Here is a 115,343-nt window from a genome sequence, read left to right as displayed (position 1 = left end):
TGGGCATTCGTGACGCGGTCAAGCTTGAACTCAACAGCCTGGGCACCAGCGAGTCCCGCGGGCGTTATCGCGAAGCCCTGGTCGAGTACCTGTCGGCCCACCTGGACAAACTGGACGAAGACAGCCAACGCCGTCTGAAGACCAACCCGTTGCGCGTCCTGGATACCAAGAACGCCGACACCCAGGCCGTGCTGGTCGATGCGCCGAAAATGGCCGATTACCTGGACGACGAGTCCCGTGTGCACTTCGAGGGCCTCAAGGCTCGCCTGGATGCAGCCGGTATTCCCTACGTGATCAACCCCAAGCTGGTGCGTGGCCTCGACTACTACAGCAAGACCGTGTTCGAGTGGGTCACCGACAAGCTCGGCGCCCAGGGCACCGTGTGTGCCGGTGGTCGCTATGACGGCCTGGTCGAGCAAATGGGCGGCAAGCCGACCACGGGCGTGGGCTTTGCCATGGGCATCGAGCGGTTGATCCTGCTGCTGGAAACCCTGGAGCAGGTCCCGCAAGAGATTTCCCGTCAGGTGGACGTGTACCTGTGCGCCTTCGGCGAGGCTGCCGAACTGGCGGCCCTGGCCTTGAGCGAAAAAGTACGTGACCAACTGCCGAGCCTGCGCCTGCAGGTCAATGCCGGCGCTGGTAGCTTCAAGAGCCAGTTCAAGAAGGCCGACAAGAGCGGTGCGCTGTACGCACTGATCCTCGGCGATGACGAGCTGGCCCAGCAAGTGATAGGTTTCAAACCCCTGCGTGGCCAGGGCGAACAACAGAACATTGCCTTTGATGCGCTCGCTGCGCACTTGGCCACCTGCGTTGTGCAGGGTTGAAGCTGTCGAACAGCCGAATTTAGCGATTAAGGAGTATTGGGGTGTCGAGTACTGATGATGAGCAACTGGCCGACTTCAAGGACTGGTGGCAGCGTAACGGCAAGCCCCTGGTCACAGGCGGCCTGCTGGCGCTAGTGGTGGTGTTCGGCTGGCAAGCCTGGACCAAGTATCAGGCCAACCAGTCCCAAGGTGCCTCGATCGTTTATCAGCAATTGCTGGAAACTACCCTGACCCCGGACGGCAAGCCTGACCCTGCGCAGGTAGCAGACCTGGCCGGCAAGCTGAAGAACGAATTCGGCGGTAGCACTTACGCCCAGTACGGCAGCCTGTTCGTCGCGAAAGTCGCGGTCGACACCGGCAAGCTGGATGACGCGGCCACCGAGCTGAAGGCCATCGCCGACAAGCCGACCAACCCGACCCTGGGTGAAATCGCACGTCAGCGCCTGGCACAGGTATTGGCGGCACAGAACAAGGCTGACGAAGCACTCAAACTGCTCGACGGCGATGCTGACAAGGCATTCGTGGCCACTCGCGAAGAGCTCAAGGGCGACCTGTTGGTCCAATTGGGTCGTACCGACGAAGCCTATGCTGCGTACCAAAAAGCCAAGGCGGCGCTGTCTGATGAAGCGGCGGTCGGTGGCTTACAAATCAAGCTCGACGACTTGGCCAAAGGGGATGCGTGACGTGATCCGTTGGAAACATGCAGCATTGCTGGCTCTGGCCATTTTGGCCGCGGGTTGCAGCAGCAACAGCAAAAAAGAACTGCCTCCTGCCGAGCTGACCAGCTTCAAGGAAGAAGTGGTCCTGCAAAAACAATGGAGCCAATCCATTGGTGATGGGCAGGGCGACCTCTACAACCTGTTGCAGCCGGCGATTGACGGCGACAACATCGTGGCCACTGATTCCACTGGTGTTGTCGTTGCCATGGATCGCATGAACGGCGACGTCAAGTGGAAGAAAGACCTCGAACTGCCGGTTTCCGGCGGTGTGGGCGTCGGCTACGGCATGGTGCTGATCGGTACGCTCAAGGGTGACGTGGTCGCGCTGGACTCCAGCACCGGTGAAGAGAAATGGCGCGCTCGCGTGACCAGTGAAGTGCTCTCGGCCCCGGCGACCAACGGCGATATCGTCGTGGTGCAAACCCAGGACGACCGCGTGATCGGCCTGGATGCCTCCACCGGTGACCAACGCTGGTTGTACGACAGCACCCCTGCGGTGTTGACCCTGCGCGGTACCAGTGGTCCGATTGTGACCAACAACCTGGCCGTTGCAGGCCTGTCGACCGGTAAAGTGGTTGCCCTCAATACCCAGAACGGCGTGCCGGCCTGGGAAACCCGTGTGGCTATCCCACAAGGTCGTTCCGAACTGGACCGCGTTGTGGACATCGACGGCGGCTTGCTGCTGTCGGGTGAAACGATCTACGTCGCCACCTACCAAGGCCGTGTTGCCGCGTTGGACCTGCAAAGCGGCCGCATCAACTGGCAGCGTGATGCTTCCAGCTATGCGGGTGTCGCCCAAGGGTTTGGCAGCGTCTATGTGAGCTTGGCATCCGGCACCGTTGAAAGTGTCGATGAGCGTTCCACCACTGCACTGTGGAGCAATGACTCCCTGGCTCGCCGTCAACTGTCGGCACCGGAAGTCTTCTCCAGCTACGTGGCGGTGGGTGACTTCGAAGGCTACCTTCACCTGCTGAGCCAGGTAGACGGTCGTTTTGTCGGTCGCCAGCGTATCGACAGCGACGGCCTGCGTGCGCGTCCGCTGGTGGTGGGTAACATGCTTTATGTGTATGGCAACGGCGGCAAGCTGGAAGCCCTGACCATCAAGTAAAGGTTTGACTATGCTTGGGGTAACCCCCAGGCGGCCCTGCTTCAATGCTCTGTGTAGGAGCGAGCTTGCTCGCGAAGGACGTCAACGATAACGCGGGTTTTCTGGATAAACGCGTCGTTCTCGGGTTTTGCGCGAGCAAGCTCGCTCCTACAGTAGTAGTGCCAGAGCAGGGCATGTGGCATTTCAAATGCCGCCCCGAGCACCAGCCGCTGCCCTGCAGCGGCTTTTGTATTTTCTGAAATAACGAAGTGGAGAGCCGCATGGTTCCCGTAATCGCCCTGGTGGGCCGACCTAACGTCGGCAAGTCCACCTTGTTCAACCGCCTGACCAGGACTCGTGACGCCATTGTCGGCGACTTGTCCGGTCTGACCCGTGATCGCCAATACGGTGAGGCAAAGTGGCAAGGGCGCTCCTACATTATTGTCGACACCGGTGGTATCTCCGGTGACGAGCATGGCATGGACGAAAAGATGGCCGAGCAGTCGCTGCTCGCTATCGAAGAAGCCGATGTGGTGCTGTTCCTGGTGGACGCCCGTGCGGGCTACACCGCTGCCGACCAGATGATTGGCGAGCACCTGCGCAAGCGCAACAAGCGTTCCTATCTGGTCGCCAACAAGATCGACAACATCGATCCTGAGGCGGCCCGTGCCGAATTCAGCCCGATGGGCCTGGGCGACGCGATCCCGGTCGCCGGTGCTCACGGTCGTGGCATCACCCAGATGCTGGAAATCGCCCTGCGCGACTTCCCAAAGGATGACGTCGAGGAAGAAGAAGGCGAAGAAGAGATCGTTGCAGAGGGCGAGGAAGCCAAGCGCATTCCGGGCCCGAGCGAAAAAGACGGTATCAAGATCGCCATCATTGGCCGTCCGAACGTCGGCAAGTCGACCCTGGTCAACCGCATGCTCGGTGAAGACCGCGTTATCGTCTATGACCAGCCCGGTACCACCCGCGACAGCATCTATATTCCGTTCGAACGCAACGAGGAAAAGTACACGCTGATCGACACGGCCGGTGTGCGCAAGCGCGGTAAGATCCACGAAGAAGTTGAAAAGTTCTCCGTGGTCAAAACCCTGCAAGCCATCAAAGACGCCAACGTGGTGATCTTCGTGATGGACGCCCGCGAAGGCGTGGTGGACCACGACCTCAACTTGCTGGGCTTTGCCCTGGAAGCCGGTCGCGCGCTGGTGATCGCGATCAACAAGTGGGACGGCATGACGCCGAGCGAGCGTGATTTCGTCAAGATCGAGCTGCAACGCCGCTTGTTCTTCGTCGAGTTCGCCGATATCCACTTTATCTCGGCACTGCACGGCACTGGCGTGGGCAACCTCTACGCGTCCGTACAGAACTCGTTCAAGTCTGCGGTCACCCGCTGGCCGACCAACCGCCTCACCCAGATCCTGGAAGACGCGGTGGGCGAGCACGCACCGCCGATGGTCAACAACCGCCGAATCAAACTGCGTTACGCCCACTTGGGTGGTGCCAACCCGCCGATTATCGTGATTCACGGTAACCAGATCGAGAAGGTGCCCAAGTCCTACGTGCGTTATCTGGAAAACACCTACCGCCGTGTCTTGAAGCTGGTCGGTACGCCGATCCGTATCGAGTTCAAAGGTGGCGATAACCCATACGAAGGCAACAAGAACACACTGACCGACCGTCAGGTGAACAAGAAGCGTCGTTTGATGACTCACCACAAGAAGGCCGACAAGAAGCGCCGTGACAAGAAATAACGGCAGCTTTGAGTGGTAAGCGGCACGCTGCAAAAAAGGGCTCCTTTGGAGCCCTTTTTTGTGCGCGACCGTTTGTGCCTTGACCCGATGCAATAGGCAGCTTAAAACTTGAGGCTCACCTGCAGGGGCTTTTGATGATCACCAGTAAGCTGCCAAACGTCGGCACGACCATTTTCACCACCATGTCACAACTCGCCGCCGAAACCGGCGCGCTCAACCTGTCCCAGGGTTTTCCCGATTTCAATGGCCCGCAGGGTTTGCTCGATGCAGTGGGCAAGCACATCGCCCTCGGCCATAACCAGTACGCCCCCATGACTGGCCTGCCGGCGCTGCGCCAGCAAGTGGCGGCCAAGATTGCCCGCAGCTATGGCGCCACAGTCAATGCCGACACTGAAGTGACCATCACGCCTGGTGCCACCGAAGCGATCTTCTGCGCGATCCAGGCGGTGATTCGCAGCGGCGATGAAGTCATCGTATTCGACCCCAGCTACGACAGCTACGAGCCTTCGGTTGAACTGGCCGGTGGTCGTTGCGTGCATGTGCAACTGAGCCTGCAAGGCTTCGCCCTGGACTTCGAGAAACTCAAGGCGGCGCTTTCACCGCGTACGCGCATGATCATCCTCAATAGCCCGCACAACCCCACCGGCGCCTTGATCAGCCGTGCCGAGCTGGACCAGTTGGCCGAACTGATCCGCGACCGCGATATCTACCTGGTCAGCGATGAGGTCTACGAGCACCTGGTGTTCGACGGTGTGCCCCATGTCAGTGTATTGGCCCATGAGGAGCTGTATCAGCGCGCGTTCGTGGTCAGCTCATTCGGCAAGACCTATCACGTCACAGGCTGGAAGACCGGCTATGTGGTCGCGCCACCGGCCCTTAGCGCCGAACTGCGCAAGGTGCATCAATATGTCAACTTCTGCGGCGTCACCCCTTTGCAGTACGCTTTGGCGGACTTCATGGCCGAACACCCGGAGCATGTCGAAGAACTGCCGGCCTTCTATCAGGCCAAACGGGACTTGTTCTGCGACCTGCTGGCGCCATCGCGCTTGAGCTTCACCCGGGTGAGCGGCACTTACTTCCAACTGGTGGATTACTCGCAGATTCGCCCAGACCTGGATGACGTGGCCATGTCCCTGTGGATGACCCGCGAACATGGCGTGGCGACCATCCCGGTTTCGGTGTTCTACCAGCACCCACCCCAAGGCCAGCGCCTGGTGCGCCTGTGCTTTGCCAAACGCGAGGAGACGCTGCGACATGCGGCGCAAAAACTATGCGTGATCTGAGTACATTGCCGAATCTGAACATTGCCCTGGTGCAGACGAGCCTGGCCTGGCATGACCGCCAGGCCAATTTCGAACACTTTGAGTTGCTGCTGGAGCAGGCCAAAGGCGCCGACTTGATCGTGCTGCCGGAGATGTTCACCACAGGGTTTTCCATGGAATCAGAAGCCCTCGCCGAGCCGGAAAACGGCCCCACCCATCATTGGCTCCAGGCCCAAGCGGCAAAGTATCAGGCCGTGATAACGGGCAGTGTGATCATCCAGGCCGCCGATGGCAGCCACCGCAACCGCCTGCTGTGGGCGCGGCCGGATGGCGAGGTGTTGCATTACGACAAGCGCCACCTGTTCCGCATGGCCGGTGAACATGACCATTACACCCCAGGCGAGCGCCAGGTGCAGTTCGAATTGAAGGGTTGGCGCATTCGCCCGTTGATCTGCTATGACCTGCGCTTCCCGGTGTGGAGCCGCGACGCCCAGGATACGGACCTGCTGCTGTACACCGCCAACTGGCCGGGTGCTCGGCGTCAGCATTGGAATCGGCTGTTGCCGGCACGGGCGATTGAAAACCTGTGCTATGTGGCGGCGGTGAATCGTGTAGGCACCGACGGCAAGGGCTTTGCCTACACCGGCGATAGCCAGGTGCTGGATTTCCAGGGTGAGACGTTGCTGAGTGCAGGGGAGGCGGATGGGGTGTTCCAGGTGATCCTGGATGCGGCGGAGCTGGCGGCTTACCGTACACGATTCCCGGCGAATCTGGATGCTGATAGCTTTCAGTTTGTCTAAGGCTTATCTGTCGCCTGCAAGGGCCTCATTGCGGGCAAGCCCAGCTCCCACAGTTGATTGGGGTTACCTGAAAAATGCAATCCAAATGTGGGAGCCGGGCTTGCCCGCGATGACGGCCCCACAAACAATACAACTCTGACGCCGAACAAAAAGGCCCCTGGATTCTCATCCAGGGGCCTTTTGCATTGCTGCGATAAAGTTACGCCGCTTTGGCTTCCAACTGGCTCAACGAACGGTTCAGCGCACTGAATAGCGCCTTGAAGCTGGCCGTGGTGATGTTTTCATCGATCCCCACACCATGCACCGGGCGTTCGCCGTTCACGCGCAGCTCAATGTAAGCCGCCGCCTTGGCATTGGTACCCGCACCAATCGCGTGCTCGTTGTAGTCCATGATCTCCACGCCAATCGGCAAGCCGGCCACCAGGGCTTCCAGTGCGCCGTTGCCTTTGCCTTTCCAGTGCAGATTGGTTTCGCCCTGGCCTTTGCCCGAGACTTCAACCTCGACAAAACTGTTGCCGTTCTCTTCCTGCAGGCGGTGGCTGACCAACGCATACGGCGTGTTGGCTTGCAGGTATTCACGCTGCAGCAAGGCGTAGATCTGTGGCGCGGTCATCTCCAGGCCCACGCGGTCGGTTTCGGCCTGCACCACCTGGCTGAACTCGATCTGCATGCGACGCGGCAAGCTGATGTCGTATTCCTGCTCCAGCAGGTAGGCGATGCCGCCCTTGCCCGACTGGCTGTTCACGCGGATCACCGCCTCGTAGCTGCGGCCAATATCCGCCGGGTCGATCGGCAAGTACGGCACTTCCCACAAGGCATCGTCTTTCTGCTGGGAGAAGCCTTTACGGATCGCGTCCTGGTGCGAGCCGGAGAACGCGGTATGCACCAGGTCGCCGACATACGGGTGACGTGGATGCACCTGGATCTGGTTGCACTCCTCGACCACTTTGCGCACGCCGTCAATGTCGGAGAAGTCCAACTGCGGGTCCAGGCCCTGGGTGTACATGTTCAGCGCCACGGTGACCAGATCGACGTTACCGGTACGCTCGCCGTTGCCAAACAGGCAGCCTTCCACACGGTCGGCGCCGGCCATCAGGCCCAACTCGGTGGCCGCCACGCCAGTGCCGCGGTCATTGTGGGTGTGCAGGCTGATGATCACGCTGTCACGACGGTTGATATGGCGACCGAACCACTCGATCTGGTCGGCGTAGATGTTAGGGGTGGCGCATTCAACCGTGGCGGGCAGGTTGAGGATCATCTTGTACTCAGGCGTCGGGTTCCACACCTCGATCACCGCGTCACAGACTTCCTTGGCGAACTCCAGCTCAGTGGCGCTGAACGTCTCTGGGGAGTATTCGAACGTCCACTGGGTTTCCGGCTGCTGGGCAGCGTATTTGACGAACAGCTTGGCGGCGTTGACTGCGATGGCCTTGATGCCGTCCTTGTCTTGGTTGAACACGATGCGGCGGAACGACGGAGAGGTGGCGTTGTACAAATGCACAATGGCTTTCTTGGCGCCGCGCAGGGATTCGAAGGTGCGTGCGATCAAGTCTTCACGGCCCTGGGTCAGCACCTGGATGGTGGTGTCCTCGGGGATGTGGTTGTCTTCGATCAGGGTGCGCACAAAGTCGAAGTCGGTTTGCGAAGCGGCCGGGAACGAGGCTTCGATTTCCTTCACGCCAACGGCCACCAGGGTCTTCCAGAAGCGCAGCTTTTTCACCGCGTCCATCGGCTCGATCAGCGACTGGTTGCCATCACGCAGGTCGGAGCTGCACCAGATCGGCGCTTGGGTAATGGTTTTCGACGGCCAGGTACGGTCCGGGATGTCGATGGTCGGGAACGCGCGGTATTTCGAAGACGGGTCTTTGAGCATGCTCATCGGGAAATCCTTGGTTGTAGGGGCCGAGAAAAGGCGGCCTGCCGTAGCACTGTTATTGGGGATAAAACGTGAAGACGAGGCAGATCGATTCAGCCTGGCAGTCGTGCGCTGACGAGGCACAGGCTGCGGTGCTGGCGGAGCTGAATGAGGGTGTGAGAGGTTTTCATGCAGTCAACCCTAACCGCGAGACTGAGGGATGGCAAGCATCGAAAAAAAAATTGGTATAACTTCTATTTTTTCCTGCTTTGTTGGTTTTTTATTGTTGGTATTTGCAGGTTTTCTAATATTTATTCTCTGTTTGGTTTTTTGTAAGCAATAGTGGTCACGCAGCCCAAAGGCTGCGTGGTGGTGTTTGCAACGAGCCCTCAGACGAGCAGGCCATCTATGTTGTATTCGATGTTCACGTCTCCCACGGGTCGAAAGTTGCCGCCCCGCGTGAGTTTGATCGGGGCAGGCTTGGTATGGGGAGGCTGACGAACTCGGCTTGAGGTACCTTTCAAGGCGGATGATACGGATATCCCGACCGCTCCGGTCTGTTCCGCGATGCCCGGCACACCCACAAAATTATTCATATGCGCGCTACCCACAACGCTCACGAATCTTTCCCAAGGTGGGGTTTTCTGGATGATTTGTGACGCGTAATAGTTGAACTCTGGAAGGCGTTCGTTCAGGTAACCGGGGTGGGCTCTCCATGCGGCGGCCTTCCCTGAGTGCAAGGTCAATTCGTAGTGCTCGAGCCCTATGACGTTAATGTCGTGTTTTCCGGCTTCGATGATGACGTCCAGCATCGTGGGGCCGCCCGTATATTCGGGGTCATAGTGGCGAGGTGACAGGTATTGAGCATGAGCCTCTGTTAACGCCGAAGCATTTAATCTCGAAGAGCCTTCAATAAACGGGGCGCCTTCAAGGTAAATGGTGGTCACACCGCTATTGGCGAAAGTTTGCATCTGATCAATCAGCAGTTGAAAAGGTGCAGGGTCATTGTGTGATTCACCGATTACGATGCCGCGTACTCCCGGTTGAGAAAGAATATTCTCAATGGCCGTTTTCGGTGAGGTGCTCTTGGACGTCAGTGCAGGTACGGAAGGCCGTTGAGTCGCTCCTGCTTTTCGGAGTTTTTTGTAGTGGGCCTTCATATCGCGCCTGTGCCATCTGCGGATAGTTCTGACTGTCGCATCCGTTGGGTTTACAAAGTCATCGGCAGCTGCCCCCGAGAGCACTCTATCCATATATCGTTCAGGGGCTTGGGGCAGAGCATTGCCTGGTTGAACGCCACCCGTCATCTGATTGAGCCGCCATTCACCATTTCCTGCCGATTGCAGAAACGCCACTGTCCTCTCGCTTCTGGAAGCCGTCGCCGGGGCATTGGGGTTGATGATATCGACCCGCCCGCTGGAGGCGTGGAACGCTGAGTGGATCTGATAAACCCGGTTTTCTCCGGTAACGTCGGTGTACCGTATATACCAATTACCACCGACGTTATAGGTGCCGTTGGACCCTAGGTGCGCCCCACGGATGACGTCGTCGGCTACGGCGTAAGCACTCAGGTCGCGGTTTGGCACGGCGACGGTGGTCGAGGGGCGCGTGGCGACGGTGGTGACGCCGCTGCTGGTGGAGGCGACTGCCGTGGGAGGGATGGCGGGCGCCGGCAGCGCTCTGGGGCCCGAGCGTGCCACAAGCGGGCCGGCTTGGCCGGTGGCTCTGAATACCGGTCGCATGGGGGCCGCACGAAGATTGGAGATGCCGGTGGCAGCCAGACTGAAGTCACTGTAGATCGTGCGCGCCAAGCCAGGTTTTCTGATCAAGTGCGGCAAGATCTTGCTATTGGCGCGCAGCGCAGTCACAGCGGCTTTACCCAATCGAACACCTGAGGACACCCCTTTACCGATCACGGGTATCAGGTCCGCGAAGATCAAGGCCACTTCGAGGCCGAACTCGATTTTGTTGAGGGCGGATTGCTTCGCCACTTCCTCGCTGCTTACCGACTGATGATCCGCTCGGTCGAGTACCATCTGTACGTGTTGTGTGTACAGGTGTTCCTGAACATCGCCTTCGATCGGCTTCAGGCTGATCGCACTGCCCAGTAGCTTGACCGATGAAATGATCAGTTCAGGGGAGATCAGCGTCAGAGGGTTGTATGCCTTTTCTTTAAGGGCTTCCTTGAATTGCGCGATGTCATCTTTACTGACGGGTGATTTTCTTTTTGCGATATAGGACGCCCACTCACCTTTAGCCAGAAGGGCATCCAGGGCTTTGTGGTCCGCCACTTCGCGAAAGGTGATACCGTCGGGAGCCTTGGGGGTGTAAAGCACCAATGCCGAGTCCGTCTGATTGCCGATCACCATCACGCCTTGCACCGCCAGCCCACGGTGGACAAGGCTGTTGGCCACGATGTTTTTTCCATCCACGTGGGGGCGCGTGACGGGATTGGGGTGGTCCACTACCGCATCAACCCACTGCACCGCACGCTTGGTGCTAGTGTCTTGCTGGGCTTTTTCCGTGTAAGCGTCGGGATTGAGTTCTGATAAAAACGCCTCCTTGATCATCGCGTCTTCCAAGTTGGCTTTCCAGGCGGTACGCAATTGCGCGGCGCTGCCAACCTCGGTGTCAGTGGCCATCTCCTGTTTGAGCAGCTTGGTGTATTCGCCGCCGACATCGACGGTATTGACCAGCTTTTTAAGCGCGTCGGTGTCCAGGATCACCGGCTTGCCAGCCACGTCCAGGACGGGCCTGCCTTGCGTGTCGAGCAATGCCAAGGTCATTTTTACATCGGTAAACGTGCCCCTCTCGATGGCTGGAAAACCACTGGGATTGTCCAGCGCCAGGTCGGTCAGCGAGACGGAGTGCTGTTTGTCATAAAGCGGCTGACCAGTCCCACGCCCACCCTGAATGCCGGTGCGGGTGCGTATCTGTACCTTTAATTGGTCAGCATCGACCGCAGCGTACGGGTACTGCTTCTTGATGGCCGCATTCAGTCTGTCCCGTGAGAAGTCTGCCAGGGACGGGATTTTTGCGAGCAGTGGCGCCAGTGTCTCCAGGCTTTTCTCTTGCACACGCTCCAAATGCAAAAACACCGCTTCTTGAGCCGCAGACAGGTTCTTCAACCATTGCGGTTGGTTTTTGTCAGTCAGTCTCGCATCCCGGGCCAGCATCGCATTGCTGCCATCGAGCAGATACGACCAGTCAGCCGCGTGATCGATGCCTTGGGCTGAGGCGTTGTCGAGCAAAGGGCTGGTGGTGCTGCCTGGGGCCAATGCGTTGTCCAAACCTGCCTTGGTTTCTGCTTGCTGGCGCCTGACCATCCAAGCCACGGCTTCTGCCAACACATCCCCGGACGATGGCGAGGCGCTGCGCATCAGGTCATCGCCGGAGAAACCGTCAGCCCGGTTTTGCAGGGCCGGTGGCAGGGTTTGTAGCAATAGCTGGGCCGCGGTGCCGCCTTGATCCAGTCGCTCGGCCAGTGCCTGACGTGCCTGGGCGGGCGTTGCAAACTCTTCGAATCCTTCGCCGGGTGTGTACAGCACGACGGGGCCATGGGTGTCGTTGAGTTCAAGGGTGCGCCCATTCGGCCAGGTAGGCGGCAGGGCCTGTGAGCCGTCGTTTTTGGTGATAAGAAACGCGCCCGCCAGCATCGCGCCGCGTTCGGTTTTGTCATCGACCGTGATGGGGTACACACCCAGTCGATCACCATCGGCGAAGTTTTTCTCGCGGGCATCCAACGTGGGGTATCGCAGCGCGTCGTCGATCAGTGCTTTGCTTTCTGGACTGAGGGTTTGATCGCTGACACGCAAGGCTGCCAGGATCGACAATTGGCGTTTGTGCAGGGTCAACAGCTGATTCAGTGGCGACTCGTGCTTGCTCGGGTCTTCATGCACCGGGCTGGCGGTGTTCCAATAGCGTTCAATTGCTTGTGGGTACTGCGTGGCGATGTTGCGCGCGATGGTTTGCAAGGTGCTTGTGGTGGCGGCGGGCAGTGCCAGATCGTCGTCCAGGCTGGTGCGATGAGTAAATTGGGTGTGTATGTCGCGCTCAGGGCTGATCAGTTTGTCGGGATTAGCCAGAATGTCTTGGACCCTCCTGGCCAGGGCGGTCATTAGCGGTTCGGATGACTCCTGTGACACCTCATTGCCGTTAATGCGGTAACGATTGATGCTCATTGTCTCGGCGTCCAGAGGCCGGACGGCGGGGAATGCTTCCTCGAGTTGCGCCTGTATGAAGGCTTTGAAGCTTGGCTGTTGGTTGTGCAGGCGCTGCATGTCCTCCGTCAGGAGGGCGTGTTCAACGGTGTAGGCTAATTGTTTGCTGGGTTTGAAATGTTTCTCCAAGTGGGGGTAACGCATTTGCGCGCTGGCTATGCCGGGCGAAGTGGGGACGGGGGGAGTGTCGGGGGCGTAGGTTGAAGCGCGAGCAAGCGCTTGTGTCGTACTAGAAGGCGTGGGAAGAGCGGGGGATGCAGGAACCGCAGAGTCGGTCAGGATTTGGTGTGCGTGTCGTGCTGCCAAGGCTTGGGTCAGAGAGTACATAGAGCGAGTCTCACAAGTTTCGGATTTCCATTGGTCAGGTCATGCTCATTACGCTCCGTGTAAGTTGTGGAATAGGTGGGTGGTGAATGTCGGATGGTTCCTGTCGCAACTGTAAGAGGTGTGCAACAGCTTGCTTCGAAGTCACCGCTTTTGAGGGGGCGGTGGTAAAGGCGGGCAGGTGTGTGGCGTGGCGCGCTGATTCAGTCAGCGCACCGTCGTCAGGTTGATCAAGACGTTTTGAGGTAGGGGTCGACGTTCTGGTGGACTTGGTAGTCCCCCACCGTTGCATCGGCGGCGAACTTTTCTTCAGGTGCCGGACGCGAGCCGGTGTTTTTGACGGCATTACTGCTGGCGCCTTGCGGTGCGTCATACACGCCTACGCTGACGGCCCCGGTTTGCTCAGCGATGCCGGGGACGCCCTGGGTGGTGTTCATGTGCCTTCTTCCCACTACGGCGATCCACTTTTCTCCAGGGGGGGGCTGCTGAATAATCTTGCTGGCAAAGTAATTGAACTCACGCAGCCGGTCAGTAGTGTGCGCCGCGTTACCTGCTTCACCTATGGGCGTTCGGGTTATGTGCATCGTCATATGTTCATGTTCGAGACCTACGATTTTAATACCATGTTGTTGCGCGGCAGCGAGCACGTCATCGCGTGTAGGCGTACCGCGTTCATACTTTTTCGCATCAGCGGGCGTCTGCCATACCCCACCCACCCCGCTGGCGCTATTCCAGTAGGCCCCCTCCAGGTACAGGGTCGTGACGCCTGAATCTGCGTAACCCCGCATGTTCTTTATCAGCATGACGTTGGTGGAAATCTGATCGTGCTTCTCTCCAAATACGATACCGTCCGAGACGCGCAGCAGTTCACGTGTCATTTCGCCGGGAGAGGCGTCAGGCGTCAGAGCCGGCATGTTCGGGCGAGGTATCGGTGCGACGGCATGATTGGCATAAGATTCAGTCATCCCTTCTCTGAACCAGCGTATCGCCATGCGCCTGTAGCATGGTTGGGTGCTTGAATCAGGTAGGCCTACGATCAGGTAATCGACGAAATTTATATTCCAGTGTTGTTGAATGTGATTTTTCCTATGCCGCCTGCCACCAGGCAGTTGATTGATGCGCCATTCGCCATTGCCCGCCGATTGCAGGGAGGCCACCGTCCTGCTGCTTCTGGACGCCGTCGCTGGGGCATTCGGATCAATGATATTGACTTGCCCGCTGCGGGCGTGGAATGCCGAGTCGATCTGGTAAACCCGGTTTTCTCCGGTACTGTCGGTAAAGCGCACGTACCAGTTGTCCCCCACGTTGTACGTGCCGTCGGGCCTTAACGGGCGACCGGTGATGACCTCATTCGGCACCGTGTAGGCGCTCAGGTCGCGGGTTGGCCGGGCGACCGGGGTGGCGACGGTGGTCAAGCCACTGCTGGTAGAGGCGGTGGCTGGCGGTGTGCTGGGCGGGGTTCCCGTCGAGGTGCCGGTCACTTGACGTGGCGCAGGCGCGCGTGCCGTTGTCGACTGTCTGAAGACAGGCCGTAGTGGCCCTGCACGCACACCCTTGATACCGGTTGTAGCCAGTAGGAAATCAATATAAAGCGTCTGCGCCAGGCCGGGATTTTTCATGAGCTTGGGCAACAGTTTTCTGTTGGCGCGCAAAGCGATTAAAGCGGCTTTGCTCAGATGAGTAGTGGTGCTTGCGACCTTGCCGGCACCTGGCAAAAAATCCAGGAATACCATTCCCACTTCGACGCCAAACGTGGCCTTATTGATGAACGATTGCTTGGCCACTTCTGCACTGCTGACGGATTGATGGTCTGCCTTGTCGACGATCATCTGAACGTTTTGCTGGTACAGGTGATCCTGGACATTGCCCCTTATTGGTTTGAGTGAAGAGCCACCGAGCATGACCTTTGTACTTTTGTCGGCTATGTCCAGGACTTTATCGGGCGCCAGGGCGGTGAATGGATTGTTGGGGATATCCCTGACGACCTCGTCGAATTCAGCTACATCATCTTTCTTGACCGGTGATTTTCTGTCCGCGATATAGGCTTTCCACGCGTCTTTTTTCAATAAGGCGTCCATTGCCTTCTGGTCCGCAACTTCGCGAAACGCGATGCCGTCGGGCGCCTTGGGCGTGTAGAGCACCAATGAAGAATCGACCTTGTTGCCAATCACCATCACTCCATGAACCGGCTGTCCGTAGTCGTACAGGGCATTGGCGATAATGTTCTGGCCATCGACTTTGGGGCGGTTGGCGGGGTCGGGGTGGTCCAGGATTGCCGTAACCCATTGCGCTGCGCGTTTGCTGTTCTTGTCTTCGGCGGCCTGCTCTGTATAGGCCGTAGGGTTGAGCTCTGCGAGAAAGGCGTCTTTCTCCATGGCATCGCTCAGGTTGGATTTCCACGCCTCCCGTAGAGGTGAAGGGGCATCAGGTGCCAGTTCTTTTTTAAGCAGCTTGTCGTATTGGCCGCCCACATCTGCAGCCTTGATCAAGGCTTTTAGCTGCTCATCATTGAGTATGATCGGCTTGCCACGGCTATCGCGAATCGGGTTGCCCTGGGTGTCAATCAACGGCAGGGTCAGTGTGATAGTGGTTTTTTTCTGAATACTTCTTGGAAGAAAACCGGTGGGGTTTTTCAGCGCCAGATCCGTCAGTGAAAGCTGTTTTTGTTCTGACGAGGTCGTTACGCGGTTACCCATTATTGACATGGCCACGTCCGCTAGGACGAAGTTGGTCGAATTGTCCCGGGTTGTGGTTTGGTCTATGTTCACCGTTAATTTATCGGCATCAATCTGCGCAGTGGGGTACAGCTTCCTGATAGCCTCGTTCATCCTGTTGCGAGCGAAGTCCGACAGGGACGGGATTTTTTCAAGCAGGGGCAGTAACGCGTCAGTACTCTTTTTCTCCCACTGTTCCAGTTTCAGGAAGATGGCTTCTTGAGCCGGGGTCAGGTTTTTCAACCACTGCGGTTGTTGTTTTTCGATCAACTTGGCGTTGTAAGCCAACAGGGCATTGGTGCTGTCGAGCTGGTACGACCAGTCGGCGGCGTCATCTATGGCTTGGGGTGACGTCGGGTCCGTCAGTGGGTTGGCTGGTGTAGTGGCTGTCAGTATCTGGGTGAGCTGCTTATTGATTTCCTCTTGCTGGCGCTTGAGCATCCACGGAATGCCCTCTGCCAGTACCTCCGCAGCCACAGGCTCAACGCGCCATGTCAGGTCATCTCCCGAGGGCTGTTCTGTTCGGTTTTGCAGCGCCAACGGCAGCGTTTGCAACAACAGTTCGGCCTCTACTCCACCGTCATCAAGGCGCTTGGCCAATGCTTCGCGGGCTTGGGCGGGTGTGGCGAACTCCTCGAACCCTTTACTGGGGGTATACAGAACCACCGGGCCGTGGCTGTCGTCGAGCGCCAAGGACCGACCTTTAGGCCATGCGGGCTCAGTCGCGAAGGAGCCGTCGGTCTGGGTGATGAGGAAGGTCCCCGCCAGCAGTGCACCCCGTTCAGTACCGTCATCCACGGTGAGTGGGTACACCCCAGGGCGGGCACCGTCAGCAAAGGCATTTTCCCGCGCGGCCAAAGTGGGGTATTGCAGCGCCGTGTCGATCAGTTGTTTGCTCGCCGGGCTCAAGGTGCCATCGTTGGCGCGCGCTGCGGCCACGGTTGCCAGTTCCTGCTTGTACAAGGCCAACAGTTCGTTCTGTGGTGTGGTTCGCACGTGCAGGTTGTGCGGGCTTTGGCGAGGCGTGGTCCAGAACTTCTGTTGCGTGGTCGCGTATTGGACGATGCGCTGGGCAATCGTGTGCAATGAGTGCGAAGGGGTAACCAGGGTGGGCGGCACACCGGTGCTGCCCCGGGTGAAAAAATCCCCGTATAGGTTGTTGCCTTCGCCTGCTTTTTTCCCAGGGTTACGCAGCTGTTCCTGGATTTCTTTATGCAGTGCGTCGAGAAAGGGTTCTACAGACAGCGTTTTTATACTGCCATCGTTTTGCTTGCGCCAACGCTTGAAGGTGAGGTCTGCAACATTGAGGTGGGGTTGGTCGGGAAACAGGGTGGCCAGTTGTTGCTGCAGGAAAGTCTTGAAGTTCGGTTGCTCTTTGTAGAGCTGCTGTATCGCATGGGCGGCTTCATTGTGTTGCTCTATGAGACTGCTATTGCGTGGAGGTGTGACGGTGGCAGGTGGCGTACTTGGCGAATCGGGTACAGGCAAGTCGTCTGGTGCGTAGGTCGAAGACGCTACGACCGGGGCGGCCTGGCTTTTTTCTAGCTGGGGTGTCGGTGTTCCGGCAGGTTGGGGAAAGGGTTGATGCTGATCCAAAGGGTTTTGGACTGTAGAACTGGCTGGCGCAAGCATAGAAACAACCTCATCACTTAATGGAAATGGTGTCGTTACGGTCCTTGTAAGTCGCCAGGTAAGTGATGGGGTATGGTCGGTTGGTTCCGGTTGCAAATGTAAGGAAAGAGGTATGCCCGGTGTCAGGGCATTGGATAAAAATCAGGGCTGAAACGCACCGATGAATATCGCCGGGTCTACCCGGGCATCGTTGAGGCTGACGTTCCAGTGCATATGCGGCCCGGTCGCACGGCCTGTCGAGCCAACCTTGCCCACCACTGCGCCGCGTACCAGTTGCTGGCCCACCTTCACGTCGATTTTGGACATATGGCAGAACATGCTGATAAAGCCCTGGCCGTGGTCGACGAACACCGTGTTGCCGTTGAAGAAGTAATTGCCCACCAGGATCACCTTGCCGTTCGCAGGCGTCTTGATCGGCGTACCGGCCGGTACCGCGAAGTCCAGGCCCGAGTGCGGGTTGCGCTCTTCACCGTTGAAGAAGCGCCGCACGCCAAACTTGCTCGACAACGGCCCGTTCACCGGTTTATCCAGTACCAGGTTGCTCGGCAGGTTCGGGCTGAAACTGCGGTAAGCCTTGATCTGCACGGCCAGCTCATTTTCGATGCGCTTGAGCTGGGCCGGGTCGGGGTTGACCTGGCTTTTGTTTTTCAAGGTGATGCGCTGTTCCGGGTAATTCTTGTAGCCGACGATAAACGGCAGGTTGCGCCCCCCGCTGCTGATGCGCTCGTTACCGGGCTTGACCGTCAACGGGATGCCGACAATCGCCAGCCAGTTGTCCTGCTCCTTGACCACCAGCACCGGCTTGCCCTGGTAGGTGGCTTTCGGCGCTGTGGCCGAAGGGCCTAGTTCGACGACGGCCACGCCGCCGGGCACGGGTTTGTTCAGGGTTCGCGTGATGTAGCTGTCGGCGTGGGCGTTAAACGTGAGGCACAACAGCATCAACAGGCTCAGTAGGCGTGGCATCGATCAATCCAATAATGAAAGGGTGACGGGTGTCAGGTGGTTGTCTTCCACCCGCACTTGCAATTGGCCTTCACCCAGACGCGCGGTGAGGCGCTGGCCGGTGTGGGTTTGCGCGGCGTTGCGAATCGCCTGGCCGCGCTCGTCCAACAGGATGCTGTAGCCACGGCCCAGGGTTGCCAGCGGGCTGACCACCTGCAACGTCTGCACCTGGCTCTGCAGTTGCAGGCGCCGCGCCTTGAGACCTTCGCGCATGGCGCGGGGCAGGCGTTCGGCGAGGCTGTCCAGGCGTTGGCGCAAGAGGGCCAATTGACGGCCCGGGTGCTGGCCGGCGAGGCGGGTTTCCAGGCGGATCAAGCGCTCGCGACGGGTATTGAGGCTGCGCTCAAACGCACGGCGCAAGCGCATGTCCAGGTCATCCAGGCGCTGGGCCTGTTGGCGCAAGCGCTCACCAGGGTGACGCAAGCGGCGGGCCATGCCTTCCAGGCGCAGGCGGCTGTGGCTCAGGCGGTTGCGCATCAGCATCACCAGGCGGCGCTGCAGGTTCTCTACCTGGCGCACCAGGTGGCTGGCGTCCGGGGCGAGCAACTCAGCGGCGGCGGAGGGGGTAGGGGCGCGGACGTCCGCCACGAAGTCGCTGATGGACACATCGGTCTCATGGCCGACGGCACTGACGATAGGGGTAACGCAGGCATCGATTGCGCGGGCCACGGCTTCTTCGTTGAAACACCAGAGGTCTTCCAGGGAGCCGCCGCCACGGGCCAGGATCAGCGCGTCGAAACCGCGTGCGTCGGCGAGTTTCAGTGCTCGCACAATCTGCGCGATCGCTTCGCGGCCTTGCACAGCTGTGGGAATCAGGGTCAGTTCAATGTTGGGCGCACGCCGGCTGAACACGCTGATGATGTCGCGAATCACCGCACCGGTGGGCGAGCTGATAATGCCAATGCGCCGAGGATGCACCGGCAGCGCCACTTTGCGTTCGGCACTGAACAGGCCTTCGGCGCTGAGTTTTTCCTTCAAAGCATCAAAGGCCAGGCGCAGTGCACCATCCCCGGCCGGCTCCACGGTGTCGAGGATCAGTTGGTAATCGCCACGGCCCTCGAACAACGAGACCTTGCCGCGCACCTTCACCGCCAGGCCGTCCTTCAACGCCTGGCGCACCCGCGCCGCGTTATTGCGAAACAGCGCGCAACGCACCTGGGCGCCACTGTCCTTGAGCGTGAAATACACATGGCCGGAAGCCGGGCGGGCGAGGTTGGAGATCTCGCCTTCCACCCAGATATTGGTGAATACGTCTTCCAGCAACACCCGCGCACGGCCGTTGAGCTGGCTGACAGTCAGGACTTCGCGGTCCAGGCCCAAGCGGGCAAAAGGATCTTTAATCATGGGCGGCAGTTTATAGGCATTCGTGCAGGGTTTGACAGAATTGCTCCACCAACGCGTTCGGCGCTTGCGCGCAGGCCAGCGCTACGGTGCTGTGGCAGTCCGGGTCGGCCAAGGGCAAAAAATGCACATGGGGCGGGGCAATGTCCTGCATGGATTTTGGTAACAAGGCAATACCGAAACCGGCCTGGATCAATTGCAACTGCGTGGTCTTGCGCGACATCACCCGCGCCGCCTTGGGGAAAAAACCGGCGCGCATGCACAATTCGGCTGACAGATAACTCAGCCCGCCGCGCTGAGGGTGGGGGATCGAGATAAACGCTTGGTCCTTGAGTTGCGCCAACTCCACCGCTGCGTCGCTGCGTGCCAACGGGTGACCCGTCGGCACTGCCAGCGCCAACGGCTCGGTGTACAAAGGCACCACGCGCACGCCTTCGCGCTGGCGCAACACCGGCAACCGCAGCAGGCCGACGTCCAGGCGCCCCTCGGCGATTTCCTCCAGTTGGGCTTCGGATGAGAGCTTGACGATATCCATCGACACACCCGGACAGTGCTCCAGCCACGTGCTGATGCCTTGCAGTAATGCGCCGCTCATTGGCACGGTGCTCGAGTGGCTCAGGCCCAAGGTGCCGAGCTGGCCCTGGCCCACTTGCGTCGCCAGGTCGCTGGCCTTGAGCAACTCACTCAGCAGGTTGCGCGCTCGTGGGTAGAAGGCTTCGCCGGCGGCCGTCAGCCGTGGCTGGCGTGCAGTGCGTTCGAACAGCGGGGTTTGCAGGTGGGATTCCAGCGCCTTGATCTGCCGACTCAACGCCGATTGCGCCACGAACAGGCGTTCGGCCGCGGCACTGAAGCTGCCACTGTCGGCGATTTCGACGAAATAACGCAGTTGGCGAGTGGAGATCACAAGTCATGCCTTTTTGAGATGGGTGGCAAGCTTTGAAGATATTAGTCGCAACGCTCGTCGATGGCTAAAGTGAGTGGCATCTGAAATAGAAGGAATAAGTCATGAGCCCGGTTGAGCTGATGAGCCAGTGGTCGTTCGGCGGTGTTGATTGGTTGGTGATCGGCCTGGGCGTGACGGTGGCTTACATCGTGTTCGGCATTGCCGGATTCGGCACCGCGCTGGTGGCGGGGCCGATCCTGATTTTATTCATGCCGCTGTCGAAGATCATCCCGTTGCTGGTGCTTCTGGACTTTGTCGCGGCGTTTGGCGGCTTGTTGCAAACCCGGCGCGATGTGAACAAGCCGGAACTGTTGCGGTTGCTGCCCTGCATGGCCATCGGCTGCACCCTGGGGGTGGTGTTTTTGCTCAACCTGCATTCGGACCTGTTGCTGTTGTTGATGGGGCTGTTTATCAGCGCCTACGCGATTTACAGCCTGGCGGTGAAAGCACGGCCGACTCAGCTGGCGGCGTGGTGGTCGATTCCCATGGGCACTGTGGGGGGCCTGTTTGGTGCGCTATTTGGCAGTGGCGGCTTTTTATATGCGATCTATCTCAATAGCCGTTTGCCCAAGGACGCTGCGCGTGCCACGCAAAGCGCGCTGATCAGTTGCAGCACGGTAGTGCGTTTGAGTCTGTTCCTGATTGCCGGGGTGTATGCCGATTGGCCGTTATTGATATTGGCGGTTTGCTTGTTGCCAGCGATGGCCCTGGGGCTGTGGTGTGGGCGCAGGCTGACGATGCGGCTGTCCCGTGAGGCGTTCGTGCGGTTAGTGACCTGGCTGGTATTGGCCAGTGGTATTGCGTTGATCGGGCGGTATTTGAGTACTTGACCTCATTTTTTCAGGGATTAAGCTGCCAGCCTTCAGGGCCTCTTCGCGAGCAAGCCCGCTCCCACAGTTGACCGCATTTAATCCTGTAGGATCGCGGTCGAATGTGGGAGCGGGCTTGCTCGCGAAGGCGTCAGACGGCACACCGCAGGACTCCCATGAACTCCCAAAGCATCCTTGTCCCGAAAATCTCCACCTTACCCGTCCACGAACCCCGCGCCCGGGCAATCGTGCGCTGGCTGGTGCGCAAGAACATCATCAAGGAAGAGCTCACCACTTGCGGCCGCACCGGCAACCGCATGGGCTATGCCCTGGCCGATGGTGCCCGCGCCGTGGTGCTGCACCCCGAGGCGCTGCCATTCAACGAGCCGGTCAACGGTTTGGAGATCATCTACAAGCGGTGCATCTATACCCCGGCCAAGGGTTTTCTCGAAGAAGCCGGCTGCCCGGAGTGCCTCAAGGAGGTCGGCGAGGCGCTGTTCGAAAGCCTGGAAGACTGGATGCCCGGCCACACCGATAACTTCACCTGCCCGCTGTGTGGGCATGAAGACGACATCAACGGCTTTCTATTCCTGCAGGAATGCGGGTTTTCCAACCTGGGCTTTATCTTCAACAACTGGGCGGAGGCGGGCTTCAAGCAGAGCTTTATCGACGAGTTTGCCGACTGGTTGGACCAGAAGATTGCCTGGGTCAAAGTTGAGCTGTAGGAGCGAGCTTGCTCGCGAAAATCGTCAACGATAACGGGGTGAGTCTGATTTAACGCGGTGCCTTTGCCCCCTTCGCGAGCAAGCTCGCTCCTACAGAAAAAGCGGCGCGTTTTCTCCATCTATCAGTATTACCAAGTTTGTCAGAGTTTTACATTGAGCCCGGCAGGGTGCATGTATATAATGGCGCGCTTCCATTTTCCCGCTCGGGAGCCCCCGCGATGCTGCGTATCAGCCAAGAAGCTCTGACATTCGACGACATTCTCCTAGTGCCCGGTTATTCCGAGGTGCTTCCTAACGAAGTCAGTCTCAAGACCCGCCTAACCCGTGGCATCGAGCTGAATATTCCCCTGGTTTCTGCTGCCATGGACACCGTCACCGAAGCCCGTTTGGCAATCGCCATGGCTCAGGAAGGCGGCATCGGCATCATCCACAAGAACATGACCATCGAGCAGCAAGCTGCCGAAGTGCGCAAGGTCAAGCGTTACGAAGCCGGCGTGGTGAAAGATCCGATCACCATCGAAGCTGACGCCACCGTGCGTGACCTGTTCGAACTCACTCGCATGCACAACATCTCCGGCGTCCCGGTGCTGCACGATGGCGACCTGGTCGGCATCGTCACTTCCCGTGACGTGCGTTTCGAGAACCGCCTTGAAGTCACCGTCCGTGAAGTGATGACGCCTAAAGAGCGCCTCGTCACCGTCAAGGAAGGCGCCGACAAGAACGATGTGCGCGAACTGCTGCACAAGCACCGCATCGAGCGCGTGCTGATCGTCGACGACAAATTCGCCCTCAAAGGCATGATGACCGTCAACGACATCGAAAAAGCCAAGGCTTACCCGCTGGCCAGCAAGGATGACCAAGGTCGTCTGCGTGTTGGCGCTGCAGTCGGCACCGGTAAAGACACCGGTGATCGCGTCTCGGCGCTGGTCGCTGCTGGCGTTGACGTGGTAGTGGTCGACACCGCCCACGGCCACTCCAAAGGCGTGATCGACCGCGTGCGTTGGGTCAAGCAGAACTTCCCTGACGTGCAGGTGATCGGCGGCAACATCGCCACCGGCGCTGCCGCCAAGGCCCTGGCCGAAGCGGGCGCCGATGCAGTCAAGGTCGGTATCGGCCCAGGCTCCATCTGCACCACGCGCATCGTTGCCGGTGTCGGCGTGCCGCAGATCAGCGCCATCGCCAACGTTGCCGCTGCCCTTGAAGGCACGGGCGTACCGTTGATCGCCGACGGCGGCATCCGTTTCTCCGGTGACCTGTCCAAGGCCATCGTTGCCGGTGCCTCCTGCGTGATGATGGGCTCGATGTTTGCCGGTACCGAAGAAGCGCCAGGCGAGATCGAACTGTTCCAGGGCCGTTCGTACAAGGCTTACCGTGGCATGGGTTCGCTGGGTGCCATGTCCCAGGCGCAAGGCTCTTCCGACCGTTACTTCCAGGACTCTTCGGCAGGCGCCGAGAAGCTCGTACCGGAAGGCATCGAAGGCCGTGTGCCGTACAAAGGCACCCTGAGCGCGATCATCCACCAACTGATGGGCGGCCTGCGCTCCTCGATGGGCTACACCGGCAGCGCCAACATCGAAGAAATGCGCACCAAGCCAGAGTTCGTGCGGATCACCGGCGCCGGCATGGCTGAATCCCATGTCCACGACGTGCAGATCACCAAGGAAGCGCCAAACTACCGTGTAGGTTGAGCCTTCCAGCAAAATGTTAAGTAACCGGGGCTGTTCTTCAGCCCCGAGTTGTTTCTGATTCATTAGACGAGACTGACTTCATGGCCCTCGACATTCACGCCCACCGCATCCTGATCCTCGACTTCGGTTCCCAGTACACCCAGCTGATCGCCCGCCGCGTGCGTGAAATCGGCGTGTACTGCGAACTGCACCCGTTCGACATGGACGATGAAGCGATCCGCGAATTCGCACCTAAAGGCGTCATTCTCGCCGGTGGCCCCGAGTCCGTTCACGAAGCCAACAGCCCGCGCTGCCCGCAAGCGGTATTCGACCTGGGCGTGCCGGTGTTCGGCATCTGCTACGGCATGCAGACCATGGCCGAGCAACTGGGCGGCAAGGTTGAAGGTTCCGAGCTGCGTGAATTCGGTTATGCCCGTGTGGACGTGGTCGGCAAGAGCCGCCTGCTGGACGGCATCGAAGACCACATCGACGCCGACGGCCTTTTCGGCCTCGACGTGTGGATGAGCCACGGTGACAAGGTCACCAAGATGCCGGAAGACTTCCACATCCTGGCCAGTACCCCAAGCTGCCCGATCGCCGGCATGTTCAGCGACGAGCGTCGCTACTACGGCGTGCAGTTCCACCCGGAAGTGACCCACACCAAGCAAGGCGGGCGCATCCTGTCGCGTTTCATCCTCGACATCTGCGAGTGTGAAGCCCTGTGGACCCCGTCGAAAATCGCTGAAGACGCCATCGCCCAGGTGCGCGCCCAGGTCGGCACCGACAACGTGCTGCTCGGCCTGTCCGGCGGCGTTGACTCCTCGGTGGTGGCGGCCTTGCTGCACAAAGCCATCGGCGACCAGCTGACCTGCGTATTTGTCGACAACGGCCTGCTGCGCCTGCACGAAGGCGAGCAAGTGATGGCCATGTTCGCTGAGAACATGGGCGTCAAGGTGATCCGCGCCAACGCTGAGGACCAGTTCCTCAACAACCTGGCCGGCGAGTCCGACCCGGAGAAGAAGCGCAAGATCATCGGCCGCACCTTCATCGACGTATTCGATGCCGAGTCCACCAAACTGGACAACATCAAGTACCTCGCCCAGGGCACCATCTACCCCGACGTGATCGAGTCGGCCGGCGCCAAGAGCGGCAAGGCCCACGTGATCAAGTCCCACCACAACGTGGGCGGCCTGCCTGAGGAAATGAACCTCAAGCTGGTAGAACCGCTGCGCGAGCTGTTCAAGGACGAAGTCCGCCGTCTGGGCCTGGAACTGGGCCTGCCGTACGACATGGTCTACCGCCACCCATTCCCAGGCCCGGGCCTGGGCGTGCGTATCCTGGGTGAAGTGAAAAAGGAATACGCCGACCTGCTGCGTCGCGCCGACCACATCTTCATCGAAGAACTGCGCAAGGCCGACTGGTACCACAAGGTCAGCCAGGCATTCGTGGTGTTCCAGCCGGTGAAATCGGTTGGCGTTGTCGGCGATGGCCGCCGTTACGCGTGGGTTGTTGCACTGCGTGCCGTAGAGACGATCGACTTCATGACAGCGCGTTGGGCTCACCTGCCTTACGAACTGTTGGAGACGGTCAGCGGCCGGATTATCAATGAGATCGAAGGTATTTCCCGCGTGACTTATGACGTGTCGAGCAAGCCGCCGGCGACGATTGAGTGGGAGTAAAGCTGTATAGTAACTATTTGATTTTATTTTAAAAAATAAAATTGAATAGTTATGTTTGATACGTCATCAATGGCGTTTTTAATGGCGCCCATCGTACGTATTTGAGAGAGCTAGATCGATACCATGTCCCGGACAAGGAATGCCGGCATGGTATCGAAAACGCTTAGCAGCGCAGATGTCAGCAATAACTGTTTGCCCATCTCCCCTAGGGTGTTGGCGTGTGTTTTGAATAACGTCACGCGCAGCCTTCAACCCGCGCAGATTTCGGGCTAGAAGTTATCAATCGCGTTGCACATCGACACCTTCCCCGCTGGCTGCGGTTGGGTCATGGCCCACTGCTTGCCGCCCGCCTCCAATTCATCCAGCTGGAACGAACAGTCCGCCGACATGGTGGCCTGCACCATGTAGTCCACGCCGGGCCGAGGCACGAAGGTCATGGTCTTGGCACACTGCCGGGAATATTGCAGGCGCCCCAGATAATGGAACGCGATCGGCTTGTTCGCCGGCACCACCAGCTCCGACGAGACCGCACCGGCCCACGAAAAGATCGGTCCGGGAATGCCGAGGTTTTCGCCGTTATGGTCGGGGAAGCCGGGTTTCGCCGACGCCATTACCCCCGCGCCGGGCACGTTCCAGTCGAGGCAATCACGCCCCGGCACGGCGCGCACCAGGCCGTCGGTGAGCAGGCGGATACGCGCGGTCTCGCCACTCTGCGGGGGCTCGTAGCCGGTGGACAGCGAACGCACGTTCGCCACTTGGCCGCAGCCGCCGAGCGCTAGCAGCAGCACGGCGGGGATTACAGGCAACAGTCTCATCAGGCATTGACTCGTAGGGGGAAGTTAAGGCTGGCGGCAGTTCTGGTTGACCGACAGATGTGGCGCCGGCTCATAGCTCACGCGCTGCAAACCATCGGCGTCCTGGAACAGAAAGTATTTGACGCGACAGTCCTTGAACATCGCTGAGTAACCCTCCGCCCGGAAGCCTTGGCCATCGACCTGTTTGGTCACGGTATTGGTGCGGCTGACCACCGCGAGCACCTTCTGATAGCTGTCGCCCATGTTTACCCCAGGCTCGCCGGTGATCGCGGCCGAGGAGGCGCAACCGCCCAGCGCTGTTGCCGCCAGGGCCAATGCGGCGCCATACAGTCCGTTGCGTAGATTGTTCATTCCCTGTGTCCTTTTAGTAATGGGTTAACGGCGGCCGTCGCACACCGGCGATTCGCCAACGCGGCCTTGCTTGCACAGGTCCAGATCGTCCGTGCGGATAAAACCCGCATCCTTCATGCAGTAGAAGCGCGTCAGCACCACATCAATCGGCGACTTGTCGCCAACGCCATCAAGATTGGTATACCCGCAAGCCCGCATTGCGTCATCGACGCCCTGCTGGGAGACGCCCTTCTTTTTCCATTGGGTGTAGTCCCCTGGCGGCGGTTGAAAAGGGGTACAGCCCCCAACTGCTACCAGAATGCTCAGGCCCAACCACTGATTTCGAGTCAGCAACATCACATGCTCCATGTCCATGAGCGCCCCGGACTGTGCCTGATTACCGGCGCCCGTCACACACCGCAGACTCACCAATACGACCGAGCTTGCACATGTCCAAGTTATCTTTGCGTTTGTAGCCCGCGTCTTTCATGCAATAGAAATTCATTAACCTCACATCGATTGGCGACCTGTCTCCTGCGCCATCAACATTGGTATATCCGCACGCACGCATCGCAGCAATGATCCCGGTCTGCGAGACGCCCTCCTTGTACCATTTTGTGTAATCCGGAGGCGGCGGTTGAAAGCCCCTTCCCGTGCAGCCAACCAGTAACACAGCGCAAAAACTCAGCAACAGGCTCCTAGTGGACATGGCGTTCTTCCTTATGGGTTGACTCGGATAAGTGTGAGACGCCGTAGGGTGAGTCGCTCTAGAAGGGTTTGCAAGCGGCCCCGGCATCCTCATAGCGGTTATGCACTGTTTGATTGCCGTCCAGCACGTTCAGTCATTCCCATAGGCGAGCGTGTTTCAGCTTATGAAGTATGTTTATGTTCGAGTGGGAATGATGGGGCGTCCGGCATTGTCCGGCACGATCTAGCATCAAATGCCCTGGAGCCCGCGTAATAGCGGGCTTTTGGCTTTTTGGGTCTGGCAAATTCTGGCAGCTTTGTGCATCGCCAAGCACCTTGTGTCTTTTTGCTGACGGATTACCGGCGGCCTTCGCAAACGGGTGATTCGCCGATGCGGCCTTCCTTGCAAAGGTCAATGTTATCTGTGCGCTTGAAACCTGCGTCTTTCATGCAATAAAACCGCGTGAGCACCTGGTCAATCGGGGTTTTGTCGCCCGTCCCTATCAGGTTGGTATAGCCGCATGTGGTCATGGCGTGTTTGACGCCCTCTTCAGACACCCCGATCTTCTTCCAATTGGTAAATTCCGGCGACGGTGGTTGAAAGCCTCTGCCGGTGCAGCCGATCAATAGCAACGCGTACATACTCGACACCAAGCTCTTCCTGAACATCGTATTCTCTCCCTTGGTTTGACTCGGATAATGTGTACGACGTCTGCGCAACAGTTAATGCAGTCACTACGAAGAAGGTTTTTCGTGAAGGGTATTTTTCGTGGTGTCAGTTGGTTTCACGGCTTACGCTTACCGCCGCGCCACATCCGAAAAGTAAAACTTATCCAACGTATGCCGCGACTCGGTGTACTCGAACTGCCTTCCATCCTGCAAGAACGTCTGGTTACTCACCACAATCACATGGCTTTGCCCATCCAGGTCCAGATGCGCCTGGTCGTCCTTGCTGCGCGGCAAGGCTTCGATGGTGCGTTGCGCGTAGCTGATCTGCAGCTGCAGTGTTTGCTCGATAAACGCGTAGATCGACTGCTCGGCGATGTTGCGGTCCAGGCCGGGAATCAGGTCGCTGATGAAGTGGTTGATGTCCAGGATCACCCGTTTTCCGCCGATGCGGCGTACCCGCTTGATGCGCGTAATCAGGGTGCCGGGCTCGGCCTCGATGTGTTGCAGCAGTGAGCCTTCCAACGGGATCTGGGTGAACTCGACCACGTCGGTACGTACGTCATCGCCCAGGTCGGCGTGGGTCTCGTGGAAGCTGACGATGCCGCCCAGTTGGAACTCGATCGGGTTGGGCGACAACACAAAGGTGCCCTTGCCGTGGATTTTTTGCGCAAAGCCACGTTCCTGCAACTGCTCGATGGCGCGCCGCACGGTGCCACGGCTGGCCTGGTAGGCGTCCATCAGTTCGGTTTCGGAGGGAAGGCGCGTACCGCGTTGCAGGCGTTCGGTGGTGATGCTGGCAAGCAGATCCGTATAGATCTGGTTGTATTTGCTCATGGGATGGCTCTTGCCCGGCGTTATGAAGGTGGACTGCGCGTTCAAGGCAGGAACCATAGTGGCAGAGGTGGGGTTTGTCCATTGGACAGCGGTGCGAGCTTGGGAAAAATCTGACAGAAAGCTCGCAGGCATAAACAAAAGTGTAACTCGTACAGACGAGTTGTTGATTTAACTCGTACAGACGAGTACTTTTCCCTTCTCGGCGTGCTGCCAACGACTGCCACCCATAAAAACAATCACAGTGGAAAACGAGCATGAGCCACGACTATTCAACGATTGCCCGCGAGATTCTCGACAACCTCGGGGGCCGCGAAAACCTTGAGCAGGCCGCCCATTGCGTGACCCGCCTGCGCCTGGCGCTCAAGGACCCCAGCCTGGTCAACAGCAGTGCGCTGAACCAGGTCGACCTGGTCAAAGGGTCGTTCTTTACCGGTGGCCTGTTCCAGGTAGTGATCGGCCCCGGCGAGGTGGAGAAGGTCTACGCCGCCCTGCGCGAACTGACCGGCCTGGCCGCCTCCACCATTGCCGACGTCAAGAAGGCCGGCGGCGACAAGACCAACCCCATGCAGCGCCTGGTGCGGGTGTTCTCCGATGTGTTCATGCCGATCCTGCCGGCGCTGATCATCGCCGGCCTGTTGATGGGCGTGAACAACCTGATGGGCGCCAAGGGCATGTTCATCGAAGGCAAGACGCTGCTGGAGGCCTACCCGAACCTGGATGGTCTGTGGAGCCTGATCAACCTGATGGCCAACACCTCCTTCGTGTTCCTGCCGGCGCTGGTGGGCTGGTCGGCGGCCAAGCGGTTCGGCGGCAGTGAAATCCTCGGCATCGTGCTGGGCCTGATGCTGGTGCACCCCGACCTGCTCAACGCCTGGAACTACGGCAAGGCGGTCGCTGGCCTCGACGGCCAGAGCCTGCCGTACTTCGATATCTTCGGCTGGTTCCAGATCGAGAAGGTGGGTTACCAGGGGCAGATCCTGCCGATCCTGATGGCGGCCTTTGTCATGAGCGTGATCGAAAAATGGCTGCGGGCGCGGGTGCCGAATGCCATTCAACTGCTGGTGGTGCCGATCACCACCATCGTCGTCACCGGTGTGCTGGCCTTGGCGATCATCGGCCCGGTGACCCGTCACCTTGGCATCCTGATCACCGAAGGTTTGGTGACGCTGTTCGAGATCGCCCCGATGATCGGCGGCGCGATTTTCGGCCTGCTTTATGCGCCGCTGGTGATCACCGGCATGCACCACATGTTCCTGGCCGTCGACCTGCAGCTTATCTCTACCCAGGGCGGCACTTTTATCTGGCCGATGATCGTCATGTCCAACCTGGCCCAGGGCAGCGCCGCCCTCGGAGTGTTCTACATGACCCGCAACGCGCGGGACAAAAGCATGGCCTCGACCTCGGCGATTTCCGCTTACTTCGGCATCACTGAGCCTGCGATGTTCGGGGTGAACCTGCGCTTCAAGTTTCCGTTCTATGCCGCGCTGCTGGGCTCGGCGCTGGGCAGCATTTTCCTGTCGTTGAACAAGGTGCAGGCCTCGGCCATCGGCGTCGGCGGGTTGCCCGGGTTTATCTCGATCGTGCCGAGCGCCATTCCGATGTTCGTGATTGGCATGGTCGTGGCGATGGTCGTGCCGTTTGCGCTGACGTGCATGTTGAGCATGAAGATCGTTCGGCCTGGTTACCGGGTCGCCTGAAGATCGCTATCGCAGGCAAGCCAGCTCCCACAGTGATTTGTAAACACATTCAAGTGTGGGAGCTGGCTTGCCTGCGATGAGGCCAGAAGGGCCAGCACCCAACTCTACTGAAGGAACCCACCATGCAAACCTGGCAACACTCGGTGATCTACCAGATCTACCCCAAAAGCTTCCACAGCCACGCGGGTAACGCCACCGGTGACCTGTTGGGCATCGTGGACAAACTCGACTACCTCAAGTGGCTGGGTGTGGATTGCCTGTGGGTCACGCCGTTCCTGCGCTCGCCCCAGCGCGACAACGGCTACGACATCAGCGACTACTACGCCATCGACCCCAGCTACGGCACCATGGCCGATTGCGAGCTGCTGATCAGCGAAGCCGCCAAGCGTGGCATCAAGCTGATGCTCGACATCGTGGTCAACCACACCTCCATCGAACACGAATGGTTCCAGCAGGCGCGTAGCAGCCTCGACAACCCCTACCGCGACTTCTACATCTGGCGCGACCAGCCGAACAACTGGGAATCCAAGTTCGGCGGCTCGGCCTGGGAATACGAAGCGCAGACCGGCCAGTACTACCTGCACCTGTTCGACCATACCCAGGCCGACCTCAACTGGGACAACCCCCAGGTGCGCGCCGAAGTGTTCAAAATGATGCGTTTCTGGCGCGACAAAGGCGTGGGTGGGTTCCGCCTGGATGTGATCAACCTGATCTCCAAGCCCGCCGATTTCCCCGAGGACAACAGTGACGGCCGCCGCTTCTACACCGACGGCCCGAACGTGCATGAATACTTGCAGCAAATGCACCGCGAAGTCTTTGAAGGCTATGACCTGATCAACGTGGGTGAGATGTCATCCACCCGCCTGGAACACTGCATTCGCTACTCGAATCCAGCGTCGAAAGAGCTGTCGATGACGTTTAACTTCCACCACCTGAAAGTCGATTACCCGAACCTGCAAAAGTGGGTGAAGGCCGATTTCGATTTCCTGCAACTCAAGCAGATTTTCTCCGACTGGCAGATGGGTATGCAGGCCGGCGGCGGCTGGAATGCGTTGTTCTGGTGCAACCACGACCAGCCACGGGTGGTCTCGCGTTTTGGTGACGACGGCGAACACCGCGTGGTCTCGGCCAAGATGCTCGCCACGGCGCTGCACTTTTTGCAGGGCACGCCGTATGTGTATCAGGGCGAAGAGCTGGGCATGACCAACCCCGGCTTCGACAGCATCTCGCAGTACCGTGATGTGGAAACCCTGAACATCTTTCGGCTCAAGCGCGATGCGGGCGAGTCCGAAGCCTCGAGCATGGCGGCGATCATGCAGAAGTCCCGCGACAACGGGCGCACGCCCATGCAGTGGAGCACCGAAGCGAACGCGGGGTTCAGCCGCGGTGAACCCTGGATCGGCATCCCCGCCAATGCCGCGCAGATCAACGTCGCAAGCCAGATGGATGACCCGGATTCAGTGCTGCATCACTACCGCAGGCTGATCGACTTGCGCCGTCGCGAACCACTGATACAGCAAGGCGTTTACCGCCCGTTGCTGCAAGACCATCTCCAGGTCTGGGCGTACCTGCGTGAAGGTCACGGCGAGCGCCTGTTGGTAGTCAACAACTTCTATGGATCACCGTGCGAGATCCAACTGCCCGAAGGCGTGATCAACGCCGCGAACGAGCAACGCCTGCTGATCAGCAACTACCCCGATTGCCCGCTGCGTACCAGCACTGTGCTGTTACGTCCTTATGAATCCTTCGTACTCCACCTGACAGGTTGAAACACCCCCCCCTGTAGGAGCGAGCTCGCTCGCGAAGATCGCCAACGAAAACGCGCCCCTCCAGGTGTTGCGTGGAGGCTGCAAGTTCTTCGCGAGCAAGCTCGCTCCTACAGGGGATCGCGTCACGCACGACCGTAAGAAAAAACAATAAAAATAAAAGGAGCGCTTCATGAAAACGACAATCAAGCTGGGCCTTATAGCGTCCTGCCTCACGGTGCCTTTCGGCGCCCAAGCCCTGGAGTTTGCCGGGTATTTGCGCAGCGGTGTGGGCACGTCAACCGGAAGTGGCAAGCAGCAATGTTTCCAACTGCCAGGTGCACAAACCAAATACCGCCTGGGTAACGAATGCGAGCAGTACGCCGAGCTGGAACTGCGTCAGGATTTGCTGACCCTCGACGACGGTTCGGTGCTCAGCGTCGATGCCATGGCTTCCCTCTACAACCAGTACGACCGCGCCCTGAAGTTCCAGGGTGAAAACAACGGCTCGGCGCGCATGCCGCAGATGTATGCGCAGTGGTCCAACCTGCCCAGCCTCAATGGCGGTTCGCTGTGGGCCGGGCGGCGTTACTACAAGCGTAACGATATCCATATCTCCGACTTCTACTACTGGAACCAGAGCGCCACCGGTGGCGGGATCGAGGACGTGCTGATCGGCGGCTTGAAATACAGCTATGCGCTGTCGCGCAAGGACAACCTGTACCAGAAGGAATACGCCACCCGTCACGACTTCAACGTCGCAGGTTTCAAGACCAACCCCGGTGGCGAGCTGGAACTGGGCTTGAGCTACATCGCCAAGGCCGGTGGGCGTGACACTAACAGCGGCTGGGCGCTGACGGCGCAGCATGTGCAAGCGGCCTTCCTGGGCGGCAAGAACAAGTTTGCCCTGCAGTACGGCGAAGGCCCCGGCACCGGCCTGGGTTACACCGGCAATACCGCGCTGGACAAGAGCAGCAAAAGTTACCGCGCGGTGGAGTTCTTTGATTGGCAGGTAACGCCGCGTTTCGGTGGGCAAGTCGAGGCGGTTTACCAGAAAGATGTGCGCCCAGGGCGTCAGGATCAGAACTGGATGTCCCTGGGTGTGCGCCCGGCGTATGCGCTCAGCGAGCAATTCAAACTGGTCGCTGAGCTGGGGCACGATCAGGTCGATGCCACTGGCGGCACGCGCAAATTGAGCAAATTTACCTTCGCCCCGACCTGGTCGCCCAAAGGCCCTGAATTCTGGGCGCGGCCGGAAGTGCGGTTGTATTACACCTATGCGTCCTGGAACAAAGCGGCCAAGCGTGCGGCCAATGAGCTGGCGGCGGGCTCGGCGTTGTCCGACACCGGCGCCTATGGCACGGCGCGGCATGGGTCGAACGTCGGTGTGCAGGTCGAATATTGGTGGAAGTAATCCGGTAGTCCCCAATGATTTTTAAAGAACAACACAAACAGGTGAAGTCATGACCACATCTCAACCTCTGGAACTGCTGGCACCCTTGTCCGGGGTTTTGCTGGCGCTGGACCAGGTGCCCGACCCGGTATTTTCCGGCCGCGTGATTGGCGATGGCCTGTGCATCGACCCCACCTCGCAAACCCTCTGCGCGCCGTTGGCTGGGGTGATCAGCAACATTCAGGACAGCGGCCATGCGGTCAGTGTCACCGCCGATAACGGTGTGCAGGTGCTGCTGCATATTGGCCTGGATACCGTGAACCTGGCGGGCCAGGGCTTCACCCGGCTGGTCGAGGAGGGCCAGCGGGTGGAGGCCGGGCAGCCGCTGATCGAGTTCGATGCCGATTATGTGGCGCTCAATGCGCGCAGCCTGCTGACCTTGATGCTCATTGTGAGCGGCGAGCCGTTTGTGCCGTTGGTGGCCGGTCAGGCGCTGGTCGAGTCCGGCCAGCCACTGTTGCAGGTCTCACCGGGGCCGATGAAAGCTGAGGTGGACGAGGAGGAGGGCAATGCGTTGTTTTCCAAGCCAGTGACCCTGCCTAATGCCAGCGGCTTGCACGCCCGCCCTGCGGCGGTGTTTGCCCAGGCGGCAAAGGGGTTCAGTTCCAGCATTTTCCTGCACAAGCAAACCTTGAGCGCGAATGCCAAGTCGCTTGTAGCGATCATGGCGTTGCAGACCTCCCAGGGCGACAGTGTGCAAGTGAGCGCGGCGGGGGAAGATGCCGAGGCGGCGATTCAGGCGCTGGTGGCGTTGTTGCTCGAGGGCTGTGGCGAGACGCTGCCGGTAGCGGTCGAGACGATCAACAAACCCGCTGCGCCTGCTTCTTCGGCGTCCGTGTTGCGAGGCATCTGTGCCTCGCCTGGCTCGGCGTTCGGCCAGGTGGTCCAAGTGGCTGAACCGGCGCTTGAGATTCCCGAAGCCGGTGCCGGAGAAACCTTCGAACGTACCGCATTGGCGCGTGGCCTGCGGGCGGCAAACGAGGCGTTGCAAGCGTTGCAGGCCAAGGCGGCCGGCAGCGCCCAGGCCGAGATCTTCCGCGCCCATCAGGAACTGCTTGAAGACCCGACCCTGCTTGAACAAGCCCATAGCCTGCTGGCCGAAGGCAAGAGCGCTGCCTTTGCCTGGAACACCGCCACAGTGGCGACCGCCAGACTCTTCGAAGGCTTGGGTAAAACGCTGCTGGCTGAGCGTGCGGCGGACTTGGCCGACGTCGGCCAGCGCGTACTCAAATTGATCCTGGGCGTTCCAGAGCGGTCCATGGAACTGCCGGAGTGCGCCATCCTGGTCGCTGAACAACTGACACCCTCACAAACCGCCGGCCTGGATACCAGCAAAGTGCTGGGCTTTGTCACGGTCGCCGGGGGCGCTACCAGTCATGTGGCCATCCTCGCCCGGGCCCTCGGCTTGCCATCCCTTTGCGGTGTACCCAGTCAAGTACTGGCCTTGGCCAACGGCAAGCGGGTACTGCTCAATGCCGACAAAGGTGAGCTGCAGCTGGAGCCGAACCTGGCCGAAATCGAACAACTGCAGGCGGTGCGCCAACAGCAAAAGCTGCGGCTGCAGCGTGAAGTGGCACAGGCCTCAAGGGCGGCGGTCACCCGCGACGGTCACCACGTCGAGGTCACGGCCAACGTCGCCTCGTTGCAGGAAGTGGAGCAGTCCCTGACCCTGGGCGGTGAAGGCGTGGGCCTGCTGCGTTCAGAGTTCCTCTACCTGGAACGCAACCGTGCACCGAGCGCAGAAGAGCAGGCCGACACCTACAGCGCCATCGCCCGCGCCCTCGGCACTGAGCGCAATCTGGTGGTGCGTACCCTGGATGTGGGCGGCGATAAACCCTTGGCCTATGTGCCGATGGACAGCGAGACCAATCCATTCCTTGGCCTGCGCGGGATCCGCTTGTGCCTGGAACGCCCCGAACTGTTGCGTGAACAGTTGCGTGCGATTCTTGCCAGCGCCGGCTTGGCGCGGCTGCATATCATGTTGCCGATGGTCAGCCTGCTGTCGGAGCTGCACCTGGCGCGCAAAATGCTCGAAGAGGAAGCACAGGCCCTTGGCCTGAGCGAACTGCCCAAGCTGGGCATCATGATCGAAGTGCCCAGCGCGGCGCTGATGGCGGATGTGTTTGCGCCCCATGTGGATTTCTTCTCCATCGGCACCAACGACCTCACCCAATACACCCTGGCCATGGACCGCGACCACCCGCGTCTGGCCAGCCAGGCCGACAGTTTTCACCCGTCGGTGCTGCGCCTGATCGACATCACCGTCAAAGCGGCCCATTCCCACGGCAAGTGGGTGGGCGTATGTGGTGCGCTGGCGTCCGAAACCATGGCGGTGCCGGTGTTGATCGGTCTGGGCGTGGATGAGCTGTCGGTCAGCGTGCCGCTGATCCCCACCATCAAGGCCACCGTGCGCGAGCTGGACCTGCACGACTGCCAGATCATCGCCCGCCAGGTACTGGGCCTTGAAGAAGCCGACCAAGTGCGCGAGGCCCTGCGCCTGTACCACGCGGCCACCGTTGAAACCTCACCTGTCGTGGAGCACTGAGCATGTTCGAGAAATTGCAGCGGGCGTTCTGGAAAGCCCTGACGCCTGATCTGGTGGCCGAGACGGTTACCACGCCGACACCCAGCCTGTTGTCGGCCGAGGTGCTGAGTGCATTGGGCGGGGAGGGCAACGTCACGTCACAGCAGCGCGTGGCACTCACGCGGGTGCGGGTGCAGTTGAAGGAGGGGCAGCGGTTGGATGAGTCTGCGTTGAAGGCGGCGGGTATACCCGCCGTGATGGTACTGCCGGGCGGTGCGGTCCACCTGCTCACCGGCCTCTAAGCCAAGTGAAGATCCAAATGTGGGAGCGGGCTTGCTCGCGAAGGCGGTGTGTCAGTCAGCACATGTATTGACTGATCCACCGCCTTCGCGAGCAAGCCCGCTCCCACATGAGGTATGTGGTGTTTTTATAACTGTGGGGTGTCTTGCGCAGGCTTGGTCTTGTCCACACCCGGCACATGCAGGTTGCCTTCCACCACCTGGTTACCTTCCAGCTGCGGCTGGGTTACCCAGGTGAGGATGTCGTAGTAACGCCGGATGTTCGCCACAAAATGCACCGGCTCGCCGCCGCGGGCGTAGCCGTAGCGGGTCTTGCTGTACCACTGCTTCTGCGACAGGCGTGGCAGCATCTTCTTCACGTCCAGCCACTTGTTCGGGTTCAGGCCTTCTTTTTTCGCCAGGATGCGCGCGTCGTCCAAGTGGCCGGTGCCCACGTTATAGGCGGCGAGGGCGAACCAGGTGCGGTCGGGTTCGGCGATCTTGTCGTCCAGCTCATCCTTGATCCGCGCCAGGTACTTGGCGCCGCCCATGATGCTCTGCTTGGGGTCCAGGCGGTTGGACACGCCCATCGCTTGGGCGGTGTTCTGGGTCAGCATCATCAGGCCGCGCACGCCGGTCTTGGACGTGACCGTGGGTTGCCACAGCGATTCCTGATAACCAATGGCTGCCAACAACCGCCAATCGACTTTCTCGGCCTTGGCATAGGCGCGAAAGTGCTTTTCGTACTTGGGCAGGCGTTGTTGCAGGTGCTGGGCAAAGGTGTAGGCGCCGACATAGCCGAGGACATCGACGTGTCCGTAGTAGCGGTCCTTCAGACGCTGCAGGGTGCCGTTCTTCTCGACCTTGTCCAGGTAACTGTTGATCTCGTTGAGCAGGCTGTTGTCTTCACCGGCCGCCACTGCCCAGCTCTGGTTGCTGGCATTGCCAAGGTCGAAGGCCACGCGCACGTTGGGGAAGTACACCTGGTTCATGGCCACTTCGTTGGAGTCCACCAGGGTCAGGTCGATTTGCCCTTCGTCGACCATGCGCAGCAAATCCACCACCTCAACGGCGTCGGATTCTTCGTATTCAATCGCCGGGTTCTGTTTTTTCAGCGCTGCCAGTTGCTCGGCGTGGGTGCTGCCCTTGAGCACCATGATCTTTTTGCCCACCAGGTCGGCGGCGTTGGTGGGGCGCGATTGGCCGTTGCGGTAGATGATCTGTGGGGTGACTTCAAGGTACGGGTGGGAAAAGCGCACTTGCTGCTGGCGCTGATCGCTGCTCACCAGGCCGGCGGCGGCGAGTACCGGGCCGTTGGGTTTGCTCAGCTGGTTGAACAGGTCGTCAAGGTTGTCGGCTGTCTCGATTTCCAGCTTCACCCCCAGGTCGTCGGCAAAGCGTTTGACCAGTTCGTATTCGAAGCCGGTTTCACCGTTGCGATCCTGGAAATACGTGGCGGGACTGTTGCGAGTGACCACCCGCAATACGCCATCCTCCTTGATTCGCTCCAGTGTGCTGGGTTTATCAACACAGGCACTGAGCATCAGGAAGAGCAAGGTGGCGATGAGCCATTTGACGCATCGCAGGCGCGAAACAGTTGGGAAGAACATCTGCGCAGTATACGCAAACGGCTCACGGCGCCATATCTCGACAGCGGCGCACTTGTCTGCTAGCCAGCGCAAAACTGTGCTGCAGCCCGCAGAAACGGGGGTTGGCGAGCGTTTGTGACGGTTAAAATAACTGCGCCCAATGCCCTGGATAACGCCCTGATCGCAGGCAAAGCGTGCCAACTGACGTTCGGCGGCGGCCACCGGTAGCGTTTCGGGTGCCGTTGGCGAAGGTTTACGCTAGAATGCACGGCCTCAAAGCACACCCCTTCCCGAGGCTGTCCCGAAGATGTTGATCCTGCGCGGCGCTCCTGCCCTTTCTGCCTTTCGCCACAGCAAACTCCTTGAGCAACTGAGCCAGAAGGTTCCAGCTGTTACAGGCCTGTACGCTGAATTTGCTCACTTCGCCGACGTAACCGGCGTCTTGACCGCCGACGAACAGCAAGTGCTGGCACGCCTTCTGAAGTACGGCCCAAGCGTTCCCGTTCAAGAGCCGACTGGCCGCTTGTTCCTGGTTCTGCCGCGGTTCGGCACCATCTCGCCCTGGTCGAGCAAGGCCAGCGACATCGCCCGCAACTGCGGCCTGGATAAAATCCAGCGCCTGGAACGTGGGATCGCCTTCTACGTGGCTGGCCAGTTCAGCGACGCCGAGGCCGAGCTGATCGCCAGCAGCCTGCACGACCGCATGACCCAGATCATCGTCAGCCAGCTGGAACAGGCTGCCGGCCTGTTCAGCCACGCCGAACCCAAGCCGCTCACCGCCATTGACGTACTCGGCGGTGGCCGCGCCGCCCTCGAGAAGGCCAACACCGAGCTGGGCCTGGCCCTGGCCGAAGACGAGATCGACTACCTGGTCAACGCCTTCACCGGCTTGAAGCGCAACCCCCACGACATCGAACTGATGATGTTCGCCCAGGCCAACTCCGAGCACTGCCGCCACAAGATCTTCAACGCCAGTTGGGACATCGACGGCCAAAGCCAGGAAAAAAGCCTGTTCGGCATGATCAAGAACACCTACGTGATGCACAGCGAAGGCGTTCTGTCGGCTTATAAGGACAACGCCTCGGTGATCGTCGGCTCCGTCGCCGGCCGTTTCTTCCCCGACCCTGAAACCCGCCAGTACGGCGCGGTGCAGGAGCCGGTGCACATCCTTATGAAGGTTGAAACCCACAACCACCCGACCGCGATTGCCCCGTTCCCGGGCGCTGCTACCGGTTCCGGTGGCGAAATCCGCGATGAAGGTGCCACCGGTCGTGGTGCCAAGCCGAAGGCGGGCCTCACCGGTTTCACCGTGTCCAACCTGCAGATCCCGGGCTTCGAACAGCCGTGGGAAGTGCCGTACGGCAAGCCTGAGCGCATCGTCACCGCGCTGGACATCATGATCGAAGGCCCGCTGGGCGGCGCCGCGTTCAATAACGAATTCGGGCGCCCGGCGCTCACCGGCTACTTCCGGACCTTCGAGCAGTCCATCACCACCCCGCGTGGCGATGAAGTGCGCGGTTACCACAAGCCGATCATGTTGGCCGGCGGCATGGGCAACATCCGTGAAGAACACGTCAAGAAAGGCGAGATTCTGGTCGGCTCCAAGCTGATCGTGCTCGGCGGCCCGGCGATGTTGATCGGCCTGGGCGGCGGTGCGGCTTCTTCCATGGCCACCGGCACCAGCTCGGCAGACCTGGACTTTGCTTCCGTACAGCGCGAAAACCCTGAGATGGAGCGCCGCTGCCAGGAAGTCATCGACCGTTGCTGGCAGTTGGGTGACAAGAACCCGATCAGCTTCATCCATGACGTCGGCGCCGGTGGTTTGTCCAACGCCTTCCCGGAACTGGTCAACGATGGCGACCGTGGTGGCCGTTTCGAACTGCGCAACATTCCAAACGACGAGCCGGGCATGGCCCCGCACGAAATCTGGAGCAACGAATCCCAGGAACGCTACGTACTGGCCGTCGGCCCTGAAGACTTCGCACGCTTCCAGGCCATCTGCGAGCGCGAGCGTTGCCCGTTTGCCGTGGTCGGCGAAGCCACTGCCGAGCCGCAGCTGACCGTCACCGACAGCCACTTCGGCAATAGCCCGGTGGACATGCCGCTCGAAGTGCTGCTGGGCAAGGCCCCGCGCATGCACCGTTCGGCGGTACGTGAAAGCGAACTGGGCGATGACTTCGACCCAAGCACACTGGACCTGGCCAACAGCATCGAACGCGTGCTGCACCATCCGGCCGTGGCGAGCAAGAGCTTTTTGATCACCATCGGCGACCGCACCATCACCGGCCTGGTTGCCCGTGACCAAATGGTCGGTCCATGGCAGGTGCCGGTGGCCGACGTTGCCGTCACCGCCACCAGCTTCGACGTATACACCGGTGAAGCCATGGCCATGGGCGAGCGCACACCGCTGGCCCTGCTGGACGCTCCGGCGTCGGGCCGCATGGCCATTGGTGAAACCCTCACCAACATCGCCGCCTCGCGCATCGGCAAGCTGTCCGACATCAAACTGTCGGCCAACTGGATGTCCGCTGCCGGCCATCCGGGTGAAGATGCGCGCCTGTACGACACGGTCAAAGCCGTGGGCATGGAGCTGTGCCCGGAGCTGGGTATCACCATTCCGGTGGGCAAGGACTCCATGTCCATGGCCACCCGTTGGAACGAAGACGGCACCGACAAGAGCGTCACCTCGCCGCTGTCGCTGATCGTTACCGGCTTTGCGCCGGTCACCGACATCCGCCAGACCCTCACCCCGCAACTGCGCATGGACAAGGGCACCACCGACCTGATCCTGATCGACCTGGGCCGTGGCCAGAACCGCATGGGCGCCTCGATCCTGGCGCAAACCCATGGCAAGCTCGGCAAGCAGGCCCCGGACGTCGATGACGCCGAAGACCTCAAAGCCTTCTTCGCTGTGATCCAGGGCCTGAACGCCGACGGCCACCTGCTGGCTTACCACGACCGTTCCGACGGTGGTTTGCTGACCAGCGTTGTCGAAATGGCCTTTGCCGGTCACTGCGGCTTGAACATCGTGCTCGACAGCGTTGCCGAGGATGCTGCCGAAATCAACGGCATCCTGTTCAACGAAGAGTTGGGTGCGGTGATCCAGGTGCGCCAGGACGCTACCCCAGACGTACTCGCGCAGTTCAGCGCCGCTGGCCTGGCCGAGTGTGTGGCGGTGATTGGTCAGCCGATCAACAACGGCGAAGTCAATATCTCGTTCAACGGCGACACGGTCTTTACCGGTCAGCGCCGCTTGCTGCAACGCCAGTGGGCCGAGACCAGCTACCAGATCCAACGTCTGCGTGATAACGCCGACTGCGCCGAGCAGGAATTTGACGTGATCCTGGAAGAAGACAACCCGGGCCTGAGCACCATGCTCAGCTTCGACGTCAACCAGGACATCGCCGCGCCTTACATCAAAAAAGGCATCCGCCCACAGGTTGCCGTACTGCGTGAGCAGGGCGTCAACGGCCAGGTGGAAATGGCGGCCGCGTTCGACCGCGCCGGCTTCAATGCGATCGACGTGCACATGAGCGATATCCTCGCCGGTCGTGTGGACCTCAACGAGTTCAAAGGCCTGGTGGCCTGCGGTGGTTTCTCCTACGGCGACGTACTGGGTGCCGGTGAAGGCTGGGCCAAGTCGGCCCTGTTCAACAGCCGTGCCCGCGATGCGTTCCAGGGCTTCTTCGAACGCAACGACAGCTTCACCCTGGGTGTGTGCAACGGTTGCCAGATGATGTCCAACCTCAGCGAACTGATCCCGGGCAGTGAGTTCTGGCCGCACTTTGTGCGCAACCGTTCCGAGCAGTTCGAAGCCCGTGTTGCCATGGTGCAGGTGCAGGAATCCAACTCGATCTTCCTGCAGGGCATGGCCGGTTCGCGCATGCCAATCGCCATCGCCCACGGTGAAGGCCACGCCGAATTCAGCAGCGAAGAAGCGTTGCTTGAAGCCGACCTGTCCGGCACTGTGGCCCTGCGCTTTGTCGATAACCACGGCAAGGTCACCGAAAGCTACCCGGCCAACCCGAACGGCTCGCCACGCGGGATCACCGGCCTTACCAGCCGCGACGGCCGCGTGACCATCATGATGCCGCACCCGGAGCGCGTATTCCGCGCCGTGCAAAACTCGTGGCGCCCGGAAGAGTGGAACGAAGACGGCGCCTGGATGCGCATGTTCCGCAACGCCCGCGTGTGGGTGAACTAAGGCCGTGTACAAGCTCGCCTTCTTCGTACCCGACAGCCATGTGGAGGCGGTGAAAACCGCCGTCTTCACCGCTGGCGGCGGGCGCATCGGCGACTACGACAGCTGCGCCTGGCAAGTGCTGGGCCAGGGCCAATTCCGCGCGTTGGACGGCAGCCAGCCGTTTATCGGGCAGGTGGGCCAGGTTGAAGTGGTTGAAGAGTGGAAGGTTGAGCTGGTGGTGGCGGATGAGTTGATTGCGCCTGTCGTGGCTGCTTTGAAACTCAGTCACCCGTATGAGACACCGGCGTATGAGGTGTGGCAGTTGGCGGATTTTTGATCGGCTGGCTGCATAAACAAGAAACCCGCTGGGCCAGTTTGGTCAGCGGGTTTTTTGTTGTCTGTGAGGGCCTCATCGCGGGCAAGCCCGGCTCCCACAGTTTGAACGTGTTGTCCTGTCATGCATCAACCCACTGTGGGAGCTGGCTTGCCTGCGATGGCGGTGGTGCAGGCACCTCAGACTTTTCTGACAAGCCTTTCAGGTTGTCCCTCGGAACCTGTCTCAATAGCCTTCTTCGGTCGCTGTCGGTTCATTATTTGGAGGCTGCGGATGGCGAAGCCTTTTAACGGTCCAGTCCTCTCGTCCGCCTTGGACACACTGGTCAAAAGCCCTTTGAACCAGGCTGATGATGCTGCCCTGGTCAGTGCAGCGAAGGCTGTGTGGTATTCGGATACGAATCTTGTGGGCGAGGTGAGGGCGTTCATGGAGGAACACTCCAGTGAGTTGGAGCTTCGTCGCGCGGGTTATTTGCTTGAGCGATTCACGCGCTTTTCGTGCGCGACAGATAATCGGGTAAAGGAAGCGTTGAAGGCGCTTGAACTGTTTTCAGCTTCCAGGCAATACGTGAAACCACAAGGCGCTGTTGCGTTGCGCAGTCGCCGTGACGAGCTGGCAATGTCTTGGGGGGTGAGTGAGGGACTGGGTTTGAAGGTTCAGGCCTTGATGCCTTTTCAGACCCGCCATTACGAAGCGCAGCAACGCGCAGCGTCTGCCTAGGCGGACGTCAAATGACAAGTGTGTGAAACAAGAAACCCGCTGGGCCAGTTTGGCCGGCGGGTTTTTTGTTGTCTGCAAGGGCCTCATCGCGGCATAGGTATCTACACAACTTCGGGTATTGCGCCGAACCTGTGGCGAGGGAGCTTGCTCCCGTGGCGACCGGACAGCCGATGCTTATCTACCTGACGCCCCGCGATCAAACTGTGGGAGCGGGCTTGCTCGCGAAGGCGGCCTGACAGCCGACAGGGATGTGGGATTAGATTGAGTACATATCCGTTATTTAGGTAACGGCCACCTAGGGTTCCGCTCTGACAGCGGCTCACTTTTGAAAAGCGCAAAAGTAAGCAAAACGCTCTTGCCCCACCACTCGGCACCTCGCTTAGGCTCGGTGTGCCCGAACACAGGCTTGAATCCGTGGGCCGCCGCCACGCGCCATCCATGGCGCGGGGCGGCTAACCCGGCGTCCTGCCGGGTTACCCACGAATTCAAGCCTGCGTTCGGCCAGCGTGGTTTAACGGGGCGCCTGAGATCAAGATCACAAGCAGATCAAGATCAAGAGCGGCTCGCTTCGCATCGTGGTTACCGTTGGGGCGCTACAGAGTTGTGTAGATACCTATGCTCATCGCGGGCAAGCCCGGCTCCCACAGTTTGAACGTGTTGTTCTGTCATGCATCACCCCACTGTGGGAGCTGGCTTGCCTGCGATGGCGCCTGTGCAGGCGCCTCAGAACTTTCCGACAAGCCTTTCAGGTTGTCCCTCAGAACGGGTACCACTAACCTTCGTCAGTCGCTGCCAATTCAGCGACCGGGACTGCAAGCCCGCCGAAATTATGTTGGAGCTCATAAGCGCCGCTATAATCGTGGCGCTTTTCATGGTCATCGCTTTATGGTGGCTGTGTGCGGGAGACCTTTGGGTCTACCCGGGATGCTCCTTCCTTGGTCTTGCAGGCCCGCACACAGCTGCCACCCATCATCTGCAAGTGATGTTGGTAGTTCCCATTTTTTGAGGAGCATTACCATGATCAAAGACAGTCCCAATCCCCCTTCCGATCAGTTATTCAGCGTACGACGCAGTATCGATAGCGAAACCTTGCTCGCCAATACCTCGCAGGACATCGCTTCGCTGCAGGCGCTAACCAGCCAGCTGGCGTTTGAAGTCGCTGGCGCGCAGCGTGATGTTGTCTTGGCGATTTGCCGGATGCTGGAGGGTATTCAGCTCATGGTGGATCGGGTGTTGGACTTGAACGAAGTGCCCGAGCTTAAACCTTCCGGCGCCAGTTAAAACCCATTCGCGAGCAAGCCCGCTCCCACATTTTGATCGGTGCCTGACTTGGCAACGCGGTCAAATGTGGGAGCGGGCTTGCTCGCGAATAGGCCAGAATAGCCACAACATCTCTAGAGCCTGGCACCGACCTCAACGCCAATGACCAACCGCTCCAACGCCTCGCCCAACCACTAAAGTGGCCCGAACCGCTCGTCGAAACTGTTATTTCTAACAGTTACCCCTGTTCGCCAATAATGGCTCACTGGCTCCTCACTTACGCAGATGGAGAATGACCATGGTTGTTTCTATTACCAGCGTTAAAACGGCAGGTGACGAAGAGATTCCAAGCGGCGGCAGTACGCCTCGTAGAACTTTGACCTTTACCGGTCGTGTCTCTGTTTCTGGGCTTGTTGATATCAAAGATGGCCCGCAAGGGCAGGTCTTAGAGAGTGCGCAAGCCACGGCTGGTACCCCCTTCGAAGTTACTGTGGACAATTTGGATGCCAAGAAATACGAGTTCGTGGCCGTTAATAGAGATACACAAGATAGCTCGGAACCATGGGTGATCACGGTTACTTAAGACGCTTGGTTGATCGTTCCCACGCTCTGCGTGGGAACGCATCCCGTGACGCTCTGCGTCACCCTAGCGCCGTCAGGCATTGATCGGGCGAGTCACCAACCGCTCCAACGCCTCACCCAACCCGGACGCCTTGTCACCCATCAACAGGTGCCAAACACCGCTCTCAAGCTGACTCACACCCTGGCAGCCCAGCGCAGTGAGCTGAGCCTCAGACAGCCGCGAATCATCCCCCAACTCCACCCGCAACCGGGTCATTGCTACCGCTTCCAGATGGCGCACATTCCCCCGGCCACCCAAGGCACTCAGCCACTTCTCAGCCTCCTGCACGCTCACCGTCACCGGCTTATCCACAGGTGCAACCGCTACAGGCGTTACGGCGACAAACCCCGGCATCGCCAAACGAATTTCATCGGCAATGCTATCGGCCATCGGCCCGACCACCACCTGCAAGCTCCCGCCATTGCCCGGCCGCACCACAGCCATGGCGCCCAGCGCTTTGAGCTGCGCATCCACCGCCTTGTTGCGATCCACCATGTCCAAGCGCAGCCGCGTGGTACAAGCACCCACACTCAGCAAGTTCTCAGCCCCACCCAACGCCTGGATATAAGCCGTCGCCCGCTGGTTATCGCTCATCGCTTCAGCCTGCACCACCTGGATGTCTTCACGGCCCGGTGTCTTCAGGTTGAAACGGCGGATGCAGTAGCTGAACACCGTGTAGTAGATCACCGCGTAGGCCAGGCCCACCGGCACCACCAGCCAGCCATTGGTGGACTTGCCCCAGCCCAGCACCATGTCGATAAACCCGCCGGAGAAGGTAAAGCCCAGGTGGATATTCAGCAGGTCGGTGACCGCCATCGACAGGCCGGTGAGCAGCGCGTGGATCAGGTACAGAAATGGCGCCAGGAACATAAAGGCAAATTCAATCGGCTCGGTCACCCCGGTGAGGAACGAGGTCAGCGCCATCGACAGGAAGATCCCGCCCATCACTTTGCGCCGCTCAGGCAACGCATTGCGGTACATCGCCAGGCACGCGGCGGGCAGGCCGAACAGCATCACCGGGAACATGCCGGTCATGAACTGGCCGCCTTTGGGGTCGCCGGCAAAGTAGCGGGTCAAGTCACCGGTGACCACCGCGCCGGTGACTGGATCGGTAAAGCTGCCGAACACGAACCAGGCCATGTTGTTGAGGATGTGGTGCAAGCCGGTGACGATCAGCAGGCGGTTGAACACGCCAAACACGAACGCGCCCAGGCTGCCGCTTTCCATCAGCAGCACGCCGAAGCTGTTGATGCCGTGCTGGATCGGCGGCCAGATCAGGCCGAAGATCACGCCCAGGCCCACCGCGCTGAAGCCGGTGACAATCGGCACAAACCGTCGCCCACCGAAGAACGCCAGGTACTCCGGCAACTTGATGTCCTTGAAGCGGTTGTACAGCCCACCGGCCATCAGGCCGCTGGCGATACCGGCGAGCATGCCCATGTTGATGGTGGTGTCCATCACCTTGAGCGTGGAGATCATCACCAGGTAACCAATCGCCCCGGCCAGGCCTGCGGTGCCGTTGTTGTCGCGGGCAAACCCCACGGCAATGCCGATGGCGAAGATCAGCGCCAGGTTGGCGAAGATTGCCTGCCCGGCATCGTGCATCACCGCAATGTTGAGCAAGTCGGTGTCGCCCAGGCGCAGCAACAGGCCGGCAATCGGCAGGATCGCGATCGGCAGCATCAAGGCACGGCCCAGGCGTTGCAGGCCTTCGATAAAGTGTTGGTACATGGCGTGTCTCCCTATTCTTGTTGTTTTCAGCTCAGCGGCCAGTGGTGTTGACAGGCTTGGCGAACGGCCTTGGCGCTGCTCAGGTTGAGCAGCTCCTGGCTCAGTTGCCGGCATTGCGCCGCGTCCAGGTGGCGAACGCGGTCCTTGATCTCTCCGATCTGCGGCGGGCTTACCGACAGCTCGGTGACGCCCAGGCCGACCAGTACCGGCGTGGCCAGCGGGTCAGAGGCCAAGGCGCCACACACACCAACCCAACGCCCATGCTTGGCTGCGCCGGCACAGGTTTGGGCGATCAGTCGCAACAATGCCGGGTGCAGCGCGTCGACACGGGCGGCCAGGCCTGCGTGGTCGCGGTCCATGGCCAGGGTGTACTGGGACAGGTCATTGGTGCCGATGGACAAAAAGTCCGCATGCTCGGCGAGCTTTTCGGCCATCAGCGCGGCGGCGGGCACTTCGATCATCCCCCCCAGTTCGGGGCGCTCGGTCAGTGCCAGCTCCACGCACAACTCATCCAGGCGCTGACGAATCTGCAGCAGTTCATCCACCTCGCTGACCATCGGCAGCAGGATGCGACAACGCCCCAGCGGCGCGACTTGCAGCAGGGCACGCAGTTGCTGGTCGAGCAGTTCCGGGCGCACCTGAGCCATGCGAATGCCGCGCAGGCCCAGCACCGGGTTGGCTTCGACGGGCAGCGGCAGGTAGTCCAGCTGCTTGTCGCCGCCCACATCGATGGTGCGGATGATCACCGACTTGTCGCCCATGGCATCCAGCACGGCCTGATAAGCCTGGCGTTGTTCCTGCTCGTCCGGCGCGGTGCGACGGTCGACAAACAGGAATTCGGTGCGCAGCAGGCCGACGCCATCGGCGCCGTTTGCAAACGCCAGTTGGGCCTCGCTGCTGGAGGCGACATTGGCGGCCACTTCGATGGTCACACCATCGCTGGTTTGCGCCGCCTGCTGGGCTTGGGCCTGCTGCTCTTTACGTCGCAGTTTTTGTGTTTCGCGAATCTGGTGCACTTCGGCATGGCGCGCTTCGCTGGGGGCCAGTTCCAGGCGGCCGTTGGCGGCATCAAGCACCACCCGTTGGCCTTGGGGCACGTCGAGCACTTCATCGCCCAACGCCACCACACAGGGCAAGCCTTTGCCGCGGGCCAAAATGGCCACATGGGAAGTCGCGCCGCCTTCGGCCATGCAGATGCCCGCCGCGTTTTGCGTGCTCAGTTGCAGCAAGTCCGAGGGCGTCAGTTCATGGGCGCTGACAATCGCACCGGCCGGCAATTCGAAATGCCAGGCTTCACCCAACAAGGCACGCAATACGCGTTGTTGCAGGTCGCGCAGGTCGTTGGCGCGCTCGGCGAACAGCGGCTTGCCCAAGGCCACCAGCACGGCGCATTGGGCCTGGATCGCATCGCGCCAGGCGTGGGTGGCGGCGCTGCCCTGTGCGATGGCGGCGGTGGCCGCGTCGAGCAATGCAGGGTCTTCCAGCAGGGCGAGGTGGGCGGCGAAGATCTCTTCTTCCTCGACGTTCTTGCGTTGGCGAGCGTGGTCCAGGGTGCTGCGGATTTCACCGCGCACTTGTTCAAGGGCCGCATCCAGCTGTTGCCGTTGCTCGCCGACATTATGGCTGCCGGTGTCTTGCGGCAGCTCGATGCCCGTGAGGCGAAACAACGGCCCACACACCAGGCCCGGTGCCGCGCACACGCCTTGCAGTACATTGGCTTCGGTATTCGCGCGGCGGGGCGTGGCCACGGCTGGAGCGTGATGTTCTTCGTGCACCACCACAGACAGCGCGGCGACCAATGCCTGCAACGCGGCTTCGCAATCGGTGCCACGGCAGGTCACCCGCACCTCGTCGCCTTCGCCGATGCCCAGCCCCATCAGGCCGATCAGGCTGTCGCATGGCGCCGATTTATCACCGCTGTGCAACTGCGATTGGCTGCTGAAACCCTGCGCCGTCTTGCGCACCAGCGCGGCAGGGCGCGCATGCAAGCCGCCACGGTGAGTGATGCGCACGCTGGCACTGGCTTCGGCGCTGGAGTTATCCACAGCCGCCTGCACGGCAGTGCCCGAGCGGGGGGCCAGTTGCATCAGCGGCTCACCGGCCTTGACGCTTTTCACTGCCAGAGGCATCAGCGCAAAACGGTCGCTGTTGGTGAGGATGATCAGGCTCACCAGGCTCTTGCACTGGCGCGCAATGCGGTCCAGGTCAAACTGCACCAGCGCCTGGCCCTGGCTCACCCGTGCGCCTTCCTTCACCAGCAAGGCAAAGCCTTCACCATTGAGTTCAACGGTGTCGATGCCGATGTGCATCAACACTTCGGCACCGTTGTCGGCGCGCAGGGTCAGGGCATGCCCGGTGCGGGCGACATGGATGATCACGCCGTCACAGGGCGCCTGCAGGCAGTCGTTCAGCGGGTCGATAGCGAGACCGTCGCCTATGGCGCCGCTGGCGAACACTTCGTCGGGGACGCGGTTCAGGGCCAGCACCGGCCCACTCAAGGGGGCGCTAAGGGTCAATGGATTATTGTTGTTGGGCATGGGCACGGTACTCATCAGGAAAACGCCGCTTTAGTGCGTGCGGGTGACTTTGCTCAGGTGGCGCGGCTGGTCCGGGTCCATGCCCCGAGCTTCAGCCAGGCCTGCGGCCATCACGTAGAAACTCTGGATCGCCAGGATCGGGTCCAGGCTCGGGTGTTCGGCGCGGCTCAGGGTCAGGTCGCGTTCGGCGATGTCATCCGGCGCAGCCAGCAGCACGCGGGCACCGCGTTGGCGCATATCGGCGGCCAGGCTCAACAGGCCGGCCTGCTCGGCACCGCGTGGGGCGAACACCAGCAGGGGGTAGTTCTCGTCGATCAGCGCCATCGGCCCGTGGCGCACTTCGGCGCTGCTGAAGGCTTCGGCCTGGATCGCCGAGGTTTCCTTGAGTTTGAGCGCGGCTTCCTGGGCGATGGCAAACCCGGCGCCTCGGCCGATTACCATCAAGCGCTGGCTACCTTTAAGCGCGTCGATGGCCGTGTGCCAATCCTGTGTGGCGGCGTCACGCAGGCCCTCCGGCAATGCCTGGCAGGCTTGCAGCAAGTCGGCTTCCTGATTCCAGTGGCCGATCAGCTGCGCGCTGGCGCTGAGGGTGGCGATAAAACTCTTGGTGGCGGCCACGCTGAGTTCCGGCCCGGCGCACAGCGGCACGTGGAATTCACAGGCGGCTTCCAGCGGCGAGTCTTCGGCGTTGACCAGTGAGATGCTCAGGGCGCCACGCTTGCGCAACAGGCGCAGGCTGTTGACCAAATCCGGGCTCTGCCCCGATTGGGAGAAACCAAACGCCACCTGGCCGCTGACTTTCATCGGCGCCTGCAACAGGGTCACCACCGACATCGGCAACGACGCCACCGGAATGCCCACATGCTGCATGGCCAGGTAGGCGAAGTAACTGGCGGCATGGTCGGAACTGCCACGGGCGATGGTCATCGCCACTTGCGGTGGCTGGCGGCGCAGGCGGCCAGCGATTTCTTCCAGCATCGGGTCCAGGCGTTGCAGTTGGGCCGCGACGGCGTCGCAGGAGGCCAGGGCCTCTTCAAGCATTTTTGAAGTCAATGGTGTCTCCTTCGACCATTACGTCGGTGAGTGTCAGGGAGCGGTCCAGGCGCACGCAGTCGGCAAAGCTGCCGGGTTGCAGGCGGCCGCGTTCTTCCAGGCCCAGGTAGTCCGCAGGAAATTGCGACAGGCGTTGTGAGGCTTCACTGAGCGGCAGGCCGATTTTCACCAGGTTGCGCAGCGCCTGATCCATGGTCAGGGTGCTGCCGGCCAGGGTGCCGTCGGCCAGGCGCACGCCACCCAGGCATTTGGTCACGGTGTGGCTGCCCAGCTTGTACTCGCCGTCGGGCATGCCGGCGGCGGCGGTGGAGTCGGTGACGCAGTACAAACAGGGGATCGAGCGCAACGCCACGCGCATGGCGCCGGGGTGCACATGCAGCAAGTCCGGGATCAGCTCGGCGTACTGGGCGTGGGCCAGCGCGGCGCCGACGATGCCGGGTTCGCGGTGATGCAGCGGGCTCATGGCGTTGTACAAATGGGTGAAGCTGGTGGCGCCAGCGGCCAAGGCGGCAACGCCTTCTTCATAGCTGCCCAGGGTGTGGCCGATCTGCATGCGCACGCCGCGTTCGCTGAGGGCGCGGATCAGGCCGTCGTGGCCGGCGATTTCCGGGGCGATGGTGATCACCCGGATCGGCGCCAGGCGCAGGTAGGCTTCCACTTCCTGCATCAATGCGGTGTGGGCGAAGTTGGGTTGGGCGCCGAGTTTTCCCGGATTGATGTAGGGGCCTTCCAGGTGCACGCCGAGTACGCGGGCGCTGCCGGCTGGGCGCTGTTCGCAGAACGTGCCGAGCTCACCGAGTACGCGGGAGATTTCTTCCACCGGCGCCGTCATGGTGGTGGCCAGCAGCGAGGTGGTGCCAAAACGCACGTGGGTACGGGTAATGGTCTCGAAGGCGTTGGCACCTTCCATGATGTCGGCACCGCCACCGCCATGCACATGCAGGTCGATAAAGCCCGGCAGCAGGTAGGGCAGGTCGTTGTCGGCCGGGTCGCACGGCGTGCCGTCAATGGCGACCACCTTGCCGTGTTCATGCACCAGGCGACCGCGCATCCAGCCGCTGGGCGTGAGGATATTGTCTTCAGTCATGGGCAGTTCTCTAAGTTCGCATTCAGGCGGAGTAGTCATGGCGGCGCAGCTCTGCGACAAAGTCGTAGTAGTCGTTGCGGCAGTAGGTGTCGGTGATTTCAATCGGCGTGTTGTCGGCGGTGTAGCCCACGCGGGTCATCAGCAGCATGGCGGTGCCGGGGGCGATGCCCACCAGTGCGGCGAACTCGTCCGAGGCATTGATCGCCTGGATATGCTGCAAGGCGCGCACGATGGGCTTGCCGATGCTTTCCAGGTATTCGTACAACGAATTGCCGATGGCCTGGGGATGGGGCAACACCGACGCCGGCATTGCGGTCATTTCGATCGCCATCACCGTGTCATCGGCTTTGCGCAGGCGCTTGAGGCGCGCCACTTTGTCGGTGGGCGACAGGCCCAGGCGGATCAGTTCTTCGTGGGTTGGCGGGGTGATGTCGCGTTCCAGCCACTGGGACGTGGGCACAAACCCCTTGAGCCGCAGCATTTCGCTGAACCCCGACAGGCGCGACAAGGGTTGTTCCAGGCGCGGCGTGATGAAGGTGCCGGAGCCTTGGCTGCGACGGATCAGGCCTTGAGCCAGCAACACTTCCAGCGCTTTACGGGCGGTGACTCGCGAGATGCTCAACTGCTCGCTGAGGGCGCGTTCCGAAGGCAGGGCCTGTTCGGATTTCCACTGGCCGGCATGGATCGCGGCTTCAAGGCTGCGGGCCAATTGCAGGTACAGCGGCGTGGATTGCTTGTCGTCGGGGCGCAGGGCCAGGATGGGGTTCATCTGTCAGGTTTCCGATGCGTTATTGGAGTGTTGTCGCCCGGTAATGGCCGAAAACTAATACCACTTAAATACCATGTCAATGCTACCAAAACGGTGCGAATCCCGGTTTCAGGGCGCTTTAATGGGGCTTGGCATCAAGTGGTATTAGAGAGGTCTTTATGGCGCGCACAAGTGCAGGGTCCCGCGCGGTGAACTGGTATTCACCGGCAGGCGCTGCCTGGGGCAGGAATTATTTTCGAATTATTTTACGAACGGCGTGGGATTACGGCCGAATCTCGATGAGGGTGCCGTCTTTGACCAGGTTCCACACTTCGCGCATATCCACGTTGCGCATGCCGATGCAGCCGTCGGTCCAGTCCAGGGTGTGAAACCACTGTTCCGGGTAGTCTTCGGTGTCGGGGGTGCCGTGGATCATGATCATGCTGCCCGGCTTCACGCCTTCGCGGCGGGCGCGGGCGGCGTCGCTGATGTTGGGGTAGGAAATGTGCATGGCCAGGTTGAAGCGGTCGCTGGTCTTGCGCCAGTCGATCCAGTAGAGGCCTTCGGGGGTGCGGCGGTCGCCTTCGATCAGCTTGTGGCCCTTGGGGTTCTTGCCCAGGGAAATGCGATAGGTCTTGAGCGGCTTGCCGTCGTTGATCAGCTGCAGCTGGTGGGCGGACTTGAGGACCAGGACTTTCTCGACCGTTTTACCGTCAAGGGTTTGCACCGTGGAGGCCGGGGACAGCGTGGCGAACGACAGGCAGATCAGAGCAAGCAACCAACGCATTGAAACGGTATCCCTTTGGCGACATTGGCCGGCTTGTTATTGGGCGGGCTTGGACAGCGGTGGCACGGACTCGCTGCGCACCGGGTAGGCCTGTTGGCGACGGTCGGCGAAGAAGCATTCTAAGGTACGCCCGACCGTGCGGAAAGCCAGCTCGGACCAAGGGATGTCGGCTTCGTCGAACAGCCTCACCTCCAGGCTTTCCTGGCCTGCGGCGAAATCCAGGTCGATCAGTTCGGCGCGGTAGAAGATATGCACCTGGCTGATGTGCGGCACATTGATCAGGGTGTAGATGCTCAGGTTACGCACCCGGGCGCAGGCCTCTTCCAGGGTTTCGCGCATGGCCGCCTGTTCGACGGTCTCGCCATTTTCCATAAAGCCTGCGGGCAGGGTCCAGTAACCCAGGCGTGGCTCGATGGCGCGGCGGCACAGCAGCACTTGGTCGCCCCACACCGGCACGGTACCGGCGACGATATTGGGGTTCTGGTAATGAATGGTCGAGCAGTGGTCGCATACATAACGCAGGCGTGCGTCGCCTTCGGGAATGCGTTGGGTCACCGGTTTGCCGCACTGGCTGCAGAAATTCATGCTGGGGTTCCTGGAGAATGGGCACATCTTGGCTTGGTGCCGGGCGTTCCTGCAAGTTGTCGTTTAGCGACAGCTCTGCGGTTTTGGGGTTGGGCGCTCGCACGCTTTGGTGCATGATGCAAGGTAGCCAACAGACCGAGATGACTCATGCTGGACGAGCTACTTCGCCGGGTAAGCAATCACACCCCCCATACCCTGGAAACCGACGGGCGTTTCCCCGAGGCGGCGGTGCTGGTGCCGATTACCCGCAGTGACGAACCCGAGCTGATCCTGACCCTGCGCGCCAGCGGGCTGTCGACCCACGGTGGCGAAGTGGCCTTTCCCGGCGGGCGCCGCGACCCCGAAGACCCGGACCTGATCTTTACCGCTTTGCGCGAAGCCGAAGAGGAAATCGGCCTGCCGCCGGGGCTGGTTGAAGTCATTGGCCCGTTGAGCCCGCTGATTTCCCTGCACGGCATCCGCGTAACGCCCTATGTGGGCGTGGTCCCCGATTACGTCGAATACCTGGCCAACGACGCCGAGATTGCCGCCGTTTTCAGCGTGCCTTTGGACTTTTTCCGACAGGACCCACGCGAACATACCCACCGCATTGATTACCAGGGCCGCAGTTGGTATGTGCCCAGCTACCGGTTCGGCGAATACAAAATCTGGGGGCTGACGGCAATCATGATTGTCGAGCTGATCAACCTGCTCTATGACGATGCCAAGATCAGCCTGCACCAGCCACCCAAGAGCTTCATCAATCTATAAGCCATCGTTTAAATGGCAAGCCGTGAGGAAAAACCATGAAGTACCGCCTGGGCGACGCCCGCGTCGAGATGCACCCCCACAGCTGGGTGGCACCCAATGCCACCCTGGTGGGCAAGGTCAAGCTGGAGGAGGGCGCCAACGTCTGGTTCAACGCGGTATTACGTGGCGATAACGAACTGATCCTGATCGGCAAGAACAGCAATGTGCAGGACGGCAGCGTGATGCACACCGACATGGGCTACCCGCTTACCCTTGGCACCGGCGTGACCATTGGTCATAACGCCATGCTGCACGGTTGTACCGTCGACGACTACAGCCTGATCGGCATCAACGCAGTGATCCTCAATGGCGCCAAGATCGGCAAGCACTGCATCATCGGCGCTAATTCGCTGATCGGTGAGGGCAAGGAAATCCCCGACGGCTCGCTGGTCATGGGCTCGCCGGGCAAAGTGGTGCGCGAGCTGACCGAGGCGCAAAAGCGCATGCTCGAAGCCAGCGCTGCGCACTATGTGCATAACGCGCAGCGTTATGCCCGTGACCTGGCTGAGCAGCAGGAATGAGCACAATTGAACGACCGGTCGCCTCGCCCTGCGTGAGCATTTGCGCGCTGGATGATGACGATATCTGCACCGGCTGCCAGCGCAATGTGGATGAGATCACGCGCTGGAGCCGCATGGACAACGCCGAGCGCCGGGTGGTGCTGGGGTTGTGCCATGAGCGGGCGGTGGCGAGTGGGATGATGTGGATGACCCCTGGGAAATCCGGCGCCTGACAGCCGCCATCGCAGGCAAGCCAGCTCCCACCCTTGATGTGTGAATACCCTCAAAGGTGGGAGCTGGCTTGCCTGCGATGAGGCCCTGCCAGACGACATCCTAGTAATTGTGTACCCTGTGCGGCATTGCCCACAGGTCCATCCTCCATGTTTTTCCTGATCGCCTACATCAGCAGCGTCGTGCTGATCAACTTCGCCTTCTCCACCGCCCCACACCTGGACGTTATCTGGTCTGCCTGGGGCGGCCTGGTATTTATCCTGCGCGACATGGTGCAAACCCGCTTCGGCCATGGCGCAATCATCGCCATGCTGGCGGCGCTGGTGCTGTCCTATATCACCTCCGACCCGTCCATCGCCCTGGCCAGTGCCACGGCGTTTGCAGTGTCCGAGTGCATCGACTGGCTGGTATTCAGCATCACCAAGCGCCCGCTGCATGACCGCCTGTGGATAAGTTCGGCGCTGAGCATTCCCCTCGATACCTTTATCTTTTTCGGCCTGATCGGCGCGCTAACACCGGCGGTGGCGGGCACTGCATTGGTGTCCAAATTCGCCGGGGTCACCGTGGTCTGGCTGATCATGGCCTGGCGCATCCGCCGGCGGGCCGTCGCCAACTGAGGCCAATTTTTACAGTTCATGTAAAATGCCGGCCTTTCTCCCCCATGATCCGCTCCCCTGAGGACCTGAGATGACCCGAATCGGAACTCCATTGTCGCCAACCGCGACCCGCGTTTTGCTGTGTGGCTGCGGTGAGCTGGGCAAGGAAGTGGTAATCGAACTGCAGCGCCTGGGCGTTGAAGTGATTGCCGTGGATCGCTACGCCAACGCGCCGGCCATGCAGGTGGCGCACCGTAGCCATGTGATCAACATGCTCGACGGTGCCGCGCTGCGTGCGGTGATCGAGGCGGAGAAGCCGCACTTCATCGTGCCGGAAATCGAAGCCATCGCCACCGCGACATTGGTTGAGCTGGAGGCCGAAGGCTTCACCGTGATCCCCACCGCCCGCGCCACGTCGCTGACCATGAACCGTGAAGGCATCCGTCGCCTGGCCGCCGAAGAGCTGGACCTGCCGACCTCGCCATATCACTTCGCCGACACCTTCGAAGACTACAGCAAGGCCGTCCAGGACCTGGGCTTCCCGTGCGTGGTCAAGCCGGTGATGAGTTCGTCGGGCAAGGGCCAGAGCCTGTTGCGCAGCGCCGACGACGTGCAGAAAGCCTGGGACTACGCCCAAGAGGGCGGGCGTGCCGGCAAGGGCCGGGTGATCATCGAAGGTTTTATCGACTTCGACTACGAAATCACCCTGCTGACCGTGCGCCACATCGGCGGCACCACCTTCTGCGCGCCGGTGGGGCATCGCCAGGATAAGGGCGATTATCAGGAATCCTGGCAGCCGCAGGCCATGAGCCCCATTGCCTTGGCGGAATCCGAGCGCGTTGCCAAGGCGGTAACCGAAGCCTTGGGCGGTCGTGGTCTGTTTGGTGTGGAATTGTTCATCAAGGGCGATCAGGTGTGGTTCAGCGAAGTGTCGCCGCGCCCCCATGACACTGGCCTGGTGACCCTGATTTCCCAGGACCTGTCGCAGTTCGCCTTGCACGCTCGCGCCATCCTCGGCCTGCCGATCCCGTTGATCCGTCAGTTTGGGCCTTCGGCGTCGGCGGTGATTCTGGTGGAAGGGCAGTCCACCCAGACCGCATTCGCTAACCTCGGCGCCGCGCTGAGCGAGCCGGATACAGCGTTGCGTCTGTTTGGCAAACCTGAAGTGAACGGCCAGCGCCGCATGGGCGTGGCACTGGCGCGGGATGAGTCGATTGAAGCGGCTCGGGCTAAAGCGACCCGTGCTTCCAAGGCTGTCGTTGTAGAACTCTAAGCCGCCACGCTCGTTCCCACGCAGAGCGTGGGAACGAGCATGGGGTCAGGTGACCTTGTTCAAGTCATTATCCCGCGTCTCTTTCAGGCACAGCACCGCAATCAAACTCAGCAACGCTGCCGCCGACACATACCCCCCGACATAACTCAAACCACCCATCGCCACCAGCTTGGTCGCGAAGAAGGGTGCCGCCGAGGCCCCCACGATCCCACCCAGGTTATACGCTGCCGATGCGCCGGTATAACGCACACGCGTCGGGAACAATTCCGGCAGCAGGGCACCCATCGGTGCGAACGTCACGCCCATCAAAAACAGCTCCAGCGCCAGAAACAGCGCCACGGCCCAGGTCGAGCCATGGGTCAGCAGCGGCTCCATGGTAAAGCCCGACAGAATCGCCAGGACCGCACCGACGATCAACACCGGCTTGCGCCCGTAGCGATCACTGGCCAGGGCAGCCAATGGCGTTGCCAGCCCCATGAACAACACCGCGAAACACAGCAGGGCGAGGAAGGTTTCACGGCTGTAGCCCAAGGTGGAAACACCGTAGCTCAACGAAAACGCCGTGGTGATATAGAACAGCGCATAGCACACCACCATCGACGCGGCGCCCAGCAGTACCGGCAGCCAATGCTGGCTGAACAGTTCCACCAGCGGCACTTTCACTGGTTTTTCCTTGGCCACGGCATTGGCGAACACCGGCGTCTCATGCAGTTTGAGGCGCGCATACAGGCCCACCATCACCAGCGCGGCACTGAGAATGAACGGAATGCGCCAGCCCCAACTGCGGAACTGTTCGTCATTCAGGCTCATGGCCAAAATCAGAAACAGGCCGTTGGCCGCCAGGAAGCCAATCGACGGGCCCAGTTGCGGGAACATGCCGAACCAGGCGCGTTTGCCCTTGGGCGCGTTCTCGGTCGCCAGCAAGGCCGCGCCACCCCATTCCCCACCCAGGCCCAGGCCTTGGCCGAAGCGCAAAACACACAAGAGAATCGGCGCCCAGGCGCCGATGCTGTCGTAGCCCGGCAGCAAGCCGATCAAGGTGGTACATACACCCATCAATAGCAGAGAAGCCACCAGGGTGGATTTACGGCCGATACGGTCGCCGAAGTGGCCGAACAACGCAGACCCCAACGGGCGGGCGATAAAGGCGATGCCGAAGGTCAGGAACGACGCCAGCATCTGCGCGGTGCCGGAGGTCTGGGGGAAGAACACCGGGCCGATCACCAAGGCGGCAGCCGTGGCGTAGATGTAGAAATCGTAGAACTCAATGGCGGTGCCGACGATGCTCGCCGTGGCGACGCGGGCGGTCGAGTTGGCTGGGGCGGCGCTCGCGGCCTCTTGGTAGGTGGTGCTCATGACGTTATCCCTGACGGTTATTGCGCGTTTGGACGCGGATTATTATTGGTCGAACACCCATGGATCAGGGCTGTGCGCGGGGCGGCTCGGGATGGGAGCAAACACCGGTCGGACATGGTAAGGCGGTGCCAGGACACGCTGGGTGCGGGTAGCACGCGGTCGGGCGGGGCTTGGGTAAGCCGCAGGGATTATAGGAAGGGGTTTGGAGAGACAACAAGTGACTTCTGTAGGAGCGAGCTTGCTCGCGAAAACGTCAACGATAACGCGTACTTTCTGAATAAACGCGGCGCCTACAGATTTCTCGCGAGCAAGCTCGCTCCTACAGAGGGCATTGGGGCAAGCCCCACATGGGGATGTGTGTGTCCAGATGCTTATGCAGCGACTGGCACGTGGCTGGTATGCCAGATCAACACCTTGCTCACCCGGTTGTCCTCGGTCTCGAGGATTTCCAGGCGATAGCGGCCGACTTTCAGGCACACCGCGCAATCGGGAATGGTCTCCAGCGCCTCGGTGACCAGGCCGTTGAGGGTCTTGGGGCCGTCGCTGGGCAGGTGCCAGCCCAGGCTTTTGTTCAATTCACGGATCGAGGCGGCGCCGTCGATGATGTAGCGACCATCGGGCTGGGCTTCGATATGCGGGTTATCCACAGCCTGGTCGCTTTCGAACTCGCCGACGATCTCTTCCAGAATATCTTCCAGGGTGACAATGCCCAGCACTTCACCGTACTCGTCCACCACCATGCCCAGGCGCCGCTGCTGTTTGTGGAAGTTCAGCAGTTGCAGCTGCAACGGCGTGCTTTCCGGCACGAAGTAAGGCTCGTGGCAGGCGGCGAGCAGGGCCTCTTTGGTCAGGCTGGCGTCGGGCAGCAGGTGTTGGACCTGCCGGGTATTGAGCACGGCCTGCACCTGGTTGATGTCGCTGTGGAACACCGGCAATCGGGTGCGTGGCGAGGTGCGCAACTGTTCGATGATGGCTTCTATCGGCTCATCCAGGTTGATACCGTCCACTTCACTGCGCGGCACCAGGATGTCGTTGACCGTGATGTTGTCCAGGGCATGGATGCCGGGCAGGCCGGGCGTGCGGTCGGCGTCGGTGTCGGGCTCTGGGTCGTCGTCATGGTCGGGCAGGGGGTCGTCGCTGTTTTTGACCACGCCGGATTTGCGTGCAAACGGGCGCAATAACAGCAGGCTGACGCCATTGAGCAGCCAGGCCAGGGGGTAGAGGATTTTCAGCGGCACGCCCAGCAATGTATTGCCAAAGCCCAGCACTGCTTGCGGATGACGGGTGGCCAGGGTGCGGGGCAGGTAGTCGGCCAGTACCAGCAGCGCTGCGCAGGAAATCAGCCAGCCCAGCCAGGGCCCGTTCTCTGCCCAGGCATAGATCGCCAGCAGGGTGCAAAGAATCACCACGGCGGCGCGGCACAGGCTGTTGCACAGGATCAGGCTATGGCGCGGGAAGCTCAGGCGCGCAGCCGCCTTGTCGCCCTGGCGTGTGCCTGGGCGCAGGGCCAGCAGGTGTTGTTGCGCGGCTTCGATGGCGGTAAACAACGCCGCCCACAAAATCAGCAGGGCAATTACGGCGAGCATCGGCCCTAAGGGCAAGTTGTCCATGATCACTGCCCGTCAGATATGCAGGATGTATTCGCGAACCAGCTTGCTGCCGAAATAGGCCAGCATCAACAGGCAGAAACCGGCCAGGGTCCAGCGAATGGCCTTGTGCCCACGCCAGCCGAGGCGGTTGCGCCCCCACAGCAGCACGCTGAACACCACCCACGCCAGGCACGCCAGCAAGGTTTTATGCACCAGGTGCTGAGCAAACAGGTTTTCGACGAACAGCCAGCCGGAGATCAGCGACAGCGACAGCAGGGTCCAACCGGCCCACAGGAACCCGAACAGCAGGCTTTCCATGGTTTGCAGGGGTGGGAAGTTCTTGATCAGCCCGGACGGGTGCTTGTGCTTGAGCTGGTGATCCTGCAACAGCAGGAGCAGGGCCTGGAACACCGCGATGGTGAACATGCCGTAGGCGAGGATCGACAACAGGATGTGGGCGAGGATGCCCGGCTCCTCGTCGATCACCTGTACGGTGCCGGTGGGAGTGAATTGCGCCAGCAGCACCGTCAGCATTCCCAGGGGGAATAACAGCACCAGCAGGTTCTCCACCGGGATCCGGTAGCAGGCCAGCAGCGTCAGCGCGATGACGGCCGCGGCGATCAGGCTGGCGGCGCTGAAAAAGTCCAGGCCCAGGCCGACCGGGGTCATCAGGTGGGTGAACAGGCTGGCGGCATGGGCCAGCAGGGCCAGCACGCCAAGGCCGACGAGCAGACGTTTGTCCGCTTTGGCGCCTTGGGCCAGACGAGTGCCCTGGTAGAGGGTCGCAGCGGCATACAAAATGGCGGCGGCGAGGCTGGGTAGCAAACTGGGTGACAAAGGGAGCATAAATCCTGGTAGGCAAGCCCGAAAGGCGTTGAGTTTGGCACACACCTGCGTTGCAAGAAAGACTCCCGGGCCAGACAGCGGGTGTGCATGGGCGCAGTCTTCGCTATAATCCGCGACCTGCCCACGCCGCAGGCTCGGCGAACGCTGTTTTCAATAGCGATTTCCCCCAGCCTGGGCCGCCATTACCTCGGTCTACCTGCATTTCGATGAATAGGGCCTGAAAGGATCGCGCATGTTTGAAAACTTGACTGACCGTCTCTCGCAGACGCTGCGCCACGTTACCGGCAAGGCCAAGCTGACCGAGGACAATATTAAAGACACCCTGCGTGAAGTGCGCATGGCGTTGCTGGAAGCCGACGTGGCTTTGCCGGTGGTGAAGGACTTCGTCAACTCGGTCAAGGAACGTGCGGTCGGCACCGAAGTGTCCCGCAGCCTGACCCCGGGCCAGGCCTTTGTGAAGATCGTCCAGGCCGAGCTCGAAAGCCTGATGGGCGCGGCCAACGAAGACCTGAACCTCAGCGCCGTGCCGCCAGCCGTCGTGCTGATGGCGGGCCTGCAAGGTGCGGGTAAAACCACCACCGCCGGCAAACTGGCGCGCTTCCTTAAAGAGCGCAAGAAGAAATCCGTGATGGTGGTGTCGGCCGACGTGTACCGTCCGGCGGCCATCAAACAGTTGGAAATGCTCGCGGGCGAAGTGGGCGTGACCTTCTTCCCGTCCGACCTGAGCCAGAAGCCGGTCGACATCGCCAACGCGGCTATTAAAGAAGCCAAGCTCAAATTCATTGACGTGGTCATCGTCGATACCGCCGGTCGCCTGCACATCGACGAAGAGATGATGGGCGAGATCAAGGCGCTGCATGCCGCGATCAACCCGGTCGAGACGCTGTTCGTGGTCGACGCCATGACCGGCCAGGATGCGGCCAACACCGCCAAGGCCTTTGGTGACGCACTGCCGCTGACCGGCGTGATCCTCACCAAGGTCGACGGCGACGCCCGTGGCGGTGCTGCGCTGTCGGTACGTGCCATCACTGGCAAGCCGATCAAGTTCATTGGTATGGGCGAGAAGAGCGAAGCGCTCGAGCCGTTCCACCCTGAGCGTATCGCCTCGCGCATCCTCGGCATGGGTGACGTGCTCAGCCTGATCGAGCAGGCCGAAGCCACGCTCGACAAGGACAAGGCCGACAAACTGGCCAAGAAGCTGAAGAAGGGCAAGGGCTTCGACCTCGAAGACTTCCGCGACCAGCTGCAACAGATGAAGAACATGGGCGGCCTCGGCGGCCTGATGGACAAGCTGCCCAACATCGGCGGTGTGAACCTGGCGCAAATGGGCAACGCCCAGGGCGCGGCAGAGAAGCAGTTCAAGCAGATGGAAGCCATCATCAACTCCATGACCCCGGCCGAGCGCCGCGACCCTGAGCTGATCAGCGGTTCGCGCAAGCGCCGGATCGCCATGGGTTCCGGCACCCAGGTGCAGGACATCGGTCGCTTGATCAAGCAGCACAAGCAGATGCAGAAGATGATGAAGAAATTCTCCGCCAAGGGCGGTATGGCCAAGATGATGCGCGGCATGGGCGGTATGTTGCCCGGCGGCGGCATGCCTAAAATGTAAAGTATTCGAGCGCAAGCCTTGCTTGCGCTCCGCCCCACAAGGATGTGGGATCTCCAGCAAACCCGCCGTTGGCGGGCGCTGACTCGCCGTTTTAACCGACGGCTCTATAGCAGATCTGAATGGCACGTTGATAGGCGCCAGAAAAAGACATTTGCAAAAGTCCGGATATTCCTTAGAATATGCGGCCTTTCGGGCACCTATGCCCGCTGTGCATTTAGATTTGCAGCACCGACTACAGGAACGATGTTCACATGCTAACAATCCGTCTTGCCCTTGGCGGCTCCAAAAAGCGCCCGTTTTACCACTTGACCGTAACCGACAGCCGCAACCCGCGTGACGGTTCGCACAAGGAACAGGTTGGTTTCTTCAACCCTGTTGCTCGTGGTCAAGAAGTTCGTCTGTCCGTGAACCAAGAGCGCGTAGCCTACTGGCTGAGCGTTGGCGCACAGCCATCCGAGCGCGTTGCAAAACTGTTGAAGGACTCGGCTAAGGCCGCAGCCTGAGCAATATGAACGCGACGCCAGCTGTTGCTGATGATTTGATCGTTATCGGCAAGATTTACTCTGTTCATGGCGTTCGCGGCGAAGTGAAGGTGTATTCCTTTACTGATCCGACTGAAAACCTGTTGCAGTACAAGACCTGGACGCTCAAGCGCGAGGGTAGTGTGAAGCAGGTTGAGCTGGTCAGTGGACGCGGGAGCGACAAGTTCCTGGTCGCAAAGCTCAAGGGTCTTGATGACCGTGAAGAAGCTCGTCTTCTGGCCGGTTATGAGATCTGCGTGCCGCGCAACCTGTTCCCTGAATTGACCGACGGCGAGTACTACTGGTACCAGCTGGAAGGTCTGAAGGTTATTGATCAACTCGGGCAATTGCTGGGGAAAATCGATCATCTTCTGGAAACCGGCGCCAATGATGTAATGGTGGTCAAGCCTTGCGCTGGCAGCCTGGATGACCGTAAACGCCTGTTGCCCTATACCGAGCAATGCGTGTTGGCCGTCGACCTGGCCGCAGGCGAGATGAAGGTGGAATGGGACGCGGACTTCTAAGCGTGGCTAATTTGCGCATTGAAGTGATCAGTTTGTTTCCCGAGATGTTTTCCGCCATCAGCGAGTACGGCATCACCAGTCGGGCGGTGAAACAGGGGCTGTTGCAGCTCACCTGTTGGAACCCGCGAGACTACACGACGGATCGACATCACACTGTGGACGATCGCCCATTTGGCGGTGGCCCGGGCATGGTGATGAAGATCAAGCCCCTGGAAGATGCGTTGGTTCAGGCCAAGGCAGCCGCCGGGGAGAAGGCGAAGGTAATTTACCTGTCCCCTCAAGGCCGTCAGCTGAAACAGGCGGCGGTACGCGAACTGGCGAATGAGGAAAGTTTGATCCTGATTGCCGGTCGCTATGAAGGCATTGACGAGCGTTTTATTGAAGCTCATGTCGATGAAGAGTGGTCGATTGGGGACTATGTCCTGTCTGGCGGCGAGCTGCCGGCGATGGTCCTGATAGATGCGGTTACACGACTGCTGCCCGGAGCTTTAGGGCATGCGGACTCCGCGGAGGAAGATTCCTTCACGGATGGTTTGCTGGATTGCCCGCACTACACCCGTCCGGAGGTGTATGTGGATCAGCGTGTTCCCGACGTATTGCTAAGTGGCAATCACGCACACATCCGGCGTTGGCGTTTACAGCAGTCCCTTGGTCGGACCTATGAACGACGCGCCGATCTTCTGGAAAGCCGCTCGCTTTCTGGAGAAGAGAAGAAGCTGCTCGAGGAATACATCCTCGCGCGGGACGATAGTTAACAACGTATCGATGGTAGGTCCATTGACTTACCTTAGGAGCACAGCATGACTAACAAAATCATCCTTGCACTCGAAGCAGAGCAGATGACCAAAGAGATCCCTACCTTTGCCCCGGGCGACACTATTGTCGTTCAGGTGAAAGTGAAGGAAGGCGACCGTTCGCGTCTGCAAGCGTTCGAAGGCGTGGTAATCGCCAAGCGTAACCGTGGTGTGAACAGTGCTTTCACTGTTCGTAAAATCTCCAACGGTGTTGGCGTAGAGCGTACTTTCCAGACCTACAGCCCGCAAATCGACAGCATGGCCGTTAAGCGTCGCGGTGACGTACGTAAAGCCAAGCTGTACTACCTGCGTGACCTGTCCGGTAAAGCAGCTCGCATCAAGGAAAAACTGGCTTAAGTCCAGCTTCCCGATGCAGAAAAAAGCAGCCTACGGGCTGCTTTTTTGTGCCTGAAATTTGCCTATCTGTTGGTATTGACCCATGACCACCCGCCTCGAAGAAATCCAGCGCCGCACCGACCTGTCGGTCACCCATGTGACCAAGGCTGTGTTCCCGCCCACCACCAACCACCACAACACCCTGTTCGGCGGCACCGCCCTGGCATGGATGGACGAAGTGTCATTCATCACCGCCACGCGTTTCTGTCGCTTGCCTTTGGTGACGGTCTCCACCGACCGTATCGACTTCAACCACGCGATCCCGGCCGGCTCTATCGTTGAGCTGATCGGTCGGGTGATCAAAGTCGGCAACACCAGCCTCAAGGTCGAAGTGGAGGTGTTCGTTGAGAGCATGAGCGCTGATGGCCGTGAAAAGGCGATCCAGGGCGTGTTCAGCTTCGTCGCGATTGACGCAGATAAACGCCCTGTCCCGGTACTGCCTGGCTTTGTTGACTGATTACTCGGCGGTGCTGGCCTGCGGTTGAATGACCGCCAGCAAGGTCCAGCCCGCTACAGGCTTCAAGTTACTCTCGGGCGAGACCACGTGCACCCAGCCGCTGGTGTCCCGGGCAAACAGCAAGGTGGCGCGCTCCCCGTGCAACGCCTGGTACTGCTCCCAGCCAAAGCCGTCGGTGAGGCTAGTGCTGTACAACTCGGCGCCTTGGCCCAGCAGGCTGGCCAATTTGGTGTAGCTCAAGGGTTGGCTGCCCAGCAAGTGGCCACGGTGTTCGTGGCTGGCCTTGTGCTTGTCGGTGCGGCGGCTTTCCTGGCTGCTGGCCAGGGCGAACAGGCGATGGCCGAAATCATGGCGAAAACGCATGGTGGCCAAGGCATTCAGTTCGCCAGAAGGCGAGAGCGCAAGCAGATGCCCCAGGCCGACCAGGTCCAGATGGGACTCGGCATGCTGGGAGGCCGGGTTACCGAAGTACGTAGGCAAGCCTTCCATACGACTGGCGCGGATGTTTTCCCAGCTGGAATCCGTCAGCAACACGCGGCTGCCCAGTTGCTGCAATGCCTTACCGAGTGCCCGCGCTGGGCCGTTCGCACCTACGATCAGGAAGCCGCTGGGCGCCGGCTCAGCGACTTTCAGCAGGCGGGCCAAGGGGCGCGCCGTGGCGCTTTGCAGCACCACGGTGCCGATGATCACCGCAAAGGTCAGCGGCACCAGCAACAGCGCACCTTCGTGGCCGGCCTCATCCAGGCGGATCGCAAAGATCGCTGACACCGCCGCCGCCACGATCCCCCGTGGGGCGATCCAGGCCAGCAGCGCGCGCTCGCGCCAGTTCAACCCCGAGCCAAAGGTCGAAAGCGCCACGTTCAGCGGGCGTGCAATAAATTGGATGATCAACAGCAGGATCAACACGAACGGCCCCAGGGCGATCATGGCGTTCAGGTCCAGGCGTGCCGCCAGCAGGATAAATAGCCCGGAAATCAGCAACACACTGAGGTTTTCCTTGAAGTGCAGGATGTGCCGTACATCCACGCCTTTCATGTTCGCCATCCACATGCCCATCAGCGTGACCGCCAGCAGGCCGGACTCATGCATCACCTGGTTGGAGGCGATGAAGATGCCCAGCACGCCCGCCAGTGTCGCCAGGTTATGCAGGTATTCCGGCAACCACTGGCGGCGCATGATCTGCCCCAGTACCCAGCCACCGGCGATGCCGAACAGGCTGCCGCAAAGGATAACGCCGCCGAAGGTCAGCAGGCTGTGGCTCAAGCCGTCGCCTGATGCGCTGGCGATGATGAAGCTATACACCACTACCGCCAGCAGCGCGCCAATCGGGTCGATGACGATGCCTTCCCAGCGCAGGATGTTGGCGATGGAGGCTTTAGGGCGCACCACGCGCAGCATGGGCACAATCACCGTCGGGCCGGTGACCAGTGTCAGCGTGCCGAACAGCAGCGCCAGCATCCAGTCAAAACCCAGCAGCCAGTGGGTGGCCAGGGTGATCACTGCCCAGGTCGAGAGTGCCCCGACGGTGACCAGCCGGTGGACGACGCTGCCGATTTCCTTCCATTCCGACAGGTGCAGGGTCAGGCTGCCCTCAAACAGGATCAGCGCCACGGCCAACGACACCAATGGCATCAACAGAGGGCCGAACATTTCCTGCGGGTCGAGCCATCCGAGTATCGGCCCTGCCAGAATCCCGCTCAGCAGAAGAAACAGAATCGCTGGCAGTTTCAGGCGCCAGGCCAGCCACTGGCAGCCGAGTGCGGCCACGCCAATACCGCCAAAAGCCAACAAAATCTGTTGTTCGTTCATTAAAGCTTCCTGTTCCTTGAATTAGCGGGCTATGAAAGACTAATGGCTCTTGCCACAGTTCACTAAATAATTCGCGTATTGCCTTGTGCTGCGTTGCTTGAGTGCCCATGCCTGCCATTGACCATCCCCTGATCGACCGCTTCCTCGACGCCCTCTGGTTAGAAAAAGGCCTGTCGGACAACACACGCCAGGCGTACCGCAGCGACCTGGCGTTGTTCAACGGCTGGCTGCAGGAAAAAAACCTTGAACTGATCAATGCCGGGCGCGAGCTGATCCTCGATCACTTGGCCTGGCGCCTGGAGCAGAACTACAAACCGCGCTCTACTGCGCGATTCCTCTCCGGTGTGCGTGGCTTTTATCGCTATCTGTTGCGGGAAAAACTCATCGCGACCGATCCAACTCTACAAGTCGATATGCCGCAATTAGGTAGGCCTCTTCCTAAGTCTTTGTCGGAAACCGATGTGGAGGCCCTGTTGGCTGCGCCGGATCTCAGTGAAGCCATCGGCCAACGCGACCGCGCCATGCTGGAAGTGCTCTACGCCTGCGGCCTGCGCGTGACCGAACTGATCAGCCTGACCCTGGAACAGGTCAACCTGCGCCAGGGCGTATTGCGCGTGATGGGCAAGGGCAGCAAGGAGCGGCTGGTGCCCATGGGCGAGGAGGCGATTGTGTGGGTCGAGCGCTACATGCGCGATGCGCGCCACGAACTGCTCGGTGGGCGCCCCAGCGACGTGCTGTTTCCCAGCCTGCGCGGCGAGCAGATGACCCGCCAGACCTTCTGGCACCGCATCAAGCACCAGGCCAAAGTGGCCGGGATAGGCAAGGCGCTGTCACCCCACACCTTGCGCCATGCCTTCGCCACCCACTTGCTCAACCACGGCGCGGATTTGCGCGTGGTGCAAATGCTGCTGGGGCACAGCGACTTATCCACAACCCAGATCTACACCCATGTGGCGCGCGCACGTTTGCAGGACATGCACGCCAAGCATCACCCTCGCGGATAAAACCGTCAGAAATGGCCCATTTTACCTGTCGCGGGCTGCCCTCCCGCCCAACTGTGGTAGGCTTTGCCGGTTCGCAAAGGGGACGGCATCCATTGTGGTCCAGATCAGTATTCTGCTCCCGTCCCTGCCTCTGCCTTCAGGAGTTCCCATGCGCTTGACCCAGATTATTGCCGCCGCAGCCATTGCGTTGGTTTCCACCTTTGCGCTCGCCGATGATGCGGCCGAGCAGACCATCCGCAAGAGCCTGGCCAACCTGGCGCTCGACACGCCTATCGAAAGCATCAGCGCCAGCCCCATGGCCGGCCTGTATGAAGTCAAGCTCAAGGGCAGCCGTGTGCTGTACGCCAGTGCCGATGGCCAGTACATCGTCCAGGGCTACCTGTTCCAGCTCAAGGACGGCAAGCCGGTCAACCTGACTGAGAAGGCCGAGCGCCTGGGCGTGTCCAAGCTGATCAACGGCATCCCGGTGGCTGAAACCGTGGTTTACCCCGCCATTGGCGAAACCAAGACCCACATCACCGTGTTCACCGACACCACCTGCCCGTACTGCCACAAGCTGCACGCTGAAATCCCGGCGCTGAACAAGCTGGGCGTTGAAGTGCGCTACGTCGCCTTCCCGCGCCAGGGCCTGGGTTCGCCGGGTGACGAGCAGTTGCAGGCAGTGTGGTGCTCGGCCGACAAGAAAGCAGCCATGGACAAGATGGTCGATGGCAAGGAAATCAAATCGGCCAAATGCGCCAACCCGGTTTCCAAGCAGTTCGCCCTGGGCCAGTCCATTGGTGTAAACGGTACACCGGCCATCGTTTTGGCCGACGGCCAGGTGATTCCGGGCTACCAGCCGGCGCCGCAAGTTGCCAAACTGGCACTGGGTGCCAAGTAAGCATTTATCGTTGAGCCTTTGACGATCATGGCCCGCCGAACCGTCGGCGGGCCATTAATTGAGAGCCGCAGTTGTGCGGCTGTTTTCACGGCCGACCTAGCGTCGGCCGTTTCATGGGGAGTTCTTCAGTGAAACCGGTCAAAGTAGGCATCTGTGGGTTAGGGACCGTCGGTGGCGGTACCTTCAACGTACTTCAGCGTAACGCTGAAGAAATTTCCCGCCGCGCAGGTCGCGGGATTGAAGTGGCGCAGATTGCCACGCGTTCGCCAAAGCCTCAGTTCGAAACGACCGGTATTGCGATTACCAACGATGTGTTCGCCGTGGCCACCAACCCTGAGATCGATATCGTCATCGAACTGGTTGGCGGCTACACCGTGGCCCGCGAGCTGGTGCTCAAGGCCATCGAGAACGGCAAGCACGTGGTCACCGCCAACAAGGCGCTGATCGCCGTGCACGGCAACGAGATCTTCGCCAAGGCCCGCGAGAAGGGCGTGATCGTGGCGTTCGAAGCCGCGGTGGCCGGTGGTATCCCGGTGATCAAGGCGATCCGTGAAGGCCTGTCCGCCAACCGCATCAACTGGGTGGCCGGCATCATCAACGGCACCGGTAACTTCATCCTCACCGAAATGCGCGAGAAGGGCCGTACCTTCGAAGACGTGCTGGCCGAAGCCCAGGCCCTGGGTTACGCCGAAGCCGACCCGACCTTCGACGTGGAAGGCATCGACGCGGCCCACAAGCTGACCATCCTGGCCTCCATCGCCTTTGGTATCCCGCTGCAGTTCGACAAGGCCTACACCGAAGGCATCACCAAGCTGACCACCGCCGACGTCAACTACGCTGAAGCCCTGGGCTACCGCATCAAGCACCTGGGCGTGGCGCGCAGCACCGCGGCGGGTATCGAGTTGCGTGTGCACCCGACGCTGATCCCGGCCGACCGCCTGATCGCCAACGTCAACGGCGTGATGAACGCGGTGATGGTCAACGGTGACGCCGCCGGTTCCACCCTGTTCTACGGCGCCGGTGCCGGCATGGAGCCGACGGCTTCGTCGGTGATCGCCGACCTGGTGGACGTGGTTCGCGCCATGACCAGCGACCCGGAAAACCGCGTGCCGCACCTGGCCTTCCAGCCGGACTCGCTGTCGGCCCACCCGATCCTGCCGATCGAAGCCTGCGAAAGTGCCTACTACCTGCGCATCCAGGCCCAGGACCATCCAGGCGTATTGGCCCAGGTGGCCAGCATCCTGTCGGAGCGCGGTATCAACATCGAGTCGATCATGCAGAAGGAAGTCGAGGAGCAAAACGGCCAGGTGCCGATGATCCTGCTGACCCACCGCGTGCTCGAACAGCACATCAACGATGCCATCCACGCCCTGGAAGCCTTGCAAGGCGTAGTGGGCCCGGTGGTGCGGATTCGCGTCGAACACTTGAACTAACCGATTTGTTTCAGGGGCCCCGTCCATTCGGCGGCCCCTGTTCGAGAATGTTTTAGAGGAGCCAGTCATGCGTTATATCAGCACCCGCGGCCAGGCACCGGCCCTGAATTTCGAAGACGTTCTGCTGGCAGGCCTTGCCACCGACGGCGGCCTGTATGTGCCGGAAAACCTGCCACGCTTCACCCAGGAAGAAATCGCCTCCTGGGCCGGCCTGCCGTATCACGAGCTGGCTTTCCGAGTGATGCGCCCGTTCGTGACCGGCAGCATTCCGGATGCGGACTTCAAGAAGATTCTGGAAGAAACCTACGGCGTGTTTTCCCACAACGCCATCGCGCCCCTGCGCCAACTGAACGGCAATGAGTGGGTGCTGGAGCTGTTCCACGGCCCGACCCTGGCGTTCAAGGACTTCGCCCTGCAACTGCTCGGTCGCCTGCTCGACTACGTGCTGGAAAAACGCGGCGAGCGCGTGGTGATCATCGGCGCCACCTCCGGCGATACCGGCTCGGCGGCCATCGAAGGGTGCAAGCACTGCGAAAACGTCGACATCTTCATCCTGCACCCGCACAAGCGTGTTTCCGAAGTGCAGCGTCGGCAGATGACCACCATCTTCGGCGAGAACATCCACAACATCGCCATCGAAGGCAACTTCGATGACTGCCAGGAAATGGTCAAGAACAGCTTCGCTGACCAGAGCTTCCTCAAGGGCACGCGCCTGGTGGCGGTGAACTCGATCAACTGGGCGCGGATCATGGCCCAGATCGTCTACTACTTCCACGCCTCGCTGCAGTTGGGCGGCCCGGCGCGTTCGGTGTCGTTCTCGGTGCCGACCGGTAACTTCGGTGATATTTTTGCCGGTTACCTGGCGCGCAACATGGGCCTGCCGATCAACCAGTTGATCGTCGCCACCAACCGTAACGACATCCTGCATCGCTTCATGAGCGGCAACCAGTACGTGAAGGAAACCCTGCACGCCACGCTGTCGCCGTCCATGGACATCATGGTGTCGTCGAACTTCGAACGCCTGCTGTTCGACATGCACGGTCGCAACGGCGCAGCCTTGGCCGAGTTGATGAACAGCTTCAAGCAAGGTGGCGGCTTCAGCGTCGAACAAGAGCGCTGGACCGAAACCCGCAAGCTGTTCGATTCCCTGGCCGTGGACGACGCGCAGACCTGCGAAACCATCGCGCAAGTCTATGCCGAGACCGGCGAAGTGCTTGACCCGCACACGGCCATCGGCGTGAAAGCCGCCCGCGAGTGCCGCCGCAGCCTGGATATTCCAATGGTGATCCTCGGTACCGCGCACCCGGTCAAGTTCCCGGAAGCGGTGGAGAAGGCCGGCATTGGCAAGGCGCTGGAACTGCCGGAACATTTGACCGACCTGTTCGAGCGTGAAGAACGCTGCACCGTGTTGGCCAACGACCTGAAGGCGGTGCAGGCGTTCGTCAGCCAGCATGGCAATCGGGGCAAGCCGCTCTGATCGACAGGGCTGCCTGACGGCCGAGGGGCATCTTTGTGCTGCCCCACATTCAAGCTGATTTCATCCACCCAAGACATGGTGGGGCAACAGTCAGCTTTTTTTGCAGTCGGCCAAGCCCGTCCTCGTGACGGGCTTTTTCATTCTGGCGAGCCATACTTGCCCATTCGCCCAATCAAGGAAACCCAACCGGTGCAGGTGTTGATCCAATGGACGTTGAAGCTGGTGTGCCTGTTGTGGCTCACCCAGGTACCCATGAGCCTGGCCGCCGTCAGCCTGCCGTTCAAACTGGTGCCGGCGTTTATCGCGCTTGAACCTATGCCCCTGGCGCCGACCGAGCAGCAGTGGTTGGCGGCGCATCGGACGTTGAAGGTGGGCATTTCGATAGATGACTACCAGCCGATCGACATCACCCGCGACCGCAATCGCTACCAGGGCATCAGCGCCGATTACTTGAGCCTGGTCGGCGCGCGGCTGGGCGTGCCCATGCAAGTGCTGGGCTTCTCCGAGCGCGCCCAGGCGGTTGAAGCGCTGCGCAACGGCACCATCGATATTCTCACCAGTGCCAATGGCTACGAGCGAGATGTGCCCGGCCTGCAGTTCACCCCGGACTACATGCCCGACCGTTCAGTGGTGGTGCTGCGCCGCGATGATACCCAAGGCGACGACCTGGCCGGCAAGAAGCTGGTGTTACTCGACGGCTACGCCAACGTGCAGAAGGTTCACGCGGCGTATCCGGACAGCCACATCATGCTCGCGCCCAACCTCTACAGCGGCCTCGAAGCCTTGAAGCAGGGCGACGTCGATGCGTTTATCGGCAATGAAGTGATCGTGCGCGCCTATAAATCGCTGCGGCCTTACCTGGGGTTGCAGATCAAGGAGCAAAGCCGGCTGGCGCCCATCGGTTTTGCCTTTGCCACCCGCCAGGCCGATCCGTTGCTGGGGGCCATGATGAACCGCGCGCTGGCAAGCCTCGACGAGTCGGTGCAGCGCGAAATCCTCGCACGCTGGACCACCGGTCTGGGCGTCGGCATCAGTGGTGAGCGCATTGCGTTGTCGACATCGGAACGGGCCTGGGTGCGCGAGCATCCCCATGTCGTGGTGGTGGCCCAGCAAATGTCGCCTTATATCTTCAGGGACAAGGACGGCCACTGGGTTGGCTTGAATGTCGACCTGTTGAATCGCATCTCGCGCATGACCGGTTTGCAGTTTATCTATGAAGAGGTGGGTTCTACCGCACAAACCCTGGAATGGCTGGAAACCGGCCGGGCGCAGATGAACACCACCCTGGCAGTGAATCAGGAGCGCAGTGCGCTGCTCAACTTCAGCCATGATTTTGGCGGGTCCGGCTGGGTGTTTATCGAACGTGCCGATGCCGCGCCCCTGATGGGCTTGAATCAGTTGGACGGCAAGGTGCTGGCGTTGCCGGCGCGCCACGTCATGGAGAGCCAGATTCGCCATGACCATCCGCGCATCAAGTTGCGCCTGGTAGACAATTACACCCAGGCCCGTGAGCTGGTAAGACGGGGCGAGGCCGCCGCCACCCTACAGACTGAAGTGGAAGTGCAGAGTTACGCGCAGGAAGGCTTGCGTATGGGCCGCAGTGTCGACGGCCAATGGTCGTCCAACTGCCTGTCGGTGCGCAAGGACCAGCCTGAATTGCTGAACATTCTGAACAAAGCCCTGGAGGCGTTGCCGGTGGCTGAGTTGAGTGCCCTGCGCCTGCGTTGGATCGGTGCCGTGGTGATCCCGCCGCCCGTCTGGCAGCGTGTACCGCCCTGGGCCTATTGGACGATGGCCACGGCGCTGCTGTTTGTGTTGGTGTCGTTTGTGTGGAACAGCCGGCTCAAGCGCCAGATTCGCCAACGGCTGGAGGCCGAGCAACGGCTCAATGACCAGCTGGCGTTCAAGCGCGCATTGCTCGACGGTATGCCAAACCCGCTGTTCGTCCGCGACCTGGATGGGCGGCTGGTAACCTGCAACAAAAGCTATGAACAGCAACTGGCGACCCGGCTGGAGCTGATCCAGGGCCTGACGCTGATGGAAAGCAAGGTGGTGCCCGACGCCACAGCGGCGCGCCTGCACGAAGGGCACATGGAGCAATTGACCACGCAGCAGCCGTTGTTTGTCGACCGGCAATTGGAGCTCAATGGCGGCACTTATCACGTCTATCAGTGGACCGTGCCCTTTTTCGACGCCGAGGGCCGCTTGCAGGGGTTGTTGGGCGGCTGGATCGATATTAACGAACGCAAAGACCTGGAGCGCCAGTTGATGGACGCCCGCCAGGCCGCCGATGAAGCGAACTACGCCAAAAGTGCATTTCTCTCCGCCTTGAGCCATGAGATTCGCACCCCCATGACCGCCATCATTGGCTTGCTCGAACTGGAGCAAGAGCGTTGCCTGGCAAGCGGCCAGCCGGTTTCCGAGGCGCTGCAAGTGGCCCATCGTTCGGCGCGCGAGCTGATTGCGTTGATGGGCGACAGCCTGGACTTGGCCAAGATCGAGGCCGGCCACCTGCAACTGGCGCCACAGACCACTGAACTCAAGGGTTTTTTCGAGGGTATCCAGAGTCTGTTCGAAGCCACTGCGCAACAGAAGGGCCTGCATCTGACCCTGGCGTTTGATCCGGCTGCTCAGGGCTATTACTGGTTCGACCCGCTGCGGTTACGCCAGGTGATGCACAACCTGTTGGGCAATGCGCTCAAATTCACCGAGCGGGGCGGGGTTCACCTCAGCGTGACCTGCCAGCGGGATGAGCGCGATACCGAATACCTGCACCTGTGCGTCAAGGACAGCGGTCCGGGCATCAGCGCCGAGCAACAGCCGCGGGTATTCAAGCCGTTTACCCAGGTAAGCGCCTTGACCGCTGCGCAGCACGGCGGCACCGGGCTGGGCCTGAGTATCTGCAAGCAACTGGTGGAATTGATGGGCGGGAGCATTCACCTCGACAGTGTGGTGGGCGAGGGGACGGTGGTGTGCATTGACCTGCGCCTGGATCGGATCAGCACCGACGATGTGCCGGCAACGCCTGCCGCGACGTTGTCATCGACGGGGCGTAGCCTGTCGGTGCTGGTGGTGGACGATTTGGCGGCCAACCGCCTGGTGCTGGCGCAGCAGTTGCAGTTCCTCGGTCACCAGGTGGTCGCCCTGGAGTCAGCCGAGGCCGCGCTGCAACGCTGGCGTGAGCAGCGTTTTGACGTGTTGGTCACCGATTGCCAGATGCCCGGCATGTCCGGTTATGCCCTGAGTGCGGCGATCCGGCGCCTGGAAGCAGAGGAGCAGCGGCCCCGGAGTGCGCTGGTGGGTTGCACCGCCAACGCCATGAAAGATGAACAACGCCGCTGCGAGGACGCTGGTATGGACGAACTGCTGGTCAAGCCCGTGACCTTGGAACACTGGACCCAAGTGCTGGCCCGTGTGGCGCCCCAGCGTTCGTTCGATATCCAGGCCCTGCGTACCATGACCCAGGCCGACGGGCCGGTGCTGCAGAGCATGTTGCAGGAGCTGGCCAAGAGCCTGGACCACGAACACGAGGTATTGGCGGGCGCCCTGGCCGAGCGCGACGTGGCACGCTTGAATGCGTCGCTGCACCGGCTCAAGGGCATTTGCTCGCTGGTGGATGCACTGCCACTCGCCAAGGCCTGCGTCGCCCTTGAGCAGTGCGCCCGTGAGCAGCGCGGCGCCGAGCTTGAAGCACCCTGGTTGCGCTTGTCCGAGGTGCTCAAGGCGTTTCGTCGCGATCTGCAACCCTATCTGGATGCCTGACACCCTAATGCCGGTCAGCTAAGCGAGCGCGATGCTCAAGGCAACGAAGATTCCCTGTGGGAGCTGGCTCCCGTGACGGCCCTGCAGCCGACGCTGATCTAACTGACGCGCCGAGATCTGAATGTGGGAGCTGGCTTGCCTGCGATGACGACCGGATAGCTGACATCCATCTACCTGGCACCCCGCGATCAACCTGTGGGAGCGGGCTTGCTCGCGAAGGCGGCCTGACAGTCAACACAGTTGGACCGGGTATATATCCGTTATTTAGGTAACGGCCACTTAGGGTTCCGCCCTGACGGCGGCTCACTTTTGAAAAGCGCAAAAGTAAGCAAAACGCTCTTGCCCCACCACTCGGCACCTCGCTTAGGCTCGGTGTGCCCGTAATCCGCCAGTGATTTGGGGGGCCGCCGCCACGCGCCATCCATGGCGCGGGGCGGCTAAACCGGCATCCCTGCCGGTTTACCCCCCAAATCCCTGTCGAATTCCGGCCAGCGTGGTTTCACGGGGCGCTTAAGATCAAGATCAAAAGCAGATCAAGAGCAGATCAAGAGCGGCTCGCTTCGCATCGTGGTTACCGTCTGCTGCTACAGCCCACAAAGTTGTGTAGATACCTATGCTGCGATAGCGGTAGTGCAGTAACAGATGTAGCGACTCACACACCGCCTTCGCAGGCAAGCCAGCTCCCACAGGGGATCTGCCCCTCCCACATTTAAGGACGCTTTTAGGACACGTCCTATGTGGCACACCGCAGCATATGACTACTGTGCAGGACTTTCCCTGTATCGACACCCTTAGCCATGCGATCCCTGAACGTCCTGATCCTCGAAGACAACCCGTTTCAACTGATGGCCCTGCACCAGATGCTCAATGCCAACGGCGTGTTCAATGTACGCGCCGCGGAAACGGTCGAAACCGCACGTCAGTCCCTGGACAGCAAAGGCCCGGTGGACATCGCCATCTGCGATCTGTACCTGGAGCAGGGCGATGGCCTGGCGTTGATCCGTGAGTTGGCCGAGCGCCGTCTGGCCCAGGTGTTGATCCTGCTCAGCAACGCCGAGCCCGACGTGCTGGAAGGCGTGGCGAACATGGCTCGGCAATTGGGGCTCAAGGTCTTGGCGTGCTTGCCCAAGCCGGCCTCGGCCAAGCTGATCGGGCAGGTGCTGAGCGACTGTCAGGAGCACTTGCGCCCGGGGCCACCGGTGCTGTCCTGGGAGCGCGTGCGCCAACTGTTGGGCTTGAGCGAGCAGGAACAACTGCCGCCCTCGGCGGATGTCAGCCAGGCCACTATCGCGGCGTGTGGCAGGGTCTGGTACCAGCCCATCGTCAGTCAGGCCGGGGTGTTGCAAGGGGTGGAGGCGCTGGCGCGTTGGCAGTTGCAGGACGGTGAGCTGTTGCTGCCTGACGAGTTCCTGCCGGTGCTGGAGTTTGCCGGCATGGAAGAGGCGTTTACCTGGCATGTGCTGGAGCAGGCGCTTGGCCTGGCGAACCAGGTGATGGGCGAAAGCGGCCAGGTGCTGCCGGTAGCGGTGAACATCCCCGGGCGCATGCTGGAGCGCGAGCACTTCCCCCAAGTACTGCAAGGTTTGCTGCAACTGCACGGCGTGCCCGCCCATAGCCTGACCCTGGAGCTGGTGGAAACCTCGACGCTGAAAACCGACAGCGCCCATGTCACCGGGTTGCTGCGCTTGCGCATGTTGGGTTGCCAGTTATCCATCGGCGACTTCGGCATGGGCGGCACCAGCCTGCAGCATTTGCTGGAGCTACCTTTTACCGAACTGAAAATCCCCCCGGCGTTTGCCTGTGGGATGGCCAATGATGATCGCAAGGCCGCGGTGGTGGCGGGTGCCATGAGCATGGCGGCGCATCTGGACGTCGCCGTGGTGGTCACCGGTGTGGAAACCGCCGCCGACTATCACGCCGTGGGCGAACTGGGCGCGGCGTGGCTGCAAGGCTGCTTTATCGCCCGGCCGATGGAGGCCGAGGCGCTCAAGCAATGGATCGCGTTCCAGGCTAGGCCAGCCCGTGTTCCTGCACGTAAATAAACAGGGCGGCATCGTTGACCAGCCCGAGCTTGCGCATGGCGCTGACTTTTTGCGCGCTGACGGTCTGCTTGCTACGGTGCAGGTGCGCGGCGATCTCGCCCACCGTCATGCCACTGGCCAACAGGCGAATCACCTCCAGCTCCCGGGGTGACAGGTGTTCCTGGGAATGCAGGCGATCAGCGCCGACTTCCCCGGCCAGGCTCAGCGCCTGGCGGATGGTCTGGGCCACGTAGGTGCGTTGCTGGCGCACCTGGCGGATCGCCTGGGGCAGCTCATCGGCGAGGCTGGCCTTGCTCAGCAAACCCATCACACCCAATGCCAGGATGGAATGAAACAAGCCGGCATTGTTGAGCATGGTCACCACCACAATGGGCAGGTGCGGATAGTGCCGGCGCAGTTGCTCGATCAAGCGCAGCCCGTCGGCCTGGGGCTCGACGGGCATCATGAAGTCGGTCACCACCACATCGCAGGCACAGTGTTGCAACACTGCACTGAGGGCCTGAGGGGAATTGGCCTCACCGACGATGCTGATCTGCGGGTCCCGTTCGAGCACGGCGCGCAGGCCGATCAGGAAAATCGGGTGATCGTCGGCAATCACGATACGCAAAGGCGGTTCAGACGCAGCTCTCAAGTCAGGCTCCCAGGATAATCCAGGGATTCTAGCCTGTGCGCCGTTGTTTTTTCTCTGTCATCTTTTCCGTGCATGCTCGTTTTCCTCAAGCAGTGGATTACACAAAAGGTAGAACTTTCTGCTTTGAGCACGGGTCACTTGAATGTCAGCCTCTTCGTGACATTTTTGTTTTTCGAACCTTTTTCGAATGATTGAGTGGTGATCGAGATGGAAAGTATCAACCTATTGCTCAGCCAAGCACTGAGCCCTTATCAGGTTACGCTGACCTCTGCCGGTATGCGCGACGACTGCCTGGTAACCGTGAAGAACCCCGGTGGCGCCATCGTGGTTGAACGTGAAGTCGATCGTGCGCAATTGAGCGACAAGCGCGCGCTGGTGGATGTGGTGGATTGCCTGCTTCGCGACCTGAAAATCGCCGAAGGGCGCCTGGAACCTTCAGTCATCGCTGCCTTGCGCAACGCCTCCCAGACCCGTGGCGGCGCACTGGCATGAAACATTATTTTTCTTCGGAACCTTCCTACAAGGTGTTCAGTCAGAGTTTGTAACAGCAAGAGCAGGCATTGTGCTCCGGTGTCTGTAGCTTGCTGTACTGGTCTTTGTAGGCCACGTTTAACCCCGAGTTGTCTCCCCACTGCTCGGGGTTTCTTTTTGCCTGCAATTTGTCAGATCGCGCCATCCTCGCGCAGGCGAGTGATAGCCGCCGCGTCGTAGCCCAGGGCATTGAGCACCACGCGGTTGTGTTCACCCAATTGCGGCCCAACCCATTCGCAACTGCCCGGTGTGTCCGACAGCTTGGGCACGATGCCGGGCATCTTGAAGTCTTTGCCGCCTGGCAACTGCGCCTTGAGGAACATTTCCCGGGCCAGGAATTGCGGGTCGCCCAGCATGTCTTCGGCGCTGTAGATACGGCTGGCGGGCACCTCGGCTTTATTCAGTTGCTCAATCACCTGGTCGAGCGACAGCGAATTGACCCAGCGATCAATCACGCCGTAGAGCTCGTCGCGGCGAGTGTCACGCCCGTCATTGCTGGCCAGTGCCGGGTCGTTCGCCAAGTCGTCACGGCCGATCACCTGCATGAAGCGTTTGAAGATCGCATCGCCATTGGCGCCGATCTGCACATGCTTGCCGTCTGCGGTGGTGTGGATCGAGGAGGGGGTGATGCCGGGCATGATGTTGCCGGTGCGCTCACGGATAAACCCGAACACATCGAACTCGGGAATCATGCTTTCCATCATGGCGAAGATGGCTTCATACAGCGCCACATCCACCACTTGGCCGAGGCCGCCGTTGACCTCGCGATGGCGCAGCGCCATCAGCGCGCCGATCACCGCCCACAACGCGGCGATCGAGTCGCCGATGGAAATACCGGTGCGCACCGGCGGGCGGTCCTCGAAGCCGGTGATATAGCGCAAGCCGCCCATGGACTCGCCCACCGCGCCAAACCCCGGCTGGTCCTTCATCGGCCCGGTCTGGCCGAAGCCCGAGAGGCGCACCATCACCAGCTTGGGGTTGAGGGCGTGCAGGGTTTCCCAGCTCAGGCCGAGTTTCTCCAGCACGCCTGGGCGGAAGTTTTCGATGAGGATGTCGGCGTCGGCCAACAGTTGCTTGAGAATCGCCAGCCCCTCAGGGTGCTTGAGGTTGAGTGTCAGCGACTGCTTGTTGCGGGCCTGTACGAACCACCACAGCGAAGTGCCTTCATACAGCTTGCGCCATTTGCGCAGTGGGTCGCCGCCGTCCGGGGATTCGACCTTGATCACCTCGGCGCCGAATTCGGCGCAGATGCGTGAGGCAAACGGGCCGGCGATCAGAGTGCCCAGTTCGATGACTTTCAGGCCGGCAAGTGGTTTGGCAGTGAGCGACATGGGGATCCTTACAAGCGCGGGACGATGATGTACTGCTTTTTAACATAGGCGAGCCGCGCGGATGCAGCGCAGTATTCGTTCAATGCCCTCGCCATCGGTTAGACTGGCCGCCTTTCCTTGTCTTTAGAAGCCCGTTCATGGCCCAGCCGTCCACGACCTACAAATTCGAACTCAACCTCACCGACCTCGACCGCTCGGTGTACGAGAGCGTCAAACAGACCATCGCCCGCCACCCTTCGGAAACCGAGGAGCGCATGACCGTGCGCCTGCTGGCCTACGCCCTCTGGTACAACGAGCAATTGGCGTTCGGGCGTGGCCTGTCGGATGTGGACGAACCGGCCCTGTGGGAAAAAAGCCTGGATGATCGGGTTTTGCACTGGATCGAAGTCGGCCAGCCGGATGCCGACCGCCTGACATGGTGCTCGCGCCGCACCGAACGCACTAGCCTGCTGGCCTATGGCAGCCTGCGCGTGTGGGAAGGCAAGGTAGTGCCGGTGGCCAACAACCTGAAAAACGTACATATCGCTGCCGTGCCCCAGGAAGTCTTGGAGACACTGGCCAAGGACATGCCGCGGGTGATCAAGTGGGACGTGATGATCAGCGAAGGCACGATCTTTGTAACCGACGACCGTGGCCAGCATGAAGTGCAACTGCAATGGCTGGTCGGCGAACGCGGTTGAACCTTGGCTGAGCCCGGCTCCCTGTAGGAGCGAGCTTGCTCGCGAAAAACTCCAGGGCACCGCGATCACCCAGGCACATGTGTCATCGTTAACCATTTTCGCGAGCAAGCTCGCTCCTACAATTAAAGAGAAGTTATCACCACCGTATGCGTATCGATCCCCGCCCTTTGCCCGCCGTCCTGCCTTTTCTCGGTGAACTGCCGCCGTTGTTGACCCGCCTTTACGCCGCACGCGGGGTGCAATCGGAAGCCGAGCTGGACAAGAGCCTGGCGCGGTTGATTCCCTATCAGCAGCTCAAGGGCATCGACGCGGCGGTGGACTTGCTGGTGACGGCCCTGGAGCAGCGCCAGCGCATCCTGATCGTGGGTGACTTTGACGCAGATGGCGCCACGGCGAGCACCGTGGGCACCCTGGGCCTGCGTTTGCTCGGCGCGGCCCATGTCGACTACCTGGTGCCCAACCGCTTCGAATACGGCTATGGCCTGACCCCGGAAATCGTTGCGGTGGCCCTGCAGCGCGAGCCGCAGTTGCTGATCACCGTGGACAACGGCATCTCCAGTGTCGAAGGCGTGGCGGCGGCGAAGGCGGCGGGGTTGCAGGTGCTGGTCACCGACCACCACTTGCCCGGCGATGAACTGCCGGCCGCCGACGCCATCGTCAATCCGAACCAGCCGGGCTGCGGGTTCCCCAGCAAGGCCCTGGCTGGCGTTGGCGTGATCTTCTACGTGTTGATGGCCCTGCGTGCGCGGTTGCGCAGCCTGGGTTGGTACGACAACAAGCCCCAGCCGAATATCGGTGAACTGCTCGACCTCGTGGCCCTGGGCAGCGTCGCTGACGTGGTGCCGCTGGACGCCAACAACCGCATCCTCGTGCACCAGGGCCTGGAGCGTATTCGGGCCGGCCGGGCGCGGCCGGGGATCAAGGCGATTCTGGAAGTGGCCAAGCGTGATCATGCGCGTATCACCTCCACCGACCTGGGTTTTATCCTCGGCCCGCGCCTGAATGCCGCCGGACGCCTGGATGACATGAGCCTGGGCATCGAATGCCTGCTCACCACCGACTTCGCCGCCGCACGGGAAATGGCCGCGCAACTGGACGGCATGAACCAGGACCGTAAATCCATCGAACAAGGCATGCAGCGCGAGGCCCTGGCCCAGCTCAAGGACTTGCCGGTGGAGTCGATGCCGTACGGCTTATGCCTGTTCGACCCGGAGTGGCACCAAGGGGTGATCGGTATCCTGGCGTCGCGTATGAAGGAACGGTACTTTCGCCCGACCATCGCCTTCGCCGATGCCGGCGATGGCCTGCTCAAGGGCTCTGGACGCTCGGTGCAGGGCTTTCATATCCGCGATGCGCTGGCGGTCGTCGCCAGCCAGCACCCCAACCTGATCACCAAATACGGCGGCCACGCCATGGCGGCGGGGCTGACCTTGCCTGAAGCCAACTTCCCGTTGTTCGCCGAGGCCTTTGATGCCGAAGTGCGTCGGCAACTGCGCGAAGAAGACCTCACCGGTCGCCTGCTTTCAGACGGTACCCTGGCGGTGGAAGAGTTCCACCTGGAACTGGCCCGCGCCCTGCGCCATGCCGGCCCGTGGGGGCAGCATTTTCCCGAGCCGTTGTTTCACGGGGTATTTCAGTTGGTGGAGCAGCGGGTGGTGGGCGAGCGGCATTTGAAAGTGGTGCTCAAGAGCGAATGCGGGTCGGTGAAGCTCGATGGCATTGCCTTTGGCGTGGACCGCGAAGTATGGCCAAACCCGACCGTGCGGTGGGTGGAATTGGCCTACAAGCTGGATGTGAATGAGTTTCGTGGCAATGAGACGGTGCAGTTGATGATTGCGCACATCGAACCGCGTTAGTTTTCACCAATACTACAGATCAATGTGGGAGCGGGCTTGCCCGCGATGGCGGAGTGTCAGTCAACGCTACTGTGACTGAGCCAGCGCTATCGCGGGCAAGCCCGCTCCCACATTGGGTCTTCGGTTAAGCCTGAGTTACTCGGCTTTGGCCTGATGCTTGACGATAATCTCCACCAAACGCTTGGCCAGCGCCGGGTAGTTCTCATCGAAGTGATGCCCGCCCGGCAGCTTCATGGCTTCGCCCACGGCGGTCTTGTCGGTGCAGCCGCTCTCGTCGACTTCTTCGGCACCGTAGATGCACACGACTTTCTCAGGCGGCAGCTTGGCCATTTCCGGGCCGGTGGCGGCTTCTTTGCCGGCGTTGCCCAGCCAGCCTTCCACTTCGATTTCAAAGCTGCCGGTGCGGGCGAAGGCCAGCAGGATGATCGCGTCTACCCGTTGCTGTTCGTTCTCTGGCATACGGTTGTAGATCGCCGGCAATACGTCGGCGCCGAACGAGTAACCGGTCAGCACGAAGCGCTTGGTGCCCCACTTTTGCCGGTAGTGTTGCATCAGCTCGGTGAGGTCCTTGGCGCTTTGCTCCGGCGTTTTGTGCTGCCAGTAGTAGCGCAGGGTGTCGATGCCCACCACCGGGTAGCCGATCTTCGCCATCTCGCCCGCCACGTCGCGGTCCAGGTCGCGCCAGCCGCCGTCACCGGAGAGGAACAGGGTCACGGTGTCCTTGGCTTGGCCGGCGGGTACTTCCACCACCGGAATCGCCAGGCCGCCGTTGTCCGAACCGACCAGTTGCTTACGCAGTTCGTTGTTCAGCACCTGTGGGTAATGAATGTCGTAGTCGCTGATGCTGGTGGTGGCGCGCGGTGTGTCGCGTACGAAACTGGCGCTTTCATCGTCGGGGTTATCGTTCCACGCCACCAGCCAACTGCCATGGGCGGCGGTTTTCGGCAGCGGGTCGTTGCAGCCTTCCTGTTTCAGGGCAAAGCCCACAGAGATGGCGTTGGCCTTGTCGTCGTTCTGGGTGGCCAGCCAGCGCCAGGCGAGTGCGGCGCCAGGGCCGATGCCGCTGACCAGGGTCGCCGGGCCTTTGAGCTGGGCCAGGGCGCCTTGCAGGGCTTTTTCCTGCAATGCGCAGTCATCTTTGGGCAGCACCACCTGAACCAGTTGCGCAGCACCGCCCTGGCTCAGGGCCATCAGTTGGCTGTCGGTCAAGGTTTCGTCGGCCATCACCGCCACGGCCACGCGGGCTTTTGCGTTGCTGGCCGGGGTTACGCGGGTCATTACCGAACCGTCGGCCTGGGGCAAATGCTCCAGGGTCGGCTGCGGGGCAGGGCGGTTCCAGTACCAGAAGCCACCCGCCGCGATCAGCGCAAGCAGCACCACTAAAGCCAATACATACCGCCAGGAGCGTCGAATCATCAGCGTTTCACCAATCCAGTCAAGCCGCCCGCGATCAGGGCGGCGGTATCGGCCAATGCCACCAGCGGATCCAGTCCTGCGGGCACGGCCATGTAACGGGGTTCCCAGTCGGGCTGGAACTTGTCTTTGAAGCGGCGCAAACCTTGGAAGTTATACAGTTGCTCGCCACGGCGGAACACCATCGAGCCCAGGCGCTGGGTCAGCGGTGCGCCACGGCGCGGTTGCAAGCCCGACAACGGCACCATGCCGAGGCTGAAGCGCGCGTAGTCGTGGCTCTTATAATGTTGAATCAGGCCCACCATCATAAATTCCATGGTCAATTTGGGCGCGTCCGGGTGGGCACGCATCAGGTCGAGGCTGGCCAGGTCATGGTTGTAGGTTTCGAGCAAATTGGCGAAGGCCACCGGGCGCCCTTCGAAGCGAATGATCGCGATACGAAAGTGCTTGAGGTAGTCATCGCTGAAACGGCCCAGGGAGAAGCCCTTTTCCCGCACATTCTTACCTGTAAGCCAGGCATCGGAGATGACTTTTAATTCATCCATCGGCGCCTTGCCTGGTTCGCAGATCTCCAGGGACAGGCCGTCCCGGGTGCCACGGTTCCAGGTGTAGCGCAAATCCTTCATTTCTTTGCCCTTGGCTTCCAGGTCAAAGCGTTTCAGGTCGACGCGGGCTTCTTCACCCAGCTTGATCGCGGTGAGGCCGATATCCATGTAATACGGCAGGTTCTCGGCGCGTACCTGGTAGAACACCGGGCGGGCGTGGTGGATGTCGCACAGGTCGCGGAACTGCCAGATCATCTCGGCGCGCGGTTGGGTTGGGCCGATGGGGTCATACAGCGCCACCAGGCTGCGCCCGCGACGGGCATACATCAGGAAAGCTTCATCGTTAGGGTGAAACAGCAGCGCCTTGTCGCCAGTGAGCGCCAGGCCGCCGTCGGGTTGGGACGAGGCCATCAGGATCTTGCTGGCGCGCTCCAGTTCTTCCGGGGTCGGCAGGTGGATGACCGGGCGTGCCGTGCGCAGCAGCCAGGTCAGCGACACGATCACCAGCAACACGGCGGCGCCGAGCAGCGAACGCAAGCCACGCGGGGCGTTGGCATCGAGGGTGAACTGCCACCAGAGTTGATGGCTGTAGGGCACGTCCTGGTAGGCAAACAGCAGCAGCCAGATCGAGGCACCGAGCACACACACACTGGCCACCAGGTACAGCGGCGAAAACGGCAACTCGGTCAGGCGACTGGCGCGGTAGAACGAGCGGCGGAAGATCGCCAGCAGCACTGCGGTCATGGTCATCAGGCTGGCTTCTTCCCAGTCGAAACCTTTAAGCAGCGAGAGCAGGGCGCCGACCAGCAGCAGCACCATGGTCAGCATCCAGGCCGCCGACAACCGCCGACGCAGGCCCTGAGCGAGCAACAGGCACAACACGCCGATCAGGCTTGCACCGAAGTGCGACGCGTCAATCAGACGATGGGGGATCAGGAAGCCGATGTTTTCCAGGCGTGAGTCGATCTCTGGCGTGGCGCCGGAAAACAGCAGGACCACGCCGGACAAAAAAACCAGGACGGCCAATACTGGCGCTGCCAGCCCTGATGCCACCCGCAGGCTTTGCTGGGTCTGGAACAGGCGCTGGGCCTCGTTGACCAGCAGGAATACACAGGCGATCAACAGTGGCAGCACCACGTAGATCATGCGGTACAGCAACAAGGCAGCAGCCAGGGGCGCGGCACCGAGTTTGTCGGCAAAGGCCGCCAGCAGGATCGCTTCGAATACACCCACACCGCCCGGCACATGGCTGAGCACGCCAGCGGCCAGCGCCAGCAGGTACACCAACAGGAACGGGCCGAAGGGCGGCGCTTCCGGCAACAGCAGATACAGCACGGTAGCGGCTGCGGCGACGTCCAGTGCGGTGATGATCAGTTGCAGGAACGTCAGGCGTCGGCCTGGCAGGCGCAGGGTACGGCGCCCGGCCTTGACCAGCAGGTTGTCGGGGTAGGGCTGCTCCGGCAGGCGGCGGCGATAGATGCCGATGCACAGCAGCACCGACAACAGCAGCACGGCGCCGGCAATGCCACCGAGCAGGCTTTGCGATAAATGCAGGTAAGTGGAAGCGGCCGGCAAGTTGCTCAACGTGGCCAGCGCGGCCAGCGGCGGCAGGGCACAGCCCAGGGCCAGGCTGGCGAATACGGTCATGTGCGCCACTTCCGAGGCGCCGATGCCATGGCGTGCATATAAACGGTAGCGCACCGAACCGCCGGAGAGCATCGACAAACCAATGGCGTTGCCGATGGCAAAGGCGGTGAAGCCACCCAGGGCCAGGGTTTTGGCGGGCAATTGCACGCCGGCATACCGCGCGCCGGAGAACTCATAGCCGAGCAGGATAATGAAGCCGGCAACCGCTGCCGCAAAGGCACCCAACAGGGCGGGCTTGGGCACTTCCAGGATCGAATCGTGCAGGGCGTAGAGGTCCAGCTCCAGCAACAGGTGTCGGCAGGCGATCAGGGCGATTGCAAACAGCAGGAGCGTCACGGCCAGACCGATGGGCTGGCGATACTTGCTCAACAGGTCCAGCCACCGCAAACGGGTGGGAGTGATCGGTTGTTCTGCTGTGACGGTGTCTTGTGGTTCAGACGAGTTGGCGCGCATCAATCACCTCGTGGATTGTGCGCGACAGGATGGAGGTATCCAGCCAAGTTACCAATCCCTATGGACAAAATAATTACAAATATTAACGCGGATCACCGGGCGCGGCGACTGCGGCCATTGGTCGTAGAGGGGTAGCGCTTGAGCATTGAGCCTAGCGTTCAATGAGATGGACTCTGCAAACCGTCTACGGTTTCATGAAAGATGCCATGCCATTGTTTCAGAAGAACTTTTTCGGCAGATACAAAAAAGGCCACTCTTTCGAGTAGCCTTTTTTGATGTTTGGTTGCGGGAGCCGGATTTGAACCGACGACCTTCGGGTTATGAGCCCGACGAGCTACCAGACTGCTCCATCCCGCGTCTGTGGGCGGCATTCTACAGCCCAACGGCAGGGTGTCAACCGTTAATGAGCCAATCGCTGAAATAAGCGCTAATTATTCTGAAATCAAGGTGTTGGGCGCTTTGTGCAAGGGAAAACAAGCGCGCACAAAAAAGGCCACTCTTTCGAGTAGCCTTTTTTGATGTTTGGTTGCGGGAGCCGGATTTGAACCGACGACCTTCGGGTTATGAGCCCGACGAGCTACCAGACTGCTCCATCCCGCGTCTGTGTGTCGGCATTCTACAGAGGAGCGCGAGTGTGTCAACCCGTAAACTGAAGAAAAGCGCTTGTGCTTCAATCGGTTAGCGCTTGATGAGGAGCTTCTTGAGGGCTTGAAGCCAGGCAGGGCAAGGCTTTCAGCTCTATTGGGATGCTGGATTCGATTGAGAAAATATATTCATCTTCGAAATTTCCTACCGCTCAGGCGGAAGATTCAAACTACTGGTGCTATATACAGGGGTGAGTGCGATACTGGCCACCCGTTGGTTAACACCCCGTTTATATGACGCAGCGCAAAATCATCCACGTCGACTGTGATTGCTTCTACGCCGCCATCGAGATGCGCGACGACCCGAGCCTGGCGCAAAAGCCCTTGGCCGTCGGTGGCTCGGCAGATCGGCGCGGCGTGATCGCCACCTGCAACTACGAGGCGCGGGCGTATGGGGTGCGTTCGGCGATGTCGTCACGTCATGCCTTGAAGCTGTGCCCGGACTTGACCATCGTCAAGCCGCGCATGGATGCCTATAAAGAAGCATCAAAAGAAATCCAGCTGATTTTTCGCGACTACACCGACTTGATCGAGCCGTTGTCGCTGGATGAGGCCTACCTTGACGTATCTGACAGCCCGCATTTTGGCGGCAGCGCCACGCGTATTGCCCAGGACATTCGGCGCCGTGTTTCCAACCAGTTGCATATCACCGTGTCTGCCGGCGTGGCGCCCAACAAGTTTTTGGCCAAGATCGCCAGCGACTGGAAGAAGCCCAATGGGTTGTTTGTGATCACGCCGGATCAGGTCGAAGACTTTGTCTCGCAGCTGCGTGTCAGCAAGCTGCATGGCGTGGGCAAGGTCACCGCTGACAAGCTGGCGCGCCTGGGCATCGAAGACTGCCTGCAATTGCGTGACTGGAACAAACTGGCACTGGTGCGCGAATTCGGCAGTTTCGGCGAGCGCCTGTGGAGCCTGGCCCGTGGGATTGATGACCGCGCGGTGCAAAACGACAGTCGGCGGCAATCCATCAGTGTGGAAAATACCTTCGACGTGGACCTGCCGGACCTTTCAAGTTGCCTGGCGAAACTGCCGCAACTGATGGAAACCCTGGCCGGGCGCATGGCGCGTATCGACAGCAGCTACCGGGCGGGTAAGCCGTTCGTCAAAGTGAAGTTTCATGACTTTACCCAGACGACGCTGGAGCAGGCCGGGGCAGGGCGGGATCTGGAGAGTTATGAGCAGTTGATGACCCAGGCGTTCAATCGCGGGGGCAAGCCGGTGCGGTTGCTGGGGATAGGGGTGCGGTTGCTGGACCTGAGCGGCGGCAACGAACAGCTCGAGTTTTCCTGGTAAAAACCACGAAACAAATGTGGGAGCTGGCTTGCCTGCGATGGCGGCCTGACAGTCAACACAGTTGGACCGGGTACATATCCATTATTTAGGTAACGGCCACTTAGGGTTCCGCCCTGACGGCGGCTCACTTTTGAAAAGCGCAAAAGTAAGCAAAACGCTCTTGCCCCACCACTCGGCACCTCGCTTAGGCTCGGTGTGCCCGTAATTCGCCAGTGATTTGGGGGGCCGCCGCCACGCGCCATCCATGGCGCGGGGCGGCTAAACCGGCATCCCTGCCGGTTTACCCCCCAAATCCCTGTCGAATTCCGGCCAGCGTGGTTTAACGGGGCGCCTCAGATCAAGATCAAAAGCAGATCAAGAGCGGCTCGCTTCGCATCGTGGTTACCGTTGAGCGCTACAGATTTGTGTAGATACCTATGGCTATCGCAGGCAAGCCAGCTCCCACAGTTTGATCTTCACAAGCATTGAGCGATCAGCGTGCGCCAGGGTCTGCCACCAACCGCCCCGCATCCTTGGTCAGCGCCTGCACAAACTCCTGCTGCAACTCCGGGTCATTGCGCGTCAGTTCGATCAGGCTTTGTTCCAGCTCGCTGGCTTCTTCTTCCAGCCCCAGCTCCGACAGGCGTTTGACTCGGTGCACCCACTGGTTCACTTCGTCATCTTCCAGATCGTCGTAGATCAGGGCGTGGGCTTCGAGCAGCTTGCTGCGCAGCGTGTTGCTGACCGCCAGGGTCGAGTCGGTATGCACGTCGTCCTGGCCATCCTCCACACTGATCTTCAAAGTGGTGACGCGGTTCAGGTCTTGCTCGGCAAAGGGGCTGTCCAACAGGTTCAGGCGCAGGATGCCGTTGCGGTCGGTGGTCAGTTCGTGGGTCTGCTTGCCGGCGGTGACTTGTACCGGGCGCTCGCTCCAGGGCAGGCTCGAATACTCCAGGCGTTTGTCACGCTGGACTTCATCGATAGCCGCCAGGTTCTGTTGCGCACGGCCGTGGGATTGCACGTTCATGAACGGGTTGATGCCGTCCACGCCGTAGCTCAACCAGTCATGGGTCACACTCGTGGGCAGGTTGCCGAGGGCGAAGATATTCACCACGTTGGCACCCACGCCCGCCACCAGCGCCGCGGCACCCAGCGGTATCTCATAGAGTTTGCGCCAGGGTTGGTAGGGCGTGTAGCGGTCATAACGACGGGTGACTTCGAATTCGGTGACCTCGAAGGTCTTCTGCTCATGAATGCGAACCCGGCGTTGCGGCAGCTCCAGCACTTTAGGCTCGCCTACATCGATCTGCAGGCTGTGGTCGAGCAACTTACGCTCGACCCGCTCCTCGTGTTCGCTGCGTTGCGACATCTGATTGGCGCAGCCGCTGACCAGCAGGGCGCCGCACAAGGCGGCGCCCCCCAGGGCTCTGGTGTTTCGCTTGAACATGACTTCTCTTGATCTGGTTTTCAGCGACGAATACGCGCCTGGAGGAAAGACAGCACGTCAGCCACCGGCAACGGTTGGGCTTCGGCTTCGGTCCGGCTCTTGTATTCCAGATTGCCATCAGCCAGGCCGCGGTCACTGACCACGATCCGGTGCGGGATGCCAATCAGTTCCATGTCGGCGAACTTGATGCCCGGGCTGGTTTTCTTGTCCCGGTCATCGAGCAGCACTTCAAAACCGGCAGCGGTGAGTTCCGCGTACAGTTTGTCGGTGGCTTCGCGTACTTGCTCGGTTTCATAGCGCAACGGCACCAGGGCCACCTGGAACGGCGCCAGGGTGTCACTCCAGATGATGCCTTTCTCGTCGTTGTTCTGCTCGATGGCAGCGGCAACCACGCGGGATACGCCGATGCCGTAGCAGCCCATGTCCAGGGTGATCGGCTTGCCGTTCTCACCCAGCACTTCGCACTTCATCGCCTTGCTGTACTTGTTGCCCAGCTGGAAGATGTGCCCGACTTCGATGCCGCGCTTGATCTCCAGGGTGCCCTTGCCATCCGGGCTCGGGTCGCCGGCCACGACGTTGCGCAGGTCGGCCACGGTCGGAACCGGCAGGTCGCGCTCCCAGTTCACGCCGAAGTAGTGCTTGTCGTCGATGTTGGCGCCGATACCGAAGTCGCTCATCAGCTCCACCGAGCGGTCGATGATGATCGGCAGCGGCAGGTTCAGCGGGCCCAGGGAGCCGGCACCGGCGCCAATGGCGTCGCGCAGTTCGGCATCGGTGGCCATGACCAGCGGGCTGGCGACGCCAGGCTGGTTGGCGGCCTTGATTTCGTTGAGCTCGTGGTCGCCACGGATCACCAGGGCGATCAGCTTGCCTTCTTCTTCGGCGCGCACGATCAGGGTCTTGATGGTCTTTTCAATCGGCAGATTGAATTTCTCCACCAGGGCCGCGATGGTCTTGGTGTCTGGCGTGTCGACCAGGCGCAGCTCCTCGGTGGGAGCAGGGCGCGAGGTTTCACGTGGTATGGCTTCGGCCTTCTCGATGTTCGCCGCGTAGTCGGAACCGTTGCTGAACACGATATCGTCTTCGCCGGACTCGGCCAGCACGTGGAATTCGTGGGAGCCGGCACCGCCGATGGAGCCGTTGTCCGCTTCAACCGGGCGGAACTTCAGGCCCAGGCGCGTGAACACGTTGCAGTAGGCCTGGTGCATGCGGTCGTAGGTCGCTTGCAGGGAAGCCTGGTCGGCGTGGAACGAATACGCGTCCTTCATGATGAATTCGCGGCCACGCATCAAGCCGAAGCGTGGGCGGATTTCATCACGGAACTTGGTCTGGATCTGATACAGGTTCAGCGGCAACTGTTTATAGCTGCTCAACTCGTTGCGCATCAGGTCGGTGATGACTTCTTCGTGGGTCGGGCCGGCGCAGAAATCGCGGCCATGACGGTCTTTAAAGCGCAGCAACTCAGGGCCGTACTCTTCCCAGCGCCCGGATTCCTGCCACAACTCAGCCGGTTGGGTGCTCGGCATCAACACTTCCAGAGAGCCGGCAGCGTTCATTTCTTCACGAACGATGGCTTCGACCTTGCGCATCACCTTCAAGCCCATGGGCAACCAGGTGTACAGGCCCGAGGCCAGTTTGCGGATCATGCCGGCGCGCAGCATCAGCTGATGGCTGATCACAACCGCGTCGGAAGGCGTTTCTTTCTGTGTGGCGAGCAAATATTGACTGGTACGCATGGTAGGCCGTTGTCGGTTGCTTGGACTTGAAATGACTTGGGATTGTACGGGCGCTTGTCGCCGGAGTACAGGCGTGACGTTGCGGGGGATCTGACTGTAGCGTGACTGGCCCTGATGCCTGTAGGAGCGAGCTTGCTCGCGAAAAACTCACAGGCTCCGCGTTCATTCAGGAAGCCCGCTTTATCGTTGACGTTTTTCGCGAGCAAGCTCGCTCCTACAAGGGGTCCGTTTCTTCAGGGGGATTCAGCCGGGCGCGCCGGTTCTCCTGGAACCAATGCAGCGCAATCAGGAACAGCGTCGGCACACCCATCAGGCAAGTGATCATAAAGAAGTTGTGATACCCGAACTTCTCCACCATCACCCCTGAATAGCCGCCGATCAAGCGTGGCAGCAACAGCATGATCGAGCTGAGCAACGCATATTGGGTGGCGGAGAACTTGAGGTTGGTGAGGCTCGACAGGTAAGCCACGAACGCTGAAGTGGCCATGCCCGAACTGAAGTTGTCCAGGGAGATGGTGACAATCAGCATCTGCAGGTCGGGGCCCATGTCGGCGAGCATCACGAACAGCAGGTTGGTGCCGGCCGAGGCTATGCCGCCGATGAGCAGGATCGGCAATATCCCGAACCGCACAATCAACAGCCCGCCCATGCCGGCACCGAGCAGGGTCATGATCAGGCCGAAGATCTTGCTCACCCCGGCGATCTGGTCCTTGGTGAAACCCTGGTCGATATAAAACACGTTGGCCATGACGCCCATCACTGTGTCGGACATGCGATAGGTGGCAATCAGCCCGAGCAGCAGCAGCGCCTGCCAGCGGTAGCGCAGGATAAAGTCGTTGACTGGCGTCAGCACCGGCGCCAGGCCCCGGCGGCCCATGGCCGAAAGGCACAGGGCAGTGAGCGTTATATAGAGGATGGCACGCAGGAAGGCGCGGTCTTCCATCAGCAGTTCCCACAGGCTCACGCCCTGGAACAGCACGCTGGCAAAGTCGGTGTTATACAGCTGGGTAAACATCGCCGGCACCGAGACCAACAGCACGATCAGGACAAACACCGACACCAACTGGTGCGCGAAGCTGTAGCGCCCGGCCTGCAGTTGGGTGCGCAGTGGCACATCGGGTTCACGCATAAACAAAGTGGTGAGCAGCGCCGGCACCATCAACACGCCGAACAGCACATAGGTGCCGGTCCAGGCCGAGTGTTTATAGTTGAAACCGGTGGAGCCGAAGCCTTCGGCAAAGAACAGCGCACCGGCTGTGGCCAGCAGGGCGGCGATGCGATAGCCAGACATGTAGCTTGCCGCCAGGGCGGCCTGACGGCTGTCGTCGGCGATTTCCAGGCGGTAGGCATCCACGGCGATGTCTTGGGTGGCCGACGCGAAGGCGACTATCACCGCAATGGCGATCAACCAGGACAGGTGTTTTTGCGGGTCACAAAAACCCATGCCGATCAATCCGAGGATCACCAGCGATTGGGCCAGCACCAGCCAGGAGCGACGACGCCCCAGTTTACCCAGCAACGGCAGGCGCCATTGGTCGAGCAGCGGCGACCAGACCCATTTGAAGGCGTAGGCCAGGCCGATCAGGCTCGCATAGCCAATGGTCTCGCGGGCCACACCGGCTTCACGCAGCCACACTGAAAGCGTCGAAAACACCAACATGTAAGGCATGCCGGCGGCGAAACCGAGCAACAACAGCACTAACGTCGAAGGGCTGGCATAGGCGGCGAGCGCGGCGCGCCAGGTTTTACGGGGCATGGGCTGGAGTCTGCCTCAGATTTGCGGAAACAAAGCGCGCACTCTAACCGCTGTGCTCTACCGGGCGCCAGCCATGACGCTGAATATCAACACGATTGTTCAGGATAGTGACGCCTTCGCTACGTAAACGCGCACGTTGTTCGTCACCCGAGGCACTACCCACCGGCAGACTTATCCGACCACCGGCACCCAGCACACGATGCCAGGGCAATCGCGTGTCCTGCGGCAGCTGGCTCAGGGTGCGCCCGACCCAGCGGGCAGCACGCCCCAAACCCGCCAGGTGTGCCAGCTCGCCGTAACTGACCACGCAGCCTTCGGGCACCTGCGACAGCGTCAGGTACAGGGCAGTGCGGCGCATCTCGGCGGGGCTTTGTGGCGTATCGGCGGGTGAGATCACTGTGGGCATATCCGTTGAGATCGTCGTTGTTTTGTCAGAAACGTCTGTAAACATGGCGATGAGTATTGAACTCAATATAAATCCTTGAGTCAGTTCTAGCCATGTAACACTATAACGCCCCTTTTTTGCCTACCCTGAGCCCCGTACTTGCTTATGTTGTCCAGAACCCTGTTGTGCCTTGCTGTTTTCAGTGCTTCCACGCCCTTGCTCGCCGATACCGTCTGGTTGAAAAACGGTGACCGGCTCACCGGCAAGATCAAAGTCTTCGACGGTGGCAAGTTGCTGATCCAAACCACCTACGCAGGCTCCATCCCGGTGGACTGGAAGCAGGTCAAGACCCTGGAAAGTGACCAGGAACTGCTGGTCAAGCAGGACGCCTACACCGGTGAAAAGGCCAAGTCCTTGCAGGCAGCCGATGACGGCAAGGTGGTGCTGGCCAATGGCGAGGCGCCCAAGACGGTGGAACTGGCAAGTATCCAACAGATCATGAAGCCCAAGCCGGTGATCGAAGACTTGGTGTGGAAGGGCAACGTCGACCTGGCGCTGGACTACAAGCGCGCCGACAAAGACACCAACGACTACGACATCGACTTCAAGACCTCGGCCCGTCACGGCCAGTGGCGTCATACGGGCAAGGGCGAATACAACCGCGAGTTCCAGGACGACGTCACCACCACCGACAACTGGGCCCTGGAATACGACCTGGACCGCTTCATTACAGAACACTGGTTCTGGCAGGGTCGCCTGACCTACAAGCGCGACAAGGTCGAAGACCTGGCGCGCCAGCGCACCGTGGGTACCGGCCCGGGCTACCAGTTCTGGGACGATGAGTTGGGCGCGTTCTCCCTTGGTTCGCTGGTCAACCGCACCGATTACGAATATGCCGACGGCGGCAAGGACAACTTCTATTCCCTGGCCATGAAGTGGAACTACAACCGCTACCTGGTGGGCAAGACCGTGGAGTTCTTCACCAACGGCGAATTGGGCAAGCCTCTGGACGGCCCGGCCGATTACTCCCTGGATGCCGAGATGGGCCTGCGCTACAAAGTCACCGAATGGGCATCGCTCAACCTAAAGGCCGAGCGTGACATCATCAGCGGCGACTCCGACAGCAGCTTGAGCAAGACCCGCTACACCGCAGGCTTTGGCGTGGCCTGGTAAACCGGCGTCGGCCCCTCTGGCAACCTGCGCGGATATTGATTACCTTGTGTTGAGATCCATTCCCATATGCCATGGGCGGCGGAACATCCGAGGAATCCTATATTGAGCACGCAGGTTGCCAAGAACGCCCGAGAGCTGTTGCTCAAGGAATACCGTGGGGCGCTCGCCACACAGTCCAAAGCCATGCCCGGCTTTCCCTTCGGCTCGGTGGTGCCCTACTGCCTGGACGAGCAGGGCCGCCCGCTGATCCTGATCAGCCGCATTGCCCAGCACACCCATAACCTGCAAAAAGACCCCAAGTGTTCGCTGCTGGTGGGGGAGCGTGAGGCCGATGATGTGCAAGCCGTCGGGCGCCTGACCTACCTGGCCGAAGCCGAGAAGCTGGAAGATGTCACCGCCATCGAAGCCGCTGCCGAGCGCTACTACCGCTACTTCCCTGATTCGGCCAACTACCACAAGGCCCATGATTTCGATTTCTGGGTACTCAAGCCGGTGCGCCACCGTTATATCGGTGGGTTCGGCGCGATCCATTGGGTCGACCAGTTGACCTTGGCCAATCCCTTTGCGGGCAAGGCCGAGCGCAGCATGATCGAGCACATGAACAGCGATCACACCAAGGCCATCGCCCATTACGTCGAGCTGGGCGGCTTGCCCACCACCGAGCCTGCGCAACTGGCCGGTATCGACAGCGAAGGCATGCATCTGCGCATTGGTCAGTCGTTACATTGGCTAGGGTTTGCCGAGCCCTGCAATACGCCGACACAAGTACGCGAAGCCCTGGTTTCATTGGCGCATGCCGAGGTCTGGCCGAAAAAAACCGCGGTTACTGCTTGAATTCACGCAATGGCGACGTCATCTAAGGTGAACTGGCAAGGCATTCTTGCGTTGAGGAACCATTTGATGCGCCCTTTTTTATTGCTCTTTCTGCTGTTTCCGGTGTTGGAGCTGTTCGTATTCGTTAAAGTCAGCGGTGCGATCGGTTTCTTCCCGGCGCTGCTGCTGATCATCGTAGGCTCCATGCTTGGCGTGCTGGTGCTGCGTGTCGCCGGCCTGGCGACCGCGTTGCGTGCCCGTGAAAGCCTGAACCGCGGCGAACTGCCAGCCCAGACCATGCTTGAGGGCCTGATGATGGCCCTGGCCGGTGGCCTGCTGATCCTGCCGGGCTTTATCAGCGATGTGCTCGGCCTGGTGTTGTTGCTGCCGTTCACCCGCAAGCTGCTGGCCGGCAAGATGCGCCAGCGTGCCGAAGAGGCCGCGATGCGCCAACGTGCGTTCGCCGACGACCTGCAACCCCGTGGCGGCCCGTCTCCGCGCCAACCCCTGGAGCGTGAAGGTGATGTGATCGAAGGCGAATTCGAACACCGCGACAGCAAATAACCGCTTCACCGGCACGGCACCTTCGGGTGCCGTGTTGCATTTGCCCTTGAACCGACACAAAAAATTTCATCCCCGGCCCCTTGTAATAAGCCTGGGCGCCCTTATGTAACGGTCACCGCAAGGTTTCTGGTGGTGACATCAGACAGACTTCCGCGTCTCGCCCAGCGAGCCGCGACCGGCACCGCCGGAATTTAACCCGCCGGAATTGATACCGGCCGATGAAAAACACAATTAGGAGAGATCGACAATGAAGCTTCGTCCTCTGCACGACCGCGTCGTAATCCGTCGCAGCGAAGAAGAAAAGAAAACCGCTGGCGGGATCGTTCTGCCAGGTTCGGCTGCTGAAAAAGCCAACCACGGTGTGATCGTCGCTGCTGGCCCAGGCAAAACCCTGGAGAACGGTGATGTACGCGCACTGGCCGTGAAAGTGGGTGACAAGGTTGTTTTCGGCCCTTACTCCGGCAGCAACACTGTGAAAGTAGACGGCGAAGACCTGCTGGTAATGGCTGAGAACGAAATTCTCGCCGTTCTGGAAGACTGATTTCCTCGCTCATTTTCCCGTTACTACAAAGTATTTAAGGAATATCGATCATGGCTGCTAAAGAAGTTAAATTCGGCGACTCCGCCCGCAAGAAAATGCTCACTGGCGTCAACGTACTGGCTGACGCAGTAAAAGCGACCTTGGGCCCGAAAGGCCGTAACGTGATCATCGAGAAGAGCTTCGGCGCTCCGACCATCACCAAGGACGGCGTTTCCGTAGCCAAAGAAATCGAACTGGAAGACCGTTTCGAAAACATGGGCGCGCAGCTGGTCAAAGACGTTGCCTCCCGTGCCAACGATGACGCAGGTGACGGTACTACCACCGCGACCGTACTGGCTCAGTCGATCGTCAATGAAGGCCTGAAGTCCGTTGCTGCCGGCATGAACCCGATGGACCTCAAGCGCGGCATCGACAAGGCGACCATCGCCATCGTCAAAGAGCTGAAGAACCTGTCCAAGCCATGCGCCGACACCAAGGCCATCGCTCAGGTAGGTACCATCTCTGCCAACTCCGACAGCTCCATCGGCGACATCATTGCCGAAGCCATGGAAAAAGTCGGTAAAGAAGGCGTGATCACCGTTGAAGAAGGCTCGGGCCTGGAAAACGAACTGTCGGTTGTAGAAGGCATGCAGTTCGACCGTGGCTACCTGTCCCCGTACTTCGTCAACAAGCCGGACACCATGGTTGCCGAGCTGGACAGCCCGCTGATCCTGCTGGTCGACAAAAAGATCTCCAACATCCGCGAAATGCTGCCAGTACTGGAAGCCGTTGCCAAAGCCGGCCGCCCACTGCTGATCGTGGCTGAAGACGTTGAAGGCGAAGCCCTGGCGACTCTGGTTGTGAACAACATGCGTGGCATCGTCAAGGTTGCAGCCGTCAAGGCTCCAGGCTTCGGCGACCGTCGCAAGGCCATGCTGCAGGACATCGCCGTTCTGACCGGCGGTACCGTTATCTCCGAAGAGATCGGCCTGAGCCTGGAAAGCGCCACCCTGGAAAACCTGGGTAGCGCCAAGCGCGTGACCCTGTCCAAGGAAGCCACCATCATCGTTGACGGTGCTGGCGTTGAAGGCGACATCGAGTCCCGTATCGCTCAGATCCGTGCCCAGGTTGCCGAGACTTCCTCGGACTACGACCGTGAAAAACTGCAAGAGCGTCTGGCCAAGCTGTCTGGCGGCGTTGCAGTGATCAAGGTTGGCGCTGGCTCCGAAGTTGAAATGAAAGAGAAGAAGGCCCGCGTTGAAGACGCCCTGCACGCAACCCGTGCAGCCGTTGAAGAAGGCGTGGTACCTGGCGGTGGCGTTGCGCTGATCCGTGCTCTGGAAGCCCTGACTGGCCTGACCGGCGACAACGCTGATCAGAACGTCGGTATCGCTGTACTGCGTCGTGCCGTTGAAGCACCGCTGCGCCAGATCGCTTCCAACAGCGGCGACGAGCCAAGTGTTGTGGTCAACGAAGTGAAGAACGGCAAAGGTAACTACGGTTACAACGCTGCTACCAGCGAATACGGCGACATGGTCGAAATGGGCATCCTGGATCCAACCAAGGTGACTCGTTCGGCTCTGCAGGCAGCCGCTTCGATCGCTGGTCTGTTGCTGACCACCGAAGTTGCGATTGCCGACAAGCCTAAGGCTGAAGGCGCTGGCGGCGGTATGCCAGACATGGGCGGCATGGGTGGCATGGGCGGCATGATGTAAGCCAGCCTTACCCGGCGCTATAAAAAGCCCCGCCTGCAGTGATGCAGGCGGGGCTTTTTTATGCACGGCTGTGTGCTGGACCTGTGGCGAGGGAGCTTGCTCCCGTGATGGCCTGACAGTCGACGCTGATCTAGCTGATGCACCGCGATCCAAATGTGGGAGCTGGCTTGCCTGCGATGGCGGCCTGACAGTCAACACAGTTGGATTGTGTACATATCCATTTCTGCGGTAACGGCCACTTAGGGTTCCGCTCTGACAGCCAGCCCTTTCAAGGTCTTTTCGTTTTGGCAGCCTTGATTACCCTGTCCGTTGAAACATGCGCATTCACCGCCTTGCCTTGCACCCATGTCTTGGGTTTAGGCACCTTGGGGCCGCGGGGACTTTTCGCAACTTGTTTGGGGTGGATGTTTCTGGCCAGCTCCAACAAACGCTGGGCCAACTTTTCCACAGGGATGGCGGGAAGATATTCCGAGGGCAGTGCAATCTGCATTCCCTCATAACCACTCCTGACCTGGACCGCCAAGTGATAGATCGAGGCTTCCCAGCCATCAGGCTGGGTCTCCCGATGGGCTTGCTCCACGCTTCGCTTGAGTACGGCCAGGACGTTGTAGGCCAACACTGCCGTAGTGAACCCGAGCAAGGCGGCCTTTGGGCTGCCGAGAGTTTCGATTTCACTTTCCAGGATCGCTTCCAGTCGCTGGAACATACCTTCAATGCTCCAGCGGCGGCGATAGAGTTGCGCGATCTGCTCAGCGCTGACGCTTTCAGGCAGGTTGCTCCAGAACATCAAGCTGCTGTCACCCGAGTCTGTTGGCGAATGAAGCGTCAGTTCGACGCGCCGACATTGGTAACCGCCTCTGACCTGGATGATGCTCACGCACAGAGCCTGTTTCCACAGGCACGGATTCTTGCCACTCACCCTCTTGAATCAGGCGTGGATGTTTGGCTTGCTGGCGAATGACAAAGGACGTCTGGACCTGCTCACAAGCTTCCATTACCGGAAGCGTGCAGTAGAGTCGGTCAGCCAGCCACACCTGGCCCGGTTCAGCATTAGCCAACAGAGGCAACACGCAAACGCGCTCGCTGGCGTAGGCATCCTCACATGCCTGAAGGTCGATGACCTGATCGAGATCAGGATCGTAGACCACTACCGAAAAACCGGGACGAGCCGCACCTCGCTCCTGGCGTAAAGCCCCCAGACGCTTCTCAGTGGATGCCAGGTGATTGCCATCTACCACGCGAACCTGCCAGTCCGGCAGCATCGTCGTGCAACCCAGTTCTTTGATGGTTGGAGTCAGTCGTTGCGCACAACCGGTGACCAGAGCACGCAATAGCGCGGGTTCGGTACGACTGATCTTGTCGTAAAGCGCCGCCAAGCTGACAGGGAGATCTTCCAGTTGCCGCGCAGCGGCGTGCAGGGATGGCTTCAAGCCCAATGAAACAAGGGACATCAGCTTGATTATGGTCGAGAACAGTAGTTCACGAGAATACTGCCGTTGCCGATGTTCTTCGAAGACCTGATCGACCCACTCAGGGGCAATAGCTTGTTCCAGCGCCAATTTGGCCATGACGCTGGCAGGTGCTTTTTTCTCGAAACGCGCTAGAACATCGGCCCACATCGTTTGGGATCCCTGAATGAAATTTCAGGGGATTTTACCGAAGACCTTGAAAGGGATGGCTCTGACAGCGGGTCACTTTTGGAAAAGAGCCCCAAAAGTAACCAAAAGGGCTCTTGCCCCACCACTCGGCACCTCGCCTAGGCTCGATGTGCCCGTAATCCGCCAGTGATTTGGGGGGCCGCCGCCACGCGCCATCCATGGCGCGGGGCGGCTAAACCGGCATCCCTGCCGGTTTACCCCCCAAATCCCTGTCGAATTCCGGCCAGCGTGGTTTGACGGGGCGCTTAAGATCAAAATCAAAAGCAGATCAAGAGCAGATCAAGAGCGACTCGCTTCGCATCGTGGTTACCGTTGGCTTTCGCAGGCAGCCCTAATGGCTTTTTTGTAGGAGCGAGCTTGCTCGCGAAAAACTCAAAGGCGCCGCGTTCATTCAGCAAGCACGCGTTATCGTTGAAGTTTTTCGCGAGCAAGCTCGCTCTTACAGAAAGCTATGACCGTTGCCGTGCAGGCCGGTACAGCAACAAGCAGTACAGCCCCAGGCAGATCAGCCAGCAAAAAATCGCTGTCCAAACATTGTGGGAAAAAAAGTGCGCCCCTTGCAGCATGCGGCTGACTGAAAACACGCTGCCCAGGCTGACAGCAAAGATGAACGCGTAGCGCGCCAGTCGTGGCCGTCGATCCCGCAGGGCGAAGAACCAGGCGAACAAGGCAAACCCGGTGGCGGCATGCCCGCCGGGCCAGCAGCGGCCGGGTTTATCGGTAGGCGGGCGCGGGCTGAGCAGTTCGCTGTAGGTTTCCTGGCCGCCAAATTCCTTGAGGCTCCAGGGGCATTGCACGGCGGTGATGGTTTTCAGTGGCGACACGAACGCCGTCGCCATGCCCAGCGATAGCACCAGGCACACCAGTTCACGGCGGTACGGTTTGAGCCGCTGCAGGATGAAGCTGCCGACCAGCCCCAGAATCGCCAGTACCGAAAACAGGATCACCAGTTGCTTGGCACGGTCATGCAGGATGTCTTCAAGAAAGAAGCTATAGCGGCCAATGAAGCCGCCAGCCTCTGCGCTGTAGAAATGCCTGGCCAGGTCCATGTCCAGTGACGTCAGTTCCAGCAACAGCAAGGCCACTGCAGCGCTGGCAGGCAGGCCCAGGCACAGCCAAAAATTAAGCGGTTTGGAAACCGGTAAAGAGGAGGGGGATTTCATCTCGAACCTTGGTGAAAAAGCCCCGTGCTACCTGCACGGGGCTTTTTGATTAGCGTTTGCTTAAGACAGGAGTCTCTTCCTTGGGCGCTTTCCAGCTCAGCAGTTGCTGTTTGTAGCCATAACTGGCGGCCTGGTAGTAGGTGATCGCCCGTTGGATCAAGGGGTCATCGCTACCGACGCGCAGCTCCTGGCTCTCGCCCAGGGCCTGGTCGTGGCGACGCAAACCTTGTCGCGGGCTGAGGATCGCCAGGTCCTTGCCATCAAACAAACCCAGGTGCTGGTAATTGCCCACCACCACCCGTGGAGGCAATGGGTTGTCTTGCAGCAGGTTGCGGCCAAAGAATGTCGATTCGTAGCTCAGGTTGAGCAGGCCCAGCAAGGTCGGCGCCAGGTCGATTTGGCTGGACAGTTGGGCGGATTCCCGTGCGTCGATCAGCTTGGGCGCGTAGATAAACAGCGGAATCTGGTAGTTGGTGATCGGCAGGTCTTCCTTGCCGGCGCTGCCAGCCGTGTGGTCGGCGACGAACACGAAGATCGTGTTATCGAACCACGGCTTCTGGCGCGCCGCCTCAAGGAACTGGCCGATGGCGTAGTCGGTGTATTTCACCGCGCCGTCGCGGCCCTTGCCGGACTTGATGTCGATACGCCCGTCCGGGTAGGTGTAGGGGCGATGGTTGGAGGTGGTCATCAGTTGCAGCAAGAACGGCTGTTGCTTGGCGTAATCAGCGTCGGCCAGTTTCAAGGTCTGTTTGAACAGGTCTTCGTCGGCCATGCCCCAGGCGTTTTTGAATGAGATTTCTGCTTCGGGCACGCTGCTCTGGTCCACCACCCGATAACCGTTGCCGCTGAAGAACGCGTTCATATTGTCGAAGTAACCGCGCCCGCCGTAGACAAACACGCTGTCATAACCGATGGCCGAGAGTTGTTGACCCAGGCTGGCGAACCCGCTTTCGCGGCCGATGCGCTTGACGATCGAACGCCCAGGCGTCGGTGGAATTGCCAGGGTAATGGCTTCCAGGCCGCGGTCGGTGCGCGTACCGGTGGCATAGAAGTTATTGAAGTACAGGCTCTGTTGGCGCAATACATCCAGGTTGGGCGTGAGGTTGCGCGCATCGCCATTGCTGCCCATGTATTTGGCGCTGAAGCTCTCGATGGTCACCAGCACGATGTTGGGCTTGCGCAGTGTGCCGGGGTTGGTGATGGCACGGCGAATATCCAGCGGGTCCGGGTCGATAAAGCGGGCGTTGGGCTCACTGAGTTCGGCGCGCAACTGCTTGGCGACGACATCGGTCGGCAGGCTTTTGTAGAACTGGGTGTAGTCCAATTCGTTGTTACGGAACGCGGCAAAGAACTGATAGGGGCCGTTGCTGGCCAATTCGTTGTTGTACGCGTTGCCGCCTTGGGTGCGCGGGCTGTCCTGGCTGACCAGTTGCAGGCTGAGGCCGGCGAGCACCAGCAGGCCCAGGGCGTTGACCAAACGGCTACGCAGTGCAGGCAACGGCGCTGCCATCGCGGCATTGAAGGGCTTGCGCAGAGCCACGCTCAGAATCAGTGCAAGCATCGCCAGCAGGCTCAGCAGCTTGCCGATCGGGTAAGACTCCAGCAGGTTGTTCAGTACCTCATCGGAGTACACCAGGTAATCGACGGCGATAAAGTTGAAGCGCACGCCAAACTCATCCCAGAACAACCATTCGGCCACCGAGGTGAACAGCATGGCGAACAGGCTGATGGTCAGCACCGCTTGCAGGAACCAGCGATGGCCACGGCGGCGCCACAAGGCAGGCGGGCAGAGCAGCAGATACAGGCCAAGCGGCAAGGCTGCATAGGCCAGGAAACCCAAGTCGTAGAGCAAACCCACGCCAAACACCGGCAACAGGTTGCCGCTGACTTCATCCAGGTGGGTAATGAGCAGCACGCTGCGGGTGAGCAGGAAAACCACTAACCAGGCACCGGTGATCAACAGCAAATAGCGCATTGGCGCTGTTTTGAAAAAACCCATGTCTAAGTTCCTTATATCAATGGGGGGCGATCTTCGTCCTGGCACTGTAGTTAGTTTGTGAAGCTATAGTGAAAAACTTGTTTGGCTTTACAAACAGTTGAAAACCTTTATCGACGGGGCTCTCACCTCTATCCCTGAGCCCCGCTTGGCCTTAAGCTGCGCGAGCCAACACGGCCGTTACCGCGTACGGAGACACTGCCCATGCGAATTCTATTGGTTGAAGACAACCGCGATATCCTCGCCAACCTGGCCGATTACCTGGGGCTCAAAGGCTACACAGTGGACTGTGCGCAGGACGGTTTGTCGGGCCTGCACCTGGCGGCCACCGAGCATTACGACCTGATCGTGCTCGATATCATGCTGCCCGGCATCGATGGTTACACCCTGTGCAAGCGCCTGCGCGAAGACGCGCGCCGCGACACACCGGTGATCATGCTCACCGCTCGCGACCAATTAGACGACCGGCTGCAGGGCTTCAAGTCTGGCGCCGATGATTACCTGCTCAAGCCGTTCGCCTTGTCGGAACTGGCCGCGCGTATCGAAGCGGTGTTGCGCCGTGCTCAGGGCGGCGGGCGTCGTGCGTTGCAAGTGGGTGACCTGAACTACGACCTCGATACGCTGGAAGTTACCCGCGAAGGGCGCCTGCTCAAGCTCAACCCGGTGGGCCTGAAACTGCTCGCCGTGCTGATGCAGAAAAGCCCGCATGTTTTGCGCCGTGAAGTTCTCGAAGAAGCCCTGTGGGGCGACGACTGCCCGGACAGCGATAGCCTGCGCAGCCACGTTCATCAACTGCGCCAAGTGATCGACAAGCCTTTCGCCAAACCGTTGCTGCAAACGGTGCACGGTGTGGGTTATCGCCTGGCCGAGGGTCGTGATGGAGTTTAAGCAAAGCCTTGCCCAGCGGATCATCATCGCTTTCGCTTTGATGAGTGCGTTGGTGGCGGGGGCCTTCGCCGTGGGCATCATTGCGACGGTGCACCTGGTGGAAGAGAAGTTGATCTCGGCGGGCCTGGGCGGTGACCTGCAGCGCCTGCTGTTGATGGACAGTGTCGAAGACTGGAGCCACCGGCCAGAGCCGGACCAGCTGTTTTATTTCAGCGGCGGGCGTGGCGATTTTGAACTGCCCAAGGATCTGCGCCATCTGGACCCAGGGTTTCATGAGGTGTTTCGCGAGGCGCTGTCGTACCACGCCATGGTTGAAGTGGTTGATGGTCGGCGTTATGTGTTGCTGCAAGACCAGAGCGATTTCGAAGAGCGTGAGCGCGTGCTGTTTGCGGTGGTGCTGGTGGGCTTCGTGCTCAGCCTGGCGCTGGCGGCGTTCCTCGGCTGGGTGCTGGCCCGCAAGGTGATGGCGCCGGTGGTACGCCTGGCTCGCCAGGTCCGTCATCGTGACCAACTGTTAGGCCTGGCTCCGCCCCTGGCGCCGGATTACGCGGCCGATGAAGTAGGCGAGCTGGCGGTGGCGTTCGACGCCACCCTCGGCCGTTTGCGCCAGGCGTTGTCACGCGAGCAGCTGTTTACCAGCGATGTGAGCCATGAGTTGCGCACGCCCTTGATGGTCCTGGCCAGTTCCTGCGAACTGCTGCGCGAAAACCCAGCCATCGATCAACGAGGTCGCAACCAGGTCGAGCGCATTGCCCGTGCCTGTGAAGAAATGCGCGAGCTGGTGCAGACCTTCTTGATGCTGGCCCGCGCCAAACACGACGACGCCGCCAGTTCGCCCCAGGGCAACCTCACCCAGGTGGCCGAAGACCTGCTCGGTATCTGGCGTGAGCCCATCGAGAAAAAAGGCCTGGCGTTGATCTACCTGCCAGGCAACCCCCTGGACACCCGCTACAACACCACCTTCTTGCATGCGGTGATGGGCAACTTGCTGCGCAATGCCCTGCATTACACCGAACACGGGTTTATCCGCCTGACGCTGGAGCCCAGTGGCTTCGTGGTGGAGGACTCTGGTGTGGGCATCCCCGAAGAGAAGCGCGAAGCGATGTTCGAGCCGTTCGTGCGCGGTGGCGAGAAGCGTGGCGAGGGCCTTGGCCTCGGCCTGTCGCTGGTGCAACGGATCTGCGAAAGCCAGGGCTGGAGCGTAAGCCTGAGCACCATGGAGCCCAATGGCTGCCGTTTTCATGTGGAGCTCAACCCAGTCAAAACCTGACCCTTCAGTCTGTCGCTTTGCTGATGCAGACTGCCTGCTTTTCGGCGAAGATGGCCCGGTGCTACTGAATGTTTCTGTAAAGTCTTGAAATGTATGCAGTTGGACAGGACAAGATTTTCACAACGAGTTGACCTGTTGATCACAGTTCGCTGCTTAAGGTCGTAGGCATCAGTTACTGGAGACGTAAGATGCCTTCCCCGATCAAGCTGGAATTTTCTGACAAGTACGACGATCAACACGCGCAGAAATATTTGCTCAAGCATCAGGACAATCTGGCTCGCCGGTTGTCCCACAAACGCGACGAGCAGTTGGCGCGCGGCGCATTGGCCATGGCCGGTGAGCCGGGCCTGGTGTTGGACCTGCCGTGTGGCGCTGGACGCTTCTGGCCGTTACTGGCCGAAAAACCCAACCGTGTGATTATCGGAGCTGACAATTCGGCGTCGATGTTGAAGATCGCCACCGCTGCCCAACCGGCAGAGGTGGTGAAACGGGTACGCCCTTTGCAGACGTCTGCCTTTGATATCGATTTGCCAGATAATTCCGTCGACAGTATTTTCTGCATGCGCTTGATGCACCACATTGGTGAGTCGGAGCACAGGCTGACAATACTGCGCGAGTTTCAACGTGTTACCCGCGACAGCGTGATTATTTCGCTGTGGGTAGACGGCAATTTCAAGGCCTGGAAGCGCAAGCGCAGCGAAGTGCGTCGTCGCAAAAAAGGTGAGCAGGAAGGTTACCAAAACCGGTTTGTGTTACCGGCTGCTACTGTCGAGGCAGAATTCGAGCAGGCCGGTTTCCGTGTTCAGGAATCCCTGGACTTCATACCGCTCTACGCCATGTGGCGAGTGTATGTATTGCGCAAGAGGTAACAGGATGGCAGTTGAGTGCGTAGTAGGCAGTCATGTAGCTCCCGAAGAACGATTTGATTTTTTCTGGCGTCAGCAAGGTGAATGGGTGGAAGAACCCAACCGTCGCCGTGGTGGTGAAAGTGGCGTGCAGCGGGTGATCAGCCCTAACGGGCGCTTGCTCTATTGCAAGCGCCAGACCGGCCACATTTACCGCAGTTGGCTGCACCCCTTTGGGCGTCCGACCGTGCTGCGTGAGCGTGATGCCCTCAAAGGCCTGCGTTTGCTGGATGTGCGTGTGCCGGAACTGGTGTTTTGCGAAGCGCGTCGCGACCCCGAGCACCAGTGGAAAGCCCTGTTGGTGACCGCGTCCCTGGACGGTTTCGACGAGATCGAAAACTGGTACGCCGCCGGTGGCCGCCAACAGTATGGCGAGGCGGTGCACGAGCGCCTGCTGCAAGAGTTGGCCGGCACCTTGGCCCGTATGCACAAAGGCCGCTGGCAACACGGTTGCCTGTATATCAAGCACATTTTCGTGCGGGTGACCGGTGAGCCTGATGCGGCGACAGTGGAAGTGGCCCTGCTGGACTTTGAGAAATGCCGCCAGCGCCTGACCGCTTATCGGGCCGCGTCCCACGACATGCTGCAATTGCGCCGCCATTCGTCGTGGAATGACACCGACTGGAAAAAACTCAGCTACTTTTACGAGACGGCGTTTGGCAGCGCTATCAAGGGTTTAACCAGATGAAGCTAGAAATAGCACGAGGTTTGTTTCTGGTCGGGGCATTGGGTGTTGCAGCCCTGGCCCTGGCGGTATGGGAACAACCTCGTACACAAGTGTTGAGTGCGGTAGACGGTGGCGGGCAATGCCTGCTGCCACGCATTGCCAAGACGAGTGTGGCGGCCAAGCCCGACCATGAATTGCTGTTATTCATGTTCGGCATGTCTCAAGCGATGAGGCCGCAAAGTTGAAACGATTGACCCCCAAAAGGGCCTTGCGATGCAAGGCCCTTTTTTTTGCATGACACCTCAACTGTTGTAGGAGCGAGCTTGCTCGCGAAAAACCCACAGACGACACGTTCATTCAGGATGGGCGCGTCATCGTTCCCACGCTCTGCGTGGGAATGCCTCTTGAGACGCTCTGCGTCTCGTCCGATCAGCCACAAAAGGGTAGTTTCAGACCAGGTGCAGGTGGTTATCCCAGAACCCCGCCGGTAACTCCAGGGGGGTTGCCAGTAACTTTTCCTGGCGGCAGTCATAGAAGCGGCAACGCCCCTGACCCGATGTCACCACAAACCCATCCGCCACCGCGCCCACCCCCGCACAGTCCGGCAAGGGCCCATCCAGGCGCAGTTCGGCGGTGTCCATGTCCCAGATAAAAAAGCGGTTGCCCCGCGGTGCCGTCAACGCCACCAGGCGCAGTTCGCTGTGCACCGCCACGCTGGCGGTGTAATGCCCCATCGCCTGCAACTGCTCATCGGCCACCGGGAACGCCACGAACGGCTGCCCCGGGCGCTTGATCGCAAGCAATTCGGAACGCTCCTGGGACGGGCCCATGAACTGCTGCCCGGTGAGGATGGTGCCATCGCTGGCTATGCCCATGTGCCGCACGCTGTTCATCTGCTGGGCCAGGGTTTCCTTGCTGATCAGGCTGCCGTCGCGGCGCATCAGCACCAGGCTCGGCTCCATGGCATTGAGGTTCATCTCCACCCGGCTTTCGGCTTCGGTGCGAATGCCACCGTTGGCCACGATCAGCGTCTCGCCGTCGGGCATCCACGAGACTTGATGCGGGCCGATGCCGTGGGTGGATATCTCGCCGCTGTGCACCAGCCGCTCACCTTCGAACTTATACACACCCAACAGGCCACGGCCAGGGTCGGAGGTGTCGTTCTCGGTGGCGTACAGCCAGTCGCCGCTCTTGTGGATCACCGCATGGCCATAGAAATGGCGGTTGGCGTTCGAGGTGATGGTTTGCAGCAGCGCGCCATCGCGCAGGTCGATCAGGTAGCTCTCGGTGCCTGGGCGACGGGCGACGAACAGCGCAATCGGCAAGGTCGGGTGGTTGATGATGTCATGGCAGCGCTGGCCGACCTGGGTGGCAAATACCGGCTTGCCGTCCAGGCGATAGCCGACAGCGTAGTGCTTGCCGTCGGCATCATCGCGCGCCGACAGCAGCAGCGGGCCTTTGTCTTTGTGCTTGAACAGCGTCCAGCCACCCAAGGTGATAGCGCTGAGCAGCACGCTGCCCACCGCCAAAGCCTGTCGCCTGAGCATCATCAGTCACCGTCGTTGGCGTTAAAGCCCAGTTGTACGCCCAGCGCCTTGGCCAGTTCGCCTTCGTGCAGGCGGTGGACCACGTTGAGGCTGTCGTAGATGTCGTTGAGTTGCTGGCGCCCGGCGTCGTCATTCAACAGTTCGTTGAGGGTGCGCTGGTTGCTGGCGAACAGTTTCAGGGACGCTGCGTAGGCGGCGTCGATTTTCTCGGCCAGTGGCTTCTGGTCCGCCGGCAGCAGGCCACGCAGGCCTTTGTTATCGACGCCTACCCATACGGTTTGAGCGGCGGCAAGGCTGGCTTCCAGGCTTTGCAGGGACGACTGGCTGCGCCAGGCATCAGCCTGGAACGGTTGCGGGATACCCTTGGTCTGGCGGCCCATCGGGGTGCCGAGCTTTTTCTTCAGGGTGTCCAGGGCGGTCACTTGCACGCGCAGCAGGTCGGCGATGGCTTCGTGGGAATCAGCGTAGCGCTGGTTCGGAAACTTGGTCATCTGCGAGAGCATGCCGTCGGTGCTGTTCCAACTGGCCAGGATCTCTTCGGCCAGGACTTTCTGACGTTCACCGATCGCCATCAGCAGCGGGCAATAGCGCGCTTTCTGGGCGTCGTCGGCGACGTCAGGCTTGGCGTCGTAAAGGATGTATTCGTACGCCGACAGGCCCTGTACCACCACGCTGGATTTCGCCAGGGCGGCGGCGTCGATCTGCGGCTGGGCGCTGACCAGTTGCTCGACCTGACGGCCTACCAGGTTCTTCTTGTCTGGCCAGAACTGCACCTGCCACGCCCGGTTGCCTTCGGCCAGCGGGCCGATCAGCAACGGTTGCAGCTCGGCCCAGGCTTTTTGCGCGTGCAGGAAGTCGGCGCGGGCGGTGTCCAGGCTTTCCTTGCCTTGGCAGTATGCCAGGGCGCTGACGGCCAGTTGACGGTCGGCCTCAACCCAGCGGCTATAGGTTGGCAGGATCACTTGCTTGGCGATGGCTGCCGAGGTCACCGCTTGCGGGTCTTGGGGCGAGCAAGCGCCCAAGGCCAGGGCGGCGAGGCTGGTGAACAACAACTTGGGACGAAACATGTCGAGCTCCCTTCTGTAAGTGGGGCAAAGCTTATAAAGAATTCAGGAACGCCAGCAACGCGGCACGCTGCTCGGCATTGAACGACAACACATGTTGCTGCGCCGCTTGGGCTTCACCGCCATGCCACAGCACGGCTTCAAGCAGGTTGCGGGCGCGGCCGTCATGCAGGAACTGGGTGTGGCCACTCACGGTTTGCGTCAGGCCGATGCCCCACAGCGGCGGGGTGCGCCAGTCGCGGCCGGTGGCTTTGAATTCGCTACGGTTGTCGGCCAGGCCTTCGCCCATATCGTGCAGCAGCAGGTCGCTGTAGGGGCGGATCACCTGGTTGGCCAGTTCAGGTTCGGCGGCGTTGGCGGCCGTGGTGAACGTGGGCTTGTGACAGCCCTGGCAACCGGCCTGGTAGAACAGGTTCTTGCCGGCCAGCACTTGCGGTGTATCAACGTCGCGGCGTGCGGGCACTGCGAGGTTGCGGGTGTAGAACAGCACCAGGCGCAGGATGTTATCGCTGACTTCCGGCTCACCCTCGGGGCCATTGCCGTTGGGCGCCTGTTTGCAGGCCACTTGGGCGTCGGTGCAGTCATCGAAAGGTCTCAGGGACGTGGTGAGGCCCATATCACCAGAAAACGCGTGAACGTTTTGTTGATTGAGGTTGGGCTGCCCGGCTTTCCAGCCAAAACGCCCGAGGACAGTTTTGTTCTGGGCGTCATCCCAGACCCAATTGGCGCGGCCCACGATGGCCTCTTTGTCGGCGGTCTTGGGGTTGGTATTGCGCAGGATATCGGCATCGCTGATCGCTTCGAGCAGGCCCAGGCCGATCATCGGCGGGGCGATACGCGCAGAGAAGCGCGTGTCGGGGTGCATCGGGCCGTAGCCGAGCTGGGTGATCTGCAGGTCGGGCTTGCGTAATTCAACCAGCGTGCCGTCCTTGAACCTGACGTTGACCGGTGTGTAGTCGACCCGTACCTTGCCTTCAGGCGCAACGCCAGGCACGGCCATGTCCTGGAGTTGCCCGCCGTAGACCGGCTCGGGCACTACGCCAATCTGTTCGATGAGCTTCGCGTAAGGCTGAGCATCCGGGATGGACAGGCGCACCAGCATCGACACGGCATTGGGCGCGTCAGGCAGTGGCGGGTGGCCACGGCCATCCTTGATATGGCAGTTCTGGCAGGCGTTGGTATTGAACAGTGGGCCCAGGCCATCGCGCGCCGTGGTGGTAGACGGCGCAATCACCCACGGGTTGCGAAAGAAACTGTTGCCGACGCTGAAGTCCAGGCGCCGCGTGGGCGCCAGGTTGGCCGAGGGCAGGGAAAAGGCGTTCTGGTCGCGCTTGTTTACCGTCGCCGCGCCACCGGCCCGCGATTCACCCGGCTCTGCTTTCGTGAAGCGAGGGGCGTCATCGCAAGCAGTCAGGCTTAAAGCCATCAACGCTGCAGGCAGGTACAAAAGCGCACGGAACATCGAGATTCCTGGACGAGGGCAGAAAATTAAGGCGCAAAGTCTAACAGGGCAGGGCAGATTGAATAAGAGCAATTATCGTTTGGTGGCATCCCGATTCTTTCCCGTTAGAATGACCGCACATTTTTTTATGGAGGTGGCCAATGCAGGCTCTCGACGCTTTGCTCAACCGTGTTTCCGTGCCGCGTTTGCTCGACCCGGCACCGACCCAGGAGCAGCGCGACCTGCTGTTCGCCGCCGCCATGCGCGCGCCCGATCACGGCCAACTGCGCCCGTGGCGTTTCCTTACCGTGGAAGGTGCAGCGCGCGAGCAGATGGGCACGCTGTTGGCCGAAGCCGCCCGCCTGCAGGACGCCGACGCACCGCAAGCCGCCATCGACAAAGCCCAGAACGGCCCGCTGCGTGCGCCGCTGGTGGTGGTGGTGATTGCACGCTTGCAAGAGCATTTCAAAGTGCCCAAGTCCGAGCAATTGCTGGCCGCCGCCTGTGCGGCCCACGGCATTCTGCTGGCGGCGTATGCTCAGGGTATTGGCGCGGTGTGGCGTACCGGCGAATTGTCCTACTCGGCTCACGTTGCCAAAGGCCTGGGGCTGGCGGCGAATGAAGAAGTGATTGGCTTTCTGTACCTGGGCACGCCGCAGAACCCACCGCGTACGGCGCCGAAGGAAGACCTCACGCCGTTCGTCCAGGCCTGGCCCGGCCGGTAATTCACCCCCATTCTGCTCTATATGTAGGAGCGAGCTTGCTCGCGAAAAACTCACAGACGCCGCGTTTATTCAGGAAGCACGCGTTATCGTTGACGTTTTTCGCGAGCAAGCTCGCTCCTACAGGGGGCAATGTTTTCAGGACCGAATCAAACCCTGAACTGATCCATCAACTTCATTTGCTGGCTGGCCAGCGCATTGAGCTGGCTGCTGATCGCCGCTGACTCGGTAGCCTGGCCGGTGAGGGTTTCAGTCACGGTACGAATCGCCGAGACGTTGCGGTTGACCTCTTCGGCCACCGCGCTCTGCTGTTCGGCCGCGCTGGCGATTTGCAGGTTCATGTCGCTGATCACCGTGACCGCGTCGCTGATCTTGCCCAGGGCTTGCACGGCTTGATGGATCTGCCCGGCATTGCTCTGGGCCTGATGCTGGCTGGAGTGCATGGTCGCCACTACGCCACGGGTGCCGCTCTGGATACGTTCGATCACCAGGCGGATTTCTTCCACCGAGTCCTGGGTGCGTTTGGCCAGGTTGCGGACTTCGTCGGCCACCACCGCAAAACCACGCCCGCTTTCCCCGGCGCGTGCCGCTTCAATCGCCGCATTCAACGCCAGCAGGTTGGTCTGTTCGGCAATGCTGCGGATCACCTCCAACACTGAACCGATTTGCTCACTGTTGACTGCCAGGGCTTCGACTTCGCCCACGGCTTTGCTGACTTCGTCGGCCAGGGTGGTGATATCGCGGGTGCTCTGCTCGATGATCGACATGCCTTCGCGTGCCGACTGGTCGGCGCCACGTGCCGCGCTGGCGGCATTGGAGGCGCTGTTGGCCACGTCGTGGGCGGTGGCGCTCATTTCGTTCGACGCGGTGGCGACCTGGTCGATTTCACGGAACTGCACCTGCATGCCTTCGCTGGTCTGGCGCGCAATGGCGGACGACTGATCGGCCGTCCCGCGGGCTTCGGTGATGCTTTGCTTGATCTGCGCAATGGTCGGCTGCAGCTTGTCGAGGAAGCGGTTGAACCAATTCACCAACTCGCCCAGTTCGTCTTTCTTGGCATAGGCCAGGCGCTGGGTGAGGTCGCCGTCACCGCTGGCGATGTCCTTGAGCATGGCGGCCACGCTATTGATAGGGCGGGTCACGCCTGTAGCGGTCAGCCAGATCAGCAGCAAGCCCAGCAGGCCAGCGGCGGCGGCCACCAGCAGGGCTTTGAGCGTGCCCGTGGCCTGGGCCTCGTCGAGCACGGCTTGGAGTTTTTCGTTGTCGGCCAACATCACCGCTTTGGGCAGCTTGATCACCACGCCCCAGGATTTGGCACCGGCAATCGGCTTGAGCGGGTACACGGCACGAATGGTGTCTTCCTGTTCGCGGATAACCGGCCGGTCATTGGCCAGCAGTTGCACGATCTCCTTGCCTTCGGCGCCGATGCTGTCGATCAGGTTCTTGCCGACTTTGCCTGGTTCACCGCTGTAGGCGGCGATCAGGCCGGTGCTGGACAGAATCTCCAGGTGGGCGGCACCGTTGAACAGGTCTTTTTGCGCCGCATCGGTGGTCGCTTGCAGGGCGGTGAGGGCGATATCCACGCCGATCACACCGATGACTTTGCCGTCGACGATCAGCGGCAAGGAAATGGTGGTCATCAGTACCGGTTTGCCGGCCACCGTGTCTTCGTACGGGTCCAGCAGGCAAGTGCTGCGCGTGTCCCGTGGGCAGGTGTACCAGATGTTGTAGGGCGTACCGCTGAGGTTGAGGGTGGTCTTGGTCAGGTCATCTTCGACCATGATGGTGTTCTGGCCTTCGCCGCCAGCCCGGCTCCAATAGCTGGAAAACCGGCCTTTTTCATTGGAGACGCGCGCCTTGTCGTCGATGAATTCGCTGTCCTTGCCATCCAGCCCGTTGGGTTCGAACGACAACCAGATGCCCAGCACCTTGGTGTTGCGCTCGAACGCGGTTTTGACGCTGCGGTTGAGTTCTTCACGCAGGGCTCCAGCTTCCAGGGAACGCTGGGTGCCCAACTGACGCAAGTCTTTGATCTGGTCGGCAAGGGCGGTGATTACCAGCAGGTTTTCGCCGAAGGTCTTCTGCAGTTGCGTGGCCTGTTCGGCCGCTTTGGATTGCAGCAGTTGCTCCACGCTGGCGGTGAGCATTCGTGAGCTTGAATCACTGACCAGTCGATCGTTCTGGTTGGTGTTGTAGATATTGATGCCGACCACCAGTGCAATCACACCCAGCAGACACAGGCCGGACAGCAACACGATTTTCAAGCGGATGGAGAGGGTGTCGAACATAGGTTCACTCACGAATGGACTTGTTGGAATGCACGCAAACGCGCCAAGTCCCTTCGGCGTCATGCCTGAAACATCGGCGTCACACATCAATTCATGAGAAATAGGCGATGAGCGGTAGGAAAACGCCTACGCGCAGCTTCAGACGGGCCGTGCCAGCTGTTCGGGGCGGGACCAGATCCACAGGTTGCCCAGGCTCATCCCGACAATCGCCAGGTACACCGGCCAGCCGTGATCGAGCATCACCAGCATCAACACGGCGCACAGCAACATGCTCACGGTGGCGCTGACTTTGGCGCGGCGGGCGATAATCTTGCCATTGCGCCAGTTGGACAGGATCGGGCCGAACAGGCGATGGTTTTCCAGCCAGGCGCTGAGGCGCGGCGAGCTTTTGGTGGCGGCCCAGGCGGCGAGCAGGATGAATTCAGTAGTGGGCAACCCCGGTATGACAATCGCCACCAAGCCGATCCCCAGGCTGACGTAGGCCAGCAGGCCGAAGAGGAGCTGGGCGATCTTGGAGGAGGATTGGGGTTTGCCGGTCATGGGTAGGGAGATCGCAGAAAATCAATTTGAAATGAGGGCTAAATGTGGGAGCGGGCTTGCTCGCGAATGCGGTGTATCAGTCGCCTGATCTGTTGGCTGACCTACTGCATTCGCGAGCAAGCCCGCTCCCACCTTTGATTGCATTTCAATCCAAGGTTACGCCAGTTCCGGGGCGCTAGCGTACGCCTGTTCCAGCAACACGGTGAAGCGCACAAACGCATCAATCGCGCCTTTTTCCACGGCAGCTTCTTCTTCGGCACTGAACTCCAGGCCGTCGAGGGTGCGGGTGAAACTCTTCCAGCCCTCGGCGCGACCACCGGCTGGCTCGCCCAGGTGGCGCGCACCGAAGGTTTCACTCAGGCCCAAGCCCACGGCGCGCTTGATCAGGAACGCAGCGCCCAGCTTGGAGCCTTCGGAGACGAACAGCCAGCCCAAAGCTTCGGCTTTGCTGGGGGTGTTCACCGCGCCGGCAACCGGGGCCGGGATTTCGGTGTCCAGGTCTGCCAGGTCGAGCTTGGCCGCTTCGGCGCGGCAGCGGGCGGCCAGGTCAGGGATGATCTGGTTCAGCTCGG

Annotated in this window: 92 protein-coding genes, 2 tRNA genes and 2 pseudogenes (2 of these 96 running past the window's edge); 52 read left to right on the top strand and 44 right to left on the bottom strand. The window is 60.4% G+C overall.

The genetic code is table 11. The annotated features are described in order from the left end of the window. From hisS to PSH76_RS24560, 6 genes are all read left to right on the top strand, one after another. Nucleotides 1-824: the 3' portion of a histidine--tRNA ligase gene (hisS, locus tag PSH76_RS24585; protein ID WP_032895392.1), read on the top strand. It extends 466 nt beyond the left edge of the window; only the last 824 of its 1,290 coding nucleotides appear in the window; its start codon lies beyond the left edge, outside the window; its stop codon occupies nt 822-824. 41 nt (nt 825-865) lie between these two features. After that, on the top strand, nt 866-1,507 hold the full coding sequence (locus tag PSH76_RS24580) for a YfgM family protein (protein WP_032895393.1): 642 nt from the start codon (nt 866-868) through the stop codon (nt 1,505-1,507). After that, nucleotides 1,500-2,651: an outer membrane protein assembly factor BamB gene (bamB, locus tag PSH76_RS24575; protein ID WP_032895394.1), complete on the top strand. Its 1,152-nt coding sequence runs from the start codon at nt 1,500-1,502 to the stop codon at nt 2,649-2,651. The genes PSH76_RS24580 and bamB overlap by 8 nt, the downstream gene beginning before the upstream one ends. A 260-nt stretch (nt 2,652-2,911) precedes the next feature. Continuing rightward, nucleotides 2,912-4,381 carry a ribosome biogenesis GTPase Der gene (gene der / locus PSH76_RS24570; protein ID WP_003194008.1) on the top strand — a complete coding sequence of 490 codons (1,470 nt, stop codon included), beginning with the start codon at nt 2,912-2,914 and terminating at the stop codon, nt 4,379-4,381. A 134-nt stretch (nt 4,382-4,515) separates the two neighbouring features. Continuing rightward, a complete protein-coding gene (locus PSH76_RS24565) occupies nt 4,516-5,664 on the top strand; it encodes a pyridoxal phosphate-dependent aminotransferase (RefSeq protein ID WP_305493048.1) in 1,149 nt (382 codons plus the stop codon). Continuing rightward, the gene (locus PSH76_RS24560) at nt 5,652-6,443 is read left to right on the top strand and encodes an amidohydrolase (RefSeq protein WP_305493047.1); all 792 of its coding nucleotides are present in this window, start codon (nt 5,652-5,654) and stop codon (nt 6,441-6,443) included. Before PSH76_RS24565 ends, PSH76_RS24560 begins: the two co-directional genes overlap by 13 nt. Before the next feature lie 199 nt (nt 6,444-6,642). On the opposite strand, the gene leuA is transcribed toward PSH76_RS24560, so the two are convergent. The 6 genes from leuA to PSH76_RS24530 form a co-directional block, all read right to left on the bottom strand. Next, entirely contained in the window at nt 6,643-8,322 is a 1,680-nt protein-coding gene (gene leuA / locus PSH76_RS24555; RefSeq protein ID WP_305493046.1) for a 2-isopropylmalate synthase, read from the bottom strand. Between the two features lie 365 nt (nt 8,323-8,687). Beyond that, nucleotides 8,688-12,647, bottom strand: a complete 3,960-nt coding sequence (locus tag PSH76_RS24550; protein WP_305493045.1) for a membrane-targeted effector domain-containing toxin — start codon at nt 12,645-12,647, stop codon at nt 8,688-8,690. Between the two features lie 425 nt (nt 12,648-13,072). Then, entirely contained in the window at nt 13,073-17,044 is a 3,972-nt protein-coding gene (locus tag PSH76_RS24545; protein ID WP_305493044.1) for a membrane-targeted effector domain-containing toxin, read from the bottom strand. Nucleotides 17,045-17,329: 285 nt separating this feature from the next. Then, nucleotides 17,330-18,151, bottom strand: a complete 822-nt coding sequence (locus PSH76_RS24540) for a M23 family metallopeptidase (protein ID WP_305493043.1) — start codon at nt 18,149-18,151, stop codon at nt 17,330-17,332. Between the two features lie 3 nt (nt 18,152-18,154). Beyond that, a complete protein-coding gene (gene xseA / locus PSH76_RS24535; RefSeq protein ID WP_044268078.1) occupies nt 18,155-19,534 on the bottom strand; it encodes an exodeoxyribonuclease VII large subunit in 1,380 nt (459 codons plus the stop codon). A 10-nt stretch (nt 19,535-19,544) separates the two neighbouring features. Continuing rightward, entirely contained in the window at nt 19,545-20,435 is an 891-nt protein-coding gene (locus tag PSH76_RS24530; RefSeq protein WP_305493042.1) for a LysR family transcriptional regulator, read from the bottom strand. A gap of 101 nt (nt 20,436-20,536) precedes the next feature. Between PSH76_RS24530 and PSH76_RS24525 the strand changes: the two genes are divergently transcribed. From PSH76_RS24525 to guaA, 4 genes are all read left to right on the top strand, one after another. Then, on the top strand, nt 20,537-21,304 hold the full coding sequence (locus PSH76_RS24525; protein WP_098950437.1) for a sulfite exporter TauE/SafE family protein: 768 nt from the start codon (nt 20,537-20,539) through the stop codon (nt 21,302-21,304). 155 nt (nt 21,305-21,459) lie between these two features. After that, on the top strand, nt 21,460-22,008 hold the full coding sequence (locus tag PSH76_RS24520) for a hypothetical protein (RefSeq protein WP_032895403.1): 549 nt from the start codon (nt 21,460-21,462) through the stop codon (nt 22,006-22,008). A 218-nt stretch (nt 22,009-22,226) separates the two neighbouring features. Next, on the top strand, nt 22,227-23,696 hold the full coding sequence (gene guaB, locus PSH76_RS24515; protein ID WP_003193998.1) for an IMP dehydrogenase: 1,470 nt from the start codon (nt 22,227-22,229) through the stop codon (nt 23,694-23,696). An 80-nt stretch (nt 23,697-23,776) separates the two neighbouring features. After that, nucleotides 23,777-25,354, top strand: coding sequence for a glutamine-hydrolyzing GMP synthase (gene guaA, locus PSH76_RS24510; RefSeq protein WP_003193997.1), 1,578 nt, complete (start codon nt 23,777-23,779; stop codon nt 25,352-25,354). Between the two features lie 269 nt (nt 25,355-25,623). Here guaA and PSH76_RS24505 read toward each other — a convergent pair whose 3' ends face one another. The 6 genes from PSH76_RS24505 to treR all read right to left on the bottom strand — a co-directional run bounded on the left by PSH76_RS24505 (nt 25,624) and on the right by treR (nt 28,689). Next, nucleotides 25,624-26,169: a hypothetical protein gene (locus PSH76_RS24505; RefSeq protein ID WP_084571015.1), complete on the bottom strand. Its 546-nt coding sequence runs from the start codon at nt 26,167-26,169 to the stop codon at nt 25,624-25,626. Nucleotides 26,170-26,193: 24 nt separating this feature from the next. After that, on the bottom strand, nt 26,194-26,520 hold the full coding sequence (locus PSH76_RS24500; RefSeq protein ID WP_032895404.1) for a hypothetical protein: 327 nt from the start codon (nt 26,518-26,520) through the stop codon (nt 26,194-26,196). 24 nt (nt 26,521-26,544) lie between these two features. Then, nucleotides 26,545-26,856, bottom strand: coding sequence for a hypothetical protein (locus tag PSH76_RS24495; protein WP_156995567.1), 312 nt, complete (start codon nt 26,854-26,856; stop codon nt 26,545-26,547). 40 nt (nt 26,857-26,896) lie between these two features. Then, entirely contained in the window at nt 26,897-27,208 is a 312-nt protein-coding gene (locus tag PSH76_RS24490) for a hypothetical protein (RefSeq protein ID WP_032895405.1), read from the bottom strand. Nucleotides 27,209-27,543: 335 nt separating this feature from the next. Then, nucleotides 27,544-27,855 (bottom strand): hypothetical protein, encoded by a 312-nt coding sequence (locus PSH76_RS24485; RefSeq protein ID WP_032895406.1) that lies wholly within the window; start codon nt 27,853-27,855, stop codon nt 27,544-27,546. Nucleotides 27,856-27,984: 129 nt separating this feature from the next. Beyond that, on the bottom strand, nt 27,985-28,689 hold the full coding sequence (gene treR / locus PSH76_RS24480) for a trehalose operon repressor (RefSeq protein WP_098950449.1): 705 nt from the start codon (nt 28,687-28,689) through the stop codon (nt 27,985-27,987). Nucleotides 28,690-28,943: 254 nt separating this feature from the next. On the opposite strand from treR, the gene treP reads away from it, so the two are divergent. The 5 genes from treP to PSH76_RS24455 all read left to right on the top strand — a co-directional run bounded on the left by treP (nt 28,944) and on the right by PSH76_RS24455 (nt 36,410). Beyond that, nucleotides 28,944-30,386: a PTS system trehalose-specific EIIBC component gene (gene treP / locus PSH76_RS24475; protein WP_014719803.1), complete on the top strand. Its 1,443-nt coding sequence runs from the start codon at nt 28,944-28,946 to the stop codon at nt 30,384-30,386. Between the two features lie 122 nt (nt 30,387-30,508). Then, nucleotides 30,509-32,155, top strand: coding sequence for an alpha,alpha-phosphotrehalase (gene treC / locus PSH76_RS24470; protein ID WP_305493041.1), 1,647 nt, complete (start codon nt 30,509-30,511; stop codon nt 32,153-32,155). Between the two features lie 169 nt (nt 32,156-32,324). Then, complete coding sequence (locus PSH76_RS24465) at nt 32,325-33,545, top strand: carbohydrate porin (RefSeq protein ID WP_032895410.1); 1,221 nt, start codon at nt 32,325-32,327, stop codon at nt 33,543-33,545. A gap of 49 nt (nt 33,546-33,594) precedes the next feature. After that, nucleotides 33,595-36,129, top strand: coding sequence for a phosphoenolpyruvate--protein phosphotransferase (ptsP, locus tag PSH76_RS24460; RefSeq protein WP_305493040.1), 2,535 nt, complete (start codon nt 33,595-33,597; stop codon nt 36,127-36,129). A gap of 2 nt (nt 36,130-36,131) precedes the next feature. Further along, a complete protein-coding gene (locus PSH76_RS24455) occupies nt 36,132-36,410 on the top strand; it encodes a PTS transporter subunit EIIB (protein ID WP_278917843.1) in 279 nt (92 codons plus the stop codon). A gap of 125 nt (nt 36,411-36,535) precedes the next feature. On the opposite strand, the gene mltF is transcribed toward PSH76_RS24455, so the two are convergent. Beyond that, complete coding sequence (gene mltF, locus PSH76_RS24450; protein WP_003193988.1) at nt 36,536-37,996, bottom strand: membrane-bound lytic murein transglycosylase MltF; 1,461 nt, start codon at nt 37,994-37,996, stop codon at nt 36,536-36,538. A 286-nt stretch (nt 37,997-38,282) separates the two neighbouring features. Here mltF and purL point away from each other — a divergent pair, with 286 nt between their 5' ends. From purL to PSH76_RS24425, 5 genes are all read left to right on the top strand, one after another. Beyond that, on the top strand, nt 38,283-42,179 hold the full coding sequence (gene purL / locus PSH76_RS24445) for a phosphoribosylformylglycinamidine synthase (RefSeq protein ID WP_072447211.1): 3,897 nt from the start codon (nt 38,283-38,285) through the stop codon (nt 42,177-42,179). A 4-nt stretch (nt 42,180-42,183) separates the two neighbouring features. Continuing rightward, nucleotides 42,184-42,495, top strand: coding sequence for an NGG1p interacting factor NIF3 (locus tag PSH76_RS24440; protein WP_305493039.1), 312 nt, complete (start codon nt 42,184-42,186; stop codon nt 42,493-42,495). A gap of 270 nt (nt 42,496-42,765) precedes the next feature. Then, nucleotides 42,766-43,212, top strand: coding sequence for a hypothetical protein (locus PSH76_RS24435; protein WP_305493038.1), 447 nt, complete (start codon nt 42,766-42,768; stop codon nt 43,210-43,212). A 1,017-nt stretch (nt 43,213-44,229) separates the two neighbouring features. Beyond that, complete coding sequence (locus PSH76_RS24430; protein ID WP_032895417.1) at nt 44,230-44,493, top strand: DUF6124 family protein; 264 nt, start codon at nt 44,230-44,232, stop codon at nt 44,491-44,493. Nucleotides 44,494-44,770: 277 nt separating this feature from the next. Further along, nucleotides 44,771-45,055, top strand: a complete 285-nt coding sequence (locus PSH76_RS24425) for a hypothetical protein (protein ID WP_032895418.1) — start codon at nt 44,771-44,773, stop codon at nt 45,053-45,055. Nucleotides 45,056-45,127: 72 nt separating this feature from the next. On the opposite strand, the gene nagE is transcribed toward PSH76_RS24425, so the two are convergent. The 7 genes from nagE to PSH76_RS24390 form a co-directional block, all read right to left on the bottom strand. Then, a complete protein-coding gene (nagE, locus tag PSH76_RS24420; protein ID WP_098950458.1) occupies nt 45,128-46,825 on the bottom strand; it encodes an N-acetylglucosamine-specific PTS transporter subunit IIBC in 1,698 nt (565 codons plus the stop codon). A gap of 26 nt (nt 46,826-46,851) precedes the next feature. After that, the gene (gene ptsP / locus PSH76_RS24415; protein WP_305494490.1) at nt 46,852-49,362 is read right to left on the bottom strand and encodes a phosphoenolpyruvate--protein phosphotransferase; all 2,511 of its coding nucleotides are present in this window, start codon (nt 49,360-49,362) and stop codon (nt 46,852-46,854) included. 30 nt (nt 49,363-49,392) lie between these two features. Next, the gene (locus PSH76_RS24410; protein WP_098950460.1) at nt 49,393-50,415 is read right to left on the bottom strand and encodes an SIS domain-containing protein; all 1,023 of its coding nucleotides are present in this window, start codon (nt 50,413-50,415) and stop codon (nt 49,393-49,395) included. Next, the gene (gene nagA / locus PSH76_RS24405) at nt 50,396-51,502 is read right to left on the bottom strand and encodes an N-acetylglucosamine-6-phosphate deacetylase (protein ID WP_305493037.1); all 1,107 of its coding nucleotides are present in this window, start codon (nt 51,500-51,502) and stop codon (nt 50,396-50,398) included. The genes PSH76_RS24410 and nagA overlap by 20 nt, the downstream gene beginning before the upstream one ends. Nucleotides 51,503-51,524: 22 nt before the next feature. Then, nucleotides 51,525-52,271, bottom strand: a complete 747-nt coding sequence (locus PSH76_RS24400; RefSeq protein WP_032895423.1) for a GntR family transcriptional regulator — start codon at nt 52,269-52,271, stop codon at nt 51,525-51,527. A 262-nt stretch (nt 52,272-52,533) separates the two neighbouring features. After that, nucleotides 52,534-53,037, bottom strand: coding sequence for a murein L,D-transpeptidase family protein (locus PSH76_RS24395; protein ID WP_098950461.1), 504 nt, complete (start codon nt 53,035-53,037; stop codon nt 52,534-52,536). A 36-nt stretch (nt 53,038-53,073) separates the two neighbouring features. Then, complete coding sequence (locus PSH76_RS24390; RefSeq protein ID WP_003193976.1) at nt 53,074-53,622, bottom strand: NUDIX hydrolase; 549 nt, start codon at nt 53,620-53,622, stop codon at nt 53,074-53,076. A gap of 147 nt (nt 53,623-53,769) precedes the next feature. Between PSH76_RS24390 and PSH76_RS24385 the strand changes: the two genes are divergently transcribed. The 5 genes from PSH76_RS24385 to purT all read left to right on the top strand — a co-directional run bounded on the left by PSH76_RS24385 (nt 53,770) and on the right by purT (nt 57,011). Next, nucleotides 53,770-54,372 (top strand): CoA pyrophosphatase, encoded by a 603-nt coding sequence (locus tag PSH76_RS24385; protein WP_003193975.1) that lies wholly within the window; start codon nt 53,770-53,772, stop codon nt 54,370-54,372. 35 nt (nt 54,373-54,407) lie between these two features. Next, nucleotides 54,408-54,932 (top strand): gamma carbonic anhydrase family protein, encoded by a 525-nt coding sequence (locus tag PSH76_RS24380; RefSeq protein WP_003193974.1) that lies wholly within the window; start codon nt 54,408-54,410, stop codon nt 54,930-54,932. Next, entirely contained in the window at nt 54,929-55,144 is a 216-nt protein-coding gene (locus PSH76_RS24375) for a DUF1289 domain-containing protein (protein ID WP_003193973.1), read from the top strand. Before PSH76_RS24380 ends, PSH76_RS24375 begins: the two co-directional genes overlap by 4 nt. Nucleotides 55,145-55,291: 147 nt before the next feature. Next, complete coding sequence (locus PSH76_RS24370) at nt 55,292-55,759, top strand: preQ0 transporter (RefSeq protein ID WP_003193971.1); 468 nt, start codon at nt 55,292-55,294, stop codon at nt 55,757-55,759. Between the two features lie 70 nt (nt 55,760-55,829). Then, complete coding sequence (gene purT / locus PSH76_RS24365) at nt 55,830-57,011, top strand: formate-dependent phosphoribosylglycinamide formyltransferase (RefSeq protein WP_305493036.1); 1,182 nt, start codon at nt 55,830-55,832, stop codon at nt 57,009-57,011. Between the two features lie 45 nt (nt 57,012-57,056). Here the strand turns inward: purT and PSH76_RS24360 are convergent, their stop codons facing one another. From PSH76_RS24360 to PSH76_RS24350, 3 genes are all read right to left on the bottom strand, one after another. Then, nucleotides 57,057-58,367: an MFS transporter gene (locus PSH76_RS24360; RefSeq protein WP_032895427.1), complete on the bottom strand. Its 1,311-nt coding sequence runs from the start codon at nt 58,365-58,367 to the stop codon at nt 57,057-57,059. Between the two features lie 371 nt (nt 58,368-58,738). After that, the gene (locus PSH76_RS24355; RefSeq protein WP_305493035.1) at nt 58,739-59,977 is read right to left on the bottom strand and encodes a transporter associated domain-containing protein; all 1,239 of its coding nucleotides are present in this window, start codon (nt 59,975-59,977) and stop codon (nt 58,739-58,741) included. 12 nt (nt 59,978-59,989) lie between these two features. After that, nucleotides 59,990-60,802, bottom strand: coding sequence for an inner membrane protein YpjD (locus tag PSH76_RS24350; RefSeq protein ID WP_003193966.1), 813 nt, complete (start codon nt 60,800-60,802; stop codon nt 59,990-59,992). A gap of 232 nt (nt 60,803-61,034) precedes the next feature. On the opposite strand from PSH76_RS24350, the gene ffh reads away from it, so the two are divergent. The 6 genes from ffh (at nt 61,035) to PSH76_RS24320 (ending at nt 65,103) form a co-directional block, all read left to right on the top strand. Next, nucleotides 61,035-62,411 carry a signal recognition particle protein gene (ffh, locus tag PSH76_RS24345; protein ID WP_003193965.1) on the top strand — a complete coding sequence of 459 codons (1,377 nt, stop codon included), beginning with the start codon at nt 61,035-61,037 and terminating at the stop codon, nt 62,409-62,411. Nucleotides 62,412-62,662: 251 nt separating this feature from the next. Further along, complete coding sequence (gene rpsP, locus PSH76_RS24340) at nt 62,663-62,914, top strand: 30S ribosomal protein S16 (protein WP_003175899.1); 252 nt, start codon at nt 62,663-62,665, stop codon at nt 62,912-62,914. Nucleotides 62,915-62,919: 5 nt separating this feature from the next. Then, entirely contained in the window at nt 62,920-63,456 is a 537-nt protein-coding gene (rimM, locus tag PSH76_RS24335) for a ribosome maturation factor RimM (protein ID WP_305493034.1), read from the top strand. After that, the gene (trmD, locus tag PSH76_RS24330) at nt 63,438-64,211 is read left to right on the top strand and encodes a tRNA (guanosine(37)-N1)-methyltransferase TrmD (protein ID WP_153475158.1); all 774 of its coding nucleotides are present in this window, start codon (nt 63,438-63,440) and stop codon (nt 64,209-64,211) included. Before rimM ends, trmD begins: the two co-directional genes overlap by 19 nt. A 45-nt stretch (nt 64,212-64,256) precedes the next feature. Continuing rightward, complete coding sequence (gene rplS / locus PSH76_RS24325; RefSeq protein WP_003175895.1) at nt 64,257-64,607, top strand: 50S ribosomal protein L19; 351 nt, start codon at nt 64,257-64,259, stop codon at nt 64,605-64,607. An 82-nt stretch (nt 64,608-64,689) separates the two neighbouring features. Next, nucleotides 64,690-65,103 carry an acyl-CoA thioesterase gene (locus PSH76_RS24320; RefSeq protein WP_003193963.1) on the top strand — a complete coding sequence of 138 codons (414 nt, stop codon included), beginning with the start codon at nt 64,690-64,692 and terminating at the stop codon, nt 65,101-65,103. Here PSH76_RS24320 and PSH76_RS24315 read toward each other — a convergent pair whose 3' ends face one another. Then, nucleotides 65,104-66,912, bottom strand: a complete 1,809-nt coding sequence (locus PSH76_RS24315) for a sodium:proton antiporter (protein WP_032895429.1) — start codon at nt 66,910-66,912, stop codon at nt 65,104-65,106. A gap of 107 nt (nt 66,913-67,019) precedes the next feature. Between PSH76_RS24315 and xerD the strand changes: the two genes are divergently transcribed. From xerD to PSH76_RS24285, 6 genes are all read left to right on the top strand, one after another. Beyond that, complete coding sequence (gene xerD / locus PSH76_RS24310; protein ID WP_098950464.1) at nt 67,020-67,916, top strand: site-specific tyrosine recombinase XerD; 897 nt, start codon at nt 67,020-67,022, stop codon at nt 67,914-67,916. 148 nt (nt 67,917-68,064) lie between these two features. Next, nucleotides 68,065-68,796: a thioredoxin fold domain-containing protein gene (locus tag PSH76_RS24305; protein WP_003193960.1), complete on the top strand. Its 732-nt coding sequence runs from the start codon at nt 68,065-68,067 to the stop codon at nt 68,794-68,796. Nucleotides 68,797-68,924: 128 nt separating this feature from the next. Beyond that, on the top strand, nt 68,925-70,229 hold the full coding sequence (locus PSH76_RS24300) for a homoserine dehydrogenase (RefSeq protein WP_032895431.1): 1,305 nt from the start codon (nt 68,925-68,927) through the stop codon (nt 70,227-70,229). A gap of 67 nt (nt 70,230-70,296) precedes the next feature. After that, entirely contained in the window at nt 70,297-71,706 is a 1,410-nt protein-coding gene (thrC, locus tag PSH76_RS24295) for a threonine synthase (RefSeq protein ID WP_003193958.1), read from the top strand. A 189-nt stretch (nt 71,707-71,895) separates the two neighbouring features. Next, nucleotides 71,896-75,468: a transporter substrate-binding domain-containing protein gene (locus PSH76_RS24290; RefSeq protein WP_305494489.1), complete on the top strand. Its 3,573-nt coding sequence runs from the start codon at nt 71,896-71,898 to the stop codon at nt 75,466-75,468. 797 nt (nt 75,469-76,265) lie between these two features. After that, nucleotides 76,266-77,510, top strand: a complete 1,245-nt coding sequence (locus PSH76_RS24285) for an EAL domain-containing protein (protein ID WP_305493033.1) — start codon at nt 76,266-76,268, stop codon at nt 77,508-77,510. Here the strand turns inward: PSH76_RS24285 and PSH76_RS24280 are convergent. Continuing rightward, complete coding sequence (locus PSH76_RS24280; protein ID WP_047711699.1) at nt 77,479-78,141, bottom strand: response regulator transcription factor; 663 nt, start codon at nt 78,139-78,141, stop codon at nt 77,479-77,481. The two genes, PSH76_RS24285 and PSH76_RS24280, sit on opposite strands and share 32 nt — an antisense overlap. A gap of 207 nt (nt 78,142-78,348) precedes the next feature. Between PSH76_RS24280 and PSH76_RS24275 the strand changes: the two genes are divergently transcribed. Beyond that, complete coding sequence (locus tag PSH76_RS24275) at nt 78,349-78,633, top strand: DUF3509 domain-containing protein (RefSeq protein WP_020301357.1); 285 nt, start codon at nt 78,349-78,351, stop codon at nt 78,631-78,633. A 170-nt stretch (nt 78,634-78,803) separates the two neighbouring features. Here the strand turns inward: PSH76_RS24275 and PSH76_RS24270 are convergent, their stop codons facing one another. Next, nucleotides 78,804-80,003 (bottom strand): CaiB/BaiF CoA-transferase family protein, encoded by a 1,200-nt coding sequence (locus tag PSH76_RS24270; RefSeq protein WP_305493032.1) that lies wholly within the window; start codon nt 80,001-80,003, stop codon nt 78,804-78,806. Between the two features lie 137 nt (nt 80,004-80,140). Here PSH76_RS24270 and PSH76_RS24265 point away from each other — a divergent pair, with 137 nt between their 5' ends. Continuing rightward, nucleotides 80,141-80,683 (top strand): YaeQ family protein, encoded by a 543-nt coding sequence (locus PSH76_RS24265; protein ID WP_003193952.1) that lies wholly within the window; start codon nt 80,141-80,143, stop codon nt 80,681-80,683. A gap of 146 nt (nt 80,684-80,829) precedes the next feature. After that, the gene (recJ, locus tag PSH76_RS24260; protein WP_003193951.1) at nt 80,830-82,539 is read left to right on the top strand and encodes a single-stranded-DNA-specific exonuclease RecJ; all 1,710 of its coding nucleotides are present in this window, start codon (nt 80,830-80,832) and stop codon (nt 82,537-82,539) included. A gap of 135 nt (nt 82,540-82,674) precedes the next feature. Here the strand turns inward: recJ and PSH76_RS24255 are convergent, their stop codons facing one another. The 4 genes from PSH76_RS24255 to PSH76_RS24240 form a co-directional block, all read right to left on the bottom strand. Continuing rightward, complete coding sequence (locus PSH76_RS24255) at nt 82,675-83,955, bottom strand: virulence factor family protein (RefSeq protein WP_032895437.1); 1,281 nt, start codon at nt 83,953-83,955, stop codon at nt 82,675-82,677. Continuing rightward, nucleotides 83,955-86,597: a bifunctional lysylphosphatidylglycerol flippase/synthetase MprF gene (gene mprF, locus PSH76_RS24250; RefSeq protein ID WP_003193949.1), complete on the bottom strand. Its 2,643-nt coding sequence runs from the start codon at nt 86,595-86,597 to the stop codon at nt 83,955-83,957. Before mprF ends, PSH76_RS24255 begins: the two co-directional genes overlap by 1 nt. A gap of 280 nt (nt 86,598-86,877) precedes the next feature. Beyond that, nucleotides 86,878-86,954: transfer RNA gene (locus tag PSH76_RS24245), tRNA-Met, on the bottom strand. A gap of 166 nt (nt 86,955-87,120) precedes the next feature. Then, nucleotides 87,121-87,197 (bottom strand) — tRNA-Met (locus PSH76_RS24240). Nucleotides 87,198-87,475: 278 nt separating this feature from the next. On the opposite strand from PSH76_RS24240, the gene dinB reads away from it, so the two are divergent. Next, complete coding sequence (dinB, locus tag PSH76_RS24235) at nt 87,476-88,534, top strand: DNA polymerase IV (protein ID WP_305493031.1); 1,059 nt, start codon at nt 87,476-87,478, stop codon at nt 88,532-88,534. 472 nt (nt 88,535-89,006) lie between these two features. On the opposite strand, the gene PSH76_RS24230 is transcribed toward dinB, so the two are convergent. From PSH76_RS24230 to PSH76_RS24215, 4 genes are all read right to left on the bottom strand, one after another. Next, the gene (locus PSH76_RS24230; RefSeq protein WP_138762255.1) at nt 89,007-89,960 is read right to left on the bottom strand and encodes a hypothetical protein; all 954 of its coding nucleotides are present in this window, start codon (nt 89,958-89,960) and stop codon (nt 89,007-89,009) included. A gap of 20 nt (nt 89,961-89,980) precedes the next feature. Then, nucleotides 89,981-91,696 (bottom strand): proline--tRNA ligase, encoded by a 1,716-nt coding sequence (locus PSH76_RS24225; protein ID WP_032895438.1) that lies wholly within the window; start codon nt 91,694-91,696, stop codon nt 89,981-89,983. Between the two features lie 214 nt (nt 91,697-91,910). Further along, nucleotides 91,911-93,452 (bottom strand): AmpG family muropeptide MFS transporter, encoded by a 1,542-nt coding sequence (locus PSH76_RS24220; RefSeq protein WP_278918430.1) that lies wholly within the window; start codon nt 93,450-93,452, stop codon nt 91,911-91,913. A gap of 43 nt (nt 93,453-93,495) precedes the next feature. Continuing rightward, the gene (locus tag PSH76_RS24215; RefSeq protein WP_032895440.1) at nt 93,496-93,858 is read right to left on the bottom strand and encodes an MGMT family protein; all 363 of its coding nucleotides are present in this window, start codon (nt 93,856-93,858) and stop codon (nt 93,496-93,498) included. 144 nt (nt 93,859-94,002) lie between these two features. Here PSH76_RS24215 and PSH76_RS24210 point away from each other — a divergent pair, with 144 nt between their 5' ends. The 5 genes from PSH76_RS24210 to groL all read left to right on the top strand — a co-directional run bounded on the left by PSH76_RS24210 (nt 94,003) and on the right by groL (nt 98,622). Next, entirely contained in the window at nt 94,003-95,010 is a 1,008-nt protein-coding gene (locus PSH76_RS24210) for a DUF481 domain-containing protein (RefSeq protein WP_032895441.1), read from the top strand. Nucleotides 95,011-95,112: 102 nt separating this feature from the next. Then, nucleotides 95,113-95,844 (top strand): HugZ family protein, encoded by a 732-nt coding sequence (locus PSH76_RS24205; RefSeq protein ID WP_305493030.1) that lies wholly within the window; start codon nt 95,113-95,115, stop codon nt 95,842-95,844. 66 nt (nt 95,845-95,910) lie between these two features. Next, nucleotides 95,911-96,387 (top strand): FxsA family protein, encoded by a 477-nt coding sequence (locus PSH76_RS24200; RefSeq protein ID WP_305493029.1) that lies wholly within the window; start codon nt 95,911-95,913, stop codon nt 96,385-96,387. A gap of 247 nt (nt 96,388-96,634) precedes the next feature. Continuing rightward, the gene (locus tag PSH76_RS24195) at nt 96,635-96,928 is read left to right on the top strand and encodes a co-chaperone GroES (protein WP_003193940.1); all 294 of its coding nucleotides are present in this window, start codon (nt 96,635-96,637) and stop codon (nt 96,926-96,928) included. 50 nt (nt 96,929-96,978) lie between these two features. After that, nucleotides 96,979-98,622 carry a chaperonin GroEL gene (gene groL / locus PSH76_RS24190; protein WP_032895444.1) on the top strand — a complete coding sequence of 548 codons (1,644 nt, stop codon included), beginning with the start codon at nt 96,979-96,981 and terminating at the stop codon, nt 98,620-98,622. 268 nt (nt 98,623-98,890) lie between these two features. On the opposite strand, the pseudogene PSH76_RS24185 reads toward groL, so the two are convergent. From PSH76_RS24185 to PSH76_RS24175, 3 genes and pseudogenes are all read right to left on the bottom strand, one after another. Then, nucleotides 98,891-100,190, bottom strand: a pseudogene (locus tag PSH76_RS24185) (IS4 family transposase). 539 nt (nt 100,191-100,729) lie between these two features. Then, nucleotides 100,730-101,443 carry a phosphatase PAP2 family protein gene (locus tag PSH76_RS24180; RefSeq protein ID WP_034134540.1) on the bottom strand — a complete coding sequence of 238 codons (714 nt, stop codon included), beginning with the start codon at nt 101,441-101,443 and terminating at the stop codon, nt 100,730-100,732. A 49-nt stretch (nt 101,444-101,492) separates the two neighbouring features. Beyond that, on the bottom strand, nt 101,493-103,442 hold the full coding sequence (locus PSH76_RS24175; RefSeq protein WP_305493028.1) for an LTA synthase family protein: 1,950 nt from the start codon (nt 103,440-103,442) through the stop codon (nt 101,493-101,495). A gap of 201 nt (nt 103,443-103,643) precedes the next feature. Here PSH76_RS24175 and colR point away from each other — a divergent pair, with 201 nt between their 5' ends. The 5 genes from colR to PSH76_RS24150 all read left to right on the top strand — a co-directional run bounded on the left by colR (nt 103,644) and on the right by PSH76_RS24150 (nt 107,414). Beyond that, entirely contained in the window at nt 103,644-104,327 is a 684-nt protein-coding gene (gene colR / locus PSH76_RS24170; protein WP_003193936.1) for a two-component system response regulator ColR, read from the top strand. Beyond that, nucleotides 104,317-105,597 carry a HAMP domain-containing sensor histidine kinase gene (locus PSH76_RS24165; RefSeq protein ID WP_305493027.1) on the top strand — a complete coding sequence of 427 codons (1,281 nt, stop codon included), beginning with the start codon at nt 104,317-104,319 and terminating at the stop codon, nt 105,595-105,597. Before colR ends, PSH76_RS24165 begins: the two co-directional genes overlap by 11 nt. 188 nt (nt 105,598-105,785) lie before the next feature. After that, nucleotides 105,786-106,466, top strand: coding sequence for a class I SAM-dependent methyltransferase (locus PSH76_RS24160; RefSeq protein ID WP_032895448.1), 681 nt, complete (start codon nt 105,786-105,788; stop codon nt 106,464-106,466). Between the two features lie 4 nt (nt 106,467-106,470). Further along, complete coding sequence (locus tag PSH76_RS24155; RefSeq protein ID WP_003193933.1) at nt 106,471-107,190, top strand: lipopolysaccharide kinase InaA family protein; 720 nt, start codon at nt 106,471-106,473, stop codon at nt 107,188-107,190. Next, entirely contained in the window at nt 107,187-107,414 is a 228-nt protein-coding gene (locus PSH76_RS24150) for a hypothetical protein (protein ID WP_003193932.1), read from the top strand. Before PSH76_RS24155 ends, PSH76_RS24150 begins: the two co-directional genes overlap by 4 nt. 204 nt (nt 107,415-107,618) lie before the next feature. Here the strand turns inward: PSH76_RS24150 and PSH76_RS24145 are convergent, their stop codons facing one another. Genes PSH76_RS24145 through PSH76_RS24135 form a run of 3 tightly spaced genes read right to left on the bottom strand, consistent with a single transcriptional unit; the run spans nt 107,619 to nt 111,242 of the window. Beyond that, entirely contained in the window at nt 107,619-108,716 is a 1,098-nt protein-coding gene (locus PSH76_RS24145; RefSeq protein WP_032897789.1) for a DUF1513 domain-containing protein, read from the bottom strand. 2 nt (nt 108,717-108,718) lie between these two features. Beyond that, nucleotides 108,719-109,783 (bottom strand): imelysin family protein, encoded by a 1,065-nt coding sequence (locus PSH76_RS24140; protein ID WP_305493026.1) that lies wholly within the window; start codon nt 109,781-109,783, stop codon nt 108,719-108,721. Between the two features lie 31 nt (nt 109,784-109,814). Beyond that, on the bottom strand, nt 109,815-111,242 hold the full coding sequence (locus tag PSH76_RS24135; protein WP_305493025.1) for a di-heme oxidoredictase family protein: 1,428 nt from the start codon (nt 111,240-111,242) through the stop codon (nt 109,815-109,817). Between the two features lie 140 nt (nt 111,243-111,382). On the opposite strand from PSH76_RS24135, the gene PSH76_RS24130 reads away from it, so the two are divergent. Beyond that, a complete protein-coding gene (locus PSH76_RS24130) occupies nt 111,383-111,946 on the top strand; it encodes an NAD(P)H nitroreductase (protein WP_003193928.1) in 564 nt (187 codons plus the stop codon). 146 nt (nt 111,947-112,092) lie between these two features. Here the strand turns inward: PSH76_RS24130 and PSH76_RS30840 are convergent, their stop codons facing one another. The 4 genes and pseudogenes from PSH76_RS30840 to PSH76_RS24115 form a co-directional block, all read right to left on the bottom strand. After that, entirely contained in the window at nt 112,093-112,848 is a 756-nt protein-coding gene (locus PSH76_RS30840) for a methyl-accepting chemotaxis protein (RefSeq protein WP_370706227.1), read from the bottom strand. 102 nt (nt 112,849-112,950) lie between these two features. After that, nucleotides 112,951-114,090: pseudogene (locus PSH76_RS30835) on the bottom strand (HAMP domain-containing protein); the annotation flags it as partial. Nucleotides 114,091-114,369: 279 nt separating this feature from the next. After that, nucleotides 114,370-114,771 carry a YbaN family protein gene (locus PSH76_RS24120; protein WP_032895454.1) on the bottom strand — a complete coding sequence of 134 codons (402 nt, stop codon included), beginning with the start codon at nt 114,769-114,771 and terminating at the stop codon, nt 114,370-114,372. 156 nt (nt 114,772-114,927) lie between these two features. Then, nucleotides 114,928-115,343, bottom strand: the 3' portion of a protein-coding gene (locus PSH76_RS24115; RefSeq protein WP_032895455.1) for a biliverdin-producing heme oxygenase. It continues 193 nt past the right edge of the window; the window shows 416 of its 609 coding nt (coding positions 194-609); the start codon falls outside the window, past its right edge; its stop codon occupies nt 114,928-114,930.

The sequence above is a fragment of the Pseudomonas sp. FP215 genome, assembly GCF_030687795.1.
Lineage (GTDB): Bacteria > Pseudomonadota > Gammaproteobacteria > Pseudomonadales > Pseudomonadaceae > Aquipseudomonas > Aquipseudomonas salmasensis.
Note: the sequence above shows the minus strand (reverse complement) of the source record. Positions and strands in the feature narration are given on the sequence as shown.

Excerpts from the sequence above, each read along its gene's own strand:
- PSH76_RS24355 (WP_305493035.1), bottom strand. The coding sequence starts at position 59,977 with ATGGACAACTTGCCCTTAGGGCCGATGCTCGCCGTAATTGCCCTGCTG.
- PSH76_RS24225 (WP_032895438.1), bottom strand. The coding sequence starts at position 91,696 with ATGCGTACCAGTCAATATTTGCTCGCCACACAGAAAGAAACGCCTTCC.
- treC (WP_305493041.1), top strand. The coding sequence starts at position 30,509 with ATGCAAACCTGGCAACACTCGGTGATCTACCAGATCTACCCCAAAAGC.
- treR (WP_098950449.1), bottom strand. The coding sequence starts at position 28,689 with ATGAGCAAATACAACCAGATCTATACGGATCTGCTTGCCAGCATCACC.
- nagE (WP_098950458.1), bottom strand. The coding sequence starts at position 46,825 with ATGTACCAACACTTTATCGAAGGCCTGCAACGCCTGGGCCGTGCCTTG.
- PSH76_RS24400 (WP_032895423.1), bottom strand. The coding sequence starts at position 52,271 with ATGAACCCCATCCTGGCCCTGCGCCCCGACGACAAGCAATCCACGCCG.
- thrC (WP_003193958.1), top strand. The coding sequence starts at position 70,297 with ATGCGTTATATCAGCACCCGCGGCCAGGCACCGGCCCTGAATTTCGAA.
- PSH76_RS24500 (WP_032895404.1), bottom strand. The coding sequence starts at position 26,520 with ATGAACAATCTACGCAACGGACTGTATGGCGCCGCATTGGCCCTGGCG.
- PSH76_RS24275 (WP_020301357.1), top strand. The coding sequence starts at position 78,349 with ATGGAAAGTATCAACCTATTGCTCAGCCAAGCACTGAGCCCTTATCAG.
- bamB (WP_032895394.1), top strand. The coding sequence starts at position 1,500 with ATGCGTGACGTGATCCGTTGGAAACATGCAGCATTGCTGGCTCTGGCC.
- PSH76_RS24200 (WP_305493029.1), top strand. The coding sequence starts at position 95,911 with ATGCGCCCTTTTTTATTGCTCTTTCTGCTGTTTCCGGTGTTGGAGCTG.
- PSH76_RS24560 (WP_305493047.1), top strand. The coding sequence starts at position 5,652 with ATGCGTGATCTGAGTACATTGCCGAATCTGAACATTGCCCTGGTGCAG.
- PSH76_RS24375 (WP_003193973.1), top strand. The coding sequence starts at position 54,929 with ATGAGCACAATTGAACGACCGGTCGCCTCGCCCTGCGTGAGCATTTGC.
- PSH76_RS24270 (WP_305493032.1), bottom strand. The coding sequence starts at position 80,003 with ATGTCGCTCACTGCCAAACCACTTGCCGGCCTGAAAGTCATCGAACTG.
- mprF (WP_003193949.1), bottom strand. The coding sequence starts at position 86,597 with ATGCGCGCCAACTCGTCTGAACCACAAGACACCGTCACAGCAGAACAA.
- PSH76_RS24495 (WP_156995567.1), bottom strand. The coding sequence starts at position 26,856 with ATGTTGCTGACTCGAAATCAGTGGTTGGGCCTGAGCATTCTGGTAGCA.
- mltF (WP_003193988.1), bottom strand. The coding sequence starts at position 37,996 with ATGTTCTTCCCAACTGTTTCGCGCCTGCGATGCGTCAAATGGCTCATC.
- PSH76_RS24150 (WP_003193932.1), top strand. The coding sequence starts at position 107,187 with ATGAAGCTAGAAATAGCACGAGGTTTGTTTCTGGTCGGGGCATTGGGT.
- ptsP (WP_305493040.1), top strand. The coding sequence starts at position 33,595 with ATGACCACATCTCAACCTCTGGAACTGCTGGCACCCTTGTCCGGGGTT.
- PSH76_RS30840 (WP_370706227.1), bottom strand. The coding sequence starts at position 112,848 with ATGCAGGTGCAGTTCCGTGAAATCGACCAGGTCGCCACCGCGTCGAAC.
- PSH76_RS24395 (WP_098950461.1), bottom strand. The coding sequence starts at position 53,037 with ATGCGTTGGTTGCTTGCTCTGATCTGCCTGTCGTTCGCCACGCTGTCC.
- PSH76_RS24380 (WP_003193974.1), top strand. The coding sequence starts at position 54,408 with ATGAAGTACCGCCTGGGCGACGCCCGCGTCGAGATGCACCCCCACAGC.
- PSH76_RS24505 (WP_084571015.1), bottom strand. The coding sequence starts at position 26,169 with ATGAGACTGTTGCCTGTAATCCCCGCCGTGCTGCTGCTAGCGCTCGGC.
- recJ (WP_003193951.1), top strand. The coding sequence starts at position 80,830 with ATGCGTATCGATCCCCGCCCTTTGCCCGCCGTCCTGCCTTTTCTCGGT.
- PSH76_RS24485 (WP_032895406.1), bottom strand. The coding sequence starts at position 27,855 with ATGTTCAGGAAGAGCTTGGTGTCGAGTATGTACGCGTTGCTATTGATC.
- PSH76_RS24255 (WP_032895437.1), bottom strand. The coding sequence starts at position 83,955 with ATGATTCGACGCTCCTGGCGGTATGTATTGGCTTTAGTGGTGCTGCTT.
- PSH76_RS24140 (WP_305493026.1), bottom strand. The coding sequence starts at position 109,783 with ATGTTTCGTCCCAAGTTGTTGTTCACCAGCCTCGCCGCCCTGGCCTTG.
- rplS (WP_003175895.1), top strand. The coding sequence starts at position 64,257 with ATGACTAACAAAATCATCCTTGCACTCGAAGCAGAGCAGATGACCAAA.
- PSH76_RS24130 (WP_003193928.1), top strand. The coding sequence starts at position 111,383 with ATGCAGGCTCTCGACGCTTTGCTCAACCGTGTTTCCGTGCCGCGTTTG.
- PSH76_RS24520 (WP_032895403.1), top strand. The coding sequence starts at position 21,460 with ATGAACTCCCAAAGCATCCTTGTCCCGAAAATCTCCACCTTACCCGTC.
- PSH76_RS24385 (WP_003193975.1), top strand. The coding sequence starts at position 53,770 with ATGCTGGACGAGCTACTTCGCCGGGTAAGCAATCACACCCCCCATACC.
- der (WP_003194008.1), top strand. The coding sequence starts at position 2,912 with ATGGTTCCCGTAATCGCCCTGGTGGGCCGACCTAACGTCGGCAAGTCC.
- treP (WP_014719803.1), top strand. The coding sequence starts at position 28,944 with ATGAGCCACGACTATTCAACGATTGCCCGCGAGATTCTCGACAACCTC.
- PSH76_RS24430 (WP_032895417.1), top strand. The coding sequence starts at position 44,230 with ATGATCAAAGACAGTCCCAATCCCCCTTCCGATCAGTTATTCAGCGTA.
- ptsP (WP_305494490.1), bottom strand. The coding sequence starts at position 49,362 with ATGCCCAACAACAATAATCCATTGACCCTTAGCGCCCCCTTGAGTGGG.
- colR (WP_003193936.1), top strand. The coding sequence starts at position 103,644 with ATGCGAATTCTATTGGTTGAAGACAACCGCGATATCCTCGCCAACCTG.
- PSH76_RS24390 (WP_003193976.1), bottom strand. The coding sequence starts at position 53,622 with ATGAATTTCTGCAGCCAGTGCGGCAAACCGGTGACCCAACGCATTCCC.
- PSH76_RS24425 (WP_032895418.1), top strand. The coding sequence starts at position 44,771 with ATGGTTGTTTCTATTACCAGCGTTAAAACGGCAGGTGACGAAGAGATT.
- PSH76_RS24360 (WP_032895427.1), bottom strand. The coding sequence starts at position 58,367 with ATGAGCACCACCTACCAAGAGGCCGCGAGCGCCGCCCCAGCCAACTCG.
- PSH76_RS24230 (WP_138762255.1), bottom strand. The coding sequence starts at position 89,960 with ATGTTCAAGCGAAACACCAGAGCCCTGGGGGGCGCCGCCTTGTGCGGC.
- PSH76_RS24320 (WP_003193963.1), top strand. The coding sequence starts at position 64,690 with ATGACCACCCGCCTCGAAGAAATCCAGCGCCGCACCGACCTGTCGGTC.
- PSH76_RS24210 (WP_032895441.1), top strand. The coding sequence starts at position 94,003 with ATGTTGTCCAGAACCCTGTTGTGCCTTGCTGTTTTCAGTGCTTCCACG.
- xerD (WP_098950464.1), top strand. The coding sequence starts at position 67,020 with ATGCCTGCCATTGACCATCCCCTGATCGACCGCTTCCTCGACGCCCTC.
- PSH76_RS24180 (WP_034134540.1), bottom strand. The coding sequence starts at position 101,443 with ATGAAATCCCCCTCCTCTTTACCGGTTTCCAAACCGCTTAATTTTTGG.
- PSH76_RS24160 (WP_032895448.1), top strand. The coding sequence starts at position 105,786 with ATGCCTTCCCCGATCAAGCTGGAATTTTCTGACAAGTACGACGATCAA.
- PSH76_RS24220 (WP_278918430.1), bottom strand. The coding sequence starts at position 93,452 with ATGCCCCGTAAAACCTGGCGCGCCGCGCTCGCCGCCTATGCCAGCCCT.
- nagA (WP_305493037.1), bottom strand. The coding sequence starts at position 51,502 with ATGACTGAAGACAATATCCTCACGCCCAGCGGCTGGATGCGCGGTCGC.
- PSH76_RS24525 (WP_098950437.1), top strand. The coding sequence starts at position 20,537 with ATGAGCCCGGTTGAGCTGATGAGCCAGTGGTCGTTCGGCGGTGTTGAT.
- PSH76_RS24435 (WP_305493038.1), top strand. The coding sequence starts at position 42,766 with ATGGCGAAGCCTTTTAACGGTCCAGTCCTCTCGTCCGCCTTGGACACA.
- PSH76_RS24455 (WP_278917843.1), top strand. The coding sequence starts at position 36,132 with ATGTTCGAGAAATTGCAGCGGGCGTTCTGGAAAGCCCTGACGCCTGAT.
- PSH76_RS24120 (WP_032895454.1), bottom strand. The coding sequence starts at position 114,771 with ATGACCGGCAAACCCCAATCCTCCTCCAAGATCGCCCAGCTCCTCTTC.
- PSH76_RS24565 (WP_305493048.1), top strand. The coding sequence starts at position 4,516 with ATGATCACCAGTAAGCTGCCAAACGTCGGCACGACCATTTTCACCACC.
- guaB (WP_003193998.1), top strand. The coding sequence starts at position 22,227 with ATGCTGCGTATCAGCCAAGAAGCTCTGACATTCGACGACATTCTCCTA.
- PSH76_RS24175 (WP_305493028.1), bottom strand. The coding sequence starts at position 103,442 with ATGGGTTTTTTCAAAACAGCGCCAATGCGCTATTTGCTGTTGATCACC.
- PSH76_RS24285 (WP_305493033.1), top strand. The coding sequence starts at position 76,266 with ATGCGATCCCTGAACGTCCTGATCCTCGAAGACAACCCGTTTCAACTG.
- PSH76_RS24540 (WP_305493043.1), bottom strand. The coding sequence starts at position 18,151 with ATGCCACGCCTACTGAGCCTGTTGATGCTGTTGTGCCTCACGTTTAAC.
- PSH76_RS24315 (WP_032895429.1), bottom strand. The coding sequence starts at position 66,912 with ATGAACGAACAACAGATTTTGTTGGCTTTTGGCGGTATTGGCGTGGCC.
- groL (WP_032895444.1), top strand. The coding sequence starts at position 96,979 with ATGGCTGCTAAAGAAGTTAAATTCGGCGACTCCGCCCGCAAGAAAATG.
- rimM (WP_305493034.1), top strand. The coding sequence starts at position 62,920 with ATGAACGCGACGCCAGCTGTTGCTGATGATTTGATCGTTATCGGCAAG.
- purL (WP_072447211.1), top strand. The coding sequence starts at position 38,283 with ATGTTGATCCTGCGCGGCGCTCCTGCCCTTTCTGCCTTTCGCCACAGC.
- PSH76_RS24350 (WP_003193966.1), bottom strand. The coding sequence starts at position 60,802 with ATGCTCCCTTTGTCACCCAGTTTGCTACCCAGCCTCGCCGCCGCCATT.
- rpsP (WP_003175899.1), top strand. The coding sequence starts at position 62,663 with ATGCTAACAATCCGTCTTGCCCTTGGCGGCTCCAAAAAGCGCCCGTTT.
- guaA (WP_003193997.1), top strand. The coding sequence starts at position 23,777 with ATGGCCCTCGACATTCACGCCCACCGCATCCTGATCCTCGACTTCGGT.
- PSH76_RS24195 (WP_003193940.1), top strand. The coding sequence starts at position 96,635 with ATGAAGCTTCGTCCTCTGCACGACCGCGTCGTAATCCGTCGCAGCGAA.
- dinB (WP_305493031.1), top strand. The coding sequence starts at position 87,476 with ATGACGCAGCGCAAAATCATCCACGTCGACTGTGATTGCTTCTACGCC.
- ffh (WP_003193965.1), top strand. The coding sequence starts at position 61,035 with ATGTTTGAAAACTTGACTGACCGTCTCTCGCAGACGCTGCGCCACGTT.
- PSH76_RS24370 (WP_003193971.1), top strand. The coding sequence starts at position 55,292 with ATGTTTTTCCTGATCGCCTACATCAGCAGCGTCGTGCTGATCAACTTC.
- leuA (WP_305493046.1), bottom strand. The coding sequence starts at position 8,322 with ATGAGCATGCTCAAAGACCCGTCTTCGAAATACCGCGCGTTCCCGACC.
- PSH76_RS24465 (WP_032895410.1), top strand. The coding sequence starts at position 32,325 with ATGAAAACGACAATCAAGCTGGGCCTTATAGCGTCCTGCCTCACGGTG.
- PSH76_RS24145 (WP_032897789.1), bottom strand. The coding sequence starts at position 108,716 with ATGCTCAGGCGACAGGCTTTGGCGGTGGGCAGCGTGCTGCTCAGCGCT.
- PSH76_RS24215 (WP_032895440.1), bottom strand. The coding sequence starts at position 93,858 with ATGCCCACAGTGATCTCACCCGCCGATACGCCACAAAGCCCCGCCGAG.
- PSH76_RS24490 (WP_032895405.1), bottom strand. The coding sequence starts at position 27,208 with ATGTCCACTAGGAGCCTGTTGCTGAGTTTTTGCGCTGTGTTACTGGTT.
- PSH76_RS24305 (WP_003193960.1), top strand. The coding sequence starts at position 68,065 with ATGCGCTTGACCCAGATTATTGCCGCCGCAGCCATTGCGTTGGTTTCC.
- xseA (WP_044268078.1), bottom strand. The coding sequence starts at position 19,534 with ATGATTAAAGATCCTTTTGCCCGCTTGGGCCTGGACCGCGAAGTCCTG.
- PSH76_RS24155 (WP_003193933.1), top strand. The coding sequence starts at position 106,471 with ATGGCAGTTGAGTGCGTAGTAGGCAGTCATGTAGCTCCCGAAGAACGA.
- purT (WP_305493036.1), top strand. The coding sequence starts at position 55,830 with ATGACCCGAATCGGAACTCCATTGTCGCCAACCGCGACCCGCGTTTTG.
- PSH76_RS24265 (WP_003193952.1), top strand. The coding sequence starts at position 80,141 with ATGGCCCAGCCGTCCACGACCTACAAATTCGAACTCAACCTCACCGAC.
- PSH76_RS24135 (WP_305493025.1), bottom strand. The coding sequence starts at position 111,242 with ATGTTCCGTGCGCTTTTGTACCTGCCTGCAGCGTTGATGGCTTTAAGC.
- PSH76_RS24165 (WP_305493027.1), top strand. The coding sequence starts at position 104,317 with ATGGAGTTTAAGCAAAGCCTTGCCCAGCGGATCATCATCGCTTTCGCT.
- trmD (WP_153475158.1), top strand. The coding sequence starts at position 63,438 with ATGGGACGCGGACTTCTAAGCGTGGCTAATTTGCGCATTGAAGTGATC.